This is a genomic window from Streptomyces sp. NPDC006743, assembly GCF_040703815.1.
Classification (GTDB): domain Bacteria; phylum Actinomycetota; class Actinomycetes; order Streptomycetales; family Streptomycetaceae; genus Streptomyces.
In genome coordinates this window covers 1-103,900 of the sequence record NZ_JBEYJA010000026.1, presented here as the reverse complement: position 1 = coordinate 103,900, position 103,900 = coordinate 1, and the positions used below count along the sequence as shown (strand labels likewise).

Annotated in this window: 94 protein-coding genes, 7 tRNA genes and 1 pseudogene; 76 read left to right on the top strand and 26 right to left on the bottom strand. The window is 73.0% G+C overall.

What is annotated here, in order from left to right:
• Window positions 1-201: 201 nt before the first annotated feature.
• Complete coding sequence (locus tag ABZ719_RS21920; protein ID WP_366726851.1) at window positions 202-2,691, top strand: alpha-L-arabinofuranosidase C-terminal domain-containing protein; 2,490 nt, start codon at window positions 202-204, stop codon at window positions 2,689-2,691.
• Between the two features lie 16 nt (window positions 2,692-2,707).
• Here ABZ719_RS21920 and ABZ719_RS21915 read toward each other — a convergent pair whose 3' ends face one another.
• Together ABZ719_RS21915 and ABZ719_RS21910 are read right to left on the bottom strand one after the other, a co-directional pair.
• A complete protein-coding gene (locus ABZ719_RS21915; protein ID WP_366726850.1) occupies window positions 2,708-3,127 on the bottom strand; it encodes a carboxymuconolactone decarboxylase family protein in 420 nt (139 codons plus the stop codon).
• Entirely contained in the window at window positions 3,124-3,549 is a 426-nt protein-coding gene (locus ABZ719_RS21910) for a MerR family transcriptional regulator (RefSeq protein ID WP_366726849.1), read from the bottom strand. The genes ABZ719_RS21915 and ABZ719_RS21910 overlap by 4 nt, the downstream gene beginning before the upstream one ends.
• Before the next feature lie 417 nt (window positions 3,550-3,966).
• On the opposite strand from ABZ719_RS21910, the gene ABZ719_RS21905 reads away from it, so the two are divergent.
• Genes ABZ719_RS21905 through ABZ719_RS21870 form a run of 8 tightly spaced genes read left to right on the top strand, consistent with a single transcriptional unit; the run spans window position 3,967 to window position 13,156 of the window.
• Window positions 3,967-6,918: a YfhO family protein gene (locus tag ABZ719_RS21905; protein WP_366726848.1), complete on the top strand. Its 2,952-nt coding sequence runs from the start codon at window positions 3,967-3,969 to the stop codon at window positions 6,916-6,918.
• Between the two features lie 21 nt (window positions 6,919-6,939).
• Entirely contained in the window at window positions 6,940-7,890 is a 951-nt protein-coding gene (locus tag ABZ719_RS21900; RefSeq protein WP_366726847.1) for a glycosyltransferase family 2 protein, read from the top strand.
• On the top strand, window positions 7,890-8,276 hold the full coding sequence (locus ABZ719_RS21895; RefSeq protein ID WP_037860163.1) for a GtrA family protein: 387 nt from the start codon (window positions 7,890-7,892) through the stop codon (window positions 8,274-8,276). Before ABZ719_RS21900 ends, ABZ719_RS21895 begins: the two co-directional genes overlap by 1 nt.
• 54 nt (window positions 8,277-8,330) lie before the next feature.
• A complete protein-coding gene (gene argC / locus ABZ719_RS21890) occupies window positions 8,331-9,359 on the top strand; it encodes an N-acetyl-gamma-glutamyl-phosphate reductase (RefSeq protein WP_366726846.1) in 1,029 nt (342 codons plus the stop codon).
• A complete protein-coding gene (argJ, locus tag ABZ719_RS21885; protein ID WP_366726845.1) occupies window positions 9,356-10,507 on the top strand; it encodes a bifunctional glutamate N-acetyltransferase/amino-acid acetyltransferase ArgJ in 1,152 nt (383 codons plus the stop codon). The genes argC and argJ overlap by 4 nt, the downstream gene beginning before the upstream one ends.
• The gene (gene argB / locus ABZ719_RS21880) at window positions 10,504-11,406 is read left to right on the top strand and encodes an acetylglutamate kinase (protein ID WP_366726844.1); all 903 of its coding nucleotides are present in this window, start codon (window positions 10,504-10,506) and stop codon (window positions 11,404-11,406) included. The genes argJ and argB overlap by 4 nt, the downstream gene beginning before the upstream one ends.
• Window positions 11,403-12,587 (top strand): acetylornithine transaminase, encoded by a 1,185-nt coding sequence (locus tag ABZ719_RS21875; protein WP_366726843.1) that lies wholly within the window; start codon window positions 11,403-11,405, stop codon window positions 12,585-12,587. The genes argB and ABZ719_RS21875 overlap by 4 nt, the downstream gene beginning before the upstream one ends.
• Window positions 12,588-12,607: 20 nt before the next feature.
• Complete coding sequence (locus ABZ719_RS21870; RefSeq protein ID WP_366726842.1) at window positions 12,608-13,156, top strand: arginine repressor; 549 nt, start codon at window positions 12,608-12,610, stop codon at window positions 13,154-13,156.
• 365 nt (window positions 13,157-13,521) lie between these two features.
• On the opposite strand, the gene ABZ719_RS21865 is transcribed toward ABZ719_RS21870, so the two are convergent.
• Genes ABZ719_RS21865 through ABZ719_RS21855 form a run of 3 tightly spaced genes read right to left on the bottom strand, consistent with a single transcriptional unit; the run spans window position 13,522 to window position 16,115 of the window.
• Window positions 13,522-14,259, bottom strand: coding sequence for an FAD:protein FMN transferase (locus ABZ719_RS21865; protein ID WP_366726854.1), 738 nt, complete (start codon window positions 14,257-14,259; stop codon window positions 13,522-13,524).
• A 40-nt stretch (window positions 14,260-14,299) separates the two neighbouring features.
• On the bottom strand, window positions 14,300-14,755 hold the full coding sequence (locus ABZ719_RS21860) for an FMN-binding protein (protein WP_366726841.1): 456 nt from the start codon (window positions 14,753-14,755) through the stop codon (window positions 14,300-14,302).
• 7 nt (window positions 14,756-14,762) lie between these two features.
• Window positions 14,763-16,115: a ferric reductase-like transmembrane domain-containing protein gene (locus ABZ719_RS21855; protein WP_366726840.1), complete on the bottom strand. Its 1,353-nt coding sequence runs from the start codon at window positions 16,113-16,115 to the stop codon at window positions 14,763-14,765.
• Between the two features lie 151 nt (window positions 16,116-16,266).
• On the opposite strand from ABZ719_RS21855, the gene ABZ719_RS21850 reads away from it, so the two are divergent.
• On the top strand, window positions 16,267-17,013 hold the full coding sequence (locus ABZ719_RS21850; protein ID WP_366726839.1) for a response regulator transcription factor: 747 nt from the start codon (window positions 16,267-16,269) through the stop codon (window positions 17,011-17,013).
• A complete protein-coding gene (locus ABZ719_RS21845) occupies window positions 17,010-18,698 on the top strand; it encodes a HAMP domain-containing sensor histidine kinase (RefSeq protein WP_366726838.1) in 1,689 nt (562 codons plus the stop codon). The genes ABZ719_RS21850 and ABZ719_RS21845 overlap by 4 nt, the downstream gene beginning before the upstream one ends.
• 58 nt (window positions 18,699-18,756) lie before the next feature.
• Here ABZ719_RS21845 and ABZ719_RS21840 read toward each other — a convergent pair whose 3' ends face one another.
• Window positions 18,757-19,344 carry a pyridoxamine 5'-phosphate oxidase family protein gene (locus ABZ719_RS21840; RefSeq protein WP_366726837.1) on the bottom strand — a complete coding sequence of 196 codons (588 nt, stop codon included), beginning with the start codon at window positions 19,342-19,344 and terminating at the stop codon, window positions 18,757-18,759.
• 271 nt (window positions 19,345-19,615) lie between these two features.
• On the opposite strand from ABZ719_RS21840, the gene argH reads away from it, so the two are divergent.
• From argH to ABZ719_RS21820, 4 genes are all read left to right on the top strand, one after another.
• On the top strand, window positions 19,616-21,043 hold the full coding sequence (argH, locus tag ABZ719_RS21835) for an argininosuccinate lyase (RefSeq protein WP_366726836.1): 1,428 nt from the start codon (window positions 19,616-19,618) through the stop codon (window positions 21,041-21,043).
• A 71-nt stretch (window positions 21,044-21,114) separates the two neighbouring features.
• Window positions 21,115-22,086: an aldo/keto reductase gene (locus ABZ719_RS21830; protein ID WP_366726835.1), complete on the top strand. Its 972-nt coding sequence runs from the start codon at window positions 21,115-21,117 to the stop codon at window positions 22,084-22,086.
• 186 nt (window positions 22,087-22,272) lie between these two features.
• Entirely contained in the window at window positions 22,273-22,839 is a 567-nt protein-coding gene (locus ABZ719_RS21825) for a helix-turn-helix domain-containing protein (protein ID WP_366726834.1), read from the top strand.
• Complete coding sequence (locus ABZ719_RS21820) at window positions 22,836-24,347, top strand: MFS transporter (RefSeq protein WP_366726833.1); 1,512 nt, start codon at window positions 22,836-22,838, stop codon at window positions 24,345-24,347. The genes ABZ719_RS21825 and ABZ719_RS21820 overlap by 4 nt, the downstream gene beginning before the upstream one ends.
• Before the next feature lie 154 nt (window positions 24,348-24,501).
• On the opposite strand, the gene ABZ719_RS21815 is transcribed toward ABZ719_RS21820, so the two are convergent.
• Window positions 24,502-25,254 (bottom strand): 1-acyl-sn-glycerol-3-phosphate acyltransferase, encoded by a 753-nt coding sequence (locus ABZ719_RS21815; RefSeq protein ID WP_078884201.1) that lies wholly within the window; start codon window positions 25,252-25,254, stop codon window positions 24,502-24,504.
• A 281-nt stretch (window positions 25,255-25,535) separates the two neighbouring features.
• Between ABZ719_RS21815 and ABZ719_RS21810 the strand changes: the two genes are divergently transcribed.
• The 3 genes from ABZ719_RS21810 (at window position 25,536) to ABZ719_RS21800 (ending at window position 27,908) form a co-directional block, all read left to right on the top strand.
• Entirely contained in the window at window positions 25,536-26,783 is a 1,248-nt protein-coding gene (locus ABZ719_RS21810; RefSeq protein WP_366726832.1) for a glycerophosphodiester phosphodiesterase, read from the top strand.
• Between the two features lie 75 nt (window positions 26,784-26,858).
• The gene (locus ABZ719_RS21805; RefSeq protein WP_366726831.1) at window positions 26,859-27,365 is read left to right on the top strand and encodes a sigma-70 family RNA polymerase sigma factor; all 507 of its coding nucleotides are present in this window, start codon (window positions 26,859-26,861) and stop codon (window positions 27,363-27,365) included.
• A 45-nt stretch (window positions 27,366-27,410) separates the two neighbouring features.
• Complete coding sequence (locus ABZ719_RS21800) at window positions 27,411-27,908, top strand: GNAT family N-acetyltransferase (RefSeq protein ID WP_366726853.1); 498 nt, start codon at window positions 27,411-27,413, stop codon at window positions 27,906-27,908.
• A gap of 37 nt (window positions 27,909-27,945) precedes the next feature.
• On the opposite strand, the gene ABZ719_RS21795 is transcribed toward ABZ719_RS21800, so the two are convergent.
• Entirely contained in the window at window positions 27,946-28,386 is a 441-nt protein-coding gene (locus tag ABZ719_RS21795) for a hypothetical protein (RefSeq protein ID WP_366726830.1), read from the bottom strand.
• Between the two features lies 1 nt (window position 28,387).
• Window positions 28,388-28,747, bottom strand: coding sequence for a hypothetical protein (locus ABZ719_RS21790; RefSeq protein WP_037860126.1), 360 nt, complete (start codon window positions 28,745-28,747; stop codon window positions 28,388-28,390).
• Window positions 28,748-29,328: 581 nt separating this feature from the next.
• On the opposite strand from ABZ719_RS21790, the gene ABZ719_RS21785 reads away from it, so the two are divergent.
• The 8 genes from ABZ719_RS21785 to ABZ719_RS21750 all read left to right on the top strand — a co-directional run bounded on the left by ABZ719_RS21785 (window position 29,329) and on the right by ABZ719_RS21750 (window position 41,284).
• On the top strand, window positions 29,329-30,363 hold the full coding sequence (locus tag ABZ719_RS21785) for an ATP-binding cassette domain-containing protein (protein WP_366726829.1): 1,035 nt from the start codon (window positions 29,329-29,331) through the stop codon (window positions 30,361-30,363).
• Complete coding sequence (locus tag ABZ719_RS21780) at window positions 30,360-31,124, top strand: methionine ABC transporter permease (RefSeq protein WP_366726828.1); 765 nt, start codon at window positions 30,360-30,362, stop codon at window positions 31,122-31,124. Before ABZ719_RS21785 ends, ABZ719_RS21780 begins: the two co-directional genes overlap by 4 nt.
• Window positions 31,125-31,209: 85 nt before the next feature.
• The gene (locus tag ABZ719_RS21775) at window positions 31,210-32,046 is read left to right on the top strand and encodes a MetQ/NlpA family ABC transporter substrate-binding protein (RefSeq protein ID WP_366726827.1); all 837 of its coding nucleotides are present in this window, start codon (window positions 31,210-31,212) and stop codon (window positions 32,044-32,046) included.
• Between the two features lie 136 nt (window positions 32,047-32,182).
• On the top strand, window positions 32,183-32,821 hold the full coding sequence (locus ABZ719_RS21770) for a GNAT family N-acetyltransferase (protein ID WP_366726826.1): 639 nt from the start codon (window positions 32,183-32,185) through the stop codon (window positions 32,819-32,821).
• A 118-nt stretch (window positions 32,822-32,939) separates the two neighbouring features.
• Window positions 32,940-34,184, top strand: coding sequence for a precorrin-6y C5,15-methyltransferase (decarboxylating) subunit CbiE (cbiE, locus tag ABZ719_RS21765; protein WP_366726825.1), 1,245 nt, complete (start codon window positions 32,940-32,942; stop codon window positions 34,182-34,184).
• A 395-nt stretch (window positions 34,185-34,579) separates the two neighbouring features.
• Window positions 34,580-38,902, top strand: coding sequence for a nicotinate-nucleotide--dimethylbenzimidazole phosphoribosyltransferase (gene cobT, locus ABZ719_RS21760; RefSeq protein WP_366726824.1), 4,323 nt, complete (start codon window positions 34,580-34,582; stop codon window positions 38,900-38,902).
• Window positions 38,903-39,096: 194 nt separating this feature from the next.
• Window positions 39,097-40,326, top strand: a complete 1,230-nt coding sequence (gene cobA, locus ABZ719_RS21755) for a uroporphyrinogen-III C-methyltransferase (RefSeq protein ID WP_366726823.1) — start codon at window positions 39,097-39,099, stop codon at window positions 40,324-40,326.
• Between the two features lie 139 nt (window positions 40,327-40,465).
• Window positions 40,466-41,284 (top strand): RNA methyltransferase, encoded by an 819-nt coding sequence (locus tag ABZ719_RS21750; protein ID WP_366726822.1) that lies wholly within the window; start codon window positions 40,466-40,468, stop codon window positions 41,282-41,284.
• Between the two features lie 43 nt (window positions 41,285-41,327).
• Here the strand turns inward: ABZ719_RS21750 and ABZ719_RS21745 are convergent, their stop codons facing one another.
• A complete protein-coding gene (locus ABZ719_RS21745; RefSeq protein ID WP_366726821.1) occupies window positions 41,328-42,830 on the bottom strand; it encodes a protein kinase in 1,503 nt (500 codons plus the stop codon).
• A 589-nt stretch (window positions 42,831-43,419) separates the two neighbouring features.
• Here ABZ719_RS21745 and ABZ719_RS21740 point away from each other — a divergent pair.
• The 3 genes from ABZ719_RS21740 (at window position 43,420) to ABZ719_RS21730 (ending at window position 45,182) form a co-directional block, all read left to right on the top strand.
• A complete protein-coding gene (locus ABZ719_RS21740; protein ID WP_366726820.1) occupies window positions 43,420-43,614 on the top strand; it encodes a hypothetical protein in 195 nt (64 codons plus the stop codon).
• Window positions 43,615-43,869: 255 nt separating this feature from the next.
• On the top strand, window positions 43,870-44,817 hold the full coding sequence (locus tag ABZ719_RS21735; RefSeq protein ID WP_366726819.1) for an aminoglycoside phosphotransferase family protein: 948 nt from the start codon (window positions 43,870-43,872) through the stop codon (window positions 44,815-44,817).
• An 80-nt stretch (window positions 44,818-44,897) separates the two neighbouring features.
• Entirely contained in the window at window positions 44,898-45,182 is a 285-nt protein-coding gene (locus tag ABZ719_RS21730; protein WP_037860090.1) for a zf-TFIIB domain-containing protein, read from the top strand.
• A gap of 138 nt (window positions 45,183-45,320) precedes the next feature.
• Here the strand turns inward: ABZ719_RS21730 and ABZ719_RS21725 are convergent.
• The 5 genes from ABZ719_RS21725 to ABZ719_RS21705 all read right to left on the bottom strand — a co-directional run bounded on the left by ABZ719_RS21725 (window position 45,321) and on the right by ABZ719_RS21705 (window position 45,792).
• Window positions 45,321-45,392: transfer RNA gene (locus tag ABZ719_RS21725), tRNA-Val, on the bottom strand.
• Window positions 45,393-45,426: 34 nt separating this feature from the next.
• Window positions 45,427-45,498: transfer RNA gene (locus tag ABZ719_RS21720), tRNA-Val, on the bottom strand.
• A 36-nt stretch (window positions 45,499-45,534) separates the two neighbouring features.
• Window positions 45,535-45,606: transfer RNA gene (locus ABZ719_RS21715), tRNA-Val, on the bottom strand.
• Window position 45,607: 1 nt separating this feature from the next.
• Window positions 45,608-45,681: transfer RNA gene (locus ABZ719_RS21710), tRNA-Cys, on the bottom strand.
• A 38-nt stretch (window positions 45,682-45,719) separates the two neighbouring features.
• A tRNA-Gly gene (locus ABZ719_RS21705) sits at window positions 45,720-45,792 on the bottom strand.
• A gap of 177 nt (window positions 45,793-45,969) precedes the next feature.
• Here ABZ719_RS21705 and ABZ719_RS21700 point away from each other — a divergent pair.
• The 3 genes from ABZ719_RS21700 to ABZ719_RS21690 all read left to right on the top strand — a co-directional run bounded on the left by ABZ719_RS21700 (window position 45,970) and on the right by ABZ719_RS21690 (window position 48,909).
• Window positions 45,970-47,034: a chorismate-binding protein gene (locus ABZ719_RS21700; RefSeq protein WP_366726818.1), complete on the top strand. Its 1,065-nt coding sequence runs from the start codon at window positions 45,970-45,972 to the stop codon at window positions 47,032-47,034.
• Complete coding sequence (locus ABZ719_RS21695) at window positions 47,031-47,855, top strand: aminodeoxychorismate lyase (protein ID WP_366726817.1); 825 nt, start codon at window positions 47,031-47,033, stop codon at window positions 47,853-47,855. The genes ABZ719_RS21700 and ABZ719_RS21695 overlap by 4 nt, the downstream gene beginning before the upstream one ends.
• A 226-nt stretch (window positions 47,856-48,081) precedes the next feature.
• Window positions 48,082-48,909: a GNAT family N-acetyltransferase gene (locus ABZ719_RS21690; RefSeq protein WP_366726816.1), complete on the top strand. Its 828-nt coding sequence runs from the start codon at window positions 48,082-48,084 to the stop codon at window positions 48,907-48,909.
• A gap of 58 nt (window positions 48,910-48,967) precedes the next feature.
• On the opposite strand, the gene ABZ719_RS21685 is transcribed toward ABZ719_RS21690, so the two are convergent.
• Window positions 48,968-49,498, bottom strand: coding sequence for a DsbA family protein (locus tag ABZ719_RS21685; protein ID WP_366726815.1), 531 nt, complete (start codon window positions 49,496-49,498; stop codon window positions 48,968-48,970).
• Window positions 49,499-49,678: 180 nt separating this feature from the next.
• On the opposite strand from ABZ719_RS21685, the gene ABZ719_RS21680 reads away from it, so the two are divergent.
• Together ABZ719_RS21680 and ABZ719_RS21675 are read left to right on the top strand one after the other, a co-directional pair.
• Window positions 49,679-50,149 carry a hypothetical protein gene (locus ABZ719_RS21680; protein ID WP_366726814.1) on the top strand — a complete coding sequence of 157 codons (471 nt, stop codon included), beginning with the start codon at window positions 49,679-49,681 and terminating at the stop codon, window positions 50,147-50,149.
• 199 nt (window positions 50,150-50,348) lie between these two features.
• Window positions 50,349-50,501 carry a hypothetical protein gene (locus ABZ719_RS21675; RefSeq protein WP_199811652.1) on the top strand — a complete coding sequence of 51 codons (153 nt, stop codon included), beginning with the start codon at window positions 50,349-50,351 and terminating at the stop codon, window positions 50,499-50,501.
• A 67-nt stretch (window positions 50,502-50,568) separates the two neighbouring features.
• Here the strand turns inward: ABZ719_RS21675 and ABZ719_RS21670 are convergent, their stop codons facing one another.
• Together ABZ719_RS21670 and ABZ719_RS21665 are read right to left on the bottom strand one after the other, a co-directional pair.
• Complete coding sequence (locus ABZ719_RS21670) at window positions 50,569-51,129, bottom strand: CGNR zinc finger domain-containing protein (protein ID WP_366726813.1); 561 nt, start codon at window positions 51,127-51,129, stop codon at window positions 50,569-50,571.
• 220 nt (window positions 51,130-51,349) lie between these two features.
• Window positions 51,350-51,763 (bottom strand): SsgA family sporulation/cell division regulator, encoded by a 414-nt coding sequence (locus ABZ719_RS21665; RefSeq protein ID WP_004002642.1) that lies wholly within the window; start codon window positions 51,761-51,763, stop codon window positions 51,350-51,352.
• A gap of 191 nt (window positions 51,764-51,954) precedes the next feature.
• Here ABZ719_RS21665 and ABZ719_RS21660 point away from each other — a divergent pair, with 191 nt between their 5' ends.
• The 5 genes from ABZ719_RS21660 to ABZ719_RS21640 all read left to right on the top strand — a co-directional run bounded on the left by ABZ719_RS21660 (window position 51,955) and on the right by ABZ719_RS21640 (window position 53,760).
• On the top strand, window positions 51,955-52,419 hold the full coding sequence (locus ABZ719_RS21660; protein ID WP_366726812.1) for a TIGR02611 family protein: 465 nt from the start codon (window positions 51,955-51,957) through the stop codon (window positions 52,417-52,419).
• A 150-nt stretch (window positions 52,420-52,569) separates the two neighbouring features.
• Window positions 52,570-52,641, top strand: a tRNA-Val gene (locus ABZ719_RS21655).
• Window positions 52,642-52,969: 328 nt separating this feature from the next.
• The gene (locus ABZ719_RS21650; RefSeq protein WP_366726811.1) at window positions 52,970-53,197 is read left to right on the top strand and encodes a hypothetical protein; all 228 of its coding nucleotides are present in this window, start codon (window positions 52,970-52,972) and stop codon (window positions 53,195-53,197) included.
• Window positions 53,198-53,202: 5 nt separating this feature from the next.
• Window positions 53,203-53,649 carry an SRPBCC family protein gene (locus ABZ719_RS21645; RefSeq protein ID WP_366726810.1) on the top strand — a complete coding sequence of 149 codons (447 nt, stop codon included), beginning with the start codon at window positions 53,203-53,205 and terminating at the stop codon, window positions 53,647-53,649.
• Between the two features lie 39 nt (window positions 53,650-53,688).
• A tRNA-Val gene (locus tag ABZ719_RS21640) sits at window positions 53,689-53,760 on the top strand.
• A 75-nt stretch (window positions 53,761-53,835) separates the two neighbouring features.
• Here ABZ719_RS21640 and ABZ719_RS21635 read toward each other — a convergent pair.
• Window positions 53,836-54,564, bottom strand: a complete 729-nt coding sequence (locus ABZ719_RS21635; protein WP_366726809.1) for a 3'-5' exonuclease — start codon at window positions 54,562-54,564, stop codon at window positions 53,836-53,838.
• A gap of 258 nt (window positions 54,565-54,822) precedes the next feature.
• On the opposite strand from ABZ719_RS21635, the gene ABZ719_RS21630 reads away from it, so the two are divergent.
• From ABZ719_RS21630 to thrS, 3 genes are all read left to right on the top strand, one after another.
• The gene (locus ABZ719_RS21630; protein WP_037860076.1) at window positions 54,823-55,389 is read left to right on the top strand and encodes a DUF4365 domain-containing protein; all 567 of its coding nucleotides are present in this window, start codon (window positions 54,823-54,825) and stop codon (window positions 55,387-55,389) included.
• Window positions 55,386-56,627, top strand: a complete 1,242-nt coding sequence (locus ABZ719_RS21625) for a hypothetical protein (protein ID WP_366726808.1) — start codon at window positions 55,386-55,388, stop codon at window positions 56,625-56,627. Before ABZ719_RS21630 ends, ABZ719_RS21625 begins: the two co-directional genes overlap by 4 nt.
• A 99-nt stretch (window positions 56,628-56,726) precedes the next feature.
• Window positions 56,727-58,703, top strand: coding sequence for a threonine--tRNA ligase (gene thrS, locus ABZ719_RS21620; RefSeq protein WP_366726807.1), 1,977 nt, complete (start codon window positions 56,727-56,729; stop codon window positions 58,701-58,703).
• Between the two features lie 155 nt (window positions 58,704-58,858).
• Here thrS and ABZ719_RS21615 read toward each other — a convergent pair whose 3' ends face one another.
• A complete protein-coding gene (locus ABZ719_RS21615) occupies window positions 58,859-59,500 on the bottom strand; it encodes a potassium channel family protein (protein ID WP_366726806.1) in 642 nt (213 codons plus the stop codon).
• Window positions 59,501-59,567: 67 nt separating this feature from the next.
• Here ABZ719_RS21615 and ABZ719_RS21610 point away from each other — a divergent pair, with 67 nt between their 5' ends.
• Window positions 59,568-60,125 (top strand): HIT domain-containing protein, encoded by a 558-nt coding sequence (locus ABZ719_RS21610; protein WP_037860066.1) that lies wholly within the window; start codon window positions 59,568-59,570, stop codon window positions 60,123-60,125.
• Between the two features lie 35 nt (window positions 60,126-60,160).
• Here ABZ719_RS21610 and ABZ719_RS21605 read toward each other — a convergent pair whose 3' ends face one another.
• Window positions 60,161-61,816, bottom strand: a complete 1,656-nt coding sequence (locus tag ABZ719_RS21605) for a hypothetical protein (protein WP_366726805.1) — start codon at window positions 61,814-61,816, stop codon at window positions 60,161-60,163.
• A 195-nt stretch (window positions 61,817-62,011) separates the two neighbouring features.
• Window positions 62,012-64,210, bottom strand: a complete 2,199-nt coding sequence (locus tag ABZ719_RS21600) for an elongation factor G-like protein EF-G2 (RefSeq protein ID WP_366726804.1) — start codon at window positions 64,208-64,210, stop codon at window positions 62,012-62,014.
• 229 nt (window positions 64,211-64,439) lie between these two features.
• Here ABZ719_RS21600 and pgsA point away from each other — a divergent pair, with 229 nt between their 5' ends.
• From pgsA to relA, 15 genes are all read left to right on the top strand, one after another.
• On the top strand, window positions 64,440-65,171 hold the full coding sequence (pgsA, locus tag ABZ719_RS21595; RefSeq protein WP_366726852.1) for a phosphatidylinositol phosphate synthase: 732 nt from the start codon (window positions 64,440-64,442) through the stop codon (window positions 65,169-65,171).
• Window positions 65,168-66,091 carry a phosphatidylinositol mannoside acyltransferase gene (locus tag ABZ719_RS21590; protein WP_366726803.1) on the top strand — a complete coding sequence of 308 codons (924 nt, stop codon included), beginning with the start codon at window positions 65,168-65,170 and terminating at the stop codon, window positions 66,089-66,091. Before pgsA ends, ABZ719_RS21590 begins: the two co-directional genes overlap by 4 nt.
• Window positions 66,088-67,251, top strand: coding sequence for a glycosyltransferase family 4 protein (locus tag ABZ719_RS21585; RefSeq protein WP_366726802.1), 1,164 nt, complete (start codon window positions 66,088-66,090; stop codon window positions 67,249-67,251). The genes ABZ719_RS21590 and ABZ719_RS21585 overlap by 4 nt, the downstream gene beginning before the upstream one ends.
• 133 nt (window positions 67,252-67,384) lie before the next feature.
• Window positions 67,385-67,927, top strand: a complete 543-nt coding sequence (locus ABZ719_RS21580; RefSeq protein WP_366726801.1) for a hypothetical protein — start codon at window positions 67,385-67,387, stop codon at window positions 67,925-67,927.
• Window positions 67,928-68,292: 365 nt separating this feature from the next.
• Entirely contained in the window at window positions 68,293-69,207 is a 915-nt protein-coding gene (gene pdxS / locus ABZ719_RS21575; protein WP_366726800.1) for a pyridoxal 5'-phosphate synthase lyase subunit PdxS, read from the top strand.
• Between the two features lie 7 nt (window positions 69,208-69,214).
• Window positions 69,215-69,826 (top strand): pyridoxal 5'-phosphate synthase glutaminase subunit PdxT, encoded by a 612-nt coding sequence (gene pdxT / locus ABZ719_RS21570; protein ID WP_366726799.1) that lies wholly within the window; start codon window positions 69,215-69,217, stop codon window positions 69,824-69,826.
• A gap of 79 nt (window positions 69,827-69,905) precedes the next feature.
• A complete protein-coding gene (locus tag ABZ719_RS21565; protein WP_037860046.1) occupies window positions 69,906-70,658 on the top strand; it encodes a YebC/PmpR family DNA-binding transcriptional regulator in 753 nt (250 codons plus the stop codon).
• A gap of 114 nt (window positions 70,659-70,772) precedes the next feature.
• Window positions 70,773-71,384 (top strand): crossover junction endodeoxyribonuclease RuvC, encoded by a 612-nt coding sequence (gene ruvC / locus ABZ719_RS21560; RefSeq protein ID WP_366726798.1) that lies wholly within the window; start codon window positions 70,773-70,775, stop codon window positions 71,382-71,384.
• Entirely contained in the window at window positions 71,381-71,986 is a 606-nt protein-coding gene (ruvA, locus tag ABZ719_RS21555) for a Holliday junction branch migration protein RuvA (RefSeq protein WP_366726797.1), read from the top strand. The genes ruvC and ruvA overlap by 4 nt, the downstream gene beginning before the upstream one ends.
• Before the next feature lie 24 nt (window positions 71,987-72,010).
• Window positions 72,011-73,081, top strand: a complete 1,071-nt coding sequence (gene ruvB, locus ABZ719_RS21550; protein WP_366726796.1) for a Holliday junction branch migration DNA helicase RuvB — start codon at window positions 72,011-72,013, stop codon at window positions 73,079-73,081.
• A gap of 163 nt (window positions 73,082-73,244) precedes the next feature.
• Window positions 73,245-73,748, top strand: coding sequence for a preprotein translocase subunit YajC (gene yajC / locus ABZ719_RS21545; protein ID WP_366726795.1), 504 nt, complete (start codon window positions 73,245-73,247; stop codon window positions 73,746-73,748).
• Between the two features lie 132 nt (window positions 73,749-73,880).
• A complete protein-coding gene (secD, locus tag ABZ719_RS21540) occupies window positions 73,881-75,689 on the top strand; it encodes a protein translocase subunit SecD (RefSeq protein ID WP_366726794.1) in 1,809 nt (602 codons plus the stop codon).
• A gap of 1 nt (window position 75,690) precedes the next feature.
• A complete protein-coding gene (gene secF / locus ABZ719_RS21535; RefSeq protein ID WP_366726793.1) occupies window positions 75,691-76,812 on the top strand; it encodes a protein translocase subunit SecF in 1,122 nt (373 codons plus the stop codon).
• Window positions 76,809-77,348 carry an adenine phosphoribosyltransferase gene (locus tag ABZ719_RS21530; RefSeq protein ID WP_366726792.1) on the top strand — a complete coding sequence of 180 codons (540 nt, stop codon included), beginning with the start codon at window positions 76,809-76,811 and terminating at the stop codon, window positions 77,346-77,348. Before secF ends, ABZ719_RS21530 begins: the two co-directional genes overlap by 4 nt.
• A gap of 206 nt (window positions 77,349-77,554) precedes the next feature.
• Complete coding sequence (gene relA, locus ABZ719_RS21525; protein ID WP_366726791.1) at window positions 77,555-80,071, top strand: GTP pyrophosphokinase; 2,517 nt, start codon at window positions 77,555-77,557, stop codon at window positions 80,069-80,071.
• 120 nt (window positions 80,072-80,191) lie between these two features.
• Here the strand turns inward: relA and ABZ719_RS21520 are convergent, their stop codons facing one another.
• Together ABZ719_RS21520 and ABZ719_RS21515 are read right to left on the bottom strand one after the other, a co-directional pair.
• Window positions 80,192-81,421, bottom strand: coding sequence for a DUF349 domain-containing protein (locus tag ABZ719_RS21520; protein ID WP_366726790.1), 1,230 nt, complete (start codon window positions 81,419-81,421; stop codon window positions 80,192-80,194).
• Between the two features lie 138 nt (window positions 81,422-81,559).
• On the bottom strand, window positions 81,560-82,387 hold the full coding sequence (locus tag ABZ719_RS21515) for a peptidylprolyl isomerase (RefSeq protein WP_366726789.1): 828 nt from the start codon (window positions 82,385-82,387) through the stop codon (window positions 81,560-81,562).
• Window positions 82,388-82,566: 179 nt separating this feature from the next.
• On the opposite strand from ABZ719_RS21515, the gene ABZ719_RS21510 reads away from it, so the two are divergent.
• Both ABZ719_RS21510 and hisS read left to right on the top strand, forming a co-directional pair.
• Entirely contained in the window at window positions 82,567-83,283 is a 717-nt protein-coding gene (locus ABZ719_RS21510; protein WP_366726788.1) for an MBL fold metallo-hydrolase, read from the top strand.
• Window positions 83,284-83,294: 11 nt separating this feature from the next.
• Window positions 83,295-84,557 (top strand): histidine--tRNA ligase, encoded by a 1,263-nt coding sequence (gene hisS, locus ABZ719_RS21505; protein ID WP_366726787.1) that lies wholly within the window; start codon window positions 83,295-83,297, stop codon window positions 84,555-84,557.
• Window positions 84,558-84,675: 118 nt separating this feature from the next.
• On the opposite strand, the pseudogene ABZ719_RS21500 reads toward hisS, so the two are convergent.
• Window positions 84,676-84,962 (bottom strand): annotated as a pseudogene (locus tag ABZ719_RS21500) (ATP-binding cassette domain-containing protein); the annotation flags it as partial.
• Between the two features lie 142 nt (window positions 84,963-85,104).
• Between ABZ719_RS21500 and ABZ719_RS21495 the strand changes: the two are divergent.
• The 3 genes from ABZ719_RS21495 (at window position 85,105) to rpsD (ending at window position 88,143) form a co-directional block, all read left to right on the top strand.
• Window positions 85,105-85,761 (top strand): vitamin K epoxide reductase family protein, encoded by a 657-nt coding sequence (locus ABZ719_RS21495; RefSeq protein ID WP_366726786.1) that lies wholly within the window; start codon window positions 85,105-85,107, stop codon window positions 85,759-85,761.
• 59 nt (window positions 85,762-85,820) lie between these two features.
• On the top strand, window positions 85,821-87,230 hold the full coding sequence (locus ABZ719_RS21490; protein WP_366726785.1) for a replication-associated recombination protein A: 1,410 nt from the start codon (window positions 85,821-85,823) through the stop codon (window positions 87,228-87,230).
• Between the two features lie 298 nt (window positions 87,231-87,528).
• Window positions 87,529-88,143, top strand: a complete 615-nt coding sequence (rpsD, locus tag ABZ719_RS21485) for a 30S ribosomal protein S4 (protein ID WP_009187613.1) — start codon at window positions 87,529-87,531, stop codon at window positions 88,141-88,143.
• A gap of 27 nt (window positions 88,144-88,170) precedes the next feature.
• Here the strand turns inward: rpsD and ABZ719_RS21480 are convergent, their stop codons facing one another.
• A complete protein-coding gene (locus tag ABZ719_RS21480; protein WP_366726784.1) occupies window positions 88,171-90,435 on the bottom strand; it encodes an AAA family ATPase in 2,265 nt (754 codons plus the stop codon).
• Between the two features lie 165 nt (window positions 90,436-90,600).
• Here ABZ719_RS21480 and ABZ719_RS21475 point away from each other — a divergent pair, with 165 nt between their 5' ends.
• The 13 genes from ABZ719_RS21475 to nusB all read left to right on the top strand — a co-directional run bounded on the left by ABZ719_RS21475 (window position 90,601) and on the right by nusB (window position 103,788).
• Window positions 90,601-91,050 carry a DUF948 domain-containing protein gene (locus tag ABZ719_RS21475; protein WP_366726783.1) on the top strand — a complete coding sequence of 150 codons (450 nt, stop codon included), beginning with the start codon at window positions 90,601-90,603 and terminating at the stop codon, window positions 91,048-91,050.
• A 9-nt stretch (window positions 91,051-91,059) separates the two neighbouring features.
• On the top strand, window positions 91,060-91,419 hold the full coding sequence (locus ABZ719_RS21470) for a hypothetical protein (protein ID WP_366726782.1): 360 nt from the start codon (window positions 91,060-91,062) through the stop codon (window positions 91,417-91,419).
• Window positions 91,419-94,091, top strand: coding sequence for an alanine--tRNA ligase (gene alaS / locus ABZ719_RS21465; RefSeq protein ID WP_366726781.1), 2,673 nt, complete (start codon window positions 91,419-91,421; stop codon window positions 94,089-94,091). The genes ABZ719_RS21470 and alaS overlap by 1 nt, the downstream gene beginning before the upstream one ends.
• A complete protein-coding gene (gene ruvX / locus ABZ719_RS21460) occupies window positions 94,091-94,555 on the top strand; it encodes a Holliday junction resolvase RuvX (protein WP_366726780.1) in 465 nt (154 codons plus the stop codon). Before alaS ends, ruvX begins: the two co-directional genes overlap by 1 nt.
• 120 nt (window positions 94,556-94,675) lie before the next feature.
• Window positions 94,676-96,442 (top strand): endolytic transglycosylase MltG, encoded by a 1,767-nt coding sequence (gene mltG / locus ABZ719_RS21455; protein WP_366726779.1) that lies wholly within the window; start codon window positions 94,676-94,678, stop codon window positions 96,440-96,442.
• On the top strand, window positions 96,442-97,269 hold the full coding sequence (locus ABZ719_RS21450; RefSeq protein ID WP_366726778.1) for a shikimate dehydrogenase: 828 nt from the start codon (window positions 96,442-96,444) through the stop codon (window positions 97,267-97,269). The genes mltG and ABZ719_RS21450 overlap by 1 nt, the downstream gene beginning before the upstream one ends.
• A gap of 326 nt (window positions 97,270-97,595) precedes the next feature.
• Window positions 97,596-98,780, top strand: a complete 1,185-nt coding sequence (aroC, locus tag ABZ719_RS21445; RefSeq protein ID WP_366726777.1) for a chorismate synthase — start codon at window positions 97,596-97,598, stop codon at window positions 98,778-98,780.
• The gene (locus ABZ719_RS21440) at window positions 98,777-99,295 is read left to right on the top strand and encodes a shikimate kinase (protein ID WP_037860010.1); all 519 of its coding nucleotides are present in this window, start codon (window positions 98,777-98,779) and stop codon (window positions 99,293-99,295) included. Before aroC ends, ABZ719_RS21440 begins: the two co-directional genes overlap by 4 nt.
• On the top strand, window positions 99,292-100,383 hold the full coding sequence (gene aroB, locus ABZ719_RS21435) for a 3-dehydroquinate synthase (RefSeq protein WP_366726776.1): 1,092 nt from the start codon (window positions 99,292-99,294) through the stop codon (window positions 100,381-100,383). The genes ABZ719_RS21440 and aroB overlap by 4 nt, the downstream gene beginning before the upstream one ends.
• 212 nt (window positions 100,384-100,595) lie before the next feature.
• Window positions 100,596-101,462: a Pro-rich N-terminal domain-containing protein gene (locus ABZ719_RS21430; RefSeq protein WP_366726775.1), complete on the top strand. Its 867-nt coding sequence runs from the start codon at window positions 100,596-100,598 to the stop codon at window positions 101,460-101,462.
• A gap of 157 nt (window positions 101,463-101,619) precedes the next feature.
• Window positions 101,620-102,726 carry an aminopeptidase P family protein gene (locus ABZ719_RS21425; protein ID WP_366726774.1) on the top strand — a complete coding sequence of 369 codons (1,107 nt, stop codon included), beginning with the start codon at window positions 101,620-101,622 and terminating at the stop codon, window positions 102,724-102,726.
• A 49-nt stretch (window positions 102,727-102,775) separates the two neighbouring features.
• Window positions 102,776-103,342: an elongation factor P gene (gene efp / locus ABZ719_RS21420; protein WP_009187601.1), complete on the top strand. Its 567-nt coding sequence runs from the start codon at window positions 102,776-102,778 to the stop codon at window positions 103,340-103,342.
• A gap of 2 nt (window positions 103,343-103,344) precedes the next feature.
• A complete protein-coding gene (nusB, locus tag ABZ719_RS21415; protein WP_366726773.1) occupies window positions 103,345-103,788 on the top strand; it encodes a transcription antitermination factor NusB in 444 nt (147 codons plus the stop codon).
• Window positions 103,789-103,900: the final 112 nt, after the last annotated feature.

The following is a 103,900-nucleotide window of genomic DNA, read 5'->3' as shown; positions in this document are numbered from 1 at the left end:
CTTCTTACGCCCCTGCGGAATCCGGTCCGCTCGGATCTCGAAGTCCATCGCACCCCTTGAACTGGGGTGTTGCAACGACTCCTAGAACCCAAGGGACCTCGTCGGCCCCATTGACGGGCCCTCGCCCCCTGCCTATCTTGCCGTTCGAAGTGCTGACCATTGTCCGATATTTCGAACGACCAACTGAGCCGCGGAGTATCCATGTCACGCACCGTCCGCACCCGCTGGAGACTCGGTCTCACGGCGAGCGCCCTCCTGGTGGCTGCAGCCACCGTCGCCCCGGCCCCGGCCCACGCCGAGGACGTCACCGACTACACGATCACCGTCGACCCGGCCGCCCGGGGCGCGAAGATCGGCAAGACCATGTACGGCGTCTTCTTCGAGGACATCAACCGCGCCGCCGACGGCGGCCTGTACGCGGAACTCGTGCAGAACCGGTCCTTCGAGTACTCCGCCGACGACAACAGCTCCTACACCCCGCTCACCGGCTGGACGGCCGACGGCACCGCCCAGGTGGCCGACGACTCCGGCCGGCTCAACGACCGCAACCGCAACTACCTGTCCCTCGCGGCGGGTTCCTCCGTCACCAACTCCGGCTACAACACCGGCATCGCGCTCCGCGACGGGCAGAAGTACGACTTCTCCGTCTGGGCCCGCGCCGGCCGCGGCACCACCCTCACCGTCACCCTCCAGGACGCCTCCGGCCCCCTCGCCACCGCGCGCCGGGTGGCCGTGCGCGGCGGTGGCTGGGCGCAGTACCGGGCCGCCTTCACCGCGACCCGCACCAGCACCACCGGCCGCCTCACCGTCGCCGCCTCGGGCGCCGCGGCCCTCGACATGGTCTCGCTCTTCCCCCGCGACACCTACCGGCACGAGCCCAACGGCCTGCGCAAGGACCTCGCCGAGAAGGTCGCCGCCCTGCACCCGGGCTTCGTCCGCTTCCCCGGCGGCTGCCTGGTCAACACCGGCTCCATGCAGGACTACAGCGAGGCCTCCGGCTGGCAGCGCAAGCGCTCCTACCAGTGGAAGGACACCGTCGGCCCGGTCGAGCAGCGGGCGGTGAACGCCAACTTCTGGGGCTACAACCAGAGTTACGGACTCGGCTACTACGAGTACTTCCGCTTCGCCGAGGACATCGGCGCCATGCCCCTGCCCGTCGTCCCCGCCCTGGTCACCGGCTGCGGCCAGAACCGGGCCGTGGACGACGAAGCCCTCCTGGAACGGCACATCCAGGACACCCTGGACCTCGTCGAGTTCGCCAACGGTCCGGTCATCTCCCGGTGGGGCGGTCTGCGGGCGCGGATGGGCCACCCCAAGCCCTTCCACCTCACCCACATCGAGGTCGGCAACGAGGAGAACCTGCCCAAGGAGTTCTTCGCCCGCTTCACCCGCTTCCGCGCCGCGATCCAGGCGGCGTACCCGTACATGAGCGTGATCTCCAACTCGGGGCCCGACGACAGCGGCACCACGTTCGACACCGCCTGGCAGCTCAACCGGGACGCCCGGGTCGGCCTGGTCGACGAGCACTACTACAACAGCCCCCAGTGGTTCCTGCAGCACAACGACCGCTACGACTCCTACGACCGCTCCGGGCCCAAGGTCTTCCTCGGCGAGTACGCATCCCAGGGCAACGCCTGGAAGAACGGCCTCGCCGAGGCCGCCTACATGACCGGCCTGGAACGCAACGCGGACGTCGTCGAACTCGCCTCCTACGCCCCGCTGTTCGCCGACGAGGACTATGTGCAGTGGCGTCCGGACCTGGTGTGGTTCAACAACCACGCCTCCTGGGGCTCGGCCAACTACGAGGTCCAGAAGCTGTTCATGAACAACACCGGGGACCGGGTGGTCCCGAGCACGGCGACCACCACCCCGGACGTCAGCGGCCCCCTCACCGGTGCCGTCGGCCTGTCCACCTGGGCCACCAGCGCCGCCTACGACGACGTCCGGGTCACCGCCGCCGACGGGACACCGCTGTTCGGCGACGACTTCTCCGGCGACGCCGCCCGCTGGACGCACACCGGAGGCGGCAGCTGGAGCGTCCAGGACGGCGCCTACGTGCAGAGCGACACCACCGCCGAGAACACCATGGTCTCGGCCGGCGACCCCGCCTGGCACGACTACGACCTGCACGTGAAGGCCACCAAGAAGGCCGGCAAGGAGGGCTTCCTCGTCGCCTTCGGCGTCAAGGACACCGGGAACTACTACTGGTGGAACCTGGGCGGCTGGAACAACACCCAGAGCGCCGTCGAGCAGGCCGTGGACGGCGGCAAGTCCACTCTGCTGGCCAAGCCCGGCACCATCGAGACCGGCCGCGCCTACGACATCGACGTCAAGGTACGTGGCCGCCAGGTGACCCTCCTGCTGGACGGCGAGGAATGGGGCACCTTCACCGACGACAGGCCGGCCGAGCCGTTCCGCCAGGTCGTCACCCGCGACGCGGCCACCGGCGAGCTGATCGTCAAGGTCGTCAACGCGCGTTCGTCCGCGGCCCGCACCGCGATCGACCTGGGCGGGGCGAAGGTCGCGTCCCGGGCGAAGGCCACCACCCTGGCCGCCGCGCCCGACGCCGTGAACACCGAGACCTCGGCGGCCGTCGTGCCCCGCACGTCCGTCTTCACCGGGGCCGCCGGCCGGTTCACCTACACCTTCCCGCCGAACTCCGTCACGTTCCTCAGAATCAGGCAGCAGTAGGCGGCCGGGCCGGCCCCTACGCCGTGGGCTGCTGTCCGAGCGGCAGCAGCCCACGCTCGGCGAAGACCTTCTTGGCCACGAAGGTGGCGTTCAGGGCCTTCGGGAAACCGCAGTACCCAGCCGCGTGCAGCATCGCCTCGACGATCTGCTCGGGCGTCAGACCGACGTTGAGGGCCGCGTTCACGTGCACCTCCAGCTGGGGCTCGCAGCCGCCGAGCGCCGTCAGCATCCCCAGGGTCACCAGCTGGCGGTCGCGCGGGACGAGCTGGGGGCGCGCGTAGATCTCGCCGAAGCCCCAGGAGACGACCTGGTGCCCCAGCTCGGGGCTGATGTCGGCGAGCGAGTCGATGACCCGCTGCCCCGCCTCGCCGTCCACGCTCCGCAGGACCTCCAGGCCGCGCGCGAAGCGCTCTTCACGGGTGGTGCTCTCGCTCATGTCGGGTCGTCCGTCCTCGTCCGCCGGCCGTGCAGCAGTCGTTCGTAGTGATCGATCTTCTCGTCCAGCGCGCCCGCGCCGCGGCGCAGCGCCCGCATCCGCGCGGCCAGTGCGGCCCGGTGCTCACGGAGCATCGTCAGCCGGTCGCCGACCGTCGCCTCGCCCTCGGCCCGCAGCCGGGCGAAGCGCTGCATGCCGGCGATCGACATGCCCGTCTCGCGCAGCCGCAGCAGGAACTCCAGCCAGGCCAGGTCCGCCGCCTCGTAGCGCCGCTGGTTGCCGGTGGTGCGGCCGACCCGTTCGATCAGGCCGGCCCGCTCGTAGTAGCGCAGGGTGTCGTGCGTGAGGCCGGTGCGCTCGGCGACCTGGGCGATGGTCAGAGTCGTTCCCCGGCCTCGCGGGAGGGGCTGTCCGCTGGTCATGACAAGACCGTAGAACCTGGAGCGCGCTCCAGGTCAAGGGCGGTCCCTCCGGGCACCTCCCGGCAGCCCCGCGCAGGCTCCGGCCCGCGAGCCGCGCGCCACCCCGTGAGCCGCCGCGTGCGTCGTCGCTTGCGCCGCGGCCCGCCCCCGGGGCCCGCGGCGTCACCGCTCCGACACCCGGCGGCAATTCAATTAACCGCCGGATCATTTACGCGACGGTTCGAGTTTCCCTGACGGAAACAGGGTGCCGGAGAATACTGCTGCGCATTCGAATTCGCGGCACCAATTCTGGGCGACGGCAACGGCCAACGGGAACTCCGGCCGTCCAGGCCGGCGAATCAGCAACGCGCGGGGAGTGATCTCCCCTCCCCCCGACGAGACGCCGTACGTCCCGAATTCCCTGGGAGCCTGCCGAGAATGGATCGCCCAAGCCTGCCGAGGACCGTTTTCGGAGCCGCGCGGCGACGAGCGGACGGGGGCGCCGGCGCCCCGGACGGCGGCCCGCCCGCCCCGCCCTGGTGGCGGCGGCCGGGACAGTCGGCCGCCCTGCTGGCCGCGCTGCTCACCGCCACCGCCTTCTGTGCCGCCGACGCCGTGGCCGGCAGCTACCCCTTCGGCCCCCGCACCCGCAGCGTCAACGACCTGGGCAACCAGTACGTGCCCTTCCACGCCCACCTGTGGGACCTGCTGCACGGGCGCGCCGACGGCGGACTCCTCGTCAACTGGCAGTCCGGTTACGGATCCAGCTTCCTGCCCGACCTGGGGACCTACCTCAGCAGCCCGTTCGCCCTGCTGGTCGCACTCTTCCCGCGGGACGAGATCGACCTCGCGGTCTACTTCGTGACCGTACTGAAGACCGCGTCGGCCGGCGCCGCCATGGCCTGGCTGCTGCTGCGCCTGCGCCCCGGCCGCTGGTGGGCGGCGGGACTGCTCGGCTCCGCCTACGCCCTGTGCGGATGGTCCCTCGCGGACGCCTCGTACAACCCCATGTGGCTGGACGGCCTCGTCGCGCTGCCCCTGCTGTGCCTGGTCGGCGAATGGGCGCTCACCGGCCGGCGCCCGCTGCTGGGCGTGGTGATCGTGGCGCTCGCCTGGACCGCCAACTTCTACACCGCCTACATGGCCACGCTCGGCGCCGCACTGGTGCTGCTGCTGCGGCTCTGGCTCGGCCGCCTGCCGCTTCGGCGCGCCCTGGCCGCCGCCGGGCGGGCCACGGTCACCGTCGTCCTCGGCGTGGGTCTGGCCGCACCGCTGGTGACGGTGATCTACCTCGGTACCAAGCACGCCTATCCGGGCCGGGTCACGCACTTCACGCCGGTGCCCGCCGAGGACCTGCTGGCCCGTCTGCTGCCCACCACGTACGGCTTCGGCAGCCCCGCCCTCTTCGTGGGCACCACGGCCCTGCTGCTCGCCCTCGCGCTGCCCTTCCACCGGGCAGCCCCGAAGCGGGTGCGCGCCGGATGGCCCCTGCTGGTGGCCGCCGTGACGCTGTCCCTGCAGTGGACGCCGACCCACCTGGCCTGGCACGCCTTCGCCACGCCGAACGGCAGCCCGTACCGGCAGGCCTTCGTCCTGTGCGCGCTGCTCGTCATCGCCGCCTGGCACACCCTCTCCTACGGCGCGCCGAGCCCGCGCGCGCTGGGCGCGGCGGCCACGCTCCTCGCCCTGATCGCCGCCGCGGCGAGCGGCAGCGGCCTGGTGCGCTCCTTCGCCTGGCCGGTGCTGCTCGCGGCCGCCGCGGCCGCCGTCGGCGGCCTGCTCCTCCTCGGCCGCGCGGAGCGCGGGAAGACGAGGGGGACCGGGGAGCCGGCGGGGGACGCGGCGCCCGCGGCCGCCGCCGGGGAACCGGTCCGGCCCGCGGACGAGGACGCGCGGCCCGCCGCCGGCGACGCCCGGCCGTCCCCCGACGCCGGCGGCCCGCCGGCCGCCGGGGCACACCCGGCCGGTGTTCCGCGCCCTCGGCCCGCCGTCGCGAAGCGGCGCCGTGCCGGGCTGCTCGCTCTCGCGGCCGTGCTGCTCGTCGGGGCCCAGCTGGGCGAGGCGACCGCCACCTCCGCCGTGGCGACCCGGCTGCGGCTGGCCCACCTGGACGACTACGCGCCCTGGGGAGGGCGGCAGCAGCGGCAGGCGCACGCCATAGCGCGGGCCGAGGACTGGCCCCGCTACCGCACCGACCCGGGCCGTGAGCAGACCGTGGGCAACGACCCGATGATGGTGGGCGGCCAGGGCGCCCAGTACTACAGCAGCCTCACCGCCGACGTCCTCAGCCGCATGCTCACCGCCCTGGGCGACGGCTGGACCTCCCGCGGCCGGAACCTGCAGAGCCTGGACAACGCCGTCACGGACGCGATCTTCTCCGTGGGCGCCCGCGTGCACTCCCCGCCGGACCAGCACCAGCACTGGAACCCGCGCGACCGCAGCCCGCTGACCGTGTCCCGCCAGGACGTGCCCGCACTGGTGACCGTACGCCCGTCCGGCGCCGCCGCGCCCGGCACGGCCGGTGTCTCCGCTCTGGGTCCGTCGCCGTACCGCAACCAGGAACTCGTGCTCGGCGCCCGCGTCTACACCGTGCCGTCCCTCACCGTGCGCACCTGGGGCGGGGAGCGGCCGGAACGCGACGGCGGCGCGGCCCGTCCCGGCCTGCGCATCGGCACCGCCCCCCGCACCGCCGGGGAGGCCCCCGCGCGCAAGCCGTCGGTCACCGCCCGGTGCCCCGCCGGCAGCGAGGTCTACCTGTGGGCGCCGCACTTCTCCGGCACCGCCCGCCTGACCGACGCCCCGGCGGGCGGCACCGGGGCGGGCGCCGGCCACGGCCCGACCGGGCGGTTCACCTCCGACGCCGCCAAGATCGCCGCCATGCAGCGGCTCGGCCGGGTCCCGGCCTCCGGGCGGCTGCGGATCGAGCTGGCCCCGACCAGGGCGGGGACCGTCCCGGACGGCGCCGTCGGCTGCCTGGACACCGCCCGGCTGCACACCGCCGTCGAACACCTCAAGGCCACCGGCGCGAGCGAGGTGACCGTCTCGGACGGCACGCTGCACGCCCGCCTCCCGGCCGGCAGCACCGGCACCGCCGTCGTCGCCGCGCCCCGGATCGCCGGCTGGCGGTGTGCGGCGGGCGGCGGCCCCGAGACTCCCGCCGAGCAGTACTACGGCCTGATCGCCGTCCCCCTGGACGGCTCCGCGACCAGCGTCACCTGCACCTTCCACCCGCCGGGCCTGCGCCTGGGCACCGCCGCCGGCGGTGCCTCGCTCCTGGTCCTGGCCCTGCTCGGCGTCCTCGGCGCCGTCCGCCGCCGGCGGGCCGCCGACCGTCCCGCCCCGCACCGCACACCCACACGCCCGCGCGAGCGCACGCCCAGCGCTCTCTGACCGCGCCCCCCGGGGAGAACCATGCTCATCTCGATCGTCGCCCCCTGCTACAACGAGGAAGACGTCATCGAACGCTTCCACGAAGCCGTACAGAAGATCGCCGAGGACCTGCTGCCGCTCGGCCACGACATGGAGTTCGTGTACGTCGACGACGGCAGCCGCGACCGGACGCTCACGCTGCTCCAGTCACTGGCCGCCGCCGACGCGCGGGTGCGGTACGTTTCCTTCAGCCGCAACTTCGGCAAGGAGGCCGCCCTGCTCGCCGGCCTGCGCCACGCCTCGGGGGACTCCGTGGTCGTCATGGACGCCGATCTCCAGCACCCGCCGGAGCTGATCCGGCGCATGGTCGAGCTGCGCGAGAAGGGCTACGACCAGGTGCTGGCCCGCCGCAGCCGCAGCGGCGACCGCCTCACCCGCACCCTCACCGCCCGCCTGTACTACCGCCTCGTCAACCGCCTGGTCGACGTGGAACTCAAGGACGGCGTGGGCGACTTCCGGCTGCTGTCGCGGCGAGTGGTCGACGCGGTGCTGGCGCTGACCGAGTACAACCGCTTCTCCAAGGGCCTGTTCGCCTGGGTGGGCTTCCCCACCACCACCTTCGAGTACGAGAACGCCGTCCGCGAGCACGGCAGCAGCTCCTGGACCCTGAAGTCCCTGCTCAACTACGGTCTCGACGGACTGCTCTCGTTCAACAACCGGCCCCTGCGCGCCGCCCTCCACCTGGGCATGTGGCTGCTGCTGTGCGCCGGGGTGTACACGGCGTGGATCGTGGGGGCCGCACTCGTCAACGGCGTGCAGACCCCCGGTTATGTCACGATCATCACGGCCGTCACCGCGCTCGCCGGCGTGCAGATGGTCATGCTCGGCGTCATCGGGGAGTACACCGGCCGGATCTACTACGAGGTGAAGGGACGCCCGCACTTCCTGGTGAAGGAGAGCAACGTGGAGCGAACGAAGGATCTCATTCCCTGATGCGTAACCCGATGACGAGGCAGATCGTCACCTTCGCCGTCGTAGGCGTTCTCAACACGGCGACGTACTACGTTCTTTACCTGTTGTTCCTCACGCGTTTGCCGTATCTCCTGGCGCATGTGCTCGCCTTCTTCCTCAGCATGATCGGCTCTTTCTTCCTGAACGCGCGGTTCACCTACCGGACCCGGCCGACCTGGCGGAAATTCCTGCTCTTCCCGCTGACGAACGCGGCCAATTTCCTGATCACCACGGCGGGGGTCTACCTCATCGTCGACGTGCTGCACGCGGGGAGCCGGTTCGCGCCGCTGCTCGCGTCCGCGGCGGCGATCCCGGTGACCTTCGTCGTCTCCCGCTGGATCATGCTGCCCAAGGCGGACCTCGCCTAGGATTGCATAAACGTGCGCCCATACGTATAGTCATGCCATCGAGGAGGAGGGTTCATGGCTGTACGTGTGGCGGTCGCCGGTGCCAGCGGATACGCGGGCGGAGAGGCGCTGCGTCTGCTGCTGGCGCACCCCGAGGTCGAGATCGGTGCCCTGACCGGCAACTCCAACGCCGGTCAGCGGCTCGGCGCGCTCCAGCCGCACCTGCTGCCGCTGGCCGGCCGGGTGCTCGCCGAGACCACGCCCGAGACGCTCGCCGGGCACGACGTCGTCTTCCTCGCGCTGCCGCACGGCCAGTCCGCGGCCGTCGCCGAGCAGCTCGGCCCCGACGTCCTCGTCATCGACATGGGCGCCGACTTCCGGCTGAAGGACCCGGCCGACTGGGAGAGGTTCTACGGCTCCCCGCACGCCGGCACCTGGCCCTACGGCCTGCCCGAACTTCCGGGTGGCCGCGCCGCGCTGGAGGGGTCCAAGCGCATCGCGGTGCCCGGTTGCTACCCGACCGCCGTCTCCCTCGCCCTGGTCCCCGCCTACGCGGCCGCGCTCGTCGAGAACGAGGCGGTGATCGTCGCCGCCTCCGGCACCTCCGGCGCGGGCAAGGCGGCCAAGCCGCACCTGCTGGGCTCCGAGGTCATGGGCTCCATGTCCCCGTACGGCGTCGGCGGCGGACACCGGCACACCCCCGAGATGATGCAGAACCTCCGCGCGGCGGCGGGCGAGCCGGTCACCGTCTCCTTCACGCCCACCCTCGCGCCGATGCCCCGCGGCATCCTCGCCACCTGCAGCGCCCGGGCCCGCGCGGGCGTCGGTGCCGAGGCCGTCCGCGCCGCCTACGAGAAGGCGTACGCCGACGAACCCTTCGTCCACCTGCTGCCCGAGGGGCAGTGGCCCGCCACCGCCGCCGTGTACGGCTCCAACGCCGTCCAGCTCCAGGTGGCGTACGACCCCGCCGCGCACCGCCTCATCGTGATCAGCGCCATCGACAACCTGACCAAGGGCACCGCGGGCGGTGCCGTGCAGAGCATGAACATCGCCCTCGGACTCGACGAGACCACCGGGCTTACGACGATCGGAGTCGCACCGTGAGCGTCACGGCAGCCAAGGGATTCCAGGCGGCGGGCATCGCCGCCGGGATCAAGGAGAACGGCAACCCCGACCTGGCCCTCGTGGTCAACACCGGGCCCCGCCGCGCCGCCGCGGGCGTCTTCACCTCCAACCGCGTCAAGGCCGCCCCGGTGCAGTGGTCCGAGCAGGTCCTGAAGACCGGCCGGGTCTCCGCCGTCGTCCTCAACTCCGGCGGCGCCAACGCCTGCACCGGCCCCAAGGGCTTCCAGGACACCCACGCCACCGCCGAGAAGGCCGCCGGCGTGCTCGGGGTCGGCGCCGTCGAGGTCGCCGTCTGCTCCACCGGCCTGATCGGCGTGCTGCTGCCGATGGACAAGGTGCTGCCGGGCGTCGAGACGGCCGCGGCGGCCCTGAGCGAGCACGGCGGGGAGAAGGCCGCCATCGCCATCAAGACCACCGACACCGTCCACAAGACCTCCGTCGTCACCGGGGACGGCTGGACCGTCGGCGGCATGGCCAAGGGAGCGGGCATGCTCGCCCCGGGCCTGGCCACCATGCTCGTCGTCCTCACCACGGACGCCGACCTGGAGGCGGACGCCCTGGACCAGGCGCTGCGCGTGGCCACCAGGGTCACCTTCGACCGCGTCGACTCCGACGGCTGCATGTCCACCAACGACACCGTGCTGCTGCTCGCCTCGGGCGCCTCCGGGGTGACGCCCGGCCAGGAGGAGTTCGCCGAGGCCGTACGGCAGGTCTGCGCCGACCTCGGCCGCCAGCTCATCGGGGACGCCGAGGGCGCCAGCAAGGACATCCAGGTCGAGGTGGTGGGCGCGGCGACCGAGGCCGACGCCGTCGAGGTGGGCCGCTCCATCGCCCGCAACAACCTCCTCAAGTGCGCCATCCACGGCGAGGACCCCAACTGGGGCCGCGTCCTGTCCGCGATCGGCACCACCGGGGCCGCCTTCGAGCCGGACCGGCTGAACGTCGCCATCAACGGCGTCTGGGTCTGCAAGAACGGCTCGGTCGGCGAGGACCGCGAGAAGGTCGACATGCGCTACCGCGAGGTGCACATCGTCGCCGACCTCGCGGCCGGCTCCGAGACCGCCACGATCTGGACCAACGACCTGACCGCCGACTACGTCCACGAGAACAGCGCGTACTCCTCATGACCCCGACGCGGAAACACACGGCACTGCCCAAGGCCAAGATCCTCATCGAGGCCCTGCCCTGGCTCACCCGCCACCACGGCAGGACCGTCGTCATCAAGTTCGGCGGCAACGCCATGGTCGACGAGGAACTGAAGGCCGCCTTCGCCCAGGACGTCGTCTTCCTGCGGCACGCCGGCCTCAAACCGGTCGTCGTGCACGGCGGCGGTCCGCAGATCAGCGCCGCCCTCGACAAGCACGGCATCGTCAGCGAGTTCAAGGCGGGCCTGCGCGTCACCACCGAGGAGGCCATGGACGTCGTACGGATGGTGCTGGCCGGGCAGGTGCAGCGCGAACTGGTCGGGCTGCTCAACCAGCACGGCCCGCTCGCCGTCGGCCTCACCGGCGAGGACGCGCACACCATCACCGCCACCAAGCACACCCCCGAGATCGACGGCGAGCCGGTCGACATCGGGCGCGTCGGCGAGATCACCGCGATCGACACCGGCGCGATCGAGGCCCTGCTCGCCGACGGCCGCATCCCGGTCGTCTCCTCGATCGCCCGCTCCCAGGACGACGGACATGTCTACAACGTCAATGCTGATACGGCGGCTGCGGCACTCGCTGCGGCACTGGGCGCCGAGACCCTCATGGTCCTCACCGACGTCGAGGGCCTCTACGAGGACTGGCCGAACTCCGACGAGGTGATCAGCCGCCTCACCGCGAGCCAGCTGGAGAAGCTGCTGCCGGACCTGTCCTCGGGCATGGTGCCGAAGATGCAGGGCTGCCTGCACGCCGTGCGCGGCGGGGTGAACACCGCCCGCGTCATCGACGGCCGGGTCCAGCACTCGATCCTGCTGGAGATCTTCACCGACGAAGGCATCGGCACGATGGTCGTGCCGGACGAAGAGGGGGAGTCGTGAGCAACGCGGAGCTGACCGCCCGGTGGCAGGGCGCGCTGATGAACAACTACGGCACACCGCGCCTGCCCCTGGTCCGCGGCGAGGGTACGAGGCTCTGGGACGCCGACGGAAAGCAGTACCTCGACTTCGTCGGCGGCATCGCGGTCAACGCCCTCGGCCACGCCCACCCGGCGGTCGTCGAGGCCGTCAGCCGGCAGATCGCCTCCCTGGGCCACGTCTCCAACCTGTTCGTCGCCGAACCGCCCGTCGCCCTCGCCGAACGACTGCTCCAGCGCTTCGGCCGCGACGGCAGGGTGTTCTTCTGCAACTCCGGCGCCGAGGCCAACGAGGGCGCCTTCAAGATCGGCCGGCTCACCGGGCGCACCCACATGGTCGCCACGCACGGCGGCTTCCACGGCCGCACCATGGGCGCCCTGGCCCTGACCGGCCAGCCCGGCAAGCAGGAGCCCTTCCGGCCGCTGCCCGGCGACGTCACGCACGTGCCGTACGGCGACGCGCAGGCGCTGGCCGCCGCCGTCACCGAGGACACCGCCCTGGTCGTCATCGAGCCCATCCAGGGCGAGAACGGCGTCGTCGTACCGCCCGCCGGCTACCTGAAGGCCGCCCGCGCCATCACCGCCGCGACCGGCGCGCTGCTCGTCCTGGACGAGGTGCAGACCGGCATCGGCCGCACCGGGCACTGGTTCGAGTACCAGGCCCACGACGGCGTCCTGCCCGACGTCGTCACCCTCGCCAAGGGCCTCGGCGGCGGCCTTCCGCTGGGCGCGACGGTCGCGTTCGGCCGCGCCGCCGACCTGCTGCAGCCCGGACAGCACGGCACCACCTTCGGCGGCAACCCGGTGGCCTGCGCCGCCGGACTCGCCGTCCTGGACACCATCGCGGGCGAGGGGCTGCTGGAGAACGTCAAGCGGCAGGGTGAACGGCTGCGCGAGGGGATCGAGGCCCTGGGCCACCCGCTGGTCGACCATGTCCGGGGCGCGGGGCTGCTCCTGGGTATCGTGCTCACCGGGCCGCACGCGCCACAGGTGCAACAGGCGGCCCAGGAGGCCGGCTTCCTCGTGAACGCGCCCGCTCCCGACGTCGTCCGGCTGATGCCGCCGCTGAACCTCGGCGACGACGACGTGGACGCGTTCCTCGGGGCACTGCCGGGCGTCCTGGACGTGGCCGACGGGGAGGGATGATCCGCAGAAATGGGACGACGATGAGTCAGGCACAGGACCACGAGCACAGTGACGGCTCAGCCGGGCCCGCCCTGCCGCAGACCCGCACCGCACGCCACCGCAGGATCGTGGACATCCTCAACCGGCAACCGGTGCGCTCGCAGAGCCAGTTGGCCAAGCTGCTGGCGGACGACGGGCTGAGCGTCACCCAGGCGACGCTCTCCCGCGACCTCGACGAGCTGAACGCCGTCAAGATCCGCAACAACGAGGGCGACCTCATCTACGCGGTCCCCAGCGAGGGCGGCTTCCGCACGCCCCGCGCACCGCTGGGTGAGTCCGCCAAGGAGGAGCGGATGCGGCGGCTCTCGCAGGAACTGCTGATCTCGGCGGAGGCGTCGGCGAACCTCGTGGTGCTGCGCACCCCGCCGGGCGCCGCGCAGTTCCTGGCCTCGGCCATCGACCAGGCCGAGCTGCACGACATCCTCGGTACCATCGCCGGCGACGACACCCTGCTCCTGATCAGCCGGGACCCGAGCGGCGGCCAGGCCCTCGCCGACCACCTGCTGAGACTGGCGCAGAACGGGCACTGACCCGCACCCCACCGGCTCGGACCCGGCCGCCCCGCCGACGGACGGCCGCCCCGCCGACGGACCGGCGCCGCGGCCGCGGGCCCCGGTCGGCCGAGGCGGGGCGCGGCGGGGCGGAGCCGGCCGGCCCGGTCGGCCGAAGTGGACCGGCAGGCTTGCCGGCCGAGGCCGGGCGGGTGGCCGGCTCGGTCGGCTGAGGTGAGGCGGGGCGGCAGACCCGGTCGGCTGAGCGGGCCGGAGGCGGCACGCCCGGTCGACCGAGGCGGGGCGCGGCGGGGGGGAGCCGGCCGGCCCGGTCGGCCGCAGCGGGACGGCAGGCTTGTCGGGCGGGGCCGGGACTGGGCCGGGGGCGCGGGGCGCAGGTCCGGTCAGTCCAGGTGGGCTGCCAGGCCGCTCGTGGACCGTGCCGCGCCGTCCGCCGTGATCATCAGCGCCTCCACGCCGGGGAGCGACTCCAGCCAGGCGAGTCCCGCCCGCGACCCCCTCGCGAACGCGGCCGTGGCCCAGCAGTCCGCCCAGGTCAGCTCGGGGGCCACCACCGTGACCGCCACCAGGTCGGTCACCGTGGGCCTGCCCGTGCGCGGGTCGGTGATGTGGGCGCCGCGCTCGGCCGTGCCGGAGGTGGCCACGGCCAGCCCCGCCCTCCCGGCCGACGAGACCACCGCGGCCAGGGCCCCAGGACGCAACGGGTCCGACACACCGACCCGCCACGGCCGCCGCGGTCCGGGGGCGCCCAGCACCTGCACGTCCCCGCCGCCGTTCACACTGACCGCGTCCGCTCCCGCCGCCGCGATCCGCCGCGCCGCCCGCTCGGCCGCCCAGCCCTTGACGATGCCCGTGGGGTCGAGGGACCCCCCGTGGCGCAGGCTGAACCAGCCCTCGCTGACCCGCTCCGCCTCGGCGCCCAGCGCGAGCACCGCGGCGACCTCGAAAGCGCACTCCCGCTCGGTGATCTCGCCGCGCGCCAGCCGGGAGACCTGGCTGTCCGCGCGGTAGGTGCTGAACAGCTCGTCGGCCCGGTGCAGCCCGGCCACCGCGTCGGCCAGCGCCGCCCGTACCGCGCCGGCCTCCCCGCCGCGGACGTCGAAGGAGAAGACCGTCCCCATGACCTCCTCGGCGTGCCGCACCACGGCCCGGGCCGCGCCCTCAGCCACGTGCCTGGTCCAGCGCGGACTGGAGCGAGCGCCGGTAGCCGTCACTGGTGTACGTGGCTCCTGAGACGGTGTCGATGTCCGCGCTCTGCGCGGTCAGCGCCTCCCTGCGCAGGGCGGGCAGGGCGTAGCTGTTGATCTCCTGGTCGCGGGGGTTGTCCGTGGGGTAGGCGACCGCGGTCACCTCCGTGATCCGGCCGCCGGCGACCGTGATCCGCACCTGGACGGGACCCCAGCGGGTCTGCACGCTCTCACCGGTGACGGTCCCGGTGCCGGTGGACCCGCCGGCGGCACCGCTGCCGCCCGACGCGGCCGGAGCCGGCGCGGGTGCCGCGACGATCGTCGCGGGTGTGTGCGGCTTGAGGGACAGCAGCATCACGAGACCGGAGACGGTCGCGGCGCTCGCCAGCACGATCCGGCGCAGCGGGCGGTTCTTCCTCAACGGGTGCACGGATGCCTCACAGTTCGAACGACTCGTGGTGGATACGCCGGTCCGGCACCCCGGCGGCCCGCAGCGCCGCGTACACGTCCTGGGCGAAGGCGTGCGGGCCGCACAGGTACACGTCGTGCCCGGACAGGCCGGGGACGGCGTCGCGCAGCGCCGCCGCGGTGAGGGCGGGGCGCCGGCCCTCCGCGTCGTTGAGCGCGTAGAGCACCCGGGCGTCGCGCCAGCGCGCGACGGCCTCCAGCTCGGCGCCCAGGGCCAGGTCCTCGGCGGTACGGGCCCGGTACAGCAGGGTGACCTCGCCGGGCAGCGTCTCGAACAGCGCCCGCAGCGGGGTGATGCCGACCCCGGCCGCGATCAGCAGCGACCGGACCGAGGTCTGCCGCTCGGCGGTCAGCGCGCCGTAGGGTCCCTCCGCCCACACCCGGGTGCCCGGCCGCAGCAGCGGCACGGCCGCGCTGTGGTCGCCGAGCGCCTTGACGGTGATGCGCAGCAGGCCGGGGCGGGGCGGCGCGGACAGGGAATAGGGCGTCGACGTCCGGCCCATCCCCTCGGCCAGGAACCGCCAGCGGAAGAACTGGCCGGGCCGGGCGCCGAGTTCGTCCAGGTGCCGGCCCCCGACGACCACCGAGTACACGCCGGGCGCCTCCCGGTGCACCGACTCGACCCGCATCCGGTGCCGCAGGTTGAGCCGCACCGGGACCAGCACGCGGAACCACAGCACCAGCGCGCTCACGCCCCCGTACAGCGTGTACCAGGCGGCGGTCGCGGCGGGCCTGCCGTTGAACTGCTCGCCCAGCGCGAGCTGGTGCCAGAAGGCGAGGAAGACGGCGGCGTAGGTGAGCAGGTGCGTGTAGTACCAGAACTCGTGGCTGGTCCGGCGGCGCACCGCACGCGCCGAGGTGACGCCGACGCCGAGGAGGACCACCGTGCCCGCGGTGGCCATCAGCATGTCCGGATAGTCCAGGACCACGGTGACCGCCTCGTGCAGCAGGGAGTCGTGGTCCTGGGCGGCGTACCCGGCCAGGACCAGCACGACGTGCGCGACCAGCAGGCACACCGTGTACCGGCCGGCCCGCGCGTGCCAGCGGGCCACCCGGTCCGACCCGACGCCGCGTTCCAGCAGCGGCACCCGGGCCATCAGGGCGACGAGCACCGCGCACGCGTAGCCGCACAGCAGTCCCGTGATCCGTCCGGCGCCGGTCAGCCAGCCCGCCGCGCCCACGACGGAGGCCGTGTCCGACCACCACAGGGCGAGCACCGCGACGGCCCCGGCCCACAGCAGCGCGGACACCGCGCCCGCCGGTGAGCGCCGGGGGACCGGCGGCACGGGCGGTGCCGCCCGCCGTTCGTACACCGTGGTCATGCCCGTCCGTCCTTTCACCGGTCCAGGACGCCACTGTGCGGGCCGAACCTCTGAGGGGGCTCTGAAACGGGACCCGGGCCGGCCCTTCACAGAGAACTCAGAGGCGCCCGCCGTCTCGCCAGCGCGGACGGTCGGCGATGCTGGTAGGGCCATGGACACACCCCGCCCGGCCCCCTCCGGCCTCCCCGCGCTCACCCGGCCCGACGGCACGCCCGTGCGCGTCCTCGTCGTCGACGACGACCCGGACCTCGCCGAGGTGCTCTGCGGAGCCCTGCGCTACCAGGGCTGGGAGGTGCGCGGCGCCGGGGACGGAGCCGCCGCGGTGGCCGGTGCCCGCGCCCTGCGGCCGGACGCCGTGGTGCTCGACGTGATGCTCCCGGACACCGACGGCTTCTCGGTGCTGCGGGAACTGCGCGCCGTGCGGCCGGACGTCTGTGTGCTCTTCCTCACCGCCCGGGACGCGGTCGAGGACCGCGTCGCGGGCATCACCGCAGGCGGTGACGACTACGTCACCAAACCGTTCAGCCTGGAGGAGGTGGTGGCACGGCTGCGCGGGCTGCTGCGCCGGGCCGGCATGGCCCGGCAGCAGGCGGACGGCCCGCGGCTGACCGTGGGCGACCTGGTCATGGACGAGGACGCCCGCGAGGTCACCCGGGCCGGGGAACTGATCGAGCTGTCCCCGACCGAGTACGAACTGCTCCGCCTCCTGATGCACAACCCGCGCCGGGTGCTCAGCAAGCCGCAGATCCTCGACCGGGTGTGGTCCTACGACTTCGGCGGCCAGGCCCACGTGGTCGAGCTGTACATCTCCTACCTGCGCAAGAAGGTGGACGCCGGCCGCGAGCCGATGATCCACACGGTGCGCGGGGCCGGTTACGTCCTGAAGCCGGCGCCGTGAGCGCCCCCGCGCGGGCCGCCGCTCGCGGGCCGGCACGGCGGCTGCCGTGGCCGCGGACGCTGCGCGCCCGGCTGACCGCCGGCCGGGTCGTGCTGCTCGCGGTGAGCTGCGCGGCCGTCGGGGTGGCGGCGGTGCTGGAACTGGACGGCTTCCTCACCGGCCGGCTCGACGAGCAGCTGCGGCAGACCGGCCCGGGTTTCGCCGAGAGCCTCGAACACGGGACTTACGGGCCCGACGGGGCAAAGGTGTCCAAGGGGTCCCAGGGCGCCGAGGCGGCCGAGGGATCCACGGGGGCCTCCGGGGCCGGGACCGAGGGGGCCGTCAAGCCGTCGGACCACGACGGCGACGAGCACGGCGACACCCGGCGCCAGGCCGCCGCGACCTTCGGCGCCCGGCTCGTCGCCGGCCGGGTCACCAACGCGGCCGTGGTCCCCTCCCGCTCCCATCCGGGCTTCGGCGTCACCCTCACCGCCGCCGACCGGGCCGCCCTGGCGGCCCTCCCGGCGGACCGCGCCGGCCGCACGGCGCACCTGTCGGCGCTCGGTGACTACCGGCTCGCGGCCTGCCCGGGACGCGACGGGGACGTCCTGGTCACCGGCCTGCCCATGGAGCCGGTGCGGGCCGCGGTCCACCGGCTGGAACTGGTCGCCGGGGGCGTCTTCGGACTCGGGCTCGCCGTCACGGGCGTCGCGGGCGCCCTGTGGGTGCGCTGGTCGCTGCGGCCGCTGAGCCGGGTGGCGGCCACCGCCACCCGCGTCAGCGAGCTCCCGCTGGCCAGCGGCGAGGTGGCGCTGCCGGCGCGCACCGGTGCCATCGATCCGCGCAGCGAGGTGGGCCGGGTCTGGGCCGCCTTCGACCGTATGCTGCACCACGTCGAGGACGCGCTGACCAAGCGGCACGCCAGCGAGGAACGGCTGCGCGGTTTCGCCGCCGACGCCAGCCACGAGCTGCGCACACCGGTCGCCTCGGTGCGCGGTCACGCGGAGCTGGCGCTGCTGCACCCGGGGCCGGTGTCGCCCGAGGTCACCCGCGCCCTGGAGCGCATCGCCGCGGAGTCCGCGCGGATGGGCGAACTGGTCGACGAGATGCTGCTGCTGGCCCGGCTGGACGCCGGCCGCCCGCTGGAGCGCCGGCCGGTCGACCTGACCCGCCTGGTCCTGGACGCCGTGACGGACGCGCGGGCGGCGGGTCCGGGGCACCACTGGGCGCTGGAGCTGCCCGAGGAGCCGGTGACGGTGACCGGCGACGCCCACCGGCTCCACCAGGTGCTGGCCAACCTGCTGGCCAACGCGCGGCTGCACACGCCCGCGGGCACGAAGGTGACGGTCTCCCTGGAGGTGGTCCGCGAGACCCGCGGCACCGGCGTGGTCCTGCGCGTCCACGACGACGGTCCGGGCGTCCCCGAGGAGGTCCGGCCGGGCGTCTTCGAACGCTTCACCCGCGCCGACCGCCGCCGCGCGGGTACGTCCGGCGGTGCCGGGGCGGGCCTGGGCCTGTCGATCGTGGCCGCGGTGGCCGAGGCGCACGGCGGCACGGTGGGCCTGGAGAGCCGCCCCGGCTCGACGGCCTTCACGGTGCGGCTGCCCGCCGGCGAGGACGGCGCCGCGGACGGCCGGCGCACGGCCGGAGGAAAGGGCGCCGCGGACGGCCCGCGCACGGCCGGAGGGCACGGCGTCACCGGATGACCCGCGCACGGCCGGAGGGCACGGCGTCACCGGATGACCCCCCGCCCGGGCGGCCGGCTCAGACCGGGGACGGCGGAAGGGGCAGCGGCAGCCCCGGCAGACCGTCCAGACTGGTCGCGACGTGCTCCTTCTTGGTGAAGTACTCGCTCAGCGAGGCGTCGTCCTCCCGGGCGAAACGCCTGCCGTGCAGGTCGCGGTCCTCCTCGTACGCCATGAAGGGCACCGCGTAGCCGCAGGTGTCGCGGATCAGTGAGGCGTGCACGACCACGACCGCGCGCAGTCCGTGCGCCGCCGGGTCGATGTCGGGGAACCGGGCGAGCAGGTCGGGGAAGCGCGGATCGTCGCGGAAGACCGGTTCGCCCCGGCCGTGGACGCGGACGATGTTGGGCGGGCCCTGGAAGGCGCACCACATCAGCGTGATCCGGCCGTTCTCGCGCAGGTGCGCGATGGTCTCCGCGGTGGACCCGGCGAAGTCCAGATAGGCCACGGTGTGCTCGTCGAGCACCGCGAGGCAGCCCTTGAGTCCCTTGGGGGAGAGGTTGACCGTGCCCTCGCCGGAGAGCGGTGCGGTCGCGGTGAAGAAGAGGGGCTGCTCCTCGATGAAGGCACGGAGCCTGCCGTCTATGCGCTCATAGGTCTTTCCCATGTCCACCGATTATCCGCGCAACTCGTTCGACTGTCTAAGGAATTGCGGGCTCCGGTGTGTCCCGGCCCGGCGACGCGCTGCCGGGCCGGGACACACCGGAGCCCGGCCGGAGCGTGGTGGAGGGCCGCAGCTCGATTGACGATCCATGCATACTTCTGCATACTCATGCATGCCAGCCTGTCGTGCGGCACGCGCCGCGGGCACGGCACGGCCGGCGCGGACCCGGCACGAGTACGGTTCGTACACCCACATCTCCCTAGGAGCTGAGCGAGTGAGCAGCAACAGCGGTGACGTACGGCTCTGGGGCGGCCGTTTCGCCGACGGACCCGCCGAGGCCCTGGCGAAACTGTCCGCGTCCGTCCACTTCGACTGGCGGCTCGCGCCCTACGACATCGCCGGATCGCGTGCCCACGCGCGCGTGCTGCACACGGCCGGCCTGCTCAGCGAGGACGAGCTGACCCGCATGATCGCCGGACTCGACCGGCTCGAGGCCGACGTGGCGGACGGCTCCTTCACCGGCACCCTCGCCGACGAGGACGTCCACACCGCCCTGGAACGCGGCCTGCTGGAGCGCGTCGGCCCCGACCTCGGCGGCAAGCTGCGCGCCGGCCGGTCCCGCAACGACCAGGTCGCCACCCTCTTCCGCATGTACCTGCGCGACCACGCCCGGATCATCGGCGGTCTGGTCGCCGACCTGCAGGACGCGCTGGTCGCCCTCGCCGAGGCGCACCCGGACGTGGCGATGCCCGGCCGCACCCACCTCCAGCACGCCCAGCCCGTCCTGTTCGCCCACCACGTCCTCGCGCACGTGCAGGCCCTGTCCCGGGACGCCGAGCGGCTGCGCCAGTGGGACGAACGGACCGCCGTGTCGCCCTACGGCTCGGGCGCCCTCGCCGGCTCCTCGCTGGGCCTCGACCCGGAGGCGGTCGCCCGCGACCTGGGCTTCGAGCGCGGCAGCGTCGGCAACTCCATCGACGGCACCGCCTCGCGCGACTTCGTCGCCGAGTTCGTCTTCATCACCGCGATGATCGGCGTCAACGTCTCCCGCATCGCCGAGGAGATCATCATCTGGAACACGAAGGAGTTCTCCTTCGTGACGCTGCACGACGCCTTCTCCACCGGCTCGTCGATCATGCCGCAGAAGAAGAACCCGGACATCGCCGAGCTGGCGCGCGGCAAGTCGGGCCGCCTCATCGGCAACCTGACGGGCCTGATGGCCACGCTGAAGGCCCTGCCGCTGGCGTACAACCGCGACCTGCAGGAGGACAAGGAGCCGGTCTTCGACTCCTGCGACCAGCTCGAACTCCTGCTGCCCGCCTTCACCGGCATGATGGCCACCCTCACCGTCCACCGCGAGCGCATGGAGGAACTGGCACCGGCCGGCTTCTCCCTGGCCACCGACGTCGCCGAGTGGCTGGTCAAGCAGGGCGTGCCGTTCCGGGTGGCGCACGAGGTGGCCGGCGAGTGCGTCAAGGCCGCCGAGGCCGAGGGCAAGGAGCTGGACGAGCTGACCGACGAGCAGTTCGCGAAGATCTCCGCCCACCTGACACCCGAGGTGCGCACGGTGCTCAACGTGCCCGGCGCCCTCGCCTCCCGCAGCGGGCGCGGCGGCACCGCCCCCGGCGCGGTCGCCGTCCAGCTCGCCGAGGTCAAGGCGGACCTGGCCGTCCAGCACGCATGGGCGAACGCCAGGAAGTAGCGGGTGAGGGACGCGTGGGGCGTCGCGGGTACGTTGGTCGCAGCACGGAGCCGACCGGAACGGAGCCCGCGATGCCCTTCACACGACTGGCCGCAGCCACCACCCCCACCTGTCACCTCGGCCTCGGCCTCGCCGCCGTCGGGCGCCCCGGGTACATCAATCTCGGCCGTGACCGCGACCTCGGTGCCGACCGCTCCGCCGACGCCCTGCGCGCCCGTACCCACGAACTCCTGGACGCCGCCTACGCCCAGGGCGTGCGCTATGTCGACGCCGCCCGCTCCTACGGCCGCTCGGAGGAGTTCCTCGCCGACTGGCTGCGCACCCGTCCGCACACCGGCGACGTGGTCGTCGGCAGCAAGTGGGGGTACACCTACACGGCCGGCTGGCGCACCGACGCCGAGCGGCACGAGGTCAAGGACCACGGCCTCGCCACCTACGAGCGGCAGCGCGCGGAGAGCGCCGCACTGCTCGGCGACCGCATCGACCTCTACCAGATCCACTCGGTGACCCCGGACAGCCCGGCCCTGACCGACAAGGAACTGCACGCCCGCCTCGCCGAGGCCGCCGCGTCCGGCACGACCGTCGGCTTCTCCACCAGCGGCCCCGCCCAGGCCGACGCGATCCGGGCCGCCCTGGCCGTGACCGTCGACGGCGAGCCCCTCTTCCGCACGGTCCAGTCGACGTACAACGCCCTGGAGACCTCCGCCGGGCCCGCCCTCGCCGAGGCGCATGACGCCGGGCTCACCGTGATCGTCAAGGAGGGCATGGCCAACGGGCGGCTGGCCGGTCCGCAGGCACCCGAGGCGCTGCGGGAGGTGGCCCGGCAGACCGGCTACGGCTGCGACGCGGTGGCCCTCGCCCTGGTGCTGCGCCGGCCGTGGGCGGGCGTCGTCCTCTCCGGCGCGGCCACCCTCGACCAGCTCGCCTCCAACCTGCACGCCCCGGCCGTGGACCTCGACGAGGAGCAGGTGGCCCGCCTCGACGCCCTGGCCGAGGACCCGCGCGCCTACTGGGACCGGCGCGCCGGACTGCCCTGGCACTGAGCCCCCGCCGTCCCGCACCTGTCTCTCCCCCCGGCCGCCCCACCTCCCCCTGCCGCCCCACATCCGTCTCTTCCCCCGCCGCCGCACCCCTCTCTCCGGCCCGCCCCGCTCCTGCGCGCGGCGGGCTGCTGAGACGCGTACGCCGCTGGTGAGACATTCATGTCTCATTCGGTGTATGTTTGTCTCATGGCTGTCGATCGTGACCACGTGCTGCGCACCGCCGCGGCCCTGCTGACCCGCAAGTCCACCGCGACGATGGACGAGGTCGCCCGGGCGGCCGGGATCAGCCGCGCCACGCTGCACCGGCACTTCGCCGGGCGGGACGCGCTCGTGCGGGCGCTGGAGGCGCTCGGCATCCAGGAGTGCGAGGCCGCGCTCGACGCGGCCAGGACCCACGAGGGCCCGGCGCGCGAGGCCGTGCACCGGCTGGTGCGCGAGACGGAGTCCGCGGCCGGTCTGCTGGCCTTCCTCTACTCCGAGAACCAGCTGTTCGAGGGCGAGGAGCAGAACGCGGGCTGGGCGCGGATCGACGAACGGATCGAGGCCCTGTTCCGGCGCGGCCAGCGCAGCGGTGAGTTCCGCATCGACCTCACCCCCGCCTGGCTCACCGAGGCGCTGTACGGCCTGCTGGCCTCCGGCGCCTGGGCCGTGGCCGAGGGCCGGGTGGCCCCCAAGGACTACACCTACATGATCGTGGAGCTGCTGCTCGGCGGCGCCCTGCGTACGGACGAACCACGGAGAGAGGAACCATGACCAGCACCCTGCAGCCGGCCGCGGCGGCGGAGACGGAGAAGCGCCCGGGCCGCTGGCTCGCGCTCGGCGTCCTCGTCCTGGCCGTGCTGCTGGTGGCCGTCGACGCGACCGTCCTCGGTCTCGCGACCCCCTACATCAGTGAGGACCTCGAGCCCTCCGGCACCCAGCTGCTCTGGATAGGCGACGTCTACTCGTTCGTCATCGCCGGTCTGCTCGTCTCCATGGGCAGCCTCGGCGACCGCATCGGGCGCAAGCGCATCCTGCTCGGCGGTGCCACCGCGTTCGGCCTGATCTCCGTGCTCAACGCCTACGCGGCCACGCCGGAGATGATGATCCTGGCCCGGGCGCTGCTCGGTGTCGCCGGTGCCACCCTGATGCCGGCCACGCTCGCCCTGATCCGCAACCTCTTCCACGACGCGCGCGAGCGCAGCCTCGCCGTCGGCGTCTGGGGCGCGGCCGCCTCCGCCGGCATGGCCGTGGGGCCGATCGTCGGCGGGTTCCTGCTCGAACACTTCTGGTGGGGCTCGGTCTTCCTGATCAACCTGCCCGTGATGGCCGTGCTCGTCCTGGTCGGCATCCGCCTGCTGCCCGAGTCCCGCAACCCCCACCCGGGCCCGTGGGACCTCGCCGGCGTCCTGCTGTCCCTGGTCGGCATGATCGCCACCGTGTACGCGGTCAAGGAGGCCGCCGCGCACGGGTTCACCTGGGCGGTCCTCGGCACGGGCCTGCTGGGCGTGGCCGCGCTGTACGGCTTCGTCCGCCGCCAGCTCACGATGCCCGTGCCCCTGCTGGACATGCGGCTCTTCTGCAGCCGCGGCTTCAGCGGTGCCGTCCTCGCCGACCTGCTGACCGTGCTCGGCATGTCCGGACTGGTCTTCTTCCTCTCCCAGTACCTGCAACTGGTGCAGGGCAGGCGGCCGTTCGAGGCGGGCCTGGCCGAGCTGCCGGCCGCCGTCGGTGCCGTGGCGGCCGGTCTGGTGGCCGGCCGCGCGGCCCGGCGCTTCTCGGTGCGGGCGGTGGTCTCCGGCGGACTCGCCGCGGTGGGCCTGGCCCTGGCGGCGCTGACGGCGCTCAGCGGTGCCACCGGCTACCCGCTGCTCGGCACCGCCCTGCTGGTGGTCGGCGTCGGCGCCGGCCTCTCCTTCACGGTGACCGCCGACGTGATCCTCTCCAGCGTGCCCAAGGACCAGGCGGGCGCCGCCTCAGCGGTCTCGGAGACGGCGTACGAACTGGGCGCGGCCCTGGGCATCGCCCTGCTCGGTTCCATCGTGACCGCCGCCTACCGCGGCTTCAGCGGCCCGAGCGGCACACCGGCGCGGGCCCACGAGTCCCTGGGCGGCGCGGTGGAGGCGGCGGCCGGCCTGCCGGCCCCCACCGCCGAATCCCTGCTCTCCGCGGCCCGCGAAGCCTTCGTCCACGGCCTTCACCTGGCCTCGGGCGCCGGCGCGGTGGTCCTCCTGGCGGCAGCGGCGGCGGCCTGGGTGCTGCTGAAGAACGAGAAGCTGTGAAGCCGGAGGCCCGGGAACCCCGGGGAGGCGGCCCCCGCAAGGGGGCCGTTTCCGTGAGCGGCTGACGCCGTGTGGACGCGATCAACCACCGCGGTGCCGCACCCGGCGGAGCACGGGAACCCCCGCGGCGCCGAGCCGCCGGCGCGCCGCGGGTCTACGCCGCCTTCGCCTTGGTGGCGTACATGTCCACGTACTCCTGCCCCGACAGCCGCATGACCTCGGTCATCACCGAGTCCGTCACCGCCCGCAGCACGTACCGGTCGCGGTCCATGCCCTCGTAGCGGGAGAACTCCATCGGCTCACCGAAGCGCACGGTGACCTTGCCCGGACGGGGCAGCCCCGCCCCGCCCGGCTGGAGCTTGTCCGTGCCGATCATGGCGAACGGAACGACCGGCGCGCCCGTCATCAGCGTCAGCCGGGCGATGCCGGTGCGGCCCCGGTACAGCCGGCCGTCGGGGGAGCGGGTGCCCTCGGGGTAGATGCCGAAGATCCTGTTCTCCTCCAGGATCCGGCGCCCGGTCATCAGCGCCGCGACCCCGCCCCGGCCGCCGTCGCGGTCGACCGGGATCATGCCGACACCGGTGAAGAACCAGGCCATCAGGCGGCCCTTGAAGCCCTTGCCGGTGACGTACTCGTCCTTGCCGATGAAGAACACCTGACGGTCGCAGACCAGCGGGAGGATCATCGAGTCGATGAACGTCAGGTGGTTGCCGGCCAGGATGACCGGACCGTCGCCGGGAATGCGCTCCGCGCCCTCCACCTGTGGGCGGAACATCAGGCGCATGATCGGACCGAGCACTGCCTTGATGAGCGCGAAGCGGGACAACGGGCCCTCCGGTGTCAAGGGATTCTCTATGAAGTCTGTGCAGGTGAGGACGATACTCGCGGCGCGGCCCCGAATGCACATCGGGCTCACCACCTCTTACCTGCTGTTGACGTACGTTCACCTGCGCGGGAGCCCCGTCACGCCTCGGTGAACGGCACGCAACGGTGTGACGCAGGTTACGGGGCGTCACCCGCCGGTCCCGGCCCGTCTCCTCCCGACGTTCCCTTGCTTCCCCTCCGTCCCTCCTGTCCCGCCGGCGCGTCATCCGGCGTCACCCCCGTGTTCCGTCCGGGGCCTCCCGGCCGTCACCCCGGCCCCCCTACGATCGGCGCGCACCGACGACACGAGACCAGGAGGCGCACATGGGGACGCAGGAGCCGCAGCGGCAGGGGCAGGCGCGCGAGTCCGAGGGGCGCACGGGCCGGACCGCGCGCCGGACGCTGCTCGGCGCCGCGGTGCTCGGCGCCGGGGGAGCGGTCCTCGGAGCACCCGGCACGGCCGGCGCCGCACCGGCGGGGCCCGCGCAGGCCCCGGCCGCGGCCACCGCGGCCGGGCACGGCCGGGGCGGCGGTCTCGCAAGCCTGCCCGTGCCGACGGTCATCGGCCACCGGGGCGCCAGCGGATACCGTCCCGAGCACACCTTCGGCTCCTACGAGCTGGCCCTCGACCTCGGCGCGCACGTCGTCGAGGCCGGAGACCTGGTGCCCACCCGGGACGGCCACCTCGTGTGCCGGCACGAGCCGGAGATCGGCGGCACCACGGACGTCGCCGACCACCCCGAGTTCGCCGGCCGCCGGACCACCAAGGTCCTCGACGGGGTGCCCACCACCGGCTGGTTCACGGAGGACTTCACGCTCGCCGAGCTGAAGACGCTGCGCGCCGTCGAACGCATCCCGGCCAACCGCCCGCACAACACCCTCTACAACGGCCGCTGGGAGATCCCCACCTTCGAAGAGGTCCTGAAGTGGCAGGACGAGCAGACCCGCCGCCGCGGCAGGCAGGTGTGGATCTACCCCGAGACCAAGCACCCCACCTACTTCCGCAAGCTGGGCCTCGGCCTGGAGGAGCGGGTGGCGAAGCTGCTGCGCAGGCACGGCAAGGACCGCAGGAACTCGCCGGTGATCCTCCAGTCCTTCGAGCCGACCAGCATCCAGCGGCTGCGCCGCCTCGTGGACAACCCCCTGGCCGTGCTCCTGTCCGGCGCCGACAGCCGCCCGTACGACTTCGTCGAGGCCGGCGACCCGCGCACGGTGGCCGACCTCATCACCCCCGAGGGCCTGAAGCAGATCGCCTCCTACGCGCAGGGCATCGGCCCGACCGTGGACCTGGTCATCCCCAAGGAGGCGGACGGCAACCTCGGCAGGCCCAGCACGCTGGTGCGGGACGCGCACGCGGCGGGACTGGTCCTGCACCCCTACACCATGCGCAACGAGAACCCGTTCCTGCCGCCGAAGTTCCGCAAGGGCACCGCCAAGGACGCCTACGGTGACGTCTTCGGCCTCTTCCAGGCCTACTTCGCCACCGGCATCGACGGCATCTTCACCGACAACGCCGACACCGGCCTGCTCGCCCGGGAGGACTTCCTGAGCCGCCGGTCCGTCAACCGCTGAACCGTCCCGACCCGTCGGTGTGAACCGCGGGCCGCCCCGGCAACCCCGTGCCGGGGCGGTCGCGTCGTGCCGCATATGACACCCGACATGCTCACCGCCCTGCGCCCGCTGCTCGCCGCCGAGGCCTCGGCCGAGGCACATGCCGCCGGAACGGAACCGGGCGACCTGGAACAGGCGGTCTGGCTGCGGCTGCTGGAGCGACTGGAGACGGACGGGCCGCCGCACGACCCCCAGGGCTGGCTGCGCAGGGCCGTCCGCTCCGAGGCGCGCCGGACCCGACGCACCGTCACCATCGAGCGTCCCTACGGCCTCGAACCCGCCGACGACAGCGAGCGCGGTCCCGAGTCCATGGCGCTGGCCGCCGCGCGGGGGCGCGCGCTGCACGACGCGGTGGGCCGGCTGCCGGGCCGCTGCCCCCGGCTGCTGGAGGCGCTGCTGTCACCGAGGGACCTCACCTACCGGGAGATCGCGGGGGAGTTGGGTATCTCACAGGGCAGCCTCGGCCCGGAACGCTCCAGATGTCTGGGATGTCTACGGCGTTTGCTCGCACCGGAGGTTGCGGCGCGCGAAGCCCGGGGATAGGAGTGGGGGACGACAGGTGATCAGGTGAGCGGGAGGCGTGCGCACATGGGCATGAGCGTGACCATCTCGGCGGCGACCGAGCAGGACGCGGAGCAGATCTTCAAGCTTCAGTACCTGTGCTTCCAGAGCGAGGCGGCGCTGTACGGCAACTACCGCATCGACCCGCTCGTGCAGAGCCTCGACTCCCTCCGCCAGGAGGTCGTCGCCGACTGCGTCTTCGTGGCCCGGCTCGGCGACGAGGTGGTGGGCTCGGTGCGCGGCAGCACGACCCAGGACGGCGCGGCCGCCATCGGCAAACTCTGCGTCCACCCCCGCCTGCAGGGCCACGGCATCGGCGCCCGGCTGCTGCGCGCGGTCGAGGCGGCCCTGGCCGAGGAGCGCGGCGCCACCCGCTTCCGTCTGCACACCGGCCACCGCAGCGAGGGCAACCTGCGTCTGTACCGCCGCGTCGGCTACCAGACGGTGGGCACCTTCGACAGCCCCGACGGCGTCCCGATGATCCTGCTGGAGAAGCCGGCCGGCACGTACGTGGCGACCGCCTAGGGCCCTCCGTCCGGTCGGGCCGGGTCCCGGCGGCGGCTCAGGAGGCCGCCGGGACCTGCCTGCGGGCCTTGCGCAGCCAGTACAGCGCGGACAGCGGGAGCAGTACGGGGATGAAGACGTACCCCATGCCGTAGTCGGACCACACGGTCGCGTCCGGGAACGCGGACGGTTCGACGAGCGTCCAGGTCCCGACCGTCAGCACGCCCACCAGCTCGGCGGCGCAGCACACCAGCGCCGCCCGGCGGGCCTTCTCCCCGCCGCGCACCAGCGAGTAGGTGATGAAGCCGTAGACCACGCCCGCCACCGCCGAGAGCGAGTAGGCGAGCGGGGCCCGGCCGAAGTCGGTCGCGATCTGGTAGACGGAGCGGGACACCGCGCCGACCACCATCACGCCGTACAGCCAGACGAGCAGGATGCCCGGTCCGCTGATGAGCCGGGCCTTCGCCGCCTTGGCCGGCTTCTGGTCGACAGTGGCCATCTCAGCCTCCCCAGATGTCGTAGAGCCGCACTTCGAGGACGGCGAGGACGACCCCGCCGGCCGCGACCGTCACCGAGCCCCAGCGCGTGCGCTCCGCCAGCGACATGAAGGCGGCCGCCGGGACGCAGGCGAAGGCGCCCAGCAGGTACGCCACGAAGATCGTCGCCCCCTGGTCCGGCTTCTCGCCCCGCGCGAGCTGCACGATCCCGATCACCAGCTGGACCAGGGCCAGCACGGTGACCACGGCCATCCCGATGAAGTGCCAGTCCTTCGTCGGCTGGTCACGGTAGGCGGCCCAGCCGCACCAGGCGGCGAGCAGCAACGCGGCGACGCCGGTCACCAGCGTCAGGGCATCAAGCATGCCTGTGACCCTATTACGGGGCGAAGACCCCACCGCGCCCGCCCCGGCGCCGGCCCCCCGCGGGCCGGGGTGCGGCCGTGGCGTTGGCCACAGCCCGGCCGGCGACCGGCTCCGGGTGCCCCCGCGGGCGGACCCCCGCCGGACCTGTCACCGCTGGTCAGCGACGTGGGCGAGGCCGTACCCGGCCGCCGCCCGGGGGCGTCCCATGAACGTCCACGATGCGGACAGCGGTGCCGTGTCAGCACCATGGGTCTGGTTTACTGATCGCATGACCACGACGAGCTGCCGCATCCCTGCGACCGAGGCGACGATGACGCCCGGTGCTCGTTGTATGTGTCCTGTGCGTCGAATGTGCGCCTTCTAGAGGGCCCCTGCACCACCTGAGCCTCGCGCCCCGAAGCGAGTGCCCGCTCATGTCCGCGCCCGCGTCCGGCCCGTCCGCCGCAGGCGACTGAGCCCGTGCCCCCGCGCGCGTCCCTTCCTTCCGCTTGGGGACGTGCCGCGTTCCGGCCGCACCCGACCATGAACGCCGTGCCCGGCGCCCACGACGCGCCGCGCACTCGACAGTGACGGAAACCCACGTGATCACCACATCGGGCCTCACCAAGGTCTACCGCTCGCGCGGACGCGAGGTCACCGCCCTCGACGGCGTCGACCTGCACGTCCGCGAAGGCGAGGTGTACGGCGTCATCGGCCAGTCCGGCGCCGGCAAGTCCTCGCTGATCCGCTGCATCAACCTGCTGGAGCGGCCCACCTCGGGCACGGTCACCGTCGCCGGGCAGGACCTCACGGCCCTCGCCGGGCGCGGCCCGCGGGCCGGCCGGGAGCTGCGGCAGGCGCGCAGCCGGATCGGCATGGTCTTCCAGCACTTCAACCTGCTGTCCACGCGCACCGTCCGGGACAACGTCGAACTGCCCCTGGAGATCCTCGGCAGGTCAGGGAAGGAACGTTCCCGCAGGGCGCTCGAACTGCTCGACCTGGTCGGTCTGGCCGACAAGGCCGGCGCCTACCCCGCCCAGCTCTCCGGCGGTCAGAAGCAGCGCGTCGGCATCGCCCGCGCCCTGGCCGGCGACCCCAAGGTGCTCCTGTCCGACGAGGCCACCAGCGCGCTCGACCCGGAGACCACCCGTTCCATCCTCCAGCTGCTGCGCGACCTCAACCGGCAGCTCGGCCTGACCGTCCTGCTCATCACGCACGAGATGGACGTCGTCAAGTCGATCTGCGACTCCGCCGCGCTCATGGAGCGGGGTCGGATCACCGAGTCCGGCACCGTGAGCGAACTGCTCGCCACCCCGGGCTCCCAGCTGGCCTCGGCGCTGTTCCCGGTCGGCGGCGAGGCCGGCGGCGAGGACCGGACCGTCCTGGACGTCACCTTCCACGGCGAGGCCGCCACCCAGCCCGTCATCTCCCAGCTGTCCCGCACCTACAACATCGACATATCGATCCTCGGCGCCGCCATCGACACCGTCGGCGGCCTCCAGGTCGGCCGGATGCGCATCGAACTGCCCGGCCGCTACGAGGACAACGTCGTACCCGTCGGCTTCCTGCGCGAGCAGGGCCTGCAGATCGACGTCGTCGGCCAGGACGGCCCGCTGGTGAAGGAAGGCGCCCGATGAGCTGGTCCGAGATGCACCCGCTGCTGTCCCAGGCCTGTTGGGACACCCTCTACATGGTCGGCTGGTCCACGCTGATCGCCGTCGCCGGCGGACTGCCGCTCGGCGTCCTGCTGGTCCTCACCGACCGGGGCGGCCTGCTCCAGAACGTCCTCGCCAACAAGGTCATCGGCCAGACGGTCAACATCGCCCGCTCGATGCCGTTCATCATCCTCATGGTCGCCCTGATGAACTTCACCCGCTGGGTGACCGGGACCACCATCGGGCGCGAGGCCGCCATCGTGCCGCTCGCCATCGGCGCCATCCCGTACTTCGCACGGCTGGTGGAGACCTCCGTGCGCGAGGTGGACGGCGGCCTCGTCGAGGCCGTGCAGTCCATGGGCGGCAACACCTGGACGGTCGTGCGCAAGGTCCTCGTGCCCGAGGCCCTGCCGTCCCTGATCGCCGGCACCACCACGACCGTCGTCGCCCTCATCGGCTACTCCGCGATGGCCGGCACGGTCGGCGCGGGCGGCCTCGGCGACATCGCCATCCGCTACGGCTACCAGCGCTTCGAGACCCAGCTGATGTGGGTCACCGTGGCGATCCTCGCCGTGGTCATCTCGCTCATCCAGTTCGCCGGCGACCTCGCCGCCCGCTCCCTGCACCGGCGCGGCGGCCGCTCCGGACCGGCGCCCAGGCTGCGGCTGCTCAAGGCCGGCGCGGCCGGCGGCGCCGGCGAAGGCGGCGATCCCGCCACGGCCGGCGTGAGCAAGGCGGCCTGACCCGCCACCGGGGCCCGCCCCGCCCGTACCAGACTCCCCGTTCCCCCCCCTACGGGGCCGCACCACCCAAGGAAAGGCACTTTTCGTGCGTAACACCGCCAAGATCACCTCTGCCGTCCTGGCCGCCGGAGCCCTCACCTTCGGGCTCACCGCCTGCGGCGGCTCGGACTCCGGCTCCAAGAGCGACGCGAACGCCACGCTGACCGTCGCCGCCACCCCCACCCCGCAGGGCGAGATCCTCTCCTACGTCAAGGACCACCTGGCGCAGAAGGCCGGCCTCAAGCTGGAGGTCAAGGAGTTCACCGACTACGTGACCCCCAACACGGCCGTCCAGCAGGGCCAGGTCGACGCCAACTACTTCCAGCACAAGCCCTACCTGGACGACTTCAACAAGAAGAACGGCACCGACATCGTGCCGGTCCCCGGCGGCACCGTGCACCTGGAACCGCTCGGCGTCTACTCCAAGAGCGTCAAGAAGCTCACGGACCTCAAGCAGGGCGCCACCGTCGCCCTCCCCAACGACACCACCAACGAGGCCCGGGCGCTCAAGCTGCTGGAGGCCAACGGCCTGCTCGAGCTGAAGGCCGGTGCCGGCTACGAGGCCACCCCCAAGGACGTCACCGCCAACCCCAAGGGCCTGAAGTTCAAGGAGCTGGAGGCGGCCCAGCTGCCGCGCTCGCTCGGCGACGTCGACGCCGCGGTGATCAACGGCAACTACGCTCTGGAGGCCAAGCTCAGCCCGGCCAAGGACGCGCTCGCCGCCGAGTCCGCCAAGGGCAACCCGTACGCCAACTTCCTCGCCGTGAAGAAGGGCGACGAGAGCGACCCGCGCGTGAAGAAGCTCGCCAAGCTGCTCACCTCGCCCGAGGTCAAGAAGTTCATCGAGGACAAGTACGACGGAGCCGTCGTCCCGGCGTTCTGATCCGCCCGGCGCCGCCGCACCCGGGGTCCGCTTCCGCACGGGGGCGGACCCCGTGGTGCCGCGCGGTGCGCCGATGCTGCATGCTGGACAGTTCAGCAGGCCCTGACGGTATTTCCGAAGGTTACGGAGCGGCGCCATGACTAGCACCTTCCCCAACATCTCCATCAGCACGGAGCGGTTGGTGCTGCGCCCCCTCGACGAGGACGACGTCCCCGCCCTGGCCGCGATGATGAACGACGAACAGGTCGCCGCCTGGACCGACGTCCCCCAGCCCTTCACCGAGGAGGCCGCCCTGCGCTGGATCGGCGGCCACGCCCCCGCCGAACGCACCGCGGGCCGCGGCCTCGACCTCGCGGTCACCGAGTTCCTCACCCAGCGCCTGGTCGGCATCGTCCAGCTGAGCAAGACCAACTGGCACGTCCGCGCCACCGAACTGTCGTACATCATCGCCCCCTGGGCCCGCGGCGAGGGGTACGCCTCCGAGGCCGCCCTGGCCACCGCCCAGTGGTTGTTCGGCGACCAGGAGTTCGAACGCATCGAACTGCGTACCGCCGCCGGCAACACCGCCTCCCAGCAGGTCGCCCAGAAGATCGGCTGCATCAGCGAGGGCGTGCTCCGCAACGCCTGCATAGCCCACGTGCGCGCCGAGGACGGCACCTGGACCGACGTGCGCACCGACTTCATCGTGTGGAGCCTGCTCCCGGAGGACCTGGACGGCGCCGAGGAGGAACTCGCCGACTCCGGCGGTTACCGCTCCTTCCCCGACTGGAACTGACCGGACGCGGCCCCGCCGCCCCACCGCGCGCGCCGCCGCTCCACCAGGTAATCTCACGGAGCCCGCACTCGGGCGTCGCCCCTGACGACCTGCATCATCCCCCTGGAGACTGACAACGATGGCCGACCGGGTCACGGTGATCGGCTGGGACGGTTCGCCGCTGACCGACGCGGCGCGCGGCGCCCTCGGCGCCGCCACCCTCGTGGCGGGCGCGGCGCACCACCTCGCGCTGCCCGAGGTGCCCCCCGGCGCCGAGCGCATCCGCCTCGGCAGCGTCGCCCTCGCCGCCCGCCGCATCGCCGGCCACCGCGGCACCGCCGTCGTCCTCGCCGACGGGGACCCCGGCTTCTTCGGCGTCGTACGGACCCTGCGCGCACCCGAGTTCGGCCTGGAGGTCGAGGTCGTCCCCGCCGTCTCCTCGGTCGCCGCCGCCTTCGCCCGCGCCGGCATGCCCTGGGACGACGCCCAGGTGGTCGTCGCCCACAAACGCACCCTGCGCCGCGCCGTGAACGTCTGCCGCGCCCACACCAAGGTCGCCGTACTGACCGCGCCCGGCGCCGGCCCCGCGGAACTGGGCCTGCTCCTCGACAAGGTCCACCGCACCTTCGTCATCTGCGAGGAACTCGGCACCGCGCGCGAACAGGTCACCGTCGTCACCTCCGACAAGGCCGCCGACCACACCTGGCGCGACCCGAACGTCGTCATCGTCATCGGCGGCAACGGCGGGCGGACCCCCGCCGGCCCCGGCTCCGCCTCCGGCGAGAGCGGCGGCTGGATCGCCGGGCGCGACCCGGCGGACGGGCCGCGCGGCTGGACCCGGCCCGCCGACGCCTACGACGGACCCCTGGGCGAGGGGGAGACCGACCTCCTGCGGGCCGCCCAACTCGCCCGGCTGGGACCGCGCGTCGGTGACCTGGTCTGGGACATCGGCTGCGGCAGCGGCGCCTTCGCCACCGAGGCCGCCCGCGGCGGCGCCGCCGTCATCGCCGTCGACCGCGACCCGCGGGCCTGCGCCCGCACCGAGACCGCCGCGCGCCGCTTCGGCCTCCAGGTCCAGGTGGTGCACGGCATCGCCCCGCACGTCCTGGAGGACCTGCCCGAACCGGACGTCGTCCGGGTCGGCGGCGGGGGAGCGGCCGTCGTCGAAGCGGTGGCCGACCGGCGCCCGCAGCGCATCGTCGCCCACGCCGCGACCCGCGACGACGCCGAACGCGTCGGCCGCGGCCTCACCGAGCACGGCTACCGCGTCGAGTGCGCCCTGCTCCAGTCCGTCCAACTCGACACCCGGGTCTGGACGGAGACCGAGCGGAGCGTCGCGTTCCTGCTCAGCGGGGAGATGCCGCCGAGCGGAGCGACGCGCTGACGGCAGGCCGGCGGCCGGCCGGCGCGGCCCCGAGGACCGCGCCCCGTGATCGGGTTGTCGTACCGCGCGCGGTAGGCTGGCCGATCGTTGTACCGCACTGGGGGGTTCCGGAACTTCGTTCGTCAATGTCCGGAAAACCCGCCCGTTTTGCGGGGGGTGTGGTACGGCAGAACCGGAGGACGCGCAACGTGGCGCAGTCCACAGCGGACCGTGACGGATGACGCTGTCGCGGCGGGCGGCCGACCGCGACAATGCCACTCAATGGCTTTGTCGCCTTTTTTGGGCGGGTCGCTCGTGCCGCTGGGCACGGACGCTCGTTCTTCACCGGGGGCGGTCGGTGCGCCGTTCCCGGTGAGCTGGTCGTAGGAGCACTAACCGATGGGCGAGGGGTACGCATGACCGACACCGGCCAGGTCCCGGGCGAGGGGCTGCCGGAGAGCGCAGGCATGGTGGAACAGCCGGGCGTCCCCGCGCACGGCGCGTACACCTACCTCTCCGAGTCTCCCGCCGAGGACGAAGACCTCCTGCTGCCGGGCTCCCAGGGCGCCTGGGGCAACGAAGTGCCGCCGCCCGCCCCGGAGCCGGTCGTCGAGGCCGTCCACGAGCCGGGCCCGCACGAGACGGGCGGCCGCGACAGCGGCTCCGTCGACCTGAGCGGCGTCCTGCACCCCGACCCGACGGCGGTGCCGCCCGTGACGCCGCCGCGCCGGCCGCTGCACCTCGGCCCGCCCACCCCCGACGCCTCCGCCAGCCCGGTGCGCTCGCTGGCCGACCGCGGCCCGGCCGACGCGCCGGTACGGCAGCCCGGACCGGCCGCCACCGCCGCGGGGCCCGAGCACCCCGACGCCCAGCAGGCGGGCGTGCCGCAGCCGCTCGGGGCGCCGCAGGGCGCGGCTCCCTGGGGCGCGCAGGACACGCGGACCGCGCACGCGCCGGTGGCCGCGCCCGCTCCCGCCGCCCCGCAGGCGGACGCGCGGGCCACGGCTGCGGAAACGGTTGTTCCGGATGCCGGGGCCGTCACGGAGGCCGAGCCGGCCGGGGCGGCCCAGGCCGCCGTCGCCCGGCTCGCGGCCCAGGCGGGGGCAGCGGCTCCCGAGACTCCGGCCGCGGCGCACGCCCCCCAGCCCGCGCACGAGGCGGAAGGCACCCCGCGGGCCGCGGACGTGCAGGTGCCGGAAGGCGCGGAGCCCGCGGAGAGCACGGACGGTGCGCAGGACCCGGCGGCGGTCGCGGCGGCTCCGGGCACGGCTTCCGGGAGCGGTTCCGCGCCCGGTGAGGTGACCGGCGCCGCGGACCCGGCGGCCGGGCAGGTGCCCGAAGGGGCCGACGCCGTCGCCGCGCAGGAGCCCGAGGGCGGCCCCGGGGCAGTACCGGCCGGTGACGCCGTCGAGGCCGCCCCCGGCGCGGAGGCGGAGGACGTCTCCACAGCGGTCCCGGCGGCCGAGGCCACGTCCGTCCCCGCGCCCGCGTCCATGCCCGCGCCCACGCCGCAGGCTTCCGCCCCGCAGGCAGTTCCCGCTGCCCAGCAGGGCCAGGCCGGCCAGGCGGACTCCGTGGACCAGGGCGCGCAGACCATCCCCGTTCCGGACCCGGCGGCGCCCGCTGCGGGCGAGGCTTCCGGGACCGAGGCATCCGCGGAGCACGGGCCCACGGTCGAGGCCGCCCAGATCCCGCAGGCCGCCCAGGCCCCGGAGGACGTCCAGACCCCGCAGGCCGCCCAGGCGCCCGGGGCGGACGGTCCCGCTGACGCCGCGCAGCCGGCCGACGCCGCCGAGCAGGCCGCCCCTCAGGCCCCTGTCGCTGAGGAGACCGCCGCGCCCGCCGCAGAGGCCGCCGCCCCCGGCGATCAAGCCACCGCCACAGAGGCTGCCGCCCCTGGCGATCAGACCGCCGCCGAAGAGGCCGCCGCCCCCGGCGATCAGACCGCCGCCGAGGAGACTGCCGCGCCCCAGCAGAGCGCCCCCGCCGAGGAGACCGCTCCCCAGATCGTCCCCGCCGAGCAGGCTCCCGCGCCTCAGCAGACCGCCGCGGACCCGCAGGCACCGCAGGAGACCCCGTCCGTGCCGGTGGCCCCGCAGGACGCTGTCCAGCCGCAGCCGCAGCCGCAGCCGCAGCCGCAGCTGCAGGCCCCCGGCGCCCCCGGGGCGGCCGTGTCCGCCGAGCCCGAGGCGGCGGCTTCCCCGCCCGACGCGCCCGCCCAGGGTGAGGCCCCGACCGGTGGCGTACCGGCCGCCCAGCAGGAAGAGTCCGTGCCGACCCCCGTACCGCCCCTCGCCGAGCAGGCCGCCCCGACGGCCGGACCCGGCGTCCCGGACCCCGCCCCGGCCGCCGAAACTCCCGCCGCTCAGGAAGCCTCCGGCGCACCGGCCGCCGGCGCACCCGAAACCGCCGGCGTGCCCGCGGCGCCCGCCCCGGCCGAGGCCCCGCACACATCTGCGGCTCCGCAGAGCGCGGACGCCTCCACGGCCCCGGGGACGCAGGCCGCCCCCCAGGCGCCCGAGGCCGGCGCGGCTCCGGCCGAAGCCGCGGACCCGGCCGGGACCCCCGCCCCCGCCGAAGCCCCGCTCGCCGCCCCGGCGTCCGCCCCCCTCCCCGCACCGGCCCTGCCCGCCGAGACCCCCGAAGCGACCACGCCCGCCGGACCGGCGGCCGACGCGCCGGTCGGCGAGTTCGTACCGGTCGACGGAACGGTGCCGACCACCCCGCACCTGTCGCCGACCCCGCCGCACCCGATCGTCGTGCCGCAGCACCGGCCCGGGGCCCAGCAGCCCCAGCCCGCCGCCGCGGCCGCCCAGCAGCCCCAGGAGCCCGTGGCCGCCGTCCCGGCGCCCCGCGCGGGTGACGCGGTCCCCGCCGCCGACGAGCCGGACCCCGACGTGGTCCAGCGGGCGGAGGACCTGGAGACCCGTGGCGCCGGCCAGGAGGACTCCGGGGAGGAGCCGCGGGAGGAGGACGTGTCCGCCGCCGAGGCACCGCGGCCGGCGGGCCCGGCCGCGCCCGGCTACGACGAGGCCGAGCGCGAGGCCGTGCTCAAGGTGATGCGCGAGCGCCGCGACATCCGCAACGGCTTCCGCGGCGATCCCATCCCGCACGAGGTGCTGCTGCGCGTCCTGGAGGCCGCGCACCACGCACCGTCGGTCGGCCACTCCCAGCCCTGGGACTTCGTCGTCATCCGCTCCGCCGACACCCGCCGGGCGATGCACGAACTGGCCATGCGGCAGCGCGACGCCTACGCCAAGTCGCTGCCGAAGGGCCGCGCCAAGCAGTTCAGGGAACTGAAGATCGAGGCCATCCTCGAGACCCCGGTGAACATCGTCGTCACCGCCGACCCCACGCGCGGCGGCCGGCACACCCTCGGCCGGCACACCCAGCCGCAGATGGCTCCGTACTCCGCGGCGCTCGCCGTCGAGAACCTGTGGCTCGCCGCCCGGGCCGAAGGGCTCGGCGTCGGCTGGGTCAGCTTCTTCGACGAGCGGGAGATGGTCCGCGCCCTCGGCCTGCCCGAGCACCTGGAGGTCATCGCCTACCTGTGCGTCGGGTACGTCGACGAGTTCCCGGACGAGCCCGAACTGATGCAGGCCGGGTGGTCCAAGCGCCGCCCGCTGTCCTGGGTGGTGCACGAGGAGACGTACGGTCGCCGCGCCCTGCCCGGCGAGGACCCGCACGACCTGCTCGCCGAGACCGTCGCCCAGATCCGCCCGCTGGACGCCAAGGCGCTCGGCGAGGCCTGGGAGCGGCAGAAGCGCATGACCAAGCCGGCCGGTGCGCTGGGCATGCTGGAGATCATCTCCGCGCAGCTGTCGGGCCTGTCCCGGCAGTGCCCGCCCCCGATCCCGGAGCCCGCGGCCGTCGCGATCTTCGCCGGGGACCACGGGGTGCACGCCCAGGGCGTCACCCCCTGGCCGCAGGAGGTCACCGCCCAGATGGTGGCCAACTTCCTCGGCGGGGGAGCGGTCTGCAACGCCTTCGCGAGCCAGGTGGGCGCCGAGGTCTGCGTCGTCGACGTGGGTGTCGCCGCCGACCTCCCGGCCACGCCGGGCCTGCTGCCCCGCAAGATCCGCGGCGGCACGTCCGACATGACCACCGGGCCCGCGATGACACGCGAGGAGGCCAGGAAGGCCATCGAGGTCGGCATCGAGACCGCCCGCGACCTGGTGGCGGCCGGCAACAAGGCGCTGCTCACCGGCGAGATGGGCATCGCCAACACCACCGCCTCCGCGGCCCTCATCTCCGTCTACACCGGCGCCGACCCCGCCGAGGTCACCGGCCGGGGCACCGGCATCAACGACGAGACGCTGGCCCGCAAGACCGAGGTGGTCCGGCGCGCCCTCGAAGTGCACCGGCCCGACCCGGCCGACCCCATCGGCGTGCTCGCCGCGATCGGCGGGTTCGAGCACGCGGCCATGGTCGGCCTGCTGCTCGGCGGCGCCTCGCTGCGCACGCCGGTGATCCTCGACGGCGTCAGCGCCGGTGCCGCCGCGCTGGTGGCCCGCGCGATCGCCCCGGAGGTCCTGGCCGCCTGCATCGCGGGCCACCGCAGCGCCGAACCCGGCCACGTCGCCGCCCTCAACAAACTGGGCCTGCGCCCCCTGGTCGACCTCGACCTGCGCCTGGGCGAGGGCACCGGCGCGCTGCTCGCCCTGCCGCTGGTGCAGAGCACGGCCCGCGCGATGCACGAGGTGGCGACGTTCGACTCGGCGGGCGTCACCGAGAAGTGACCCGGTATGCCGGGACCGGGCGGGTACGCACCCCCTGCGCACCCCCCGGCCCCGGCATACGCTGAACCCACGTCTAAAATCCGCACGTCAGGGCTGCTCCGGAGCCGTAGCGCCCCACCCCGTACCGCTTCGACTTCTTCCACACCGTCGCTCGGCGCACCGCCGCGACCGCCCGGACGAGGAGCCCCACCACCATGGCCGAACACCCCGTCTATCCCCTCGGTCTGCGTCTGAGCGGCCGTCGTGTGGTCGTCCTCGGCGGCGGCCAGGTCGCCCAGCGCCGCCTGCCCGCGCTCATCGCCGCCGGCGCGGACATCGTCCTCGTCTCGCCCGGGGCGACGGCCTCCGTGGAGGCCATGGCGGACGCCGGTGAGATCGCCTGGCAGCGGCGGCCCTACCAGGACGGTGACCTCGCGGACGCCTGGTACGCGCTGATCGCCACCAGTGACCACGACGCCAACACCCGGGCCTCAGCCGAGGGCGAGCGCCGGCGCGTGTGGTGCGTGCGCGCCGACGACGCCGAGGCGGCGACCGCCTGGACCCCGGCCACCGGCCACAGCGCGGGCGTCACCGTCGCCGTGCTCAGCGAGCACGCGAGCGACCGCGACCCCCGCCACACCGCCGCCGTCCGCGACGCGGTCGTCGAGGGCCTGCGCGACGGCACCCTGGGCGCCCCCCACCACCGCGTGCGCACCCCCGGAGTCGCCCTGGTCGGCGGCGGACCCGGCGACCCGGACCTGATCACGGTCCGGGGCCGCCGCCTGCTCGCCGAGGCGGACGTCGTCATCGCCGACCGGCTCGGCCCGCGCGACCTGCTCGCCGAACTCCCGCCGCACGTCGAGGTGATCGACGCCGCGAAGATCCCCTACGGCCGTTTCATGGCCCAGGAGGCCATCAACAACGCGCTCGTCGAGCACGCCAAGCAGGGCAAGTCGGTGGTGCGGCTCAAGGGCGGCGACCCCTACGTCTTCGGCCGGGGCATGGAGGAGGTCCAGGCGCTGGCCGAGGCCGGCATCCCGTGCACCGTGGTGCCCGGCATCTCCAGCTCCATCTCCGTGCCGAGCGCCGCGGGCATCCCGGTCACCCACCGCGGGGTCGCCCACGAGTTCACGGTGGTCAGCGGCCATGTGGCTCCCGACGACGAGCGGTCCCTGGTCGACTGGCCCAGCCTGGCGAAGCTGACCGGCACGCTCGTGATCCTCATGGGCGTCGACAAGATAGGCCGGATCGCACAGACGCTGGTGGCGCACGGCAAGGCACCGGACACCCCGGTCGCCCTGGTCCAGGAGGGCACGACCGCCGCCCAGCGCCGCGTCGACGCCACCCTCGCGACCGTCGCCGAGACCGTGCGCGCCCAGGACGTGAAGCCGCCGGCCGTCATCGTCGTCGGCCCGGTCGTCGCCGTGGGGCCCCGCCCGGCCTGACCGGGGCCGCCGGCGGCGGGCGTCCCGGCGGACGTCACGGCCCGCATCCCCCACGGCCCGCGTCGTGATCGCGGGCAGGGCACCCCGAGCACGACCCGCACCAGGACAACACCGCACCAGGACAAGGCAGTATCACCCCGTGGCCGATCTCATCACCGTCGAGGACCCCGACGACCCGCGTCTGCGCGACTACACGGACCTGACCGACGTGGAACTGCGCCGCAGGCGCGAACCCGCCGAGGGCCTGTTCATCGCCGAGGGGGAGAAGGTCATCCGCCGGGCGCGCGACGCCGGGTACGAGATGCGCTCCATGCTGCTGTCCGCCAAGTGGGCCGACGTCATGCGCGACGTCATCGACACCCTCGACGCGCCGGTCTACGTGGTCGCCCCCGAACTCGCCGAACAGGTCACCGGGTACCACGTGCACCGCGGCGCCCTCGCCTCCATGCGGCGCAAGCCGCTGCCCACGGCGGCCGGTCTGCTGAGCGGCGCCCGCAGGGTCGCGGTCATGGAGGCGGTCAACGACCACACCAACATCGGCGCGATCTTCCGCTCCGCGGCCGCCCTCGGCATGGACGCGGTCCTGCTCTCACCGGACTGCGCCGACCCGCTCTACCGCAGGAGTGTCAAGGTCTCCATGGGCGCGGTCTTCTCCGTGCCCTACGCCCGCCTCGACACCTGGCCGCAGGGTCTGGAGGCGGTCCGCGAGGCGGGCTTCACCCTGCTCGCCCTCACGCCCGACGAGAAGGCCAGGACCCTGGACGAGGCCGCCCCGCACCGGATGGACCGGGTGGCGCTGATGCTCGGCGCGGAGGGCGACGGCCTGTCCCGCCGGGCGCTCGACGCGGCCGACGCGTGGGTGCGCATCCCCATGTCCCACGGCGTCGACTCGCTCAACGTCGGGGCCGCCGCGGCGGTCGCCTTCTACGCCGTCGCCACCGGCCGCCCGGGGGCGTGACCCGGGCCGGGCCGGCCCGGAGGACGGAAGGTTCCCCCGGCGGTCAGAACCCGGATGCGGGAACGGGCCCCTGGGCGTGCTCCAGGACGTGCTCCTGGCCCACCCGCACGCCGCTCCCGTCGCCGCCGAGCCCGCGCGAGGGGCCCTGGCAGCCCTGTGCCGCCGCGATACCGAGCGCCACGAGCAGCGTCACCACCACGAACACGAACAGCCGCTGCCGCAGCAGCCTCGGGTTTGCGGGCCGCAGACCGGTGGAGGTCCCGCGGGGCCGCTGCCGTCCCGCGGCGCCGCGCGGGGCGGACCGGCCGCCGTCCGTGCGCGAACCGCTCCGGGAGGCCGGGATCGGCCGCCCGCCGCCCGCGCGGGAGGACGCGCCGGGCGCGCGCGGCGCGCCGCCGTCCCGGGGAGCGCCACCGGCGCGCGAGGGCGCGCCTCCCCGTGCGGACGGAGCGCTGCCGCGCGGAGCGGGCGTGCGCGGAGTGCCCTGCGAAGGGGCCTGCGGACGCCGCCGGCCGCGCGGTTCGGAGTGGCCGACGCGCTGCTGTTCGGCGCCGCGCCGCTGCTCGGGGTAGGGGGCGCGCTGCGGTTCGGGACGAGCGGCGCGCTGCCGGCCCGGGTAGGTGGCCCGCTGCTCCTCCGGGTAGGTGTCGGCCAGCCGGCCGGTCGGCCGGTCCGCCTCGGCGGCGCGCGGCGCCGGCGGCCGCAGCTCGCCCAGGCCCTGAGCCTCGCGGGCGGCGATCTCCTTCAGGCGGAGCGAGAGCTGCAGCGTGCTGGGCCGGTCCTCGGGATCCTTGGCCAGGCAGGCGCGCACCAGCGGGCCCAGCGCGTCCGGCACACCGCGCAGCTGGGGCTCCTCGTGCACCACGCGGTACAGCATCACCTCGGAGCTGCCGTGCCCGAAGGGTGAGTCGCCCGTCGAGGCGTACGCGAGCGTCGCCCCCAGCGAGAACACGTCGGTGGCCGGGGTGACGGCGGCGCCGCGCACCTGCTCCGGGGCGAGGAAGCCGGGAGAGCCCACCGCCGTGCCGACGTGGGTGAGGGTGGAGGCGCCGGTCGCCCAGGCGATGCCGAAGTCGATGATCCGCGGCCCCTTGGGGGACAGCAGGATGTTGGACGGCTTGAGGTCCCGGTGCACCACCCCGGCCTCGTGGACCGCGACCAGCCCCTCGGACAGGGCGGCCCCGATGGCGGCGGCCTCCGCCGCGGCCAGCGCCCCCTCGTCGGCGACCTTGTCGTGCAGGGAGGGGCCGGGCACGTACTGCGTGGCGAACCACGGGCGGTCCGCCTCCAGGTCCGCGGCCACCAGCCGTGCCGTGCAGCCGCCCCGGATCCGCCGGGCCGCCGAGACCTCGCGCGCGAACCGGGAGCGGAACTCCTGGTCCTCCGCCAGATCCGGCCGGATGACCTTCAGCGCGACGCGCTGGCCCTTCCGGTCGGAGCCCAGGTAGACCACGCCCATCCCGCCCGCGCCGAGCCGTCGGTGAAGCCTGAACGAGCCGACGACGCGCGGGTCCTCGCGCCTCAGGCGCATCATCGCCATGTTCATCCCCGCTGCCCGGTCCCTGTGACGAGCCACAGCTTACGTTTCCGGGGCCGCTCACGCGCAGAGGCCGCGCCCTCTCGAGTCGATCGATTGTCAGTGCCGTGCGCGAGAGTTGAGCGAGGGTCAGCGGAACCGGCGGCGGACCGGGCGGTTCCGGTACAAGATCCCAACCGGCCGTGACACAAGGGGGATTGGGTGCCGGGGGGACCGTCGCGGACGTAGGGCACGGGCGGTGCGGAACAGGGGAGCGGGGTGGAGGAAGGCGGCGGGAAGGACGGACGGCGAGCGGGGCGGGACGGCGCCCGGCCGCCGGGCGGAAGTGAGCGATGTCACCGACCGTGTCCGGAAAAGCCGGGCAGTTTGGGCACCCCTTCAGGGATGACCCCGAGACGCCGCAGGACGTCTCCACCCAGGGGAGTACGCCCCCGCCCGCGGCTCATCCTCCGGGAGGCCCGGCAATCGGTACGAGGGCATGACGCCCGGCACCCGCCGCGCGCCTAGATTTGAGGTCAAGCGGCGGGTGCAGCACTCGTCCCCCGAGGTCAGACACCCGCCGCTGCCGACGACAACCGAAACGGTCAGGAGAGGGACCATGGCCCACACGGCACCGCGGACACTCCTCCGCGCGCAGGGACGCCTCGTGCGCCCCCGCCGCACGGGCCGTCGCCACCCCGTGGTGGCGACCGTGATGGCCCTTCCCCTGGCGGCCCTGCTCCTGCTCGTCTTCGACGGCTGGGAGACGGTGGCCACACAAGCGTCGTCCGTGGGCGTGATGCTGGGGCGCTGAGCGGCGCCCCAGGCCCGGAAGAGCGGTCCGGGCGGGGACATCCACCCATGAAACCCCGTGGGGACGGGGGTGCGGCGGACGGCAGGATGCCGGCGCAGCTGGGGAGCTGCGCCGGCATTGCCGTGTCCGGACCACCTGAACCTGCCCCGCCCCGGCCACCCACCGCCGGCCCCTCCCGGTTCCCCCGCCCCGCCCGCCCCGTACGCTCGTACGCCCGCCGCCACGACGCCGTACGCACCACGCCAGGGGGAGCCCGTGACCGCCGCCGACGCCCCGCTGCTGCCCGAGCTGACCGCGCGGGTCACGGCGGTGGCCCACCCGGACGCGACCACCGGTTGCGGCTGCGCCACCACCGTCCTGGCCGACCGCCCCGACGCCACCGTCGTCCTCCACTCGGGCGCCGTCGGCAAGGTCCACGCGCCCGGCACGGATCCCGTCGCCCTCGGCCGCCGCCTCGCCGCGGCCGCCGCTCTCCCCGGCGTCCTGCTGCCCCCGCTCGGCCCGGTGCCGGCCACGCTCCACGACCGTCTCCTCACCTTCTGGCCGTACGGGACGCCCGTGGACCCCGGCATCCCCGAGGCCGCCCCCTGGGAAGCCGCGGCCACGCTCCTCGCCCGGCTGCACCGCGCCCCGGTGCCTCCGGGCCTGCCGCCCATGCGCGGTCCGCTCAAGGCCGCCCGGGCCGTCGCCCGGCTCCGCGCCGAGGCGCCCGGCCACCCGGCGGCCCGCCCGGTGCTGAGCGCCTGGGCCACGCTGCCCGCCTGGGCGCGCGCCGAGGCCCCTCAGCCCGGTGCCCGGACCGTCTGCCACGGAGACCTGCACCTGGGCCAGCTCGTGCGCCACCCGGCACCCGACGGCCCGTGGCTGCTGATCGACATCGACGACCTCGGCGCCGGCACACCCGCCTGGGACCTGGCCCGCCCCGCCGCCTGGTTCGCCTGCGGACTGCTGCCGCCCGGCGACTGGAGCCGGTTCCTGGACGCCTACCGGGCGGCGGGCGGCCCGGCCGTCCCGGCGGACGGCGACCCGTGGGCCGCGCTGGAGACCGCCGCCCGCGCCCTGACCGTGCAGACCGCCGCACGGGCCGTCGCGAAGGCGGCCGCGGCCGGGCGCGCGCCGGACGAGGTCGAACAGGCCGTCGTGGACGCCTGCGCCCGAATGACCTCCGTCCCCGCGCAGTTGTCCGGCGGCCTGCCGACGTAGGGTGCAACCGACCGCGGCCGGACGGAGTCTGTCCAGGCGGTACCCGAAGCAGGACCCACCGGTGAGGAGTTGAGCCGAGCATGCAGTGTCCGAAGTGCCACGCGCCGATGCACACCTACAACCGCAACGGCATCCAGATCGAGCAGTGCAGCGGCTGCCGCGGCATCTTCCTCGACTACGGCGAGCTGGAGGCGCTGACCCGGCTGGAGGCCCAGTGGTCGCAGCCCGCACCGCCCCCGCCCGCCCCGCAGGCCTACCCCGCGCCGCCCGCCCCCGCGTGGGGCGCACCGCACGGCGGTCACCACGGGCACTACGGCCACGGCCACCGGCACAAGAGCTTCGGCCACATGCTCTTCTCCAGCTGAGGCCGGCACCGGGCACCGGGCACGAGGCACCGCGTGGTGCGCCGGGCGGCACCACGGTGGCGTCGGGCCCGGAGCACCGGACGCACCGGCACGAAGAAGCCCCCGGCCGTACGAGACGGCCGGGGGCTTCTTGCGGTGTGGACGATACTGGGATTGAACCAGTGACCTCTTCCGTGTCAGGGAAGCGCTCTCCCGCTGAGCTAATCGTCCGCAGAACCGTGACCAGAAGGTCACAGACTGTGCGTGCGCGATACTGGGATTGAACCAGTGACCTCTTCCGTGTCAGGGAAGCGCTCTCCCGCTGAGCTAATCGCGCGGGTCTGGATCACACCGTACGGGACGGCGGATCCAGTGGACGATACTGGGATTGAACCAGTGACCTCTTCCGTGTCAGGGAAGCGCTCTCCCGCTGAGCTAATCGTCCTTGGAGGTGGAGACGGGATTTGAACCCGTGTAGACGGCTTTGCAGGCCGTTGCCTCGCCTCTCGGCCACTCCACCAGGAGTGCAGGGGACCGGGAGTCCCCTTCTTTCCTGCGAGCGGACGACGAGGCTCGAACTCGCGACCTCAACCTTGGCAAGGTTGCGCTCTACCAACTGAGCTACGTCCGCCTGTCGGTTCGGTCCGCTTGCGCGTCCCGGCGACGTGTTGAACTCTAGCGGATTCCCGGGCCAGCACAAAAACGCGTTTGCGCAGCGTGCTGCGGTACGTCGTCAGGAGGACCTGGTCAGGCCCCCGGCAGGTCACGCCGGGGCCACCCGCCGGACACCGGCCCTAGACTCGGACCCGTGCTCGACCTGCCCCCTCTCGCCCGTTTCGGCGACCGCGTCGCCACCGGCCTGACGGACGTCACCGACGATCCCGCGGCCCTGGACTCCACCGGCTTCTGGGCCGTCGCCGCCGACTACGAGGGGCGGCTGACCTGCGCCCGCTTCCGCGACGTACGGCACGAGCCCGTTCCCGCCCCGGCGCCCGGCGGATGGCGCGGACCGGGCGCCGGTGACTGGACGTCCTCCCTCGACCGCGCCGCGTACACCGCGGGCGTGCGCCGCATCCGCGAGCACATCGCGGCCGGCGAGGTCTACCAGGTGAACCTCTGCCGCGTGCTGTCCGCGCCGGTGGCCGCCGACGCCGACGTGGACGCGCTGAGCGCCGTCCTGGCCCGCGGCAACCCGGCCCCGTACGCGGGAACGATCCGCTTGCCGGAGCACGGCGTGGAGATCGCCACCGCCTCCCCGGAACTGTTCCTGCGCCGCCAGGCGCGGACGGTGGAGTCCGGGCCCATCAAGGGCACCGCCCGCACCGAGGCGGAACTCCTCGACAAGGACCACGCCGAGAACCTGATGATCGTGGACTTGGTCCGCAACGACCTCGGGCGCGTGTGCACCACCGGCAGCGTCACCGTCCCCGACCTGTGCGCCGTGGAGAAGCACCCCGGCCTGGTCCACCTCGTCTCCTCGGTCCGCGGCGAGCTGCGCCCCGGCGCCGGCTGGCCCGACCTGCTCGCCGCCGTCTTCCCGGCCGGCTCGATCACCGGCGCGCCCAAGTCGAGCGCCCGGCGGATCATCGACGCCCTGGAGACCGCTCCCCGCGGCCCCTACTGCGGCGGCCTCGGCTGGGTCGACGCCGACCGGGGCACGGGCGAGCTGGCCGTCGGCATCCGCACGTTCTGGATCGACCGGCCCGGCCGCGCCCCCGGCGCGCCCGCCGTGCTGCGCTTCGGCGCCGGAGCCGGCATCACCTGGGACTCCGACCCGGACGGCGAGTGGCAGGAGACCGAACTGAAGGCGGCCCGGCTGCTCGCGGTAGCGTCAGGGACGTACGAGCACGGCGGAGAGGACCTGCACGCATGAAGATCTGGCTCGACGGCGGACTGCGGGACACCGAGTCCGCGCGCGTCTCCGTCCTCGACCACGGGCTGACCGTGGGCGACGGCGTCTTCGAGACGGTGAAGGCGGCCGACGGGAGACCGTTCGCGCTCACCCGCCACCTGGACCGGCTGACCCGGTCGGCGCGCGGCCTCGGCCTGCCCGACCCCGACCACGACGAGGTGCGCCGCGCCTGCGCCGCCGTGCTGGCGGCCGACCCGGTCCCGCTCGGCCGTCTGCGCATCACCTACACCGGCGGCGACGGCCCCCTCGGCTCCGACCGGGGCGGGCACGGCACGACCCTCGTCGTCGCGGTGGGGGAGACCACCCGCCGCCCCGACTCCACCTCCGTCGTCACGGTCCCCTGGACCCGCAACGAACGCGGCGCGCTCACCGGCCTGAAGACCACCTCCTACGCGGAGAACGTCGTCGCCCTCGCCCGTGCCCGCGAACACGGCGCCTCCGAGGCGCTGTTCGGCAACACGGCCGGACGGCTCTGCGAGGGCACCGGCTCCAACGTCTTCGTCGTCCTCGACGGCGAGATCCACACCCCGCCGCTCGCCTCCGGCTGCCTGGCGGGCATCACCCGCGCGCTCGTGATCGAGTGGACCGGCGCCCAGGAGACCGACCTGCCGCTGGACGTCCTGGAGCGGGCCGACGAGGTCTTCCTCACCTCCACCCTGCGCGACGTCCAGGCCGTGCACCGCGTCGACGAGCGCACGCTGCCGGGAGCGGCGGGCCCGGTGACGGCGAAGGCCATGCGGATCTTCGCCGAACGCTCCGGCGACGACCTGGACCCCCAGTAGGCCCGGGCGTCGAATTCCCGCCCGCCCTCCGGGCCGACGACGGGAAGGTGCCGACAGGAGCCGGGCGGCGGCGAGCGGTCCGCCCGGGGGGTGCCGGACGTCCGGCCTCGACCGGCCCGGCGTCCGGTCTTGCACCGGTCCGGCGTCCCGGCCTGTACCGGCCCGGCGGGCCCGGCCGCGGAAAAGGGGCTGACGCGAGCGGTCGCGACGGGTAGAACTCCCCCTGATGACCACCACACTGCGGCCCACCGAGCCGATCCAGCAGAACGCCGACGGGACCCGTTCGCGCCGCTACCAGGTCTGCGTGAACAGCCGGCCCGTCGGCGTGACCCACCTGTCGACCCACCCCGTCTTCGGACCGGCCGTCGCCCGGATCCTCGAACTGCGCATCGACGCACCCGACCGCGGGCGGGGCCGCGGCACGGTGGCCGCGCTGGCCGCGGAGGAGGTGGCGCGCGGCTGGGGCTGCCGGCGCATGGAGATCAGCGTGCCCGCCACCCCCGAGGACGCGGCGCTCCGGTGGGTGACGGCCCTCGGCTACGTCCAGCGCAACCGCGGCATGGAGAAGCGACTTGGCGCGAGCGCGCCCCGACTGCCCGCGGGAAGCCGGGGCAGACCGATGACGGAGGCCGAGTACGGTCCCTGGCTCGACCACGGCAAGGCCACCTACACGCAGACCTGGATCGACCGAGGGGTGCCCGCCGACGAGGCGCACGCCAAGTCGGAGACCGACCACGCCAGGCTGCTCCCGCAGGGACCGGCGACCCCCGGCGTGCTGCTCAGCGTCCTGGAGCACGAGGGCACCCCGGTCGGCACGCTGTGGCTCTCGATCGACGAGGACAGGGCCTTCGTCTACGACGTCGAGGCCGACGCGCGCTTCCGCGGCCGGGGCCACGGCCGGTCCCTGATGCTGCTCGCCGAGGCGCAGGCGGTGGCCGCCGGCAAACGCGTCCTGGGCCTCAACGTCTTCGCGGGCAACACCCCCGCGGAGCGCCTGTACGACTCCCTCGGCTACCGCCCGGTCCTCTACGCCCTCTACAAGGAGCTGTCGTAAGGAACCACTGTCAGGAGCTGCGGTGGGGGCGCCGGTGGGGGACCGCCGTGCGGGGGCCTCAGTCTCCCGCCGGGCCGGACTCCGCCAGCAGCCGGTCGACGGTCTCCTCGATCCGCTCGCGCAGACCCTCCTGGCTCTTGCCGCCGTCCAGACGCTCGCCGCCCACCACGTACGTCGGCGTGCCCGTCACCCCGATCGCCTTGCCCTCGGCCTGGTCGGCGTCCACGGCCAGGATGTGCCGGCCGTCGATGAGCGCGGTGTCGAACTCCTCGGCGTCCAGGCCCAGTTCACGAGCCACCTCGACCAGCAGCGGCTCCCCCTTGCGTCCCAGCTCCTCGGTCCGGGCGAGCACCGCCTCCACGTACGGCCACAGCCGGCCCTGCTCGGCGGCCTCCTCCGCGGCCTGCGCGGCGGCGAAGGCGTGCTGGTGCTTGTCCAGCGGGAAGTGCCGCAGCCGCAGCTCCAGCCGGTCGCCGTAGCGCTCGCGCAGGGCGCGCAGGTCGTCCAGCGCGCTGCGGCAGTCCGGGCACTGCAGTTCGCACCAGACCTCGAGAACCGGGACCGTGCGTGCGGAGGAGGAGTCGTTCATGGCTCCAGTCTTCCAGGCCCGCCGCGCAGGACCCAATCACCGCCCGCGACGGCACCTGGGAAGGAGGCGACCCGGAGATGTCCCTGATCTCCCTCCCGGACATCGCCTCCCGGCCCCCGGAAGGGGCAGGATGGAAGGGACGAACCACCCCGACCGCCGAGCGCCCGCATGGAGGACCGGATGATTGCCGAGACCGTCTGTTCCGCCGTCTCCGCGGCCGGCCTGGGCATCGCCGCGGTCACCGCCTACCGCAGGCGGTTCCTCGCGGCCGCCCGCATCGCCGCCTACTCCCTCGTCCCGGTCGCCCTGGTGATGACCGGGATCGTCGGCTGGCTGACCCGCACCGCCTTCAGCCCGACCGCCTGGGCCGGCTTCGGTCTGCTCGGCTGTGCCTGGGTCCTCTTCGCGGCCACCCGCGCGGTCGAGCGGCGCCGGGGCGGCACGCGCAAGGAGCGCCGGGCGGCGGCTCGCGCCGCGGCCCAGGACGCGGTGGCTCCGGCGGTCCCGGCCCCCTCCCTCGGCGCGGCCGGACGGCCCGCGGGCTCCACCGCCCGCCCGTCCGCCACTCCCGCCTCACGCCCCGCGCCCGCGCCCCGAGCCGAGGAGGACTTCAGCGACATCGAGGCCATCCTCAAGAAGCACGGCATATGAACCGGCATGTGAGCGGCGCGTGAGCGCGGTCCGGGGCCCGCGCGGCAGCACGGTGCGAGGGCGCCTTCCGTAAGTGGTCCCGGAAACGATCAGGCCCGCACCCCATCCGAAGCGAAGATCATGGAAACCGGCGACGTCCCGGACATTCCGTGCGTCTTGATCGCGCCGCGGGTGCCGGCTGCGTCATCATCGCCGCGAGATGGTGGACACGACCCAGAGCGAGGCCGCGCCGCAGAAGGACAAGCCGCGCGGGTGCCTCTTCGCCCTTTCCCAGCCACCGCTGATGATCTTCCTAGCGGTGATCGGGAGTCTGCTGCTCATGGCTGCGTTGCACGACCTGCTGTTGCTGTGAGCCGTACGCGTGGCTCCTCGGCGTCACCCGCCGGGGACCACGACATGGCGGAGCGCGCCGGGGGAGGTCAGCCCGCCGCTTCCTTGCGCCGCGCCCGGTAGGCGGCCACGTGCAGCCGGTTGCCGCAGGTCCTGCTGTCGCAGTAGCGCCGCGAGCGGTTGCGGGAGAGGTCGACGAAGGCCCGCCGGCAGTCGGGCGCCTCACAGCGCCGCAGCCGTTCCTGCTCCCCGGCCACCACGAAGAACGCCAGCGCCATGCCGCAGTCCGCCGCCAGGTGGTCGGCGACCGACGCGCCGGGGGCGAAGTAGTGCACGTGCCAGTCGTACCCGTCGTGGTCCGTCAGCCGGGGAGTGGTGCCCGCCGCGGCCACCAGCTCGTTGATCATCCCCGCGGCCGTACGGGAGTCCGGGGCCGAGAAGATGCCGGCGAAGCGGCCGCGGATCCGGCGCACCGCCGAGAGATCGAACTCCGAGAGGAGCCCGACATCGCTCATGTCGTGTTTTCGTACGAAGTCCGCGAGCCCCGCGACATCGGCCAGCCCGTCCGGCGCCGCGTCGTCCTCCGGTGCGGTGTTCACCAGATCCACCACGGTGTCGAGCGCGCACCGGGTGTCGTGGGTGATCAGCACGTTTCGCTCCCTGGCCTGGGGATCGGGCACACGCCCGCCGATGCAGGCCGATGGTAGTGGCTGCGGTGCCGCCGCAGGCGCGGGCGCACGGGAGCGCACCGGTGTCGGCCCCCCGACGGGGAGGCCGGCACCGGTGCGCTCTGTGTGCGGTTGTCCTGGCCCGAGCCGTCTCCCCGAGTGGACGGCAACGGGCAGCTCGAAGGGCCTCGACGGCCTACCGCTAACTCTCCGCGAGGATGTGCGACAGCTCCTGATCCAGATCGAAGTGCCGGTGTTCCGTGCCGGGGGGCACGGCAGCGTCCGTCCGCTTCAGGAAGGACTCCAGGGCCCGCGCAGGGGCCTCGAGCAGGGCCTCGCCCTCCGGAGAGCTCAGGGCGATGCACACGACGCCCTGACCGTGACTGCGCGACGGCCAGACTCGGACGTCGCCGGTTCCCGTGGGACGGTGAAGCCCCTCGGCGAGGAGGTCGCGGGCGAACACCCACTCGACGGTCTCCTCGGCTCCGGTGTGGAAGGTGGCGTGCACGGCGTAGGGGTCGGCCGTGTCGTACCGCAGGCCTGCGGGGACAGGCAGGGAGGACTCGCTCGACACAACGAGGCGCAGGTGCAGCTCGCAGCTGACCGTGGTGTTCATAAGCGCCAGGGCCTTTCGCTCAGTGTGCGCTCGGGGATTCGCACGTCGGCGAAATCGACATGCCACCTACGGTGCCGTTGTAAACCCCTCTGAGTGTTTTGCCTGTCTTTACGTAACTCTTCCGGCCGAGAACCCGTTCGGGCGGTACGGCCATTCCGGTGACAGGTTTCTCTCCGGTAGGGTTCAGCCACATGAATACGGGGAGTGACCGTCCGGGCGAGGTTGCCGGAGCGCCGGACGGAGCGAAGACGGAGGCGGACGCGGACGGCGGGCGGGACCGGCGCGGCCTGGGATCACGCGCGCCGGAATTCATCCGGTCACGCCGCGTGCTCCACGTGAGCTGGCAGGTCGGTGTCTTCGTCGTCGGCCTGGCGGTCGTGGTGACCGGCGTCGTCCTGCTCCCGCTGCCCGGCCCGGGCTGGGTGGTGATCTTCGGGGGCATGGCCATCTGGGCGACCGAGTTCGTCTGGGCCCAGCTGGTGCTGCGCTGGACCAAGCGCAAGGTCACCGAGGCGGCCCAGCGGGCGCTCGACCCGAAGGTGCGCCGCCGCAACATCGTCCTGACGGTGATCGGGCTCGTGATCATCGGCGTGCTGGTCGGCGTCTACCTCTGGAAGTTCGGTTTCGTCATGCCCTGGAGCATCAAGAACCAGTGACCGGCTCCGACCGGCCCCTGACCGAATCCCCGGGGTGCGGGGCGGGCGGCCGGCGCGAGCCGCCGCCGCCCCGGCCGGACCGGTCCGCACCCCTCGCGCCCCCGTGGTGCCGGGCACACCCTGACATGCGGTAATGTTCTTCCTGCGCCCGGGCGATTAGCTCAGTGGGAGAGCGCTTCGTTCACACCGAAGAGGTCACTGGTTCGAACCCAGTATCGCCCACCCGGAACGGCGGCCCGTCTGCGATCACGCAGACGGGCCGTCGTCGTCTGCGCCCGCACCCGCCGGATCGCGCCGGGCTGCCCGATGAGGAACCCCGCACGATGATCCACGGCGCGGGCGGTGGCCTCCGCCGGTCCCGGCCCGGCCTTCCGCCCGTCCCGTCTCTCCCCGGCCCCGGCCGGTCGGCCTCCCGGTCGGGCGGGGGTGGTGCAGGATGGGCACGGGGAACCCCGGTCCGGCAGCCGTTCGGTGACGGTCCGTTATTTCAGAGGGAGTCAGGGAGCGCGCCGAGAAGGCCGCGCGGAGCCGGTGCGGCTCCATTGCCGCCTTGGAGAAGAAGTATCCGAAGATCGGTGAAGACGGACTTTCGGAACCGTCTCTTTTTCCGCCGGAAGTGCCGCGCACGGACCTCTCGCGGAAATCCCCGGCGGTTACCGCGCGGTTTTTCAATACCCCGTCACTTTTCCTCGCCGCGTACACCGCGTTACGCGGGTGCGGCGGGTGCGGCGAGGAAGAGGCCGTGCGGCGCGGCAGCGGCGGCGGCGGGGCAGACTGAGGCGCATGGACTGGACCCACTACCGCTTCCGCAGCCTGTGGCCCCTGCCCGCACCGCCCGCCGCCGTGTACGGCGCGCTGGAGCGGATCGAGGACTACCCCCGGTGGTGGCGCCAGGTGCGGGAGGTCCGGCGGACCGACGCGACCACCGGCGTCATCCGGATCCGCTCCCTCCTTCCGTACGACATGACCTTCACCGCCCGCGAGGTGCGCCGCGATCCGGCGGCCGGGGTCCTGGAGGTGGCGATGAGCGGGGATGTCGAGGGCTGGGCGCGCTGGACCCTGACCGCGCGGGGCACCGGCACCCTGGCCCGCTACGACCAGGTCGTCGACGTGAACAAGCCGCTGCTGCGGCGGTTCGCCGTGCCGGGCAGGCCGGTCTTCCGGCTCAACCACCGCCTCATGATGCGCTCCGGACGGCGCGGACTGGCCGCGCACCTCGGAGCGGTTTGAAGGAAGGGCACGGCGCCCTGTATTGTTCAGTGCGTTCCCGGGCGATTAGCTCAGTGGGAGAGCGCTTCGTTCACACCGAAGAGGTCACTGGTTCGAACCCAGTATCGCCCACCGGGAAAGGCCGGTCCGCATCGTCGGACCGGCCTTCTTCATGCCGTCGCGGGCGACTGCGGCCGCGGTGGTTCCTCACGCCGCCGCGGGCAGCTGGGGCCGCAGCGGCCAGGACGGGTCCACCGTCTCCTCCGCGCCGGTGCGCGCGAACCACGCCTGCAGCCCGCGCGCCTGGGCCGCGTGCCAGCCGGTCTGCAGGGTGTGCAGCTCGGTGGGGGACAAGCGCTCCAGCCGGGCCGCGAAGCGGCGGCCGAGCGCCCGGACCACCTCCAGCGCGGCCAGCGCGTCGGCCGCCGCGTCGTGCGCGTCCGCGAGCGTGACCTCGTAGTGCGCGCACAGATCGGTGAGGGTGCGCCGGCCCTTGCGGTACCGGTCGAGGTGCTTGTCCAGCACCCGCGGATCCAGCACGCACAGCGGCGACGCCTCCAGCCGGCGGCCCAGCGAGGAGGCGCGGTGCCGCCGCAACTCCCGGTCCAGCAGCGTCAGATCGAACGGCGCGTTCATCACCACGAGCGGGCGGCCCAGCGCGGCCTGTTCCGCCAGCTCCTCGGCTATCTCGTGCATCACCGGGGCCGGCCAGCGCCCGTTGCGGTGCAGATGGTCCTCCGTCAGCCCGTGCACCGCCGTCGCGGCCTCGGGCACGGGCACCCCGGGATTCACCAGCCAGCGCCTGGTGCGCGGGCGGGCGCCCGGGGCGTCCTGGACGACGACGGCGGCCGACACGATGCGGTCGGTCTCGACGTCGACGCCCGTGGTCTCCGTGTCGAAGGCGGCCAGCGGCCCCTCGTACCAGCAGCACGTCATGTCGACCACAACTCCTCGCTCCACCAAGGCGGCTGACGTGCCGTCCGCCGCCCGATCCGGTGATACCCGGGCCGTTTGCGCCGTACGCCGGAAGGAGACAACAGGAGTACGGGTCTTTGCAGTTCACGGCCCGCTCCGGGGACCGGGGCCGCGCACCCCGCCGGTCCGCCCGGCACGTCCTGCACGTCATTCGGCGCGCACCCGGCGATCCACCCGGCGATCGCTGCGTAATTCCCTCGGTCCGGAAGGCTGTCGGTCATGGTGATGGCGCAGCCCGAGCGGGGCGGGCTGCTGCCCGACCGCGCGGGCAGCAGGCGCGGCACACTCGCCACCACCGCCTGCATGGAGACACTGCAGGTGGGTTATCTGCACGCGGTCGCCGCCGCGGCGGGCTGCTCGCTGTCGCAGCCCTTCCCGGACAACGGCATCGACTGGCACGTCAGCCACAGCGCCCCCGGTCACACCGTCGACGACGAGGTGACCATCAAGGTGCAGCTGAAGTGCACCTACCAGATCCCGCCCCACCCGCCGGGCCCGTACTTCTCGTTCACCCTGGACAACGCCCACCTGGCGAAGCTCGCCCGCACCCCGGTCTCGGTCCACAAGATCCTGGTCGTGATGATCGTGCCGCGCTCCCAGGACCAGTGGCTGCGCGCCGGACACGACCGGCTCGATCTGAGGCACTGCTGCTACTGGGTCAACCTCGCCGGCCACCCCGTGACCGGCCGGCACCGGACCACCGTGCGCATACCGACCTCGCGCATCTTCGACGACCGGGCCCTGTGCGAGATCATGACGCGGGTCGGGACGGGAGGCAGACCATGACGCACCGCCCCCTCGACGAGCCGCGGCACCCGGCGCCGCCGCACCCTGTCGGCACCCCCCTGGACCGCGCCCCCCGCCCCGCCGACGTCGACCCGGCCGTGCTCGCCGCGCTGCTGCACCGGCACGGCTGGCAGCGCCGCGGCGGCGCCGCCGGGCACTACGGCCGCTGGACCCCGCCCGGGCCCGGCGGCGCCGCCACGAGCCTGCTGGTGCCGGTCAGCCGTGCCTTCCCCGACAGCGACGACCTGCTCGGCGAGGCGCTGGACGCCCTGGCCCGCAGCAGGACGCCGTCCGCGCGCGCCGTGCTGGCCGCCCTCGCCGTACCCAGCGACGAGATCCACTGGTGGCGGGACGTGCCCGGCGGCCCCGCGGGGACCGCGCCCTGGACCGTCGAGGAGCGGCTGCGCTCCGCCGCCCGGCAGACCCTGCTCGCCGCCGCGCTCGCCACCCGCGCGCGGACCGGCTACCACGGCGCACGGCACCGCCGCCCGGCCGCCGCCTGCCTCGGCCACGTCCTGGTCGGCTCCGCGGCCGGCGGCGCCGGCCTCACCGCGCTCGTCCCCGTCGACCCCGCCCGGCCGCTCGCCGTACGGCTCCACCAGGCGGTCTACGCCGTCCGCGAGGCCATCGACTACCGGCGGGCCACCGGCGCCATGGACGCCTTCGACGGCGCGGTGCGGGCCGGTGCCAGCCGCGAGCTGACCGAGGCGCTGGTCGCGCTGGTGCGCGGCACCGAGGGCGCGCGGATCGCGGTCGACTGGGCACCGGCCGCCGGCGTCCCGGCGGACTGCGCCGCCGCCGAGGCCGTCGAGTTCTCACCCGGCGACCTGCCCGTGCTGCGCGACGCCGGGGCCCGCTACCTGCGCGCCGAGCCGTCCGTGCCCGTGCGCGTCACCGGTGCGGTGGTCAGGATGCGCAGGACCCAGCCGCACGGCGAGGGCACCGTGCGGCTGCGGGTGCTCTCCGGGGCCGAGGTGCCCTACGTCCGCGTGACCCTGGACGAGGAGGACTACCGCACCGCCGGGCACGCCCACCTCGTGGGCCTGCCGGTGCGGGTGCTGGGACGGCTGGAGAGCAGGGGCGGCTTCCGCCGGATCACCGGCGCGTGCGAGGTCGTCCCCGTGCGGGTGGACGACGAGGAGCGGGACCGGCTGATGAAGTCGCTGAAGGAGGAGCCGGAGGACACCGACTTCTTCGCGGCGCCGGACGCCGGGCCGCAGCGGGCCCCGGGCGACTGAGAAAGAACCGTTTCGCGGAGGGCACCCCTGTCTCGGTACCATCCCAGTGCGCGCGCTCCCGGTATGGCGCCGCACCCCACCTGCAGTCAGGAGAGACCGGTGTCAGACGTCCGTGTGATCATCCAACGCGATTCCGAGCGGGAAGAGCGCACGGTGACGACGGGCACCACGGCCGCCGACCTCTTCGCCGGCGAGCGCTCCGTCATCGCCGCGCGCGTGGGCGGCGAGCTGAAGGACCTGGCGTACGAGGTCCGCGACGGCGAGACCGTCGAGGGCGTGGAGATCTCCTCCGAGGACGGCCTGAACATCCTGCGCCACTCCACCGCGCACGTCATGGCCCAGGCCGTGCAGGAGATCTTCCCCGAGGCCAAGCTGGGCATCGGCCCGCCGGTGCGGGACGGCTTCTACTACGACTTCGACGTCGAGCGGCCGTTCACGCCCGAGGATCTCAAGGCCATCGAGAAGAAGATGCAGGAGATCCAGAAGCGCGGCCAGAAGTTCTCCCGCCGCGTCGTCACCGACGAGGCCGCCCGCGAGGAACTGGCCGACGAGCCGTACAAGCTGGAGCTGATCGGCCTCAAGGGCTCCGCCTCGCACGACGACGGCGCGGACGTCGAGGTCGGTGCCGGTGAGCTGACGATCTACGACAACCTGGACGCCAAGACCGGCGAGCTGTGCTGGAAGGACCTCTGCCGCGGTCCCCACCTGCCCTCCACCCGGCTGATCCCGGCGTTCAAGCTGATGCGCAACGCCGCCGCCTACTGGCGCGGCAGCGAGAAGAACCCGATGCTCCAGCGCATCTACGGCACCGCCTGGCCGTCCAAGGACGAGCTGAAGCAGTACCTCGACTTCCTCGCCGAGGCCGAGAAGCGCGACCACCGCAAACTGGGCAACGAGCTGGACCTGTTCTCCATCTCCGACCAGATCGGCTCCGGTCTCGCCGTCTTCCACCCCAAGGGCGGCACGATCCGCCGGGTCATGGAGGACTACTCGCGCCGCCGCCACGAGGAGGAGGGCTACGAGTTCGTCTACACCCCGCACGCGACGAAGGGGAAGCTCTTCGAGACCTCGGGCCACCTGGACTGGTACGCCGACGGCATGTACCCGCCCATGCAGCTCGACGAGGGCGTGGACTACTACCTGAAGCCCATGAACTGCCCGATGCACAACCTGATCTTCGACGCGCGCGGCCGGTCCTACCGCGAACTGCCGCTGCGCCTGTTCGAGTTCGGGACCGTGTACCGGTACGAGAAGTCGGGCGTCGTGCACGGCCTGACCCGCTCGCGCGGCTTCACCCAGGACGACGCGCACATCTACTGCACGCGTGAGCAGATGGCCGAGGAGCTCGACAAGACCCTCACCTTCGTGCTCAACCTGCTGCGAGACTACGGCCTGACCGACTTCTACCTGGAGCTGTCCACCAAGGACCCGGAGAAGTTCGTCGGTTCGGACGAGGTCTGGGAGGAGGCCACCGAGACCCTGCGCCAGGTCGGCGAGAAGCAGGGACTCGAACTGGTCCCGGACCCGGGCGGCGCCGCCTTCTACGGCCCGAAGATCTCCGTCCAGGTCAAGGACGCGATCGGCCGGACCTGGCAGATGTCGACGGTCCAGCTCGACTTCAACCTGCCCGAGCGGTTCAACCTGGAGTACACGGCCGCCGACGGCTCCAAGCAGCGCCCGGTCATGATCCACCGCGCGCTCTTCGGTTCCATCGAGCGCTTCTTCGCCGTGCTCCTGGAGCACTACGCGGGCGCGTTCCCGGCCTGGCTGGCGCCGGTGCAGGCGCTCGGCATCCCGATCGGCGACGGGCACGTGGAGTACCTGGAGAAGTTCGCCGCCGCGGCGAAGAGGAAGGGTCTGCGGGTCGAGGTCGACTCGTCCTCGGACCGCATGCAGAAGAAGATCCGCAACGCCCAGAAGCAGAAGGTGCCCTTCATGGTCATCGCGGGCGACGAGGACATGGCGAACAACGCCGTCTCCTTCCGCTACCGCGACGGCTCCCAGGAGAACGGCATCCCCTTCGAGGACGCCATCGCGAAGATCGTGAAGGTCGTCGAGGAGCGGGCGCAGGTCTGATCCGGCACCGGTGACCGGGCGTCCGCGACCGGACGCCTGTGAACCGGCACCGGCGGACCGGCCTCGGCATCGGTGAACCGGCACCGGCGGACCGGCACCGGCACCGGTGAACCGGCCCGCGAAGGCTCCCGGGAAGCTCAGCTCCCCGGGAGCCTTCACTCCTCGCCCGGCTGCGCGAAGCGCTGCATCAGCCAGGACGAGAAGGACCCGGTCACCGCGCCCAGCAGCGCCAGCCCGCAGCCCATCAGGACGACCGCCACCAGCCGGCCCGCCGGGGTCACCGGCGTCACGTCCCCGTAGCCGACGGTGGCCAGCGTGGAGCACGTCCACCACACCGAGTCGCCGAACGTGCGGATGGTGGCGTGCGGGGCACGGTGCTCCAGGCCGTACACGGTCAGCGATCCGGCCAGGCCGAGCAGCAGCGCCGACAGGCCGGCGTACAGCATCACCCGCGCCTGCAACGGCCACCGCGGGCCCCCGCGCCGACGCTGAACGGCGTCGTACACCCGCAGGATCCGCACCGGCCGCAGCAGCGGCAGCAGGACGACCAGCGTGTCCAGCCAGTGCCGGCGCACGAAGCGCACGCCCTGGCCGCTCAGCCGCCAGCGCACCCCGTAGTCGCCGGCGAAGACGGCCCAGCTCGCGGCCAGCACCGCCCAGCAGCCGTCGACCAGTGTCCTCGGCAGGCCCTCGCCGAGGACCAGCACCGCGTACGCGGCGAGATAGAGCAGGGAGGCCACCGCGAGCGGGGCGTCCACCCGCCGCTCCCAGCGATTCACAGGGCTGTCGTCGTCCACCGGCCAAGCTTGGCCGCACATCCTGTTCCGGGCGCCCCGCCGACACGCCGTGAACCGCCGAAGCCATATGCTGCCTTGCATGACGAGTGAGCCGGAGCAGCAGATCGGAGTGGGGACGCAGGACGCGTTCCAGCGCCTGTGGACGCCCCACCGGATGGCCTACATCCAGGGCGAGAACAAGCCGACCGGTCCAGGGGCGAAGGACGGCTGCCCCTTCTGCGCCATCCCGGCCAAGTCCGACGAGGACGGACTGATCGTCCGGCGCGGCGAGCAGGTGTACGCGGTGCTCAACCTGTACCCGTACAACGGCGGCCACCTGATGACCGTGCCCTACCGGCACGTCGCCGACTACACCGACCTCACCGAGGCGGAGACCGCCGAGCTGGGGGAGCTGACCAAGCAGGCCATGCGGGCCCTGCGCGCCGCCTCCGGCGCCCACGGCTTCAACATCGGCATGAACCAGGGCTCGGTGGCCGGCGCGGGCATCGCCGCCCACCTCCACCAGCACATCGTGCCCCGCTGGGGCGGCGACACCAACTTCATGCCGGTGGTCGGGCACACCCGTGTCCTGCCGCAGCTGCTCGCCGACACCCGCAAGATGCTCGCGGAGGCCTGGCCCGCGTAGCCGCCGGCCCCGGCCCCGCCGCCTCCCCGGGCCGCCTACGCGTCGTACAGGTCGGCCTTCTTGGGCGACACGTCCTGGACGGCGCCGCTGAGCACCGACGAGCGGTTGCCGAACTTCTCCACGTCCACGCCGTTGTCCCGCAGGACCTTCAGCGCCGCCGCGTGGACCACCCGCAGCACGGGGGTGGCGGCGCGCAGGGCGTCGTCGGCCATGAAGCGGTGGCGCCAGGGCTGGTCGGCCCAGGCGTGCCGCAGGCCGAACGGCTCCGGGAGGACCAGGCTGCCGCCGAGCCAGTTCAGCAGCGGCGGGTACCAGGTCAGGGGGGCGCGGGCGGCGAGCCGTACCACCTCGTCGGTGTCCACCAGGGGCAGCTTGACCTTGCGGGTCTCCCAGAACCGGAGCGCCTTCGCCACCTCCTTCTCCTTGGCCGCGGGCTTGCCGTTGAAGAGCGGGTTGACCGGGCCGAGGGCATGCCCGGTGACCTCGATGCGCAGGGTGTTGTGCAGCACCGTGACGGTGATCATCATGGTGATCACCAGATGGCCGTCCCACAGGGTCCACTGCACACCGAGGTAGTGGCGGTCGCCGCTGCCGAACTGCTGCTTGTTGCAGATGTCCTGCACGGCGTGGCTGCGCACGGTGTACGCGTCGACGTCCGCGCCGCCGGGCCGGGCGACCTCCTTGGCGTTCTCCTCGATGGGCGTGACGATCCAGTGCGTGATCGTCGGCTTGGGGAAGCCGCCGGTGTTGATGGAGGTGCGCTCCAGCATGCCCAGGCCGCCCTGGATGGCGGTGATCACGTCCCAGCTGCGGAAGGGGTGGAACTCCTTGCCCGGGTCGGCCGACACCAGGTCCTCGGCCAGCTGCCAGCTGCCCCAGCGGGTGCCCATGCCGAGGATGCCCTTGGGACCGGCGTAGAAGACGGAGTTGGAGCGCTGTTCGGCGCTGAGCCGGGCGAGTTCCTTGCGGACCTGCTCGGCGGCGTCGCCCGGGTTGCCGGGGACCGCCTCGGGGATCTTGGCGCCGACCCCGCCGCCGGAGAGCAGACCCTCCCAGCGGTCCCGCAGGTCCCGCGCGGTGCGCTCGCAGATCCGCTTGGCCCAGAACCAGCCGACGACCGGCATGACCACGGCCGCGCGCGCGTACCACGCCCAGAAGCCGTGAAAGGGCATCTTGACCAGGAAGAGCACGGCGAGCGCGCCCATGGCGACCAGCAGGGTGGTGGCCAGCATCCCGGCGCGCTTGTCCTCCCGCCTGCTCATCGTGGTGCGCAGCACGAACACCAGCAGCCACACCACGAAGCCGGGCAGGAACAGCAGCCCGCACAGCACCGTCACCGCCGAGAGCCAGTTGTCGCGCTCGCGGCGGATGCGGTGGGCCGCCAGGCAGTGCTCCACGACGACCTGGGGTTCCAGACCGAAGGACTGGATCAGCGGCTTGCGGCCGGCGCCCAGCGTCCGGTCGATCACCGCGCGGGAGAACGCCTCGCCCAGGCGCGGGCGGAGGATCCTCGCCCACGGGCGCGGCGGCTTGACCGTGGACTGGTGCCACTCGTTGTCGGCTTCCTTGATCTTGTCCACTTCGTCGTCACGGTAGGCGGCGGCGGCCAGCGCGAAAGTCGCCGCCGTCTGCCCCGCCGCACCCGACAGGGGAATCTGAGCCCCTGGACTGAAATCGAATCCGTCCGTCACCGCCGCCCCCACTGCCGCCGCCTCTGCACCTGCGGCCTTCCCGACTTCCCTGCCCCGCACACCTGTTGATCAGGTCATCAGCGTATCGGCACCCGCCGGCACGCGGAGGTGGACGGCCGAAGCCGCCCACCTGTTCGCAGCGAAACGTCCCGTACTTCCTCACGGTGCCGCTCCGTTGTGCGCCCGGCGCACCGACTAGGAGGCTTCGCGCTCCTGTTGGCGCAGCCGGTCGGCGACCTGCGGCGGCATCGGTTCGTGCCGCGCGTAGCGGCGGTCGAAGCGGGCGGTGCCGTGCGACAGGGACCGCAGGTCGATCGCGTACCGGCCGATCTCGATCTCGGGCACCTCGGCCCGCACCAGCGTGCGCCCGCCGGTGACCTGCTCGGTGCCCAGCACCCGGCCGCGCCGCCCCGACAGGTCGCTCATCACGGCGCCCACGTAGTCGTCGCCGACCAGGACGCTCACCTCGGCCACCGGTTCGAGCAGATGGATCTTCGCGTCGGCCGCCGCCTCCCGCAGCGCCAGCGCGCCCGCCGTCTGGAACGCGGCGTCGGAGGAGTCCACCGAGTGCGCCTTGCCGTCCAGCAGCGTGACCCGGACGTCGATCAGCGGGTGGCCGGCCGCCACCCCCTTGGCCGCCTGCGCCCGTACGCCCTTCTCCACGGACGGGATGAACTGGCGCGGGACGGCCCCGCCGACGACCTTGTCCACGAACTCGATGCCCGAGCCGCCCGGCAGCGGCTCCACCTCGATCTCGCAGATCGCGTACTGCCCGTGCCCGCCGGACTGCTTGACGTGCCGGCCGCGGCCGGCGGCCCGGCTCGCGAAGGTCTCCCGCAGGCAGACGCGGTGCGGGACGACGTCGACCTGGACGCCGTAGCGGCTGCGCAGCCGCTCCAGGGCGACGTCCGCGTGGGCCTCGCCCAGGCACCACAGCACCACCTGGTGGGTGTCCTGGTTCTGCTCCAGGCGCATCGTCGGGTCCTCGGCGACCAGCCGGGCCAGGCCCTGGGAGAGCTTGTCCTCGTCCGCCTTGCTGTGCGCCTGGATGGCGAGCGGCAGCAGCGGGTCGGGCATCTCCCACGGGGCCATCAGCAGCGGGTCGTCCTTGGCGGAGAGCGTGTCGCCGGTCTCGGCCCGGGTCAGCTTGGCCACGGAGACCAGATCGCCGGCGACCGCGTGCGTCACGGGCCGCTGCTGCTTGCCGAACGGCGTCGCCAGGGCGCCGATCCGCTCGTCCACGTCGTGGTCCTCGTGGCCGCGGTCGGTCAGCCCGTGCCCGGAGACGTGCACCGTCTCGTCGGGGCGCAGGGTGCCGGAGAAGACGCGCACCAGGGAGACCCGGCCGACGTACGGGTCGGAGGAGGTCTTCACGACCTCCGCGGCCAACGGGCCGTCCGGGGCGCACGGCAGCGGCTCGCGCGGGCGGCCGTCGACCGTGGTCACCGAGGGCGCCTCGCGCTCCAGGGGCGTCGGGAAGCCGCGGACGATCAGCTCCAGCAGTTCCACCGTGCCGATGCCCTGCCGGGCGCCCTCGGCGGCGGGCGCGGCGGCCAGGACGGGGAAGAAGACCCCGCGCGCGACGGCCCGTTCGAGATCCTTGATCAGGGTCTCCACGTCGACCCGTTCCCCGCCGAGGTAGCGGTCCATGAGGGTCTCGTCCTCGCTCTCGGAGATGATCCCCTCGATGAGCCGGCCGCGCGCCTCGTCCATCCGCGGCAGCTCGTCCTCGCCCGGCTCGGACTCCTTGCGCTCCCCGGTCGAGTAGTCGAACAGCTTCTGCGTCAGCAGCCCGACCAGGCCGGTGACCGGCGCGTGGCCGTCGGGCCCTTCGGGGCCGTGCAGCGGCAGGTACAGGGGCAGCACCGCGTCGGGGTCGTCCGCGCCGAACGCCTCGGCGCACACCCGGGTCATCTCCTCGAAGTCGGCGCGGGCGGCCTCCAGGTGGGTGATCACGATGGCCCGCGGCATGCCCACGGCCGCGCACTCCTCCCACACCATGCGGGTCGAGCCGTCCACGCCGTCGGAGGCGGAGACGACGAAGAGCGCCGCGTCCGCGGCCCGCAGGCCGGCCCGCAGCTCACCGACGAAGTCCGCGTAGCCGGGTGTGTCCAGCAGATTGATCTTGATGCCGTCCCACTCGACGGGCACCAGGGAGAGCTGCACCGAGCGCTGCTGCCGGTGCTCGATGTCGTCGTAGTCCGAGACACAGCCGCCGTCCTCGACGCGGCCGGCCCGGTTCACCGCTCCCGCGGTCAGCGCGAGAGCTTCCACCAGGGTCGTCTTGCCCGCTCCGGAGTGGCCGACCAGCACCACGTTCCGTAGGGACGCGGGCCGGTCGGCCGCCATAGCCCTGCCGGCGGCTCCGGGATGTGTGTGCGCCTTGTCGCCCATGGTCCTGCCTCCCGTGCACGGTGAGGTCACTGTGGGCGCGGACACGCGGCACCGCGTCACCGGCGGCTCCTGCGACGCCCGCGGTCATTCGAGCTTTGCACTCCCGTCATGCCGCGTCCATACGAGGGACCCGATCCCGCCTCCCGCGCGTGCCCCGGTGCCCGGCCGGCAGGCGCCCGGCGGGGGCCCCCGGGTGCCCGGACGCCGCCCACGCGCGCGCGTGACTACGATGGGCCAGCCGGTGGCCAGCAGGGGCTGCCCGGCGACAGCGACCCTCGGGAAGGCCATGCTGAACAAGTACGCGCGTGCATTCTTCACGCGTGTCCTCACACCGTTCGCCGCGTTTCTCATCCGCCGGGGCGTGAGCCCGGACACGGTCACGCTCCTCGGCACCGCCGGGGTGATCGCGGGCGCGCTGGTCTTCTACCCCCGGGGCGAGTTCTTCTGGGGCACGGTCGTGATCACGCTCTTCGTCTTCTCCGACCTCGTCGACGGCAACATGGCCCGCCAGCTCGGCCGCTCCAGCCGCTGGGGCGCCTTCCTGGACTCCACCCTGGACCGGGTGGCCGACGGCGCCATCTTCGGCGGCTTCGCCCTCTGGTACGCCGGGCAGGGCGACGACAACACGCTGTGCGCGGTGTCGATCTTCTGCCTGGCCAGCGGCCAGGTGGTGTCGTACACCAAGGCGCGCGGCGAGTCGATCGGGCTGCCGGTCGCCGTCAACGGCCTGGTCGAGCGCGCCGAGCGGCTGGTGATCTCCCTGGTCGCGGCCGGTTTCGCGGGCCTGCACAAGTTCGGCGTACCCGGCATCCAGTACCTGCTCCCGGTCGCGCTGTGGATCGTCGCGGCCGGCAGCCTGGTCACCCTGGTGCAGCGGGTCGTCACCGTGCGCCGCGAGTCGGCCGAGGCGGACGCCGAGGCCGGCCGGCAGGAGAACCAGGGGAGCGGGGCGTCGGCATGAGCGTCCGCGAGCGGCTCACCGATTCCCTGTACGGCCTGGGCTGGAGCACCGTCAAGAAGCTCCCCGAGCCCGCCGCCGTCCGGCTCGGCCGCGGCATCGCCGACCTCGCCTGGAAACGGCGTGGCAAGGGCGTCCTGCGGCTGGAGGCCAACTACGCGCGCGTGGTGCCCGACGCGTCCCCCGAGCGGCTCGCGGAGCTGTCCCGCGCGGGCATGCGCTCCTACCTGCGCTACTGGATGGAGTCCTTCCGGCTGCCCGCCTGGAGCCCGCAGCGGGTGCGCGGCGGCTTCGCCCCCAAGGACGTGCACCACCTGACCGACGGCCTCGCCTCCGGACGGGGTGTCGTCCTCGCGCTGCCGCACCTGGCCAACTGGGACCTGGCGGGCGCCTGGGTCACCACCGAGCTGGACACGCCCTTCACCACCGTCGCCGAACGCCTCAAGCCCGAGACGCTCTACGACCGCTTCGTCGCCTACCGGCAGGGTCTTGGCATGGAGGTCCTGCCGCACAGCGGCGGCTCCGCCTTCGGCACGCTCGCCCGGCGGCTGCGCGAGGGCGGCCTGGTCTGCCTCGTCGCCGACCGCGACCTGTCCTCCTCCGGCGTCGAGGTCGAGTTCTTCGGCGAGACGGCCCGCATGCCCGCGGGACCCGCCCTGCTCGCCCAGCAGACGGGGGCCCTGCTGCTGCCCGTCACTCTCTGGTACGACGACTCGCCCGTCATGAAGGGCCGCGTGCATCCCCCGATCGAGGTACCCGGGACAGGTACCCGGGCCGAGAAGACGTCTGTCATGACACAGGCGCTGGCCGACGCCTTCGCCTCGGGGATCGCCGACCATCCGGAGGACTGGCACATGCTCCAGCGCTTGTGGCTCGCGGACCTGGAACCCCGCCGCGAGCGGACCCAGGGGGAAGCGGCGTGAGGATCGGCATCGTCTGCCCGTACTCCTGGGACGTCCCCGGGGGCGTGCAGTTCCACATCCGTGACCTCGCCGAGTACTTCATCCGCCTCGGCCACGAGGTGTCCGTCCTCGCCCCCGCCGACGACGACACCCCGCTGCCGCCCTACGTCGTCTCGGCCGGCCGCGCGGTCCCGGTGCCGTACAACGGGTCGGTGGCCCGGCTGAACTTCGGCTTCCTCTCGGCGGCCCGGGTACGGCGCTGGCTGCACGAGGGCCGGTTCGACGTGATCCACATCCACGAACCGACCTCGCCGTCCCTGGGCCTGCTGACCTGCTGGGCGGCGCAGGGGCCGATCGTGGCGACGTTCCACACCTCCAACCCGCGCTCCCGGGCGATGGTCGCCGCGTACGCCATCCTCCAGGCCGCCCTGGAGAAGATCAGCGCCCGCATCGCCGTGAGCGAGTACGCGCGGCGCACCCTCGTCGAACACCTGGGCGGGGACGCCGTCGTCATCCCCAACGGCGTCGACGTCGACTTCTTCGCACGCGCCGAACCCCGGCCCGAGTGGCAGGGAGAGACGATCGGCTTCATGGGCCGCATCGACGAGCCCCGCAAGGGCCTGCCCGTGCTGATGCGCGCCCTGCCGAAGATCTTCGCCGCCCACCCGGGGGCCCGGCTGCTGGTGGCCGGCCGGGGCGACGAGGAGGAGGCCGTGGCGAGCCTGCCGCGCGAGCTGCACGCGCGCGTGCGGTTCCTCGGCATGATCAGCGACGAGGACAAGGCGCGCTTCTTGCGCAGTGTGGACCTCTACGTGGCACCCAACACCGGCGGGGAGAGCTTCGGCATCATCCTCGTCGAGGCGATGTCCGCCGGTGCCCCGGTGCTCGCCTCCGACCTCGACGCCTTCGCGCAGGTCCTCGACCAGGGCAAGGCCGGCGAGCTGTTCGCCAACGAGGACGCGGACGCCCTGGCCGACGCGGCCGTGCGCCTGCTCGCCGATCCGGCCCGCCGGTCAGGACTGCGCGAGCGCGGCAGTGCCCACGTCCGCCGCTTCGACTGGTCCACGGTCGGTGCGGACATCCTCTCCGTCTACGAGACGGTCACCGCCGGTGCCGCGGCGGTGGCCGCCGACGACCGCGCCACGGGCCTGCGCGCCCGGCTGGGACTGGCCCGGGACTGACCGGGGCTGACCGAGGCCGGCCGGGGCGGGACCCGACCCGGCCAGGGGCTCCGGGCACGGAGGAGCGCCGGGGCAGCGGCGGGGTGCGGGCTGCGGGCGGTGGCTCCCGGCCCTCCCGGTAGCCTTGCCGCCCGTGACCGCAACGCTCATCTGGATCCTTGTCGCGCTCGTCGTCGTCGGGCTGTACCTGAGCTGGACGGCGGGGCGGCTGGACCGGCTGCACGCCCGGATCGACGCCGCCCGGGCCGCGCTCGACGCCCAGTTGCTGCGCCGCGCCTCCGTCGCCCAGGAACTGGCCACCTCCGGAGTGCTCGACCCGGCCGCCTCGATCGTGCTCTACGAGGCCGCGCACGCCGCCCGGCAGTCCGAGGAGGAGCACCGCGAGGTCGCCGAGAGCGAGCTGAGCCAGGCACTGCGGGCGGTGTTCGCCGAGACGCAGCAGGTGGAGGCGGTCCGTGCGGTGCCCGGCGGTGAGGCGGCGGCGCGTGAGCTGGCCGAGGCGGTGCGCCGGGTCCCGATGGCCCGCCGCTTCCACAACGACGCCGTGGGCGCGGCCCGCCGACTGCGCGAACACCGCAAGGTGCGCTGGTTCCGCCTCGCCGGGCATGCCCCGTTCCCGCTGGCCTTCGAGATGGACGACGAACCGCCGCGGGCACTGGTGGAACGCGTCGCCTAGGGCCTCTCGTCCGGATCGTGCCGGGCTCGCGGGGTCCGGCACGCGCATCCGCCGCGTCGCCGTCGGTCGCCGACGCCTCCACGCCCGGCTTCGCTCGCGCGGGGGCACCCCCATCGCGTCGGCTCCCTCCTCCGCCTTGCGTCTGCACGCACCGGACCCCGCTCCCTGATCCGGCCTGATCCGAGCGAAGGACCCCAGCGGCCCGTCCGCCCGGCGCGCCCGCTCCGGCCCCTGCCCGGCCCGCCGCCGAAGGGGAGCGGCGAAAAGGATCCACCCGCTCGCCATTGGCCCTTGCCGTGGACTGGTCCACTCGCGTTACCTCTGGGGTGCATCAACCCCCTCTTTCCACCCGAGTGAGGTCACCCGTGTCCACCACGATTCCCGATTCCGCCCAGACTCCCGAGACCGGCACCGCCCGCGTCAAGCGCGGCATGGCCGAGCAGCTCAAGGGCGGCGTGATCATGGACGTCGTCACGCCGGAGCAGGCGAAGATCGCCGAGGACGCGGGCGCCGTCGCCGTCATGGCCCTGGAGCGGGTCCCGGCCGACATCCGCAAGGACGGCGGTGTGGCCCGCATGTCCGACCCGGACATGATCGAGGGCATCATCGAGGCCGTCTCCATCCCGGTCATGGCCAAGTCCCGCATCGGCCACTTCGTCGAGGCGCAGGTCCTGCAGTCGCTCGGCGTGGACTACATCGACGAGTCCGAGGTCCTGACCCCGGCCGACGAGGTCAACCACTCCGACAAGTGGGCCTTCACCACCCCCTTCGTCTGCGGCGCCACCAACCTCGGCGAGGCCCTGCGCCGCATCGCCGAGGGTGCCGCGATGATCCGCTCCAAGGGCGAGGCCGGCACCGGCAACGTCGTCGAGGCGGTGCGCCACCTGCGTCAGATCAAGGGCGAGATCGCCAAGCTGCGCGGCTGCGACAACAACGAGCTGTACGCCGCCGCCAAGGAGCTGCGCGCCCCCTACGAGCTGGTCAAGGAGGTCGCCGAGCTGGGCAAGCTCCCGGTCGTGCTGTTCTCCGCCGGCGGTGTGGCCACCCCGGCCGACGCCGCGCTGATGCGCCAGCTCGGCGCCGAGGGCGTCTTCGTCGGCTCCGGCATCTTCAAGTCCGGCGACCCGGCCAAGCGCGCCGCCGCCATCGTGAAGGCCACCACCTTCTACGACGACCCGAAGATCATCGCGGACGCGTCCCGGAACCTGGGCGAGGCCATGGTCGGCATCAACTGCGACACCCTCCCCGAGACCGAGCGCTACGCCAACCGCGGCTGGTAACCACCCCATGAGCAGCGAAGCCCCTGTCATCGGCGTCCTGGCCCTCCAGGGCGACGTACGGGAGCACCTCATCGCCCTGGCCGCGGCCGACGCCGTGGCCAGGCCGGTCAGGCGCCCCGAAGAACTCGCCGAGGTCGACGGCCTGGTCCTGCCCGGCGGCGAGTCCACCACCATCTCCAAGCTGGCCATCCTCTTCGGCGTGATGGAACCCCTCCGCGCGCGCGTGCGCGCCGGCATGCCGGTCTACGGGACCTGCGCGGGCATGATCATGCTGGCCGACAAGATCCTCGACCCGCGCTCGGGCCAGGAGACCGTCGGCGGCATCGACATGATCGTGCGCCGCAACGCCTTCGGACGGCAGAACGAGTCCTTCGAGGCCGCCGTGGACGTCCGGGGCGTGGAGGGCGATCCTGTGGAGGGCGTCTTCATCCGCGCTCCCTGGGTCGAGTCCGTCGGCGCCGCGACCGAGGTGCTCGCCGAGCACGGCGGCCACATCGTCGCGGTCCGCCAGGGCAACGCGCTGGCCACGTCGTTCCACCCGGAGCTGACCGGCGACCACCGCGTGCACGCCCTGTTCGTCGACATGGTGCGCGCGATGCGGGCGGCGGAGTCCTTGTAGGATCTCCGGGGGTACCTCCCGGCTGCTTCAGGCCCGGAGGCGTTCGTACAGGATGGGTTTACGCGAAGGAGACAGGCAGATGTCCGGCCACTCTAAATGGGCCACGACGAAGCACAAGAAGGCCGTCATCGATGCCAAGCGCGGCAAGCTCTTCGCGAAGCTGATCAAGAACATCGAGGTCGCCGCGCGGATGGGCGGAGTCGACCTGGACGGCAACCCGACGCTCTACGACGCCGTGCAGAAGGCCAAGAAGCAGTCGGTCCCGAACAAGAACATCGACTCCGCGATCAAGCGCGGCGGCGGTCTCGAGGCCGGCGGTGCCGACTACGAGACCATCATGTACGAGGGCTACGGGCCGAACGGTGTCGCGGTGCTCATCGAGTGCCTCACCGACAACCGCAACCGCGCCGCCTCCGACGTCCGCGTCGCCATGACCCGCAACGGCGGCTCCATGGCCGACCCGGGCTCGGTGTCGTACCTGTTCAACCGCAAGGGCGTCGTGATCGTCCCCAAGGGCGAGCTGACCGAGGACGACGTCCTGGCGGCCGTCCTGGACGCGGGCGCCGAGGAGGTCAACGACCTCGGCGAGACCTTCGAGGTCCTCAGCGAGGCCACCGACCTGGTCGCGGTCCGCACCGCCCTCCAGGACGCCGGCATCGACTACGACTCCGCCGACGCCAACTTCGTCCCGACCATGCAGGTCGAGCTGGACGAGGAGGGCGCCAAGAAGATCTTCAAGCTGATCGACGCGCTCGAGGACAGCGACGACGTGCAGAACGTCTTCGCCAACTTCGACGTCAGCGACGAGGTCATGGAGAAGGTCGACGCCTGACACCCCGCACGCACGGCGGTCCCGGCGGGCCGGAGGGACACGTCCCCCGGCCCGCCGCCGTTGTCAGTGGCACCCGATAGCCTGCGCGGACAGGAGATCGAAGGGAAAGATCGCGTGCGCGTACTGGGGGTGGACCCGGGGCTGACCCGCTGCGGGGTCGGTGTCGTGGAGGGCGTCGCGGGCCGGCCGCTGACCATGGTCGGCGTCGGGGTCGTCCGCACACCCGCGGACGCCGACCTCGGCCACCGCCTGGTCGCCGTCGAGCAGGGCATCGAGCAGTGGCTGGACGAGCACCGCCCCGAGTACGTGGCGGTGGAGCGCGTCTTCAGCCAGCACAACGTGCGTACGGTCATGGGCACCGCCCAGGCCAGCGCCGTCGCCATCCTGTGCGCCTCGCGCCGCGGCATCCCGGTCGCCCTGCACACCCCCAGCGAGGTCAAGGCCGCCGTCACCGGCAGCGGACGGGCCGACAAGGCCCAGGTGGGTGCCATGGTCACCCGCCTGCTGCGGCTCGCCGCGCCCCCCAGGCCCGCCGACGCCGCGGACGCGCTCGCCCTCGCCATCTGCCACATCTGGCGCGCCCCCGCGCAGAACCGGCTCCAGCGGGCCGTCGCCCTGCACACCGCCGCGGCACCGAGGACGGCCGCGCCCCCGACCACCCCCCGGTCCCCGGCGGCACCCCCGTCCCGGAGGACAGCCCCGCACTCGAAAGGCAGCACGGCATGATCGCCTTCGTCAGCGGCACGGTCGCCGCACTCGCCCCCGACACCGCGGTGATCGAGGTCGGCGGCGTCGGGATGGCCGTTCTGTGCACCCCGAACACCCTCTCCACGCTCCGCACGGGACAGCCCGCCAAGCTGCACACCTCCCTGGTCGTCCGCGAGGACTCGCTGACCCTGTACGGCTTCGCGGACGACGACGAGCGTCAGGTCTTCGAACTGCTCCAGACCGCCAGCGGCGTCGGCCCCCGCCTCGCCCAGGCCATGCTCGCCGTGCACGCCCCCGACGCCCTGCGCCGCGCCGTCGCCACCGGCGACGAGAAGGCCCTCACGGCCGTCCCCGGCATCGGCAGGAAGGGTGCCCAGAAGCTGCTCCTGGAGCTGAAGGACCGCCTCGGCGAACCGGTCGGCGCCCCCGCGGTCGGCGCACCCGTCACCCAGGGCTGGCGCGACCAGCTGCACGCCGCGCTGATCGGCCTCGGCTACGCCACCCGCGAGGCCGACGAGGCCGTCACCGCCGTGGCCCCGCAGGCCGAGGCCGCCGGCGGCACGCCCCAGGTGGGCGCCCTGCTCAAGGCCGCCCTGCAGACCCTGAACCGAGCCCGCTGACCGAGACCGTCGTAAGGCACACACATGAACTGGGACGACACGGCCGACACCGCCGCCGGCGAGCGGCTGGTGGGCTCCGCCGCCGACCGCGAGGACCAGGCCGTCGAGGCCGCCCTGCGCCCCAAGGACCTCGGCGAGTTCATCGGCCAGGAGAAGGTCCGCGAACAGCTCGACCTGGTGCTGCGCGCCGCCCGCGCGCGCGGCGCCACCGCCGACCACGTCCTGCTCTCCGGCGCCCCCGGCCTCGGCAAGACCACCCTGTCGATGATCATCGCGGCCGAGATGGGCGCCCCCATCCGCATCACCTCGGGCCCCGCCATCCAGCACGCGGGCGACCTCGCCGCCATCCTGTCCTCGCTCCAGGAGGGCGAGGTCCTCTTCCTCGACGAGATCCACCGCATGTCCCGGCCCGCCGAGGAGATGCTGTACATGGCGATGGAGGACTTCCGCGTCGACGTCATCGTCGGCAAGGGCCCCGGCGCCACCGCCATCCCGCTGGAGCTGCCGCCGTTCACCCTGGTCGGCGCCACCACCCGCGCGGGACTGCTGCCGCCCCCGCTGCGCGACCGCTTCGGCTTCACCGCCCACATGGAGTTCTACGAGCCCGCCGAGCTGGAGCGCGTCGTGCACCGGTCGGCGAGCCTGCTCGACGTGGAGATCGAGACCGAGGGCGCCGCCGAGATCGCCGGCCGCTCCCGCGGCACCCCCCGCATCGCCAACCGCCTGCTGCGCCGGGTGCGGGACTACGCGCAGGTCAAGGCCGACGGCATCATCACCCGCGAGATCGCCGCGGCGGCCCTCGCCGTCTACGAGGTCGACACCCGCGGCCTGGACCGGCTGGACCGGGCGGTCCTGCAGGCGCTGCTGAAACTGTTCGGCGGCGGCCCCGTCGGCCTGTCGACGCTGGCGGTCGCGGTGGGGGAGGAGCGCGAGACCGTCGAGGAGGTCGCCGAGCCCTTCCTCGTCCGCGAGGGCCTGCTCGCCCGCACCCCGCGCGGCCGGGTGGCCACCCCCGCGGCATGGGCGCACCTCGGCCTCACCCCGCCCGGCGCGCCGGGCGGGGGAAACGGACAACAAGACCTGTTCGGGGCGTGACGGCGATCCATTGGCCCGGGGAGGAACCCAGGTGCCATGCTGAGCGTTGTTCCCTGCGCGCGGACTCCCTTAGACTCCGCCGATGCCGCCCTTGCAGGCAGCATGCACACCCCCAACCATCAGGCCGCTCCCCATCGCGGTCGTGTGAAGGAAGTTCCGACCCGTGAGTCTCGTGACCCTCCTCCCGTTCATCGTGCTCATCGGGGCCATGTTCCTGATGACCCGGTCGGCCAAGCGCAAGCAGCAGCAGGCCGCCACCATGCGGAACCAGATGCAGCCCGGTAGCGGAATCCGCACCATCGGCGGCATGTACGCGACGGTCAAGGAGGTCAACGACGACACGGTCCTCCTCGACGCCGGACCGGGCGTGGAGCTTCTCTTCGCCAAGAACGCGATCGCGACCGTCCTGTCCGACGACGAGTACAACCGCCTCGTCCACGGCATCGAACACGACCTGAAGTCCGACGCCGACATCGTCCCCGACGACGCCTCCTCCCTCACCGAGACCGACGAGCCCGCCGCCGACGCTTCCGCCGCCTCCGACGACAAGCCCATCGACCTCGGCAAGAAGGACGCGGCCGAGGCGGAGGAGCCCGCCGACGCCCCCACCGAGGCGAAGACGGACGCAGAGCCGAAGAAGACCGACGGCGACTCCGAGGCGAAGTAGTCACCACCCAGGGCGCGCGGCACCGCCCGCGCGCCCTGGGACGTGTTCACTTCGCGCGGGATCCCGACACCATGTCATGGCCGCCGACCGGGCCCACCCGGCGCGGAGCGGCCCGAGAGGGAGTACGAGAAGGTGGCAGCACCTAAGAAGGGCCGGAGCGCGAGCGCCCAGAGCAAGCCATGGCGCTCGCTGGCCCTCATCCTGATCGCCATCGTGGCGCTCACCGGAGGCATGTTCGCCTCGGGGCACACCACCCCGCGCCTCGGCATCGACCTGGCCGGCGGTACGAGCATCACCCTGCGGGCGGTCCCCGAGCGCGGTCAGGAATCCGCGATCAACAAGACCAACATGGACACCGCGGTCGACATCATGAACCGCCGTGTCAACGGTCTCGGTGTCTCGGAGGCCGAGGTCCAGACCCAGGGCGATCGCAACATCATCGTCAACATCCCCAAGGGCACGAACTCCAAGCAGGCCCGCGAGCAGGTCGGCACCACCGCGAAGCTGTACTTCCGTCCGGTGCTCGCCACCGAGGTCTCCGGCGCCGCCCCTCCCGCCAGCCCGACGCCGGCCCCCTCCTCCAGCGCCTCCGGCAAGGCCGGTGACAAGGCCACGGACAAGACCGGCGGCAAGGACAAGGCCACCTCCGGTTCCACCGGCCCGTCCTCGACCGCGTCCCCGCAGGGCCGCGCCGTCACCGACGGCCTGAAGGCCGACGCCACCCCGTCCACCGGCGCAACGGGCAGCGCGGACCCGAAGAAGTCCTCCACCCCGAAGGGCTCCGCCTCCCCTTCGGCGAGCGGCGGCACCTCCGGCGACGCCAACGCCAAGCTCCAGGCCCAGTACGCCGCCCTCGACTGCTCCAAGGAGTCGGCCCGCGCCACCGCCGGCAAGGGCGTCAAGCCCACCGAGCCGACCGTCGCCTGCGGCAAGGACTCGCAGGGCCAGTGGGCCAAGTACCTCCTCGGCCCGGCCGCCGTGGACGGCACCGACGTCAAGAAGGCCCAGGCCGTCTTCAACACGCAGAACGCGTCGGGCTGGACCGTCACCATGGAGTTCACCTCCAAGGGCGCCAAGAAGTTCGCGGACATCACCGGCCAGCTGGCCAAGAACCAGACGCCGCAGAACGAGTTCGCCATCGTCCTGGACGGCAACGTCGTCTCCAACCCGTACGTCCAGCAGGCGCTGACCGGCGGCAACGCGGAGATCTCGGGCCGCTTCACGCAGACCGAGGCCGAGGGCCTGTCCAACATGCTGTCCTACGGTGCGCTGCCGCTGACCTTCAAGGAGGACAGCGTCACCACCGTCACCGCCGCGCTCGGCGGCGACCAGCTGCACGCGGGCCTCATCGCGGGCGCCATCGGCCTCGCCCTGGTCGTCCTCTACCTGCTGATCTTCTACCGCGGCCTGTCGGTCATCGCGATCCCCTCGCTGCTGGTCTCGGCGATCCTCACCTACGTGATCATGGCGCTGCTCGGCCCGGCCATCGGCTTCGCGCTGAATCTCCCGGCCGTCTGCGGCGCCATCGTCGCGATCGGCATCACGGCGGACTCGTTCATCGTGTTCTTCGAACGCATCCGGGACGAGATCCGCGAGGGCCGCTCGCTGCGGCCCGCCGTGGAGCGTGCCTGGCCGCGCGCCCGCCGCACCATCCTCGTCTCCGACTTCGTGTCCTTCCTCGCCGCCGCGGTGCTCTTCATCGTCACCGTCGGCAAGGTGCAGGGCTTCGCGTTCACCCTCGGGCTCACCACCCTGCTCGACGTGGTCGTCGTGTTCCTGTTCACCAAGCCGCTCATGACGATCCTCGCCCGCAGGAAGTTCTTCGCGAACGGCCACAAGTGGTCCGGCCTCGACCCCAAGGCCCTGGGTGCGAAGGCGCCGCTGCGCCGCACCCGCCGCCCCAACCGTCCCACCGGCCCCGTCGACCCGAAGGAGGCGTGAGATGTCGAAGATCGGCAGCCTCGGCGCCCGACTCCACCGTGGCGAGGTCGGCTACGACTTCGTCAAGAACCGCAAGATCTGGTACGGCATCTCCATCCTGATCACCATCACGGCCATCCTCGGCCTGGCGGTGCGCGGCCTGAACATGGGCATCGAGTTCCAGGGCGGAGCGGTCTTCACCACCCCGAAGCACATGAGCGCCTCGGTCAGCCAGGCCGAGACGTACGCGGAGGACGCCTCCGGGCACGACGCGATCGTCCAGAAGCTCGGTGACGGCAGCCTGCGCATCCAGATCGCCGGCATCGACACCGGCAAGTCCGACGAGATCAAGGACGCGCTCTCCAAGGATTTGAAGGTCAACTCCGAGCAGATCAACGCCGACCTGGTCGGCCCCAGCTGGGGTGAGCAGATCGCCAACAAGGCCTGGGAGGGCCTGGCGATCTTCATGGTGCTGGTCGTGATCTACCTGGCCATCGCCTTCGAGTGGCGCATGGCCGTGGCCGCGCTGGTCGCCCTGGTCCACGACATCACGATCACCACCGGCATCTACGCCCTCGTGGGCTTCGAGGTCACGCCCGGTACGGTGATCGGTCTGCTGACGATCCTCGGTTACTCGCTCTACGACACGGTCGTCGTCTTCGACAGCCTCAAGGAGCAGACGAAGGACATCACCAAGCAGAGCCGCTGGACCTACAGCGACCTCGCCAACCGCTCCATCAACGGCACGCTGATGCGGTCCATCAACACCACCGTGGTCGCGCTGCTGCCGGTGGCGGGCCTGCTGTTCATCGGCGGCGGCGCGCTCGGCGCGGGCATGCTCAACGACATCTCGCTGTCGCTGTTCGTCGGTCTGGCCGCCGGCGCGTACTCCTCGATCTTCATCGCCACGCCGCTCGTCGCCGACCTCAAGGAGCGCGAGCCGCAGATGAAGGCCCTCAGGAAGCGCGTACTGGCCAAGCGGGCGCAGGCCGGCACCGAGGGCGCCCCGGTGGCGGACGCCTCCGACGACGCCGCGGACTTCGACGACGAGCCCGAGGACGCCGCACCCGCCGTGGTCGGCCCCCGCGACCAGTCCGCGTCCCGCAGCCGCGGCCGCGGCCGGCCCTCGGGGAAGCGCCGATGACCGACATCAGGGAACTGCTGCTCAGCCGCATCCGTGACGTGGCCGACTACCCCGAGCCCGGGGTGATGTTCAAGGACATCACCCCGCTCCTGGCGGACCCGGCGGCCTTCTCGGCGCTGACCGAGGCGCTCGCGGAGATCGGCACCAGGCAGGGCGCCACCAAGGTCGTCGGCCTGGAGGCCCGCGGCTTCATCCTCGGCGCCCCGGCCGCGCTCCGCGCCGGCCTCGGCTTCATCCCCGTGCGCAAGGCGGGCAAGCTCCCCGGGGCGACCCTGCGCCAGGCCTACGACCTGGAGTACGGCTCGGCCGAGATCGAGGTGCACGCCGAGGACCTGAGCGCGGGCGACCGGGTCCTGGTCGTCGACGACGTCCTCGCCACCGGCGGCACCGCCGAGGCCTCCGTCCAGCTCATCCGCAGCGCGGGCGCCGAGGTCGCCGGCGTGGCGGTCCTGATGGAACTGGGCTTCCTCGGCGGCCGCACCCGCCTGGAGGACGTCCTGGCCGGAGCCCCGCTGGAAGCGCTGCTGCGAGTCTGACCACCTCGTGCACCCCCTCCCGCGGCGCCGTCACGGCGCCGCGGGAGGCCGGTGGAGACGGGCCCGGAGGAATCCGGTGCCCGTCTCGTGCGTTCCTCCAGTGAACGGCCCCCGCACGGACTGGAGGCGATCCGCAGGCCCGGGATCGCTACCATGGGATCTCCGGAGCCTGACCGGGGGACCCGGATCGCGCACGAGGAGTCCTCTTGCCAGACGAGGCCCAGCCACTGACCGCCGCCAAGCCCGAGTCCGCCTCGGCAGCCGCGGCGAAGCCCGCGCCGAACGCGAAGAACGCGAAGAACGACACGCGCGGGCCGGTCGAGCGCGCCCAGTCCGCGCCCGTGGAGAAGAGCGCCGAGTCCGTGCGTCCCAAGCCCGCCCCCGTGCGCCCGGCCGCCGGCCAGAGCGCCCGCTCCGGCTCCTCCAACCGTGTCCGCGCCCGCCTCGCCCGGCTCGGCGTCCAGCGCGCCAACCCGTACAACCCGGTGCTGGAGCCGCTGCTGCGGATAGTGCGCAGCAACGACCCGAAGATCGAGACGGCCACGCTGCGCCAGATCGAGCGCGCCTACCAGGTCGCCGAGCGCTGGCACCGCGGCCAGAAGCGCAAGAGCGGCGACCCGTACATCACGCACCCGCTGGCCGTCACCACCATCCTCGCCGAGCTGGGCATGGACCCGGCCACGCTGATGGCCGGCCTGCTGCACGACACCGTCGAGGACACCGAGTACGGTCTGGAGGACCTGCGCCGCGACTTCGGCGACGTCGTCACCCTGCTCGTCGACGGCGTCACCAAGCTGGACAAGGTCAAGTTCGGCGAGGCCGCGCAGGCCGAGACCGTGCGCAAGATGGTCGTCGCCATGGCCAAGGACCCCCGCGTCCTGGTCATCAAGCTCGCCGACCGCCTGCACAACATGCGCACCATGCGCTACCTCAAGCGCGAGAAGCAGGAGAAGAAGGCGCGCGAGACCCTGGAGATCTACGCGCCGCTCGCCCACCGCCTGGGCATGAACACCATCAAGTGGGAACTGGAGGACCTCGCCTTCGCGATCCTCTACCCCAAGATGTACGACGAGATCGTCCGCCTGGTGGCCGAGCGCGCCCCCAAGCGCGACGAGTACCTGGCGATCGTCACCGACGAGGTCCAGTCGGATCTGCGCGCCGCCCGCATCAAGGCGACCGTCACCGGCCGCCCCAAGCACTACTACAGCGTCTACCAGAAGATGATCGTCCGCGGCCGTGACTTCGCGGAGATCTACGACCTGGTCGGCATCCGTGTCCTGGTCGACACGGTCCGCGACTGCTACGCCGCCCTCGGCACGGTGCACGCGCGATGGAACCCGGTCCCCGGCCGGTTCAAGGACTACATCGCGATGCCCAAGTTCAACATGTACCAGTCGCTGCACACCACGGTCATCGGCCCCAACGGCAAGCCCGTCGAGCTGCAGATCCGCACCTTCGACATGCACCGCCGCGCCGAGTACGGCATCGCCGCGCACTGGAAGTACAAGCAGGAGGCCGTCGCGGGTGCCTCCAAGGTCCGTACGGACGCGCCCAGGTCCACCGGCAAGGCCGGCAAGGACGCCGCCATCAACGACATGGCGTGGCTGCGGCAGCTCCTGGACTGGCAGAAGGAGACCGAGGACCCCAGCGAGTTCCTGGAGTCGCTGCGCTTCGACCTCTCCCGCAACGAGGTCTTCGTCTTCACGCCCAAGGGCGACGTCATAGCGCTCCCGGCCGGTGCCACGCCCGTGGACTTCGCCTACGCCGTGCACACCGAGGTCGGCCACCGCACCATAGGAGCCCGGGTCAACGGCCGCCTGGTCCCGCTGGAGTCCACCCTGGACAACGGCGACCTGGTGGAGGTCTTCACCTCCAAGGCGGCGGGCGCCGGGCCCTCCCGCGACTGGCTCGGTTTCGTCAAGTCCCCGCGCGCCCGCAACAAGATCCGGGCCTGGTTCTCCAAGGAGCGCCGCGACGAGGCGATCGAGCAGGGCAAGGACGCCATCGTCCGCGCCATGCGCAAGCAGAACCTGCCGATCCAGCGCATCCTGACCGGCGACTCGCTCGTCACGCTCGCCCACGAGATGCGCTACTCGGACATCTCCGCGCTGTACGCGGCGATCGGCGAGGGGCACGTCTCGGCGCAGAACATCGTGCAGAAGCTCGTCCAGGCCCTCGGCGGCGAGGAGGCGGCCACCGAGGAGATCGACGAGAGCATGCCGCCCGCGCGCGGGCGCGGCCGCAAGCGCCGCTCCAGCGCCGACCCCGGCGTCGTCGTCAAGGGCGTCGACGACGTGTGGGTCAAGCTGGCCCGCTGCTGCACGCCCGTCCCGGGCGACCCGATCATCGGCTTCGTCACGCGCGGCAGCGGCGTATCGGTCCACCGCAGCGACTGCGTCAACGTCGATTCACTGTCGCGGGAGCCCGAGCGCATCCTGGACGTCGAGTGGGCGCCCACCCAGTCCTCGGTCTTCCTGGTCGCCATCCAGGTCGAGGCCCTGGACCGCTCCCGGCTGCTCTCGGACGTCACCCGCGTCCTGTCCGACCAGCACGTCAACATCCTCTCCGCGGCCGTCCAGACCTCCCGCGACCGGGTCGCCACCTCCCGGTTCACCTTCGAGATGGGCGACCCCAAGCACCTCGGCCACGTGCTGCGCGCCGTGCGCGGCGTGGAGGGCGTCTACGACGTGTACCGCGTCACCTCGGCCCGCAGCAGGGGGTAGAAGCCCGCGGGACGGCGAGAGGGCCCCGTACGGCGCGTAGGGGGCCCTCTCGGCCGGTATCTCCTGCCGGGGCAGGCCGGTATCTCCTGCCGCGGCAGGTCGTGCCTGCGGCCGGAGCTGTCAGCCGCCGAACTCCTGGAGGCCCTTCAGAGCCTGGTCCAGAAGTGCCTGGCGGCCCTCCAGCTCCCGGGCGAGCTTGTCGGCCCTGGCGGTGTTGCCCTGGGCACGCGCCTGCTCGATCTGGCCACGCAACTTGTCCACGGCGGCCTGGAGCTGACCGGTCAGACCCTCGGCACGCGCGCGTGCCTCCGGGTTCGTCCGGCGCCACTCGCTCTCCTCGGCCTCCTGCAGGGCCCGCTCCACCGTGTGCATCCGGCCCTCGACCCGGGGGCGGGCGTCCCGCGGCACATGGCCGATGGCCTCCCAGCGCTCGTTGATCGAGCGGAAGGCGGCCCGGGCGGCCTTGAGGTCCCCGACCGGCAGGAGCTTCTCGGCCTCCTCGGCCAGTTCCTCCTTCAGCTTCAGGTTCTCCGCCTGCTCGGCGTCCCGCTCGGCGAAGACCGAGCCGCGGGCGGCGAAGAACACGTCCTGCGCACCGCGGAAACGGTTCCAGAGGTCGTCCTCGTGCTCGCGCTGCGCGCGGCCGGCGGCCTTCCACTCGGCCATCAGCTCGCGGTAACGCGCCGCCGTCGCACCCCAGTCCGTCGAGGCCGACAGCGCCTCGGCCTCGGCGACCAGCCGCTCCTTGGTCCTGCGGGCCTCCTCGCGCTGGGCGTCCAACTGCGCGAAGTGCGCCTTGCGCCGCTTGGAGAACGCCGACCGGGCGTGCGAGAAGCGGTGCCACAGCTCGTCGTCGGACTTGCGGTCCAGGCGCGGCAGCCCCTTCCAGGTGTCCACCAGCGCCCGCAGCCGCTCACCGGCCACCCGCCACTGGTCGGACCCGGCCAGCTCCTCCGCCTCGGTGACCAGGGCCTCCTTGGCGTGCCGGGCCTCGTCCGCCTGCCGGGCGCGCTGCGCCTTGCGCTCCTCGCGCCGCGACTCGACGGTCGCGACCAGCTGGTCCAGGCGGGTGCGCAGCGCGGCCAGGTCACCGACCGCGTGGTGCGCGTCCACCTGCTCCCGGAGGTGGTCGATCGCGGCCTGCGCGTCCTTCGCCGACAGATCGGTGGTCCGCACACGCTTCTCGAGGAGGCCGATCTCGACCACCAGTCCCTCGTACTTGCGCTCGAAGTAGGCCAGTGCCTCCTGGGGGGAGCCGGCCTGCCAGGAACCGACGACCTGCTCGCCGTCGGCCGTACGCACGTACACGGTCCCCGTCTCGTCGACGCGGCCCCACGGGTCGCTGCTCACAGCGCCTCCTCCACATGATGCCTGCGAGGGGCTTTCGAGGCTCCCCCGGGCATCGTCCACAGTTTCGTCACGGCCAACATAGGCGACCGGCAGGTGGCCTGTCCGCATCCAGCGCGACCGAAATTACGCAGTTGACGGTCAGGATTTCGTGACCGTCGCCTTGTTGATCACGACCGTCGCGTTGGGCGCCCCGTCGCCGGCGCCCGTGTTCTCACCCGCGGCGGCGATCTTCTTCAGCACCGTCATCCCGGATTCGGAAATCGTACCGAACGGTGTGTAGTTGGGCGGCAGCTGGCTGTTCTGGTAGACCAGGAAGAACTGGCTGCCGCCGGTGTGCTTCTGCCCGGTGTTCGCCATCGCGACCGTGCCCGCCGGGTAGACGTTGCCCTTGAGGCTCGTGTCCTTGAGGTTCTCGTCCGGGATCGTGTAGCCGGGGCCGCCGGTGCCCGTGCCGGTCGGGTCGCCGCACTGCAGCACGTAGATGCCGTTCGTGGTCAGCCGGTGGCACTTGGTGTGGTCGAAGAAGCCCTTCCCGGCCAGGTAGTCGAACGAGTTCACCGTGTGCGGGGCGGCGGACGCCTTCAGCGACACGTCTATGTCGCCGCAGGTGGTCGCGAGCTTCATCGTGTACTTCGCCGACGTGTCGATCGACATCGCCGGCTCCTTCTTCCAGCTCAGCTTCTTCACCGAACCCGCGGCGGGCTTCGCGCAGGGGTCGGGCATCTTCGACGGGGCCGACGCGCTGGGGGAGACGTCCGCGCTCGCCTTGGCCTTGTCGTCCTTCTTGTCGCTCTTGAGGGCCCCGGTCGTGTACAGCGTCACACCACCGATGACCACCACGCCGAGCACCGACGCGATCACCGCGTTGCGCGTGCGCGCCTTGTGCCGCGCGGCGGTGCGCCGCTGCTGCTGCCGCAAGAACTTCTCCCGGGCGAGCTGACGCCGCCGCTGCTCCTGGCTGACCACCGGGTTCTCTCCTCATGCGTCTCGTGTGTCGACCGGCACCGGCGCGACCGGTGGACCGGGCGCCCGTGTGTGCCCCGTACCGTATATGGGTTCGCTGAGGATCCGGCAGCGCCGGTAGTCTCTGACCACAGGCGCAGTCACCCGATGCCCGCCCGTACCGACACAAACGAAGGACGAACGTGCTCATTGCCGGGTTCCCCGCCGGGGCCTGGGGGACGAACTGCTACCTCGTCGCCCCCGCCGCCGGTGAGGAGTGCGTGATCATCGACCCCGGCCACCAGGCCGCCCAGGGCGTCGAGGAAGCGCTCAGGAAGCACCGTCTCAAGCCCGTCGCCGTCGTCCTCACCCACGGCCACATCGACCACGTGGCGTCGGTCGTCCCGGTCTGCGGCGCGCACGGCGTCCCGGCCTGGATCCACCCGGCCGACCGGTACATGATGAGCGACCCCGAGAAGGCCCTGGGCCGTTCCATCGGGGCGCCGCTGATGGGCGAGCTGACCGTCGGCGAGCCCGACGACGTCGAGGAACTGGCCGACGGCGCGAAACTGGAGCTGGCCGGTCTGGAGTTCTCCGTCGCGCACGCGCCCGGCCATACCAAGGGGTCGGTGACCTTCCAGATGCCCGAGGCCGCGGACGTCCCGTCGGTCCTCTTCTCCGGGGATCTGCTCTTCGCCGGCTCCATCGGACGCACCGACCTGCCCGGCGGTGACATGGACGAGATGCTCGGATCGCTGGCCCGCGTGTGCCTGCCGCTCGACGACTCGACCGTGGTGCTGTCCGGGCACGGCCCCCAGACGACCATCGGCCAGGAGCGCGCCGGCAACCCGTACCTGCGGCAACTGGCCGCGGGCAGCGCCCGGGACGGCGCCGGCGAGGCTCCCCGACGAGGAATGTGACGAGAGACTTCGTGAGCACCTTCAAGGCCCCCAAGGGCACGTACGACCTGATCCCGCCCGACTCCGCGACGTACCTGGCGGTCCGCGAGGCCATCGCCGCCCCGCTGCGCAACTCCGGCTACGGCTACGTGGAGACCCCCGGCTTCGAGAACGTCGAGCTGTTCGCCCGCGGTGTCGGCGAGTCCACGGACATCGTGACCAAGGAGATGTACGCCTTCGAGACCAAGGGCGGCGACCGGCTCGCGCTGCGCCCCGAGGGCACCGCGTCCGTGCTGCGCGCGGCCCTGGAGGCCAGCCTCCACAAGGCGGGCAACCTCCCCGTCAAGCTCTGGTACTCCGGCTCGTACTACCGCTACGAGCGCCCGCAGAAGGGCCGCTACCGGCACTTCTCCCAGGTCGGCGCCGAGGCCATCGGCGCCGAGGACCCCGCCCTCGACGCCGAGTTGATCATCCTCGCGGACCAGGCGTACCGCTCGCTGGGGCTGAGCGACTTCCGCATCCTGCTCAACAGCCTGGGCGACAAGGAGTGCCGTCCCGTCTACCGGGCCGCGCTCCAGGACTTCCTGCGCGGCCTGGACCTGGACGAGGACACGCTGCGCCGGGCGGAGATCAACCCGCTGCGCGTGCTCGACGACAAGCGTGCCGAGGTGCAGAAGCAGCTGACCGACGCCCCGCTGCTGCGCGACTACCTGTGCGACGCCTGCAAGGCGTACCACGAGGAGGTGCGCGAGCTGATCACGGCGGCCGGTGTCTCCTTCGAGGACGACCCCAAGCTGGTGCGCGGCCTGGACTACTACACGCGCACCACCTTCGAGTTCGTCCACGACGGCCTCGGTTCGCAGTCCGCGGTCGGCGGCGGCGGCCGCTACGACGGCCTGTCCGAGATGATCGGCGGCCCCGCGCTGCCCTCGGTCGGCTGGGCGCTCGGAGTGGACCGCACGGTCCTGGCCCTCCAGGCGGAGGGCATCGAACTCGATCTCCCCGCCGCCACCAGCGTGTTCGCGGTGCCGCTCGGCGAGGAGGCGCGCCGGGTGCTGTTCGCGAAGGTCACCGAACTGCGCAAGGTGGGCATCGCGGCCGACTTCTCCTACGGCCACAAGGGCCTCAAGGGCGCGATGAAGAACGCCAACCGCAGCGGCGCCCGCTACACGCTCGTGGCCGGCGAGCGCGACCTCGCCGAGGGCGTCGTCCAGCTCAAGGACATGGAGTCCGGCGAGCAGACGGCGATCGGCGTCAACGAGATCGTGGCCGAACTGGAGGCGCGGCTCGGCTGAGTCCGCGCCGGGTGTGCGCCGGGCGCGCGGCGCGCACCCACCGGGGGGGACCCCCGTACTGTTCCAGCCCGGGCGGAGCCCGGCGGGAAGACCCCGCGCACGCTCTCGCAGAGCCCCTCGTCAACCCGGCGGGCGCGGATTCGTCCTGCCGGACGATGCCGACGCGTGAGCGCCACGCGCGCGTGGCGCTCGCCGGGTCCGTCCCCGGCACCGAGACGTCTCCCGCATCCCGCGCACGGTTGCCCTGGAGGATCTCCACGGTGGTGCTCCTGCCCGCCCCTCGGGCCCGGGCAGGCCGAAGACCTCGCGCTTCTCGGCGCCCGGGCCGGGGCCGCCGACGGCGATGACGTACCCGCAGCGCTTGCGGAGCCCCCGTACGGGCACCGTCAGTCCGTTCGACGTCATGCGCGCAGCGTCGACCGGAACCAGCCCTTCCTGGACCTGTGCCGTCCTTCCTTATGTTGATCGAACGGTGCGCACACGCGCGCGTGCGGCACAATGGCCCTGCCCGAAGAAGGTCCAACTCTCAAGTGACGGAATCGGCGTGATGAGCAAGACGACAGTCAAGGACGTCTCCACGGAGCCCGGACCGGAACCCGCGGCCACCGGACCGCGGACGGTGGGCGGCAGCCGTGCCTTCGCGCTGCTGCTGGTGATCACCGGCGCGGCCGGGCTGCTCGCCGCCTGGGTCATCACGATCGACAAGCAGAAGATCCTCGAAGGCAAGCTGTCCGGCAAGACGTTCACGCCGAGCTGCAGCCTCAACCCGATCGTGTCCTGCGGCAGCGTCATGGAGAGCAAGCAGGCCGCCGTCTTCGGGTTCCCCAACCCCATGCTCGGCCTGGTCTGCTACGGCATCGTCATCTGCGTCGGCATGAGCCTGCTCGCCCGCGCCCGCTTCCCCCGCTGGTACTGGCTGACCTTCAACTTCGGCACGCTCTTCGGTGTCTGCTTCGTCACCTGGCTGCAGTTCGAGTCCCTGTACCGGATCAACGCGCTGTGCCTGTGGTGCTCGCTGGCCTGGGTGGCCACGCTCACCGCCTTCTGGTACACGACGTCCTTCAACATCCGCAACGGCTTCCTGCCCGCCCCGCGCCCGGTGAAGAACTTCCTCGCCGAGTTCACCTGGGTCATCCCGGTCACGCACACCGGCGTCATCGCCATGCTGATCCTGACCCGCTGGGGCAGCAGCCTCTGGGCCTGAGCGGCCCCCGGGCCCCGGGGCCCGGCCGCGTTGTCAGTGGCGTGCCATAGGGTTTCAGCGTGGAGCCCGACCTGTTCACCGCCGCAGCAGAAGAACGCCAGGAGAAGGACCCGGCCGCCAGCCCCCTCGCGGTCCGGATGCGCCCGCGCACCCTCGACGAGGTGGTGGGCCAGCAGCACCTGCTCAAGCCCGGCTCGCCGCTGCGCCGGCTCGTGGGCGAGGGCGCGGACCACGGAGGCGGAGCCGCAGGCCCCTCCGGCACGGGCGGCGGGGGGAGACGCGGGGGACCGGCGGGCCCCTCGTCGGTGATCCTCTGGGGCCCGCCCGGCACCGGCAAGACCACCCTCGCCTACGTCGTCTCCAAGGCCACCGACAAGCGCTTCGTGGAGCTGTCGGCGATCACGGCGGGCGTCAAGGAGGTCCGCGCGGTCATCGACGGCGCCCGCCGCGCCTCCGGCGGGTACGGCCAGGAGACCGTCCTCTTCCTCGACGAGATCCACCGCTTCAGCAAGGCCCAGCAGGACTCCCTGCTCCCGGCGGTCGAGAACCGCTGGGTGACACTGATCGCCGCCACCACCGAGAACCCGTACTTCTCGGTGATCTCCCCCCTGCTCTCCCGCTCCCTGCTGCTCACCCTCGAACCCCTCACCGACGAGGACGTGCGCGGCCTGCTGCGCCGCGCCCTCACCGACGAGCGCGGCCTGAAGTCCGCCGTCGCCCTGCCCGCGGACACCGAGGAGCACCTGCTGCGCATCGCGGGCGGCGACGCGCGCCGCGCGCTGACCGCCCTGGAGGCCGCCGCCGGGGCCGCCCTGGACAAGGGCGAGGCGGAGATCGGCCTGACCACGCTGGAGGAGACCGTCGACCGGGCCGCGGTCAAGTACGACCGCGACGGCGACCAGCACTACGACGTGGCCAGCGCCCTGATCAAGTCCATCCGCGGCTCCGACGTCGACGCCGCGCTGCACTACCTGGCCCGGATGATCGAGGCCGGCGAGGACCCCCGGTTCATCGCCCGCCGTCTGATGATCTCCGCCAGCGAGGACATCGGCCTCGCCGACCAGACCGCGCTGCCCATCGCCGTCGCCGCCGCCCAGGCCGTCGCCATGATCGGCTTCCCCGAGGCCGCCCTCACCCTCAGCCACGCCACCATCGCGCTCGCCCTCGCCCCCAAGTCCAACTCCGCGACCACCGCGATCGGCGCCGCGCTGGAGGACGTGCGCAAGGGGCTGGCCGGGTCCGTGCCGCCCCACCTGCGCGACGGCCACTACAAGGGCGCCGCCAAGCTCGGCCACGCCCAGGGCTACGTCTACCCGCACGACCTGCCCGAGGGCATCGCCGCCCAGCAGTACGCGCCGGACGCCCTCAAGGACCGCGAGTACTACAGCCCGAGCCGGCACGGCGCCGAGGCCCGGTACGCGGACGCGGTCGAATGGACCCGCAAGCACCTCGGTCGGAAGCGGTCCTGAACACCCTGTAGACTGCCCGGAGCGCTGAGTCCCGTGCCGTCAGAGTGGGACAGCCAGCCGGAGACCCGGTTCCCCGTGAACCGGCTCCAGGAGCGTCGCGCACCGTCGAACGGTGTCGCGGGCAGCCCACCACCACCCGGGGATCCGGGACGGTCGGTGGGCCACTCGCGTGCTGCACGTATGTGCCCAGACCAGGGAAGCGGCTGCCCGACCGGTCCCTCGCGGACCAGCGGGTTCTCCCGGCTGCGGATGCGACCTCCGTAACCCTGACAAGCCGAGAACTACGAAATGAGAGACAGTGGCGAACCAGTCCCGCCCCAAGGTCAAGAAGTCGCGTGCCCTCGGTATCGCGCTGACCCCGAAGGCCGTCAAGTACTTCGAGGCCCGCCCCTACCCGCCGGGTGAGCACGGCCGCGGCCGCAAGCAGAACTCGGACTACAAGGTCCGTCTGCTCGAGAAGCAGCGTCTGCGCGCGCAGTACGACGTGTCCGAGCGCCAGCTCGTCCGCGCCTACGAGCGTGCCTCCAAGGTCCAGGGCAAGACCGGTGAGGCCCTGATCGTCGAGCTGGAGCGCCGTCTCGACGCGCTGGTCCTGCGTTCGGGCATCGCCCGCACGATCTACCAGGCCCGCCAGATGGTCGTCCACGGCCACATCCAGGTCAACGGCCAGAAGGTCGACAAGCCGTCCTTCCGCGTCCGCCCCGACGACGTCGTGCAGGTCCGCGACCGCTCCAAGGAGAAGACGCTCTTCACGATCGCCCGTGAGGGCGGCTTCGCCCCCGAGGGCGAGACCCCGCGCTACCTCCAGGTGAACCTCAAGGCCCTGGCGTTCCGCCTGGACCGCGAGCCGAACCGCAAGGAGATCCCGGTGATCTGCGACGAGCAGCTCGTCGTCGAGTACTACGCCCGCTGATCACCAGCAGGCCGTAGCACAAGCGCCTCAGCTCGCCGTCTCCCCGCCCTTCCGGGTGGGCGAGGCGGCGGGCTCGCGCATGTCCGCCGCCCTGCCGCGCGTCTGCCCGCGCTGTTCCGGCAGCGCCCGCAGCGCCCGCCTCCCGGCCCGCCCCAGGGCCCGGGCCACCGCCGCCTCCCGGCCCAGAGCGGCCCCCTCGCGCACGCACCCCTCATAACGCTCGTCGCCCAGAAGTTCGCGCGCCCGCGCCTCGCACAGCTCGTGCGGCGCGTTGTAGTACGCCGACCCGAACAGCCGCAGCCCCACCGACGCCCACATCACGCCCGCCGCGCCCTGGAGCACCGCCGCCTCCTCGGCGTCGCCCTCGCTCACCGTCACCAGCGCGAGCAGCTCCACCGCCAGCACCGAACCGAGCAGGTCGTGGAAGCCGTGCGCGTCGGTGAGACAGTCGGCGAGCAGGTCCCGGGCGTACCCGGCGTTCCCCTCGTGCCAGGCCGCGTACGCCAGCACGTACAGCGCGTAGGCCCGCGACCAGCGCTCCCCGTGGTCGTCGCAGATCCGGCGGACGTCCTCGCACAGCCGGACCGCGTCCGGCAGATCGCCCTGGAAGGCCCGGGTCATCGCCAGCTCGACCTGGCCCATCAGCACCGTGCTGTTCAGCTCACCGATCTCCCGGTAGCGCTCCAGCGCCGAGCGCAGCAGCTCCTCCGCACGCTCCATGTCGTCCGTGACCAGGGCCAGGCAGCCCGCGCGGTGCTCCGCGTACGCGAGCGCCGTCGCGCTCGCCGAGGTGCGGGCCGCCTCGCGGCACTCCTGGAGCGCCGCCAGCGCGGGCACCGTGTCGCCCTGCAGGATCGCCACGTACGCCAGCACCCACAGCGCCTTCAGCCGGGACTGCTCGTGACCGCCCTCCAGCGCGACGGCGCGCTCCAGCCAGTGCCGGCCCTCCGAGAGCCGGCCGCACCCCGCCCAGCAGAACCACAGGCAGCCCGCGAGGTACTGCCCCAGATGCGCCTCGCCCGGGCCGGTCGTGCAGTACTCCAGGGCGCTGCGCAGATTCGGCAGCTCCGTCTCGATCCGCGCCGCCACCTCCGCCTGCCGGGGCGAGAACCACTCCAGCTCGCACCAGGTGGCCAGACCGACGTACCAGTCACGGTGGCGCCGCCGCAGCCGGTCGGCGTCCCCCGTGGCGGCCAGCCATTCGGCGCCGTAGGCACGGACCGTCTCCAGCATCCGGAAGCGCACTCCGGCCGCCGTCTCCTCGCGGGCCACCACGGACTGCGCGAGCAGTTCGCCCAGCACGTCCAGGACGTCGCCGGCGGCCAGCCCGCCGCCGCTGCACACGTACTCGACCGCCTCCAGGTCGAACGCCCCGGTGAACACCGACAGCCGCGCCCACAGCAGCCGTTCCGCGGGGGTGCACAGCTCGTGGCTCCAGCCGATCGCGGTGCGCAGCGTCCGGTGCCGGGGCAGGACGTCGCGCGGCCCGCCGGTCAGCAGCCCGAACCGGTCGTCGAGCCGTTCCAGCAGCCGGGCGGGCGACAGCGTCCGCAGCCGCCCGGCGGCCAGCTCGACCGCCAGCGGCAGCCCCTCGAGACGCCGGCACAGCTCCCGCACGGCGGGATCCCCGGCGCGGACGGACACCCCGTGCTGGGCGGCCCGCGTCACGAGCAGCCGGACCGCCTCCTCCTCGGCGGGCGGGGCCAGCGGGAACAGGCGCTCGCCCGCCACGCCGAGCGGGCGGCGCCCCACGGCGAGCACCCGCACCTGGGGCACCCGCCGCAGCAGTTCGGCCACCAGGCCGGCGCAGGCCTCGGCCAGGTGCTCGACGCCGTCCAGCACCAGCAGCAGCCGGTCGCCGGCCGCGCACGTCCCGCCCGGCCCGGCGAGGCCGAGCACCCGGGGAAGGGCGAGCAGCGTCTCGCGGGGCGTGCGCAGGGTGTGGTCGGTGAGCCCGAGGGCCTCCACCACGGCGTGGTCGACGAACTCCGCGTCCCGCAGCGGCGCCAGGTCCACCCGCGCCCAGAGCACCCTGCGCGCCGCGGGCGGACGGCCGCCCGGCCCGTCGCCCCCCGCCGTCCACCGCGCCGCCGCCCGCGCCGCCGCCCGTGCCGCCAGCCGCGACTTGCCGACCCCGCCCGCCCCCGTCACCGTGACCAGCCGGGCGCCGTCCAGCGCCCGCGCGAGCGCGCCGAGTTCGGCCGAGCGCCCCACGAACGCGTCGGACTCGGCGGCCGCGCCGGCGCCCGTGCCGCATCCCTGGAGCGGCGGGTGGGGCGTCGGATCAGGCATGGCGTCTCGCATGGAACACGGAGGGTACTGAAACGTAATCACTCCGTACAATCGCCCGGACGGACTCCCCGCGCCGCGCGTGGTAATCCGGTACGGAGCCCCACCCGTGGCGCGATAGGCTCGGTGCACGACTTTCTCGATGTTCAGGCACGTTTCAGGGAGCGGGTGCGCACAGTGTCCGGTGGTGAGGTGGCCGGGATCCTGGTGGCCGTGTTCTGGGCGATCCTGGTCTCCTTCCTCGCCGTCGCGCTGGCGAGGCTGGCCCAGACGCTCAGGGCGACCACCAAGCTCGTGGCGGACGTGACCGACCAGGCGGTTCCGCTGCTGGCCGACGCCTCGCAGGCGGTGCGCTCCGCGCAGACCCAGATCGACCGCGTCGACGCGATCGCCTCCGACGTCCAGGAGGTCACGTCGAACGCGTCCGCGCTGTCGACCACCGTGGCCTCCACCTTCGGCGGCCCGCTGGTCAAGGTCGCCGCCTTCGGCTACGGCGTGCGCCGCGCGCTCGGCGGCCGCAAGGAGGACGTGCCCGCCAAGGCGTCGAGGCGTACGGTGATCGTGGGCCGCACCGTCCCGGCCGCCCGGCGGGGGAAGCGGAACAACCGGGAGAAGTAAGGACTAGCGATGTTCCGCCGTACGTTCTGGTTCAGCACAGGTGTCGCCGCCGGTGTGTGGGCCACCACCAAGGTCAACCGCAAGCTCAGGCAGCTGACCCCCGAGAGCGTCGCCGCGACCGCGGCGAACAAGGCCCTTCAGACCGGTCACCGGATCAAGGACCGCGCGGTGGGTTTCGCGCTCGACGTCCGCGACAACATGGCGCGGCGGGAGGCCGAACTCGGGGAGGCGCTCGGCATCGGCGCCCCCGTCGACCCGGAACTCCCCTCCCCCCGGCGGCTCGCCGCCATCGAGAACCACAACAGCCCGAAGTACGTCGAGGGACCGACGTACCCGACGTACTCGTACAACCGGAATGAGGACCACTGATGGAGTCGGCTGAGATCCGCCGCCGCTGGCTGAGCTTCTTCGAGGAGCGCGGGCACACCGTCGTCCCTTCGGCGTCGCTCATCGCGGACGACCCGACTCTGCTCCTCGTCCCGGCCGGCATGGTGCCCTTCAAGCCCTACTTCCTGGGCGAGGTCAAGCCGCCCTTCCAGCGCGCCACCAGCGTGCAGAAGTGCGTGCGCACGCCGGACATCGAAGAGGTCGGCAAGACCACCCGGCACGGCACGTTCTTCCAGATGTGCGGCAACTTCTCCTTCGGCGACTACTTCAAGGAAGGCGCCATCAAGCACGCCTGGGAGCTGCTCACCAGCCCCCAGGACAAGGGCGGTTACGGCCTCGACCCCGAGCGTCTGTGGATCACCGTCTACAAGGACGACGACGAGGCCGAGCGCATCTGGCACGAGGTCGTCGGTGTGCCCGAGGAGCGCATCCAGCGCCTGGGCATGAAGGACAACTACTGGTCCATGGGCGTGCCCGGCCCGTGCGGCCCCTGCTCCGAGATCAACTACGACCGCGGCCCCGAGTTCGGCCCCGAGGGCGGCCCCGCCGTCAACGACGAGCGGTACGTGGAGATCTGGAACCTCGTCTTCATGCAGTACGAGCGCGGCGAGGGCATCGGCAAGGACAACTTCGAGATCCTCGGCGAGCTGCCGAGCAAGAACATCGACACGGGCCTCGGCCTGGAGCGCCTCGCCATGATTCTGCAGGGCGTGCAGAACATGTACGAGATCGACACCTCCATGGCCGTCATCGACAAGGCCACCGAGCTGACCGGCGTGGCCTACGGCGACGCCCACGCCTCGGACGTCTCGCTGCGCGTGGTCACCGACCACATGCGCACCTCGGTGATGCTCATCGGCGACGGCGTGACCCCCGGCAACGAGGGCCGCGGCTACGTGCTGCGCCGCATCATGCGCCGCGCCATCCGCAACATGCGCCTGCTCGGCGCCACCGGTCCGGTCGTCAAGGACCTGATCGACACCGTCATCGAGATGATGGGACAGCAGTACCCGGAGCTGGTCACCGACCGCGAGCGCATCGAGAAGGTCGCCCTCGCCGAGGAGAACGCCTTCCTGAAGACGCTGAAGGCCGGTACCAACATCCTCGACACCGCCGTCACCGAGACCAAGCGGTCCGGCGGCACGGTCCTCTCCGGCGACAAGGCGTTCCTGCTCCACGACACCTGGGGCTTCCCGATCGACCTCACCCTGGAGATGGCCGCCGAGCAGGGCCTGGCCGTGGACGAGGACGGCTTCCGCCGCCTGATGAAGGAGCAGCGGGAGCGGGCCAAGGCCGACGCCCAGGCCAAGAAGACCGGCCACGCGGACATGGGCGCCTACCGCGAGATCGCCGACGTGGCCGGCGAGACCGACTTCATCGGCTACACCGACACCGTGGGCGAGTCCACGATCGTCGGCATCCTCGTCGACGGCGTCTCCTCCCCGGCCGCCTCCGAGGGCGACGAGGTCGAGATCGTCCTGGACCGCACCCCGTTCTACGCCGAGGGCGGCGGCCAGATCGGCGACACCGGCCGCATCAAGGTCGACTCCGGTGCCGTCATCGAGGTCCGCGACTGCCAGAAGCCGGTCCCGGGCGTCTACGTCCACAAGGGTGTCGTCCAGGTCGGCGAGGTCACCGTCGGCGCCAAGGCCCAGGCCGCCATCGACGTCCGCCGCCGCAAGGCCATCGCCCGCGCCCACTCGGCCACCCACCTGACCCACCAGGCGCTGCGTGACGCGCTGGGCCCGACGGCCGCCCAGGCCGGTTCGGAGAACCAGCCCGGCCGCTTCCGCTTCGACTTCGGTTCCCCCGCCGCCGTCCCGACGGCCGTGATGACCGACGTCGAGCAGAAGATCAACGAGGTGCTCGCCCGCGACCTCGACGTGCACGCCGAGGTCATGGGCATCGACGACGCCAAGAAGCAGGGCGCCATCGCCGAGTTCGGCGAGAAGTACGGCGAGCGGGTCCGCGTGGTCACCATCGGCGACTTCTCCAAGGAGCTGTGCGGCGGCACGCACGTGCACAACACCGCCCAGCTCGGCCTGGTGAAGCTGCTCGGTGAGTCGTCGATCGGCTCGGGCGTGCGTCGTATCGAGGCCCTCGTCGGCGTCGACGCCTACAACTTCCTCGCCCGCGAGCACACGGTCGTCGCCCAGCTCCAGGAGCTGGTCAAGGGCCGTCCGGAGGAACTGCCGGAGAAGGTCTCCGCCATGCTCGGCAAGCTGAAGGACGCCGAGAAGGAGATCGAGCGGTTCCGCGCCGAGAAGGTCCTGCAGGCCGCCGCCGGTCTCGCCGAGTCCGCCAAGGACGTGCGCGGAGTCGCCGTGGTGACCGGCCAGGTCCCCGACGGCACGACCCCGGACGACCTGCGCAAGCTGGTCCTCGACGTGCGCGGGCGCATCCAGGGCGGCCGGGCCGCCGTCGTCGCCCTCTTCACGGTGAACAACGGCAAGCCGCTCACGGTCATCGCCACCAACGAGGCCGCCCGCGAGCGCGGCCTGAAGGCCGGCGACCTGGTCCGTACCGCCGCCAAGACGCTCGGCGGCGGCGGTGGCGGCAAGCCGGACGTCGCCCAGGGCGGCGGCCAGAACCCGGCCGCGGTCGGCGACGCCGTCGACGCCGTGGAGCGTCTCGTGGCGGAAACGGCCAAGTGATGCGACGCGGCCGGCGCCTGGCGATCGACGTCGGGGACGCCCGGATCGGGGTCGCCTCGTGCGACCCCGATGGGATCCTCGCCACACCGGTGGAGACGGTCCCCGGCCGGGACGTCCCGGCGGCCCACCGCCGGTTGCGGCAGCTCGTCGAGGAGTACGAGCCGATCGAGGTCGTCGTCGGTCTCCCTCGCTCCCTCAAGGGGGGCGAGGGCCCGGCCGCCGTCAAGGTCCGTGCTTTCGCGGGGGAGTTGGCCAAGGGCATCGCCCCGGTGCCGGTCCGCCTGGTGGACGAGCGGATGACGACGGTGACGGCGAGTCAGGGGCTGCGGGCCTCCGGGGTGAAGTCCAAGAAGGGACGCTCCGTGATCGACCAGGCCGCGGCCGTCATCATTCTGCAGCAGGCCCTCGAATCCGAACGGGTGTCAGGCACAGCACCCGGAGAGGGCGTCGAAGTGGTCATCTGATCGCGATACGGTAACGTTCCGCGCGATGCGACGGTCTTCGAACAGCCGCCGCACAGCAAGAGGCGGAACGGACGCGGGTGTCACACGGCGTGACCACCGTCTCGCGGCGCTAGGGGATCGATGACTGAGTATGGCCGGGGCCCAGGCTCCGAACCGTGGCATCCCGAGGACCCGTTGTACGGGGACGGCGGATGGGGAGGACAGCAGGCCCCCGCGGACCCGCAGTCCTCCTACGGCGGCGGCCTGCAGCACCACCCGCAGCCGCAGCAGTACCAGCAGCATCCTCAGCACCACCAGCAGCAGTACGGCGGCTGGAGCCAGGAGCCCCAGCAGGGCCACGACGGTCCGTACCAGCAGCACTACGGCGAGCAGGGCACCGGGCAGTCCCCGCACCACGGTGAGCAGGGCGGCCACCCGTACGGCGGCCAGCAGCAGGGCCGTCCCGAGGAGCAGTACGGGCAGCCGGCCTGGGACGGCACCGGCGCACACGCGCAGCCGTCCTACGGCGGCGACCCCGCGGACCCGTACGGCGGGCAGTCCATGGCCTACGGCCCGGACCAGCCCGATCTCTACGGCACCCCCGAGGCCTATCCGCCGCCGCAGCCGCCGAACCGCCGCGCTCCCGAGCCGGAGCCGCGCCCCGACTGGGACCCGGAGCCCGGGACCGCCCAGGAGGACGACTCCTTCTTCGCGGGCGGCGGCGACGACGCCGACGGGGATCCCGACGCGGACGCACCGGCGACGGGCCGGGGCCGCGGGGACCGGAAAGGACGCGGCGGCAAGGGCCGTACGGGCAAGGCCGGCCGGAAAAGACGCAACGGCTGTGCCTGCCTGGTCGTCGTCCTGGTGTTCGGCGGCGGTGTCGCCGGAGTCGGCTACTACGGCTACCACTTCTACCAGGATCGTTTCGGCGCGGCCCCGGACTACGCGGGCAGCGGCAACGGCGAGCAGGTCACGGTCGTCATCCCCAAGGACGCCGGCGGGTACGTGATCGGGCAGGTGCTGAAGAAGGCGGGCGTCGTCGAGAGCGTCGACGCGTTCGTCTCCGCCCAGACGGCGAACCCCGACGGCAAGCAGATCCAGGACGGCGTCTACACGCTCCAGAAGCACATGTCGGCGGCGAGCGCCGTGCAGCTGATGCTCAGCCCGAAGAGCCGCAGCAACCTGATCATCGCCGAGGGCTCGCGCAACACGGCCGTCTACACGCTGATCGACAAGCGCCTCGGGGTGCCCGAAGGCACCACTTCGAGCGTCGCGAAGAAGGACTACAAGAAGCTGGGCCTGCCCGAATGGGCACTGAACCACCCCGACCTCAAGGACCCGCTCGAAGGGTTCCTCTACCCCTCCAGCTACGCCGTGGCCAAGGGGCAGAAGCCCGAGGACGTCCTCAAGGACATGGTCGCCCGGGCCACCGAGACCTACGCGCAGCTCGGCCTCGCCAAGAAGGCCCAGAGCCTCGGACTCGACGGCCCCTGGCAACTGCTCACCGTGGCGAGCCTCGCGCAGGCCGAGGGCACGAGCCACGACGACTTCCGCAAGATGGCCGAGGTCGTCTACAACCGCCTCAAGCCCGGCAACGCGCAGACCAACGGCAAGCTGGAGTTCGACTCGACGTACAACTACGTGAAGAACCAGAGCAAGATCGACCTCAGCATCGCCGAGCTGCGCAGGTACGCCAACCCGTACAACACGTACTACGCCACCGGTCTGCCCCCCGGGCCCATCGACAACCCGGGCGAGGAGGCCCTCCGGGGCGCCCTCGACCCGACGGACGACGGCTGGTACTACTTCATCTCGATGGACGGCAGGACCAGCAAGTTCACCAAGACCCTCGCCGAGCACGAGAAACTGGTCGACGAGTGGAACCTCTCCAAGAAGAAGCAGTGATGACGCCAACCCGCCGGGCGGCCGTGCTCGGTTCGCCGATCGCCCACTCCCTGTCCCCGGTGCTGCACCGCGCGGCCTACGCGGAGCTGGGGCTCACCCACTGGTGCTACGACCGGTTCGAGGTCGACGAGGCCGCTCTGCCGGGCTTCCTCGACGGGCTCGGGCCCGAGTGGGCGGGACTGTCGCTGACCATGCCGCTGAAACGGGCCGTCATCCCGCTGCTCGACGAGGTCAGCGAGACGGCGGCCGCCGTGGAGGCGGTCAACACGGTCGTCGTCAGCGAGGACGGCCGGCGCACCGGCGACAACACCGACATCCCGGGCATGGTCGCCGCGCTGCGCGAGCACGGCATCGAACAGGTCGACTCGGCGGCGGTCCTCGGGGCCGGGGCCACCGCGTCCTCCGCCCTGGCCGCGCTCGCCCGCGTCTGCACCGGCGAGGTCGTCGCCTACGTCCGCAGCGACGCCCGCGCGGCCGAGATGCGCGGGTGGGGCGAACGGCTGGGCGTCGAGGTCCGTACGGCGCCCTGGTCACAGGCCGAGCAGGCCCTGACAGCCCCCCTCGTGATCGCCACCACCCCGGCCGGCACGACCGACGCGCTCGCCGGCGCCGTACCGGAGCGCCCCACCGCGCTCTTCGACGTCCTCTACGACCCCTGGCCGACCACGCTCGCCGCCCGCTGGTCCCTGGCCGGCGGCGCCGTCGTCAGCGGCCTGGACCTCCTCGTCCACCAGGCGGTCCTCCAGGTCGAGCGGATGACCGGCCGCGTCCCGGCCCCGCTGGACGTCATGCGCCGCGCCGGCGAGAAGGCCCTCGCGGACCGCTGACGGCCCCGCCGGGCGGAGCCGGACCCGCGCTCGCGCCCCCTCGCCGCCCCCCGCCCGGGCGGAGCCGGATTCGCGCCCGCGCCCCCCTCGCCGCCCCGCCCGGGCCCCTTCGCCGCCCCACCGGGCCCCGCCTTCCCCGGCGGGCAGCGGCCCCTTCCGCGTGCGCGCGGGGCGGCCGCGCGGGGGGCGGGTGCCGTCCGCGGCGTCCGCCTGCTGGACCGGCGACCGGACACCGGGCCCGGACGTGGGAGGATCGGAGGTGGCGGGCCAGGGCCGCGCACCCGGTCGCGCCGTCGCAGTTCCAGGCGCGAGCATGAGGAGCATCGTTGAGCAGGTTGCGTTGGCTGACCGCGGGGGAGTCCCACGGACCCGCACTTGTCGCGACGCTGGAGGGCCTTCCCGCCGGCGTGCCCGTCACCACGGACATGGTGGCCGACCACCTCGCGCGACGGCGCCTGGGGTACGGGCGCGGCGCACGGATGAAGTTCGAGCGGGACGAGGTCACCTTCCTCGGCGGGGTCCGGCACGGACTCACCCTCGGCTCCCCCGTGGCGGTCATGGTGGGCAACACCGAGTGGCCCAAGTGGGACAAGGTCATGGCGGCCGACCCCGTGGACCCGGCGGAGCTGGCCGCGCTGGCGCGCAACGCGCCGCTGACCCGCCCGCGCCCCGGCCACGCCGACCTGGCCGGCATGCAGAAGTACGGCTTCGACGAGGCGCGTCCGATCCTGGAGCGGGCCTCCGCCCGGGAGACCGCCGCCCGCGTGGCGCTGGGCGCGGTGGCGCGGTCGTACCTGAAGGAGACGGCGGGCATCGAGATCGTCTCCCACGTGGTGGAGCTGGCGTCGGCGAAGGCCCCCTACGGGGTGTACCCGACCCCGGCCGACGTGGAGAAGCTCGACGCGGACCCGGTGCGCTGCCTGGACGCGGCCGCCTCGAAGGCGATGGTCGCCGAGATCGACCAGGCCCACAAGGACGGCGACACGCTCGGCGGTGTCGTGGAGGTGCTGGCCTACGACGTACCGGTGGGCCTGGGCTCGCACGTGCACTGGGACCGGCGCCTGGACGCCCGGCTCGCCGCCGCCCTCATGGGCATCCAGGCGATCAAGGGCGTCGAGGTCGGGGACGGCTTCGACCTCGCGCGGGTGCCCGGCTCGAAGGCGCACGACGAGATCCTGACCACCGCCGACGGCATCAGGCGGGCCACCGGCCGCTCCGGCGGCACCGAGGGCGGCCTCACCACGGGCGAGCTGCTGCGGGTGCGCGCCGCGATGAAGCCGATCGCCACCGTGCCCCGCGCCCTGCGGACGGTCGACGTGGCCACCGGTGAGGCGGCCCAGGCCCACCACCAGCGTTCCGACGTGTGCGCGGTGCCGGCGGCCGGGATCGTCGCCGAGGCCATGGTGGCCCTCGTCCTCGCCGACGCCGTCGCCGAGAAGTTCGGCGGCGACAGCGTGACCGAGACCCGCCGCAACGTGCGCTCCTACCTCGACCACCTGGCGATCCGATGAGCGGCGCGCCGGCCGTCGTCCTCGTGGGACCGATGGGCGTCGGCAAGTCGACGGTCGGACAGCTGCTGGCCGACCGCCTCGGCGTGGCCTACCGGGACACCGACGACGACATCGTGACCGAACAGGGCCGCACCATCGCGGAGATCTTCGTCGACGACGGGGAGAGCGCCTTCCGCGCGCTGGAGAAGCAGGCCGTGCGCCGGGCCGTCGCCGAACACGAGGGCGTCCTCGCGCTGGGCGGCGGTGCGGTCCTCGACGCGGACACCCGCGCGCTGCTGGCCGGTCTGCCCGTCGTCTACCTCTCGATGGACGTCGAGGAGGCCGTCCGGCGCACCGGGCTGAACGTGGCCCGCCCGCTGCTCGCCGTCAACCCGCGCAAGCAGTGGCGCGAGCTGATGCAGGCCCGCCGGCACCTGTACGAGGAGGTCGCCACGGCGGTGGTCGCCACCGACGGGCGCACCCCCGAAGAGGTCACCCGATCCGTTCTGGACGCTGTGGAGTTGAAGGAAGCATGAGCGAGGCAGTGACGCGGATCCACATCGCCGGCACCGCCGGGACCGAGCCCTACGACGTGCTGGTCGGCCGTCAGCTCCTGGGCGAGCTGGGCGGACTGATCGGGGACCAGGCCCGGCGGGTCGCCGTCATCCACCCCGAGGCGCTCGCCGAGACGGGTGACGCGCTCCGTGCCGACCTGGCCGGCCAGGGCTACGAGGCCATCGCCATCCAGGTGCCGAACGCGGAGGAGGCCAAGACCGCCGAGGTCGCCGCCTACTGCTGGAAGGCGCTCGGCCAGTCGAACTTCACCCGCTCCGACGTCGTCGTCGGCGTGGGCGGCGGCGCCACCACCGACCTGGCCGGGTTCGTCGCCGCGACCTGGCTGCGCGGCGTGCGCTGGGTCGCCGTGCCCACCACCGTGCTCGCCATGGTGGACGCGGCCGTCGGCGGCAAGACCGGCATCAACACCGCCGAGGGCAAGAACCTGGTGGGCGCCTTCCACCCGCCCGCGGGCGTGCTGTGCGACCTGGCCGCGCTCGACTCCCTCCCGGTCCACGACTACGTCTCCGGTCTCGCGGAGGTCATCAAGGCCGGATTCATCGCCGACCCGGTCATCCTCGACCTCGTCGAGTCCGACCCCGAGGCCGCCCGAACCCCGGCCGGGCCGCACACCGCCGAGCTGATCGAGCGCTCCATCCGCGTCAAGGCCGACGTCGTCTCCGCGGACCTGAAGGAGTCGGGTCTGAGGGAGATCCTCAACTACGGCCACACCCTCGGCCACGCCATCGAGAAGAACGAGCGGTACAAGTGGCGGCACGGCGCCGCCGTCGCCGTCGGCATGCACTTCGCCGCCGAACTGGGCCGCCTGGCGGGCCGGCTGGACGACGCGACCGCCGACCGGCACCGCACGGTGCTGGAGTCGGTGGGTCTGCCCCTGCACTACCGCTACGACCAGTGGCCCAAGCTGCTGGAGACCATGAAGGTCGACAAGAAGTCCCGCGGCAACCTGCTGCGGTTCATCGTGCTCGACGGTCTCGCCAAGCCCACCGTTCTGGAGGGCCCGGACCCGGCCGTGCTGCTCGCCGCCTACGGCGAGGTGGGGCAGTAGGAGCCGCGGACACGAGGGACGCGGAATCCCCTTGTGTCCGCGGCCCCGCGTCCCGCTGAACGCGATCCGTCCCGTTCCCCTTGCCCGGGCGGGCACTTCGGACCGGACCCGGCCGTTCACCACAGGGCGGCCGGGGACGGTACCGTTCGGTAGGGCGCGGGTTCGGCCCGCCGCCAGCGACCATCGCCTTGTACGAGACGGAGTGGCACCGGATGCAGCACGCAGTGGGTTCTCCGCTGCCGCCGCCCCACCAGCCGGGGCACGGACCGGCCGCCGGCTGGTCACCGGCCGCACATCACCCGGGTCCGCACCCGCCGGGAGCGCACCGGGCCCCGGGGCCCGTGCCGTCCGCGCCGGCCCACCCGGCGGCCCCGGCCGCGCAGCACCCCCCGGTGCCGCCGGCGCAGGGGGCCGCGCCGCCCGTCGCCCCGCCGGACGTGTCGGGCCACCTCGCGCTGCCGCCCGGCGGCCCGGTCGCCGTGCCGGCCGTACCGCCCGCCCAGGCCCTGCCCGACCCGGCCACCACCACGCTCGCCGTCCTGCTGATCGGACCCGCGGGCGCCGGCAAGACCAGCGTCGCCAAGCACTGGGCCGAGCACCGCCGGGTGCCCACCGCGCACATCAGCCTCGACGACGTCCGCGAGTGGGTCCGCTCCGGCTTCGCCGACCCGCAGTCCGGGTGGAACGACCACTCCGAGGCGCAGTACCGCCTGGCCCGCCGCACCTGCGGCTTCGCCGCGCGCAACTTCCTGGCCAACGGCATCTCCTGCATCCTGGACGACGCCGTCTTCCCCGACCGCCCGGTCGTCGGCCTCGGCGGCTGGAAGCGGCACGTGGGCCCGGGGCTGCTCCCCGTGGTCCTGCTGCCCGGACTGGACATCGTCCTCGAGCGCAACGCCGAGCGCACCGGGAACCGCCGGCTGACCGACGAGGAGGTCGCCCGTATCCACGGCCGCATGGCCGGCTGGTACGGCTCGGGCCTGCCCATCATCGACAACTCCCAGCTCGACATACCGGCCACCGCCCGGGTCCTGGACGAGGTCCTCTCCCGGGCCATCGCGAGCCCGCCGGCCTGGTGACCACCGGGTGCGGCGAGCGGCCGTGCGGCGTCTGCGGGGCGGTCCCGGTCCGCGGCGAGCCGCCCCCCGGCCGCCGGACGCCCGTGAGCGAGGGTCCCGCCGCCCACTCGGCCTCTCCCGAGCGGCACGGCACGGGCACAGCTCTTACGCTCGGTTCATGTCAGAGGTGTACGCGGCCCGCCGGACCCGGCTACGGGAGCGCTGCAACGCGGGCGGCAGCGCGGCGGCGCTGGTGACTCGTCCCGCCAATGTGCGGTACCTCGCGGGAGCAGCCCCGCGCGGTGCCGTCCTGCTCCTCGGAAAGCGCGAGGACCTGCTGGTGTGCCCGAGCGCACCGGACGACCGGCCCGGTGAAGGGCGTCCCGACGAGACGCTGGGGGTGCGGATCCTGCCCCGGCCCGGCGGCGACGCGGCCGTGGCCGCGGCCGACCTGGCGCGTTCCCAGGGCGCCGACTCCCTGGCGATCGAGGAGCACCACGTCACCGTGGCCCGCCACCGGGCGCTCACCTCGGTCGCCCCGCAACTGCGCATCGCCGAGCTGGGCAGCGCGGTGGAACAGCTCAGGGTCGTCAAGGACGAGGAGGAGATCTCCTGCCTGCGGATCGGCGCCGAGATCGCCGACCAGGCCCTGGGCGAACTGCTGGAGTCCATCCTCGTCGGCCGCACCGAGCGCCACCTCGCGCTGGAGCTGGAGCGGCGCCTGGTCGACCACGGCGCCGACGGCCCCGCCTTCCCGACCTCGGTGGCCACCGGCCCGAACTCGGGCCGCCGCGGGCACCGGCCGACCGACCGGCGGGTCGAGGAGGGCGACTTCCTCTCCGTGTGCCTGGGCGCCGCCTACCGCGGCTACCGCTGCGAGATCGGCCGCACGTTCGTGATCGGCACCTCCCCGGCGGACTGGCAGATCCAGCTGTACGACCTGGTCTTCGCAGCCCAGCGGGCCGGCCGGGAGGCGCTGACGCCCGGCGCCGCCTACCGCGACGTGGACCGCGCCGCACGGCAGGTCCTCGACTCCGCCGGGTACACCGAGGGCCTGCAGCCCCTCACGGGACACGGGGTCGGACTCGAAATCGACGAGGACCCTCAGCTGGCCCCCGCGGCCATGGGTAAACTGGACGCTTGCGTGCCGGTCACCGTCGAACCGGGGGTCCACCTCCCGGGACGGGGCGGTGTCCGGATCGATGACACGCTCGTCGTGCGCCCCGAGGCGGACGGCGGACCCGAGCTACTCACCATCACGACCAAGGAGCTGCTCGCGCTGTAGGAGTGCGTGCGCCGGGGTCGTCCACGTCAGTCCAGGAGATTCCGCAACCGTGGCTTCCACGAACGACCTCAAGAACGGCCTGGTGCTCAAGCTCGAAGGCGGCCAGCTCTGGTCCGTCGTCGAGTTCCAGCACGTCAAGCCCGGCAAGGGCCCGGCCTTCGTGCGCACCAAGCTCAAGAACGTGCTCTCCGGCAAGGTCGTCGACAAGACCTTCAACGCCGGTGTCAAGGTCGAGACGGCCACCGTCGACAAGCGCGACATGCAGTTCTCGTACATGGACGGCGAGTACTTCGTCTTCATGGACATGGAGACCTACGACCAGCTGATGGTCGACCGCAAGGCCGTCGGCGACGCCGCCAACTTCCTGATCGAGGGCTTCACCGCCACCGTCGCCCAGCACGAGGGCGAGGTGCTCTTCGTCGAGCTGCCCGCCGCCGTCGAGCTGACCGTGCAGGAGACCGAGCCGGGCGTCCAGGGCGACCGCTCCACCGGTGGCACCAAGCCCGCCACGCTGGAGACCGGCCACCAGATCCAGGTCCCGCTCTTCATCACCACCGGTGAGAAGATCAAGGTCGACACCCGTACGAGCGACTACCTCGGCCGGGTGAACAGCTAACCGTGGCTGCCCGCAACACGGCCCGCAAGCGTGCCTTCCAGATCCTCTTCGAAGGTGACCAGCGCGACGCCGACGTCCTGACCGTCCTCGCGGACTGGGTCCGGCTCTCCCGGTCCGACACCCGGCAGCCCCCGGTCAGCGAGTACACGATGCAGCTGGTCGAGGGCTACGCCGAGCAGGCGCGGCGCATCGACGAGCTGATCTCGCAGTACGCGGTGGGCTGGACGCTGGACCGGATGCCGGTCGTCGACCGCAACATCCTGCGGCTCGGCGCGTACGAGCTGATCTGGGTCGACGAGACCCCGGACGCCGTCGTCCTGGACGAGATGGTGCAGCTGGCCAAGGAGTTCTCCACGGACGAGTCGCCCTCGTTCGTCAACGGTCTGCTCGGACGGCTGAAGGAACTCAAGCCCTCGCTGCGTCGTGGCGTGAACGACGAGGCGTAGGAAGAGCCACAGATACGTCGCTGGGGCCCGCGCCACAAAATAGGCCCCCCCGCGCAGCAAAATTTGGCGAGCGGGGCCCCCACGGCCGCCCCGCCCCCCCCCCGCCCCCGAC

Coding starts and splice junctions, on each gene's coding strand:
- ABZ719_RS21920 (WP_366726851.1), top strand. CDS start 202: ATGTCACGCACCGTCCGCACCCGCTGGAGACTCGGTCTCACGGCGAGC.
- ABZ719_RS21915 (WP_366726850.1), bottom strand. CDS start 3,127: ATGAGCGAGAGCACCACCCGTGAAGAGCGCTTCGCGCGCGGCCTGGAG.
- ABZ719_RS21910 (WP_366726849.1), bottom strand. CDS start 3,549: ATGACCAGCGGACAGCCCCTCCCGCGAGGCCGGGGAACGACTCTGACC.
- ABZ719_RS21905 (WP_366726848.1), top strand. CDS start 3,967: ATGGATCGCCCAAGCCTGCCGAGGACCGTTTTCGGAGCCGCGCGGCGA.
- ABZ719_RS21900 (WP_366726847.1), top strand. CDS start 6,940: ATGCTCATCTCGATCGTCGCCCCCTGCTACAACGAGGAAGACGTCATC.
- ABZ719_RS21895 (WP_037860163.1), top strand. CDS start 7,890: ATGCGTAACCCGATGACGAGGCAGATCGTCACCTTCGCCGTCGTAGGC.
- argC (WP_366726846.1), top strand. CDS start 8,331: ATGGCTGTACGTGTGGCGGTCGCCGGTGCCAGCGGATACGCGGGCGGA.
- argB (WP_366726844.1), top strand. CDS start 10,504: ATGACCCCGACGCGGAAACACACGGCACTGCCCAAGGCCAAGATCCTC.
- ABZ719_RS21870 (WP_366726842.1), top strand. CDS start 12,608: ATGAGTCAGGCACAGGACCACGAGCACAGTGACGGCTCAGCCGGGCCC.
- ABZ719_RS21865 (WP_366726854.1), bottom strand. CDS start 14,259: ATGGGGACGGTCTTCTCCTTCGACGTCCGCGGCGGGGAGGCCGGCGCG.
- ABZ719_RS21855 (WP_366726840.1), bottom strand. CDS start 16,115: ATGACCACGGTGTACGAACGGCGGGCGGCACCGCCCGTGCCGCCGGTC.
- ABZ719_RS21850 (WP_366726839.1), top strand. CDS start 16,267: ATGGACACACCCCGCCCGGCCCCCTCCGGCCTCCCCGCGCTCACCCGG.
- ABZ719_RS21840 (WP_366726837.1), bottom strand. CDS start 19,344: ATGGGAAAGACCTATGAGCGCATAGACGGCAGGCTCCGTGCCTTCATC.
- ABZ719_RS21830 (WP_366726835.1), top strand. CDS start 21,115: ATGCCCTTCACACGACTGGCCGCAGCCACCACCCCCACCTGTCACCTC.
- ABZ719_RS21825 (WP_366726834.1), top strand. CDS start 22,273: ATGGCTGTCGATCGTGACCACGTGCTGCGCACCGCCGCGGCCCTGCTG.
- ABZ719_RS21820 (WP_366726833.1), top strand. CDS start 22,836: ATGACCAGCACCCTGCAGCCGGCCGCGGCGGCGGAGACGGAGAAGCGC.
- ABZ719_RS21815 (WP_078884201.1), bottom strand. CDS start 25,254: ATGTGCATTCGGGGCCGCGCCGCGAGTATCGTCCTCACCTGCACAGAC.
- ABZ719_RS21810 (WP_366726832.1), top strand. CDS start 25,536: ATGGGGACGCAGGAGCCGCAGCGGCAGGGGCAGGCGCGCGAGTCCGAG.
- ABZ719_RS21805 (WP_366726831.1), top strand. CDS start 26,859: ATGACACCCGACATGCTCACCGCCCTGCGCCCGCTGCTCGCCGCCGAG.
- ABZ719_RS21800 (WP_366726853.1), top strand. CDS start 27,411: ATGGGCATGAGCGTGACCATCTCGGCGGCGACCGAGCAGGACGCGGAG.
- ABZ719_RS21795 (WP_366726830.1), bottom strand. CDS start 28,386: ATGGCCACTGTCGACCAGAAGCCGGCCAAGGCGGCGAAGGCCCGGCTC.
- ABZ719_RS21790 (WP_037860126.1), bottom strand. CDS start 28,747: ATGCTTGATGCCCTGACGCTGGTGACCGGCGTCGCCGCGTTGCTGCTC.
- ABZ719_RS21780 (WP_366726828.1), top strand. CDS start 30,360: ATGAGCTGGTCCGAGATGCACCCGCTGCTGTCCCAGGCCTGTTGGGAC.
- ABZ719_RS21770 (WP_366726826.1), top strand. CDS start 32,183: ATGACTAGCACCTTCCCCAACATCTCCATCAGCACGGAGCGGTTGGTG.
- cbiE (WP_366726825.1), top strand. CDS start 32,940: ATGGCCGACCGGGTCACGGTGATCGGCTGGGACGGTTCGCCGCTGACC.
- cobT (WP_366726824.1), top strand. CDS start 34,580: ATGACCGACACCGGCCAGGTCCCGGGCGAGGGGCTGCCGGAGAGCGCA.
- cobA (WP_366726823.1), top strand. CDS start 39,097: ATGGCCGAACACCCCGTCTATCCCCTCGGTCTGCGTCTGAGCGGCCGT.
- ABZ719_RS21745 (WP_366726821.1), bottom strand. CDS start 42,830: ATGAACATGGCGATGATGCGCCTGAGGCGCGAGGACCCGCGCGTCGTC.
- ABZ719_RS21740 (WP_366726820.1), top strand. CDS start 43,420: ATGGCCCACACGGCACCGCGGACACTCCTCCGCGCGCAGGGACGCCTC.
- ABZ719_RS21730 (WP_037860090.1), top strand. CDS start 44,898: ATGCAGTGTCCGAAGTGCCACGCGCCGATGCACACCTACAACCGCAAC.
- ABZ719_RS21695 (WP_366726817.1), top strand. CDS start 47,031: ATGAAGATCTGGCTCGACGGCGGACTGCGGGACACCGAGTCCGCGCGC.
- ABZ719_RS21690 (WP_366726816.1), top strand. CDS start 48,082: ATGACCACCACACTGCGGCCCACCGAGCCGATCCAGCAGAACGCCGAC.
- ABZ719_RS21685 (WP_366726815.1), bottom strand. CDS start 49,498: ATGAACGACTCCTCCTCCGCACGCACGGTCCCGGTTCTCGAGGTCTGG.
- ABZ719_RS21680 (WP_366726814.1), top strand. CDS start 49,679: ATGATTGCCGAGACCGTCTGTTCCGCCGTCTCCGCGGCCGGCCTGGGC.
- ABZ719_RS21675 (WP_199811652.1), top strand. CDS start 50,349: ATGGTGGACACGACCCAGAGCGAGGCCGCGCCGCAGAAGGACAAGCCG.
- ABZ719_RS21665 (WP_004002642.1), bottom strand. CDS start 51,763: ATGAACACCACGGTCAGCTGCGAGCTGCACCTGCGCCTCGTTGTGTCG.
- ABZ719_RS21660 (WP_366726812.1), top strand. CDS start 51,955: ATGAATACGGGGAGTGACCGTCCGGGCGAGGTTGCCGGAGCGCCGGAC.
- ABZ719_RS21645 (WP_366726810.1), top strand. CDS start 53,203: ATGGACTGGACCCACTACCGCTTCCGCAGCCTGTGGCCCCTGCCCGCA.
- ABZ719_RS21635 (WP_366726809.1), bottom strand. CDS start 54,564: ATGACGTGCTGCTGGTACGAGGGGCCGCTGGCCGCCTTCGACACGGAG.
- ABZ719_RS21630 (WP_037860076.1), top strand. CDS start 54,823: ATGGTGATGGCGCAGCCCGAGCGGGGCGGGCTGCTGCCCGACCGCGCG.
- ABZ719_RS21625 (WP_366726808.1), top strand. CDS start 55,386: ATGACGCACCGCCCCCTCGACGAGCCGCGGCACCCGGCGCCGCCGCAC.
- ABZ719_RS21610 (WP_037860066.1), top strand. CDS start 59,568: ATGCTGCCTTGCATGACGAGTGAGCCGGAGCAGCAGATCGGAGTGGGG.
- ABZ719_RS21600 (WP_366726804.1), bottom strand. CDS start 64,210: ATGGGCGACAAGGCGCACACACATCCCGGAGCCGCCGGCAGGGCTATG.
- pgsA (WP_366726852.1), top strand. CDS start 64,440: ATGGGCCAGCCGGTGGCCAGCAGGGGCTGCCCGGCGACAGCGACCCTC.
- ABZ719_RS21590 (WP_366726803.1), top strand. CDS start 65,168: ATGAGCGTCCGCGAGCGGCTCACCGATTCCCTGTACGGCCTGGGCTGG.
- pdxT (WP_366726799.1), top strand. CDS start 69,215: ATGAGCAGCGAAGCCCCTGTCATCGGCGTCCTGGCCCTCCAGGGCGAC.
- ABZ719_RS21565 (WP_037860046.1), top strand. CDS start 69,906: ATGTCCGGCCACTCTAAATGGGCCACGACGAAGCACAAGAAGGCCGTC.
- ruvA (WP_366726797.1), top strand. CDS start 71,381: ATGATCGCCTTCGTCAGCGGCACGGTCGCCGCACTCGCCCCCGACACC.
- ruvB (WP_366726796.1), top strand. CDS start 72,011: ATGAACTGGGACGACACGGCCGACACCGCCGCCGGCGAGCGGCTGGTG.
- secF (WP_366726793.1), top strand. CDS start 75,691: ATGTCGAAGATCGGCAGCCTCGGCGCCCGACTCCACCGTGGCGAGGTC.
- ABZ719_RS21530 (WP_366726792.1), top strand. CDS start 76,809: ATGACCGACATCAGGGAACTGCTGCTCAGCCGCATCCGTGACGTGGCC.
- ABZ719_RS21495 (WP_366726786.1), top strand. CDS start 85,105: ATGAGCAAGACGACAGTCAAGGACGTCTCCACGGAGCCCGGACCGGAA.
- ABZ719_RS21480 (WP_366726784.1), bottom strand. CDS start 90,435: ATGCCTGATCCGACGCCCCACCCGCCGCTCCAGGGATGCGGCACGGGC.
- ABZ719_RS21470 (WP_366726782.1), top strand. CDS start 91,060: ATGTTCCGCCGTACGTTCTGGTTCAGCACAGGTGTCGCCGCCGGTGTG.
- alaS (WP_366726781.1), top strand. CDS start 91,419: ATGGAGTCGGCTGAGATCCGCCGCCGCTGGCTGAGCTTCTTCGAGGAG.
- ruvX (WP_366726780.1), top strand. CDS start 94,091: ATGCGACGCGGCCGGCGCCTGGCGATCGACGTCGGGGACGCCCGGATC.
- mltG (WP_366726779.1), top strand. CDS start 94,676: ATGACTGAGTATGGCCGGGGCCCAGGCTCCGAACCGTGGCATCCCGAG.
- ABZ719_RS21450 (WP_366726778.1), top strand. CDS start 96,442: ATGACGCCAACCCGCCGGGCGGCCGTGCTCGGTTCGCCGATCGCCCAC.
- ABZ719_RS21440 (WP_037860010.1), top strand. CDS start 98,777: ATGAGCGGCGCGCCGGCCGTCGTCCTCGTGGGACCGATGGGCGTCGGC.
- aroB (WP_366726776.1), top strand. CDS start 99,292: ATGAGCGAGGCAGTGACGCGGATCCACATCGCCGGCACCGCCGGGACC.
- ABZ719_RS21430 (WP_366726775.1), top strand. CDS start 100,596: ATGCAGCACGCAGTGGGTTCTCCGCTGCCGCCGCCCCACCAGCCGGGG.
- ABZ719_RS21425 (WP_366726774.1), top strand. CDS start 101,620: ATGTCAGAGGTGTACGCGGCCCGCCGGACCCGGCTACGGGAGCGCTGC.